This window comes from Croceitalea sp. MTPC5 (assembly GCF_036985505.1).
Taxonomy (GTDB): Bacteria; Bacteroidota; Bacteroidia; order Flavobacteriales; family Flavobacteriaceae; genus Croceitalea.
The window spans coordinates 230687-346029 of the sequence record NZ_BTGQ01000002.1 but is presented as its reverse complement, the minus strand read 5'-3'; the positions used below and the strand labels follow the sequence as shown (position 1 = coordinate 346029).

The window sequence follows — 115343 nt, the reverse complement described above, 5'->3', positions numbered from 1 at the left end:
ATTTAGAAACCGGTGTCCCTATTTTGACCCACACGAATTTCGGTAGGCAGGCATTGGAACAGGCATTGTTGTTTGAAAAACTAGGGGCACGATTGAATCATGTGGTATTATCCCACGTGGATCGGGCCAAAGAAGTGGATTACAATCGCGCGGTACTCGATGTTGGGGTCAAGGTAGAATATGACAGTGCCTTTAGATGGCCCGCCGATAGCCCAAATTGGACGCTGCGATTATTGGAAGCGCTACTTCCTGATTATCCCGATCAAATTACCTTAGGTATGGATATGGCCAAAAACAAGTATTGGAAAAGTTACGGGGGTGGCCCAGGTTTAAATTATTTAATGGACACTATTCCAGCTTTTTTAAACAAAAAAGGACTGGGGCATCACCTGGATGCTATTTTCATCCAAAATCCTAGGGAACTATACACCTTTGCACTACCTAACAGCTAAAGAAAATAGCGATTTGTAATGGGATATTTGTTGGTGTTGCAATACACTTCACTGTACAGGTGCAAACCAGGTCGGCTTGTGGTAAAACGCAACGAAATATGCAAAATGGGCGAACCCTCCGAAATATTAAGATGTTTGGCCACTGTTGGGGAAGCCTTTTCCGCACGAAGTTCTTGTTCGGTACCTTTAATTTCGATAAGGAAGCGTTGACTTAAGGTTTTGAAAAAAGAGCCGTCCACAAAATCCTTGGTTTTTAGAATGGGCAGTTGATCTAAAGAATACCAGTTGTGCTCTAACATTATGGCTTTGTCATTTACGAAGCGCAGGCGTTGAAAATAGGCTGCTTTGGCAAGCTGTTCTTTTTTGGTAAATGGAAACGGACTTCCTTCATTCCACGAACTCATTATAGGTTCTTGAAGTACCACAGTTTTTTTTCGTTGGTTCAAGCTTTCAGAGAAGCCTTTAACGGTCAATAAACCCAATGATTTTCGCCATTCTACGATCCTGCTTCCGCGGCCCTTCTCTTTTTCTATAAAGCCAGCTTTGAGCAGTTCGTCCAACGCTCGCCTTACTGTTGTTCTTGTAGTGCCGAATTGCTCGCAAATTTCATGCTCAGAGGGCAGATAACTTCCGATGGGCAGCTGCCCTTTCTGAATCTTTTTGGCAAAGTAGTGCTGTATGTTCTGATACTTTTTTATAGCAGGTTTTTAAACTTGTCTTGGTATTCGGATTCAATCCATTTTTTGGATATGGCGTAGCATCTTGCCTAGGGCATCGCTACCTTCATCTTCAAGGTTTTTAAAAAGTTTGGAACCAATGCCTACACAATCGGCACCAGCATCAAACCATTGGTCCAATACCTCTTTTTTGGGAGATATACCACCGGTAGGCATGATATTCACCTTTGGCAGTACCGACTTGACGGCTTTTACAAACGCAGTACCCAGTACATTTGCCGGAAACACTTTGATAAAATCGGTATTGAGCACTTTGGCCTCATGAACTTCGGTGATTGTGCCGCAGCCCGGTATCCATAATAATTCGTTTAGGTTGGCAAAATGGGCAACAGGTTTTACCAACGCCGGTGAAACGATAAATTGTGCTCCAATATCGTAGAACCGTTCGGCATCCTCAACATTGAAAATGGTGCCAACGCCTAAAATAAAATCATCGTATTGTTCGCAATGTTCCCGTAATGCTGCGAACGTACGTAAAGCATTGTCAGAACGATTGACAAATTCAAACACCCGTATGCCTGCCCCGTAGCAAAAATCCACTACCGTTTTGGCTTCAGTAATCCCATCGGTATGGTAAACGGGTACTAACCTGATTCGTTTCATTTGTGCGACAATATGTTCTTTGGTATGGGCCATCACTTGTGTTGGATTGCTACAGTAGGTTGAATGTACTCAAAATTGTAAAATTTAACGGTCTTAAACGGAATAAAAGCATATTGGCCTAAAGGAAAAGCGGTTATATTAATAATTAAAAATGTAAAGTATATTTGTCATTTAGTAAAAAATAATATACATTTAGCAAAAAATAGTTTACATTATGGGAAATTTCTGTGAATCAGAGACAAGGCTTTTAAAACGTTGGAGCAACTTTCAACTCCCAAACCGGTTCCTGAAAATTGGTTGGGCGATTATCATCGGTGCCTTTCTATTGATGATCGCTAAAAAATTTGTCGATGAGCCTAGTTGGGTAAAACCTTTATTAAGAAACATCATGATTTTGGGTTTTTTAATGGTCTCTATATCGCGCGAAAAGATTGAAGACGAATTCGTGGCCAGTTTACGTGCCATATCGTATCGTTTGGCGATTGTTATCGGGGTGTTGTATGCCTTGGTGCAACCTTATGTAACCTATGCCGTTGAACTGTTGTTGGACCCTGATGGTGCTAAGGTAGATGATGGTTATTTTCAGGTATTGTTATATATTTTATTGGTGCAGATATTGTTTTTCAACGTACTTAAAAGGTCGTATAAATAATTATGAAAAACAACTTAAAAGTACACCGGGCGATAAAGGACTTGACCCAAGAAGATTTGGCCAAATTATTAGGGGTTTCCCGCCAGACCATTAACTCCATCGAAAAGAACCGATATGTGCCTTCAACTTTGTTGGCACTTAAGCTGTCAAAGGTTTTTGAGGTTCATGTCAACGAAATTTTTGAGTTGGAAAGTGGGGATTGATATAACGTGAGTTGGACGAAATAATCGGTTCAAAAGAGAACAAATGTTAACAAAAATAGACAGTTGTCACCCTGAGCGCAGTCGAAGGCTTGAAAAAATGTATATTCAAAGGGGTTTCGACTACGCCCAACCTGACATAAGTATATAAATCGCGGTAGACCTATTTTTCGTTTCAGTCAATTAGACATAACCCCACTCCAATAAAACGGATAGTTTAAAAGTACAGCAAGAAAGATGGATAGCTGTTTAACTTTAAGCAATTATCCGCTTATTAAACAATTAAATTATTAGAGGTCATCACATCGGTAGGATTAGTTAAGAAATATCCTATGACATTTCCAGTGCAGCAATTGACGCTACATCCTGTTGGCCGTTCTAAATAAAACTACCCATTCAATCCTAATCTATCAATATTAGATCATGTGCTCCGTGTTGTAGGGGAACAGAATATCTTGTTTGTACAATAGTTTCTCTTTCGATGTCCAATGGGTCTCTGACTATTTTAAAGAAATCCAACGCGCCACCAGAAAAAGAATGGTCATATTGGTCTGAGCTGACTACCGCCAGGTATTTGCTTGATGAATCAAAAACGGCCATCTCGGGCAATATGGCGTAATAAGGTACCGTATTCAAATGTTTCATGGCACCTGTTCGCGGGTTTCGTTTTATGAGGCTTATAGAACTAAACCAACTTTGTCTTTCATCTTCATAGGGGAGCCAGCTCCGTTCCATATTGACAGCGACTACATATTTACCATCCGGGGAAACCGCAAACCCTTCTGGAGAAGCTCCCACTAAAACTTGTGAGGTAAGGGCGTGTATTGGTTTTCCATTTTTTTGGAAATGATTTAGGCTTATATTTACAATAGTTCCTTTTGGAGCTTCGGTCCAAGTTCCAGACACATCTGATCCCCAGAACAGGTTGTTGGTTAAAAAATGCTTACCATCTTTCGTAAATCTTCCGATGAATGGGAATTTTCCAACGCTAACTATATTACCCCATTGCGCTAACTGCAATTCTTTTTTGTTATCGATGACTTCAGCAAACTGAACTGTAGCATTGGTATTGTTAATAAGCGAAATGATGTTTTCTTTGGGATGCCAGAGTACATCTGTTAATTCATCTTTTAGCGGCCAATTTGGAATTTTTGGGAAATAGGTATTGGTGATTTTGCCATCACTTATTCGATGCAGGCTAATAGGTGTTTGCTTCCCGCCTCCGGAAGGGTGATAGCTGATTGCTAATAATGTTCCGTTACGATTTACGCTTATTGATAGAGGACGTTCTGGTATTTGAATAGTATCTAATATTTTTGGTTGCTCCGGTAAGTTTAAATCAATGATGGTCAGTATATTGCCAAGTTTAAGATCGGCAAAAGTCTCTTTCCTTGTTTTACCAGGCCTTGCAGTAAATGTTTCTATTACAAAAGCATACCTACCGTCTGGAGTGACATCTACTACAGATGGTGGGCCTGCGACGGAATTACTCACGTTTATACTAAACTTTTGGTAGTTATTGGGCTTGACGTTTAATGGGACAACTGAAAGTTCATCTTTTCCATATATTGGGCCCAATTCCCCATTTTCATAGGCCGATGGTAACATGTCGGCATCGGAAATAGCTACCAAATAGCTTCCTCCAAAATCCCATTCAGGAGGTGTTTGTTGTGAATGGGAATTTGTGATAAAAGTAATTAATAAAACAACTGATAATGAATATTTAATCATGATAATCTTTTTAATCAAAATTATCATGTTATACTATTGTAGATTTGTCTTTCTAGTTCAAAAGATATGTTTTAGAAGCTCATATTGTTTCTGAAGGATTGTATCCAAAGTGTTGTTTATATGATTTTGAAAAGTGGGCATAATCTTCAAATCCTGATTCTAAATAAATCGATGTAGGTTTTTTCCCTGTGGTTAGAAGTAGCTCTCGGGCATATTCCAAACGCTTTTTTTTTAACCATTTCCCAGGGGTATCATGGAATACTTTTTTGAATTCTCTTTTGAAAGTAGCCAAACTTCTACCAGACAGTTCAGCAAATTCTTCAAGCATCATATTTTTTGTGTAAAAGGTCTCCATTGTTCTGACCAAACTGAGGTTTGAATTATCCGTGAGCTGAAAAAAGAAGTCAAATATATGTCGATTGGTATTGGATAAGTGAAATAGTAGCTCAAAAGTTTTTAACCTTAATACTTCTTCTTCCTTTTTATTAAGCTCGTTAAAATAAGGAAAAAGTGAAACCATAAAGCCATCTAATATAGCAGATTTATCTAGCTTAATCATCGAAGTCTTAGTGGCCTGATGTGACTGGTTTTGAAGACCATAGATTTGAATAAACTCTTTAATGAATTCGCTGTTTATGAAGAAAAGAAGGCTTTCATAATCTTCGCCAATTATTTTCCCCAGCTTTTTAAATTCAAAAAACGCTCCTTTTTTAATCAATACGGATTCTCCACGTTTCAAGTGGATTTCTTTGTTTTCGTTTTTTAAAATAATCTGCCCCGAAATTATGTAGATGAGCTCATGTTCTGATAAATATGCCACATCTTTAAGTATATTTTCATAGAAGCAACTCTCAATTATTGTGCAACCCTGAAAACCTATACTTCTGTGAGCATCTTTAGGTGTGAGTAATTCCCTCGGTAGTATTATCATAACTTATTCCTTCCGCAGCTAAATTCAGTACTTATTGTAGTGTTTCTATTTTCAAGGAAATATAGCGAAATCCCTTCAACAATAAAATGTAATGAGGTTTGCACACTATAACATTTCATTTTTTGCTATAAAGTTGATGAGGTTGAATGTTCCATTGTTGATTTTGGGTTATGCGAAGTGTAAATGATTTTTCATTAGAATGAAGCGACTTTCCAATAATAGTATGTTCTTTAAACTTTCTATAGATAGCGCTGTGTAGTTTTCTGATACTATATAAAAGTCGCGGCCAAAAGGGTTTGGTTCACTTTGTTCCATAAAAAATGCCCTTACTTCGTAAGAGCTTCTCTATTCGTACTCGAGGCGGGAATTAGCTTTGCTGAGTCCCAGTTCGAACATTTTGAGAATGAAAAATCAATCTCTGCAGGATAATTTTTTGTTTTGTACACTATCACGCAACCAAGGTTGGTGCTGTTTCCAAAACAAAAAAACCAAGACAAGGTCTTGGTTTTTCTTTCATTGGTACTCGAGGCGGGACTTGAACCCGCACGGGCAAATGCCCACAGGATTTTAAGTCCGGCGTGTCTACCAATTCCACCACTCGAGCTTGTCTGCCGCAGGCATGACAGGACTTAAATAAAAAAACGCTGCGAGCAGCGTTTTGAGCGAAAAACGGCCCCGAATCTTCGGGGGAACCCTCGACCACATATTTTAAAATGTGACCGTTGCAGTTTTGCGCTTTCTGAGCGAAAAACGGGATTCGAACCCGCGACCTCCACCTTGGCAAGGTGATGCTCTACCAACTGAGCTATTTTCGCATTTTAAGGAACGTACATCAGTTTTCGCTGATGCGGATGCAAATTTAAAACATTTCTTGAAATCTAAAAGAATTTTTGAACGAAAAGATTTTGTTTTTCCTGCTTGGGGTAACGTGTGCCTTTAAGAGCTTTTAGCTACGAACTGGCCTTCTTCTTTTTGGTCAATAACCGTCTAATTTCATTTAATTTCATCAATGCTTCCACCGGGGTCAATGTGTCGATATCCAAATGCAGTATTTCTTCTTTGATTTCTTCCAAAAGGGGATCATCTAAATTGAAAAAACTCAATTGCATTTCATTCTGGGCGACCTGTAACGTATCGGTCAGTTCTTCACTGGAATGTGATTTCTCGAGCTTTTTAAGCATTCTACTGGCCTTTTGTACCACTTGATTTGGCATTCCGGCCATTTTTGCGACATGGATACCGAAACTGTGCTCGCTTCCGCCAGCGACCAACTTTCTTAAAAACAATACATTGTCTTTCAGTTCTTTGACTGAGACATTATAGTTTTTGATACGGCCAAAGGCATTGGTCATTTCATTGAGTTCATGATAATGGGTGGCAAACAAGGTTTTCGCCTTAGCGGGATGTTCGTGTAAGTATTCAGCTATCGCCCAAGCGATTGAAATACCGTCATACGTGCTGGTACCTCGCCCAATTTCATCTAATAAGACCAGGCTGCGCTCTGAGAGGTTATTTAAAATAGATGCCGTTTCGTTCATTTCTACCATAAAGGTTGATTCGCCCATAGAAATATTGTCACTGGCACCAACGCGGGTGAATATCTTATCGACTACCCCAATTTTAGCCGAACCTGCCGGAACAAAACTTCCCATCTGTGCCAGTAATACGATTAAAGCGGTCTGTCGCAATATGGCAGACTTACCACTCATATTGGGCCCAGTGATCATAATGATCTGTTGGCCTTCACGATCCAGAAGCACATCATTGGCAATATAGCTTTCGCCTAGGGGCAATTGTTTTTCAATAACAGGGTGTCGCCCATCTTTGATTTCGAGATGGGTGCCCTCATTCATTTCCGGCAATACGTAATTATGGTCTTTGGCCAATTGGGCAAAACCACAAAGGCAGTCTAACTGTGCAATCAATTGTGCATTTTGCTGTACCTCGGTGATATGCGCCTGCATCCAGACCAATAATTGCTCGAACAATTGTTGTTCCAAATTAAAGATACGCTCTTCGGCACCGAGTATTTTGGCCTCATACTCTTTAAGTTCTTCGGTAATGTAGCGCTCGGCACTTACCAAGGTCTGTTTACGGATCCAAGTTTCGGGTACTTTGTCCTTATGGGTGTTGCGTACTTCAATATAATAACCGAAAACGTTGTTGGAAGCTATTTTTAGTGAAGTGATGCCCGTTGCCTCGGTCTCACGTTGTAGCATCTTGTCCAGGTAATCCTTACCGGAAAAAGCAAGATGGCGCAAGTCATCCAATTCTTTGGAATAGCCACTGGCAATGGTGCTACCCTTTGCGATATTTACAGGGGCTTCTTCATTGACCATCTGCTTGATCTTGTCGCGTAACGTATCGCAAGCGTTTAGATCGGCCCCTAGTTGTTTCAATGCATGGTTCGCGCTTGCTATCGCCAATTGCTTGATGGGTATCACGGCTTCCAAGGAGTTTTTGAGATGGACGACCTCTCTCGGATTGATTTTGCCCGTGGCCACTTTAGAGATCAAACGCTCCAAATCGCCCATTTGCTTGATCCAGTGCTGAACCTTTTGTAAAATGGATTCTTCTTGGTTCAAATAAGCGACCACCTGATGGCGCTGTTCTATTTTTTCCTTGTTTTTGAGCGGAAGGGCCAACCAACGTTTCAATAATCGACCGCCCATAGGCGAAATGGTCTTGTCAATGATCTGAAGCAGGGTGACCGCATTCAAATTGTTTGATTGGTACAATTCTAAATTTCGAATGGTAAAGCGGTCCATCCAAATGTATTCTTCCTCAGCAATACGTTGCAACCTATTGATGTGTTGCAATTGGCGATGTTGGGTTTCTGACAAGTAGTGCAGCACCGCACCGGAGGCAACAATTCCATACTGCAATTGTTGCACGCCAAAACCTTGTAACGTATTCGTTTTGAAATGATTGGTCAGACTCTCATGGGCATAGTCTTCTTGAAAAATCCAATCCTCAAGAAAAAAGGCATGAAGTTGTGTTCCAAAAAAATCTAAAAACTCCTTTTTATGGGTCTTGGAGACCAATACTTCGTTAGGTGCGAAATTTTGTAAAAGTTTATCCATTTGTTCTGAAGAACCTTCAGAAGTAAAGAATTCCCCAGTGGAAATATCCAAGAAAGCGATACCCAGTTTTTTTCGGCCAAAATGGACCGCCGCCAAAAAGTTATTGGTCTTCGCATTCAAAATATCGTCATTAAGTGCCACACCAGGGGTCACCAGTTCCGTAACACCGCGCTTAACGATACTTTTGGTCTGCTTCGGGTCTTCCAATTGGTCGCATATGGCGACCCGTTGCCCCGCCTTTACCAATTTTGGTAAATAGGTGTTCAACGAATGATGCGGAAAGCCGGCAAGTTCCGTTTTGTCACCACCATTGTTTCGGTGGGTCAAAACAATACCAAGAATCTCGGCGGCCTTAATGGCATCTTCCCCAAATGTCTCGTAAAAATCCCCTACACGAAATAGCAACAACGCATCAGGATGTTTGGTCTTGATGGCATTGTACTGTTTCATTAAAGGGGTTACCTTTTTTATTTTTGATGAACTGGCCAAGTCGAGAAAGTTTAATTTTACCGAAAATAGGAAGTAACCTAAAGTTCTTGAAGTATTGTTGATATTTCAAGGCCAAAAGTGGATAAATATATGCGCAAACTTGCCAATAGTGAATTGGAACGCTTGGATATCGAGAGCTTTAAAAAGGCCAAAAAGACACCGGTAACGGTTGTTTTAGATAATATTAGGAGCCTGAACAACATTGGGTCGGTATTCAGAACTGCTGATGCCTTTCTGATTTCGAAAATATACCTGTGCGGTATCACGGCCAAACCCCCACATAAAGATATTCAGAAGACGGCCCTGGGGGCCACGGATAGCGTTACCTGGGAATATCGTGAAAATACGATGGACGTAGTAAAAGAATTACAGATTGGCGGAGTGAAGGTGTTCTCGGTGGAACAGGTAGAAAATGCCATGATGCTACATGATGTGCAAGTTGCATCGCATGATACCTATGCCGTGGTTTTTGGTAATGAGGTGAAGGGAGTATCCCAAGAAGTGGTCTCTGCCAGTGACGGAGTAATCGAAATTCCCCAATTTGGCACAAAACACTCGTTGAACATTTCGGTAAGTGCCGGTGTGGTACTGTGGGATTTTTGGTCGAAACTTCATCGAAAATAGGCGATAATCCCCGAGGTTTTGAGGCTAATGACCTATTTTCAAACTGTCTCTAAATTGGTGTCACAAAAAAGCCCCAGACTTGTGGTCTAGGGCATAACATATAGTTTGAGTTAGTTAGTTTCTGTATTAGCAGGGTGCTAATAAATAAAAACCATTTGTGATATCCAAATATTTTCTAAAAATTATCTTAATGAAGTATTTCGATAAGTTTAGTTTCGATACGGTCGAGAATAGCCTCATAATCTTCTTTTCTCGCTACAAAATCAAGCGTTTCTAGACTGATCAGTAGGGTGGTTTGTTGTGGGTGACCCTTAATGAAATCGAGGTAACCCCTATTTATTTTGTCTAAATAGTCTGCGCTGATATTCTGTTCATAGTCACGCCCCCGTTTTTTGATATTGCTCAAAAGGCGTTCCGTATTTTGGTATAGATAAACATAAATATCGGGCTTTTTCACTTCTTTGTACATGAAGCCAAATACTTTTCTATAGAGTTCGAATTCTTCTTTTTGCAAGGTGATCTTTGCAAAGATGAGCGATTTAAAAATGTCATAATCACTGACCATGAATTTCTTGAACAGATCAAATTGAGAAGTGTCGTCGGTAAATTGTTGGTAGCGATCGGCGAGAAATGACATTTCCAATGGAAAAGCGTAACGTACACGGTCCTCATAAAATTTAGGCAGAAACGGATTGTCGGCAAAGCGTTCTAAAACCAGTTTGGCATTATAATCTGCAGCTATCATTTTGGTCAGGGTGCTTTTTCCTGCCCCGATATTACCCTCAATCGACAGAAATTGCAGTTTTCCGAATAGGGCCTCACGTGAAGGGTAAAGTCTATGGAGGGTTTTTTTTAAAATATTCTTATCCTGACATTCTTGTAATAGGTTTCGAGTGTCTTTTTTTAAAACCGGATGATAATGTTGCGGGGCAATATCGGCCAGTGGTTTCAGTACAAAATTACGTTCCGTCATCCGAGGGTGCGGAATGGTAAGGCTATCGGTCTGTACGACCTCGTCACCATAATACAAAATATCCAAATCGATACTTCTTGAGGCATACCCTTCTTGGGTCCTTTCCCGACCGAAATCTTTTTCCAATGTAGCAATAAGGTTCAATAGTGCTTCTGGCGACAATGCCGTCTTTATGGAAAAACAGGCATTTAAAAAATTCGCGCCATCAAATCCCACGGCCGGATTCTCATAAACAGTGGACACTTTTTGAACGGGACAGCCACTTCTGTGAAGTTGAAAAATCGCTTTTTGAATAGTTAGAAAACGATTGCCGAGATTGCTTCCTATCGATAGGTATGTTGTATTTTCTTTAACCATGATTGGGGGAACAAAGTAAGTAAAACAAAGTGACAATGGTTATCTTTGCAGCTTTATAAAATTAATTCGATGAAGTTTTTACGAAATCTATTGGCCGCAATTCTTGGCTGTTTAATCGCTTTTGGAATCGTGTTCGCCATGTTTTTCATATTTGCCGCTTTGGTCGGTAGCGCTGATGATGGGGTTCGTGTCAAACCAAATTCGGTATTGGAGTTAAGCTTTTCAGAACCCATAAGCGACTATTTGGGCAAGGATGATTCAGACCCTTTTGCGGCACTCTTCGAAGAGGGCCAAGGGCTTGATGAGATTTTGCATGCCATCGAAGTGGCCAAGAACGATTCAAAAATTAAGGGCATCAGTATAAAAACCAGTTTTTTGTTGGCAGGCATGGCCCAGGCCCAAGAACTGAGAAGGGCGTTACAATCTTTTAAAGAGGCGGGCAAATTCGTGTATTCCTACTCTGATTTTTATACCCAAAAAGACTATTATTTGGCCAGTGTGGCCGATGAGCTCTATTTGAATCCGCAGGGCGGTATGGATTTTAAGGGACTTGCCTCTGAGGTTTTGTACTATAAAGAGCTACAAGAAAAATCTGGGGTGAAGATAGAAGTGATTCGTCATGGTAAGTATAAAAGTGCCGTAGAACCTTTTTTGTCAGATACCATGAGTGATGAGAATCGTTCTCAAATAAAAGAACTGATCACCTCGATATGGACCAGTATGCTCGAGGATATCTCGAAGACAAGAAATATTGATGTGGCAAGATTGAACCTTATCGCCGATACTCTTGGTGGGCGTATGCCAAAATATGCAGTGCAATCCGGTCTGGTGGATGGTAATTTGTATTTCGATGAATACGAAGCTGTTTTGCGTGAAAAAATGCAATTGGAAACCGATGCCAAGATCAATTATGTTTCCTTGACCGATTATGCGACGGTCGCCCGTAAAAAAAACCTCAAATCCGGTACCGAAAAGGTTGCCGTAATCTTTGCGCAGGGTGAAATATTATATGGTGAGGGTAATAAAGAATACATTGGTCAAGGTCTTATCAATAGGGCACTGAAAAAAGCTCGGGATAACGATAATGTCAAAGCCATTGTACTGCGTGTTGACTCCCCCGGCGGAAGTGCCTTGGTCTCTGATATCATCTGGCGCGAAATAGAATTGACCAAACAACTGAAACCGGTAGTGGTCTCCTTTGGAAACGTCGCTGCGTCAGGTGGGTACTATATTGCAGCGGGAGCGGACAAGATTTTTGCAGAGCCTACTACGATTACCGGGTCTATCGGTGTTTTCGGTACCATACCCAATATCAACCAACTTGCCGGTGATATAGGGATTAATGCCGAACAGGTAGGGACCAATAAAAATTCTGTGGACTATTCGTTGTTTGAGCCCATGACGGATACGTTTCGAAATCAGGTTTTAGAAGGTATTGAAAGTACCTATGATACTTTTTTAGAACGTGTTGCCTCAGGCAGGAATATGACCGTGGAAGCGGTAAATGAAATTGCCCAAGGTCGTGTTTGGAGTGGGGTAGATGCGCAACGTTTGGGTCTGGTAGATGAACTTGGTAATTTGAATGATGCCATAGCCGCAGCTGCCGAATTAGCTGAGATGGATGATTATGGCATTCGAAAATACCCAAAATATAAGTCTGATTTCGAGCAGTTAATGGATGATTTGGGAGGTGCTAAAGCCAAAATTGGAGCATCTTTAATCAAAGAAGAACTGGGCGAAGAGGTCTATAACACCTTTAAGGAAGTCAAACAGTTGACTAAGAAAAAAGGTATTCAAACTAGAATGCCCTATACGTTGAACATAAAATAATTTTAAGAACCTATTTCGAATAGGATCTTAGTGGTTTTGCCTCTGCTTGCATGACTCAAAAAGATAAAAGATTCGCATTTCAACTGTACCTCTATCTAGGGGCCTTGTTCATCACCTCATTAGTGGTGTCAAACCTGATCTTTCAGAAGTTTTTCCATTGGAGGCCTTTTGGGGAGGTAACCGTTTTTGGTGCGGACCTGTTTGAGATTTCGGTAGGCATCTTGCCGTACCCCATTACCTTTTTGATTACCGACCTTATCTCTGAGATTTTTGGGAAAAAGAAGGCAAACCAAGTGGTCATTGCCGGTATTTTTGCCTCATTCTTTTCATTGGCTATTGTCTACACCGCTGCAGCAGTGCCCGCCACTGATTGGTCACCGGTTACGAATACGATGTTTTCAGAAGTCTTTGGTAATACCATCGTGGCCGTATTCGCCTCAATGATGGCATATCTATTGGCACAATTCGTTGATATTCAGATTTATCATTTTTGGAAACGTTTGACCAATGGTAAATACCTTTGGTTACGGAACAATTTTTCTACTTTCTCCTCACAGTTTATTGACACCTTCACCGTAGTACTCTTACTGTGCTCTTTTGGGGAAATACCATGGAGCCTATTCTATGGTTTGGTCGTCAGCGGCTTTCTTTTTAAAATTTTTATCGCACTGCTCGACACCCCTTTGCTCTATCTTTTCGTATATCTATTGCGAAGAAGATTTAACTTAAAAATAGGAGAAGAAATACACCTAGATTAAGGGTTTTTCGTTTTTTAGGGGCGTATAAGCCCATGGTTGTTCCGTCGTATCAAAATTTTAGATGAAACGAACTAAACTGTATCGGTAATGAGCAAAGTTTTTTGTGTTTAAACGATTATAATGGCCCTAGATTAAAACGTGTCGAAAATCTTCTAAGAAGACGATGAAGTAATTCTGTTTAGAAAAAATATATGAAAAAGAAAATAGTTAAAATATCGGGAATCGTCATTTTACTCTTGATAGGTGTATTGGTCGCGATACCCTTGTTTTTAGAGGGTAAGATTGCCAAGATCATCAAGAATAAAGTCAATCAAAATATCAATGCCACCCTTGATTTTAAAGAGGCAAATCTGAGTTTGCTAAAAAGTTTCCCGGATGCTTATGTCGATTTAAAAGGGATTTCTTTGGTGACCAACGCCCCGTTTGAAGGCGATACCTTATTTTCTTCGGGCGATTTGGTCTTGGAAATGTCCATCAAGGAATTGTTCAAAGGTGCTGACGAACCCATAGCGGTTAAAAGTTTGGTTCTAAATGACACCAAACTTCATATTATGGTGGATGAAAATGAGAATGTTAATTATGATATCGCCAAGGAGGACGATGCAGCTGCCTCGTCTGGGAACACGGCTTCTGATTCGAATTTTACATTTGACTTGAAATCATACGAAATCAATAATGCTGAGGTCGTTTATGATGATTTTGCCACAGGAATGCATTTAGTGGTGGCTGAAATGAACCATTCCGGAACCGGAGATCTCTCATTGATGGATTCTGAACTGCAGACAAAGACCGATGCGCTTGTCTCATTTGAGTTAGACAGCACCCAATACCTGAACAAGAACAAAGTGGCTTTGGATGCGCTTATCGGTATTGATTTAGATGAGAATAAATATTCATTTTTAGAAAATAAGGCCTTGGTCAATCAACTACCATTGGTCTTTGATGGTTTCGTAAAAGTGAATGAGACCGATCAAGAAGTGGACATCAGTTTTAAAACACCGTCTTCTGATTTCAAGAATTTTTTGGCCGTGATACCTGAAGCGTATTCAAAGAATATTGAAACGGTAACGACCACCGGAAATTTTGAGGTCAATGGTCAGTTCAAAGGTGTGGTGAATGAAACCCATATACCTACCTTCAACATAAAAATAAGATCGGAGAACGCATCGTTCAAATATCCTGATTTGCCCAAAACGGTTAAAAACGTTTTTATCGATACTGAAATCAATAATGATACGGGTATCACCGAAGACACCTATGTGAATATCGATAAATTGTCTTTTCAGATTGATGAAGACCGTTTCAATATCAATGCCAAAATTCGCGAATTAATGGGCAACACCAAAGTGAACGCCCATGCCGATGGAAGCATGAACTTGGCCAATATCGCAAAAGCCTATCCGGTGCCAGCAGGCTTGGATTTATCTGGAATGCTGACTGCAGACGTAACTACGGCTTTTGATATGGCCTCTATAGAGCAGCAGCAATACGAAAAGACGAAAACCAGCGGAAAACTAAGCCTTACCAATTTTAAATACCAATCTGAAGAGCTTAAAAATCCGGTGATGGTCAACGACGCAAAGGTCAGTTTTGATCCCAGCACCGTGCAATTGAATACTTTTGATGGCAAGACGGGGCAAACGGATTTCAAGGCCTCCGGAAAAATCAACAATTTATTGGGCTTTTTATTCAACGATGAAAAAGTGGAAGGTAACTTTCAGTTGAATTCCGATACTTTCGTGTTGAACGATTTCATGGTTGGTGAAACGAATGAAGAAGGTAATGCAAATGAAGGGATATCAAATGCCGAACGTATAAAAATACCCTCGTTTTTAGATTGTATCATTGATGCCAAGGCCAATACGGTGGTCTATGATAATATCAACCTGAAAAATGTCGCTGGACGCTTAAAGATACAAGACGAAACGGCTACCTTAGAAAATTTAAGTTCAGAGGTGTTTGAGGGCAAGCTGCGTTTGAACGGCGCGGTATCGACCAAAAGTGAGATCTCCACCTTTGATATGGCTTTGGGCATGCAAGATTTTAAAATAGCCGAGTCTTTTCAAGCATTGGAATTGTTCAAAGTCTTGGCTCCCGTTGCCAATGCTTTGCAGGGTACATTGAATTCAGATGTCAAACTATCGGGAAACTTGAAAAATGACATGACGCCCAACTTGGCCACGTTAACGGGTAATTTAGTGGGTGAGTTATTGGCGACAAAAGTCAATACGGAACAAGCGCCCGTGTTGAACGCATTGAATAACAACTTGCAGTTTATTGACCTGAACGCCCTCGATTTAAAAAACCTGAAAACGGTGCTGTCCTTCGACAACGGAAAAGTTCAGGTAAAACCCTTTGATTTGAAATATAAGGATATCGGTATCAATGTCTCAGGAAGCCATTCTTTTGACAGGCAATTGCAATATCAGGCGACCCTTGACGTACCGGCCAAATATCTAGGGGATGAGGTAACCGGCCTAATTGCTAAAATAGATGATCAAAACATGGAGAATTTGACCATACCGGTAACTGCGAATATCGACGGGGCCTACAACAGCCCAACTGTCAGTACCGACCTCACTTCGGGGGTTTCCAATTTGACCAAAAAATTGGTGGAGATCCAAAAGCAAAAATTATTGAATAAGGGTAAGGACAAAGCGAACGATTTGATAGGTGGCCTGTTGGGAAATAATCAAAAGGATACCACAACATCCGATTCGTCAAAAAGTAATGCTTCCACACTTATAGGTGGCCTTTTGGGAAAGAAAAAGAAAGATTCCCTAAGTATGGATTCCACAGAAAATAAAGATGCGGTCAAAGAAGCTGCAAAAAGTGTTCTAGGGGGATTGTTGGGAAGGAAAAAGAAGAAAAAAGATACGCTGAATTGATGAAAACGGTCAATGGTGTATCTCTCAAGTTGCCTGCAAGATCTTTGGGCGTACTAAAGTGAAAATTAGCCCATCCCTTTTCAAGAACTGGCTTTTGCTTCATATTCAGCACAATCTAACCGAATCTCTTCTTTTAGTAATGTCGTATGCAACAAATTGCAATAATCCGTTCCATTTTCTTTGGTATGGAATTTACATCCGTAACACGTCCTTTGAACACTTAAAATTCCCCTGCGATTCAATTTGAAGATCAATTGGCTCAAAATATCGAACAAACTTTCCAGTTCGGTTTTTGAAAAATCGTCGATTACCTGTTTTAAGGGATCGGAGAAATCATGGGTTTGGGAAACGATTTCGTTTCCTAAATCGGATAATACCATGGAATACCTTCGGCTATCAGATGCGGAGTACTTTTTCATAATAAGGCCCTTCTTATCTAGAATTCGAACAGCGTCACTTACCGTTGGCTTCGTGACGTTGAATTCTTTGGCCAAGTGGCTCACGTTGCACAAGCTTCGTTCGTGAAAGGCTATGAAAATAAGTATTTGAATTTGTATGGGACTTAACCCGACCAATTTGGCCTTATCCCATAGTAGGATTTTAAAGACTTCAGAAACGCGTTCCAATCCTGCAACGATTTTGCTTGAAATGTCCTTTTCTTGCTGCGCTGGGTTAAATGTACTTTTCTCCATATGATAAAAAAGCCTGTCGAAAATGATTCGACAGGCAAAGTTAGTTATCCTAATCAAACTAATCGCAGTTTTCGATTTCTATAATGAAATATCCCATTTTTTCAATGGATGCGATCATAGCTTCGGTGGCCTGTTCAATGTGGCAGGGACGACATTCATTAGCAGTCAATTGACCAGTTTGAAAGGACTTTTTTTTAAGGTAGTCTTTGCCAAAATTAAAAATGGTCCGTTCATCGGTAACGTGACTCGGCACTAGAATGTCAAAATGCATCAAGTTGCCATCGGCTCTCTGAACATAGGTGTCCCAAACGGCTACCTTCATGGGTTCTTTTTTACTTGGTACGGTAATGATAAATTACCACTTGCCACACTAAAAACCCCATAAACCCCGAGTAAGGGTAAGTTATCATCACTGGTATTCACTTTCATGAATGCCGTTACCCCGTCATACTTAAAGTCTATCTTATGGTTCATACGGTAATCGGGCACGACGACTTTTATGGTATTGCCTTTGGTGGTGACCGGAAAACCTGGCGAGTCCATATACATGGGCATTCCCGGATTGGTTGGGGGCAGCACCACGGTACTGTCGGCCTTTTTGAACTGTTTGACCGAAAGGCCACCTGCAACGCGTTTGTCCTCATGAAGAATGACCCAATGGGGATGCCAAATGACCCCATCGTTATCGAATATTTGGTCATTATTTTCGTCCCATAATGGGGTGTCATCGAAATCTGGATGTGATGTGAGCGCAAGTGCGACAATACCCTCTGTTTGATTGAATCCTACGTCGGTAGGTTGTAAATTGGTCGGGAATACATATCCTAAAACCGGTGCGCCATCAAGCTGGCCGACCTTTGTAGGTATGGTTTTTCCCGCTGTTCCGTTGACATTGATCTTCCAAACAGTGATTCCGAGATTCGCCTCGTGGGTGACACTGACCCCATTGATCTTAAAGTCGTCAGTTTCGTAGTCGCTTTGCTGGGCGCATGATACAATGCTGCCCAAAAGTATGGTCGTGGTAAGTACTATTAATTTTAATTTCATTACAAGTTGTTTTTAGTAGTTCATAATAAATTAGTAATCCTAACTATATATAGTGTAAAAAAAATTAGGCTTTTACATCGGCTATGGAGGCTCCGAAATTAAGGTGTAACGTATTGCCATTTGGGGTTACCAATGCGGGTACGGAATTAACCCCAGCCTTTTCTGCTTCGGCTATTCGTTCTCGATCTTCACCAAGATGTACGATTTCAACCTGTTCGGCTCCAATTAAATTTACGATGTCATGTTCGGCACTGATACAAACTGGGCATCCTGCGTGATAAAAGATTGATTTACTCATTTTATTAAATTTTATAAGTGATAGTGCATTATTGCGCAACAAATATAGTAAGGAATCCTAACTAAAAAAACAAAATTGGAATTTTAAGACAAGATTAACTTCTTTGACCCCTTGTAAAAGTGGTCATTCGGTTTTCTTTTTTTTGTATTTATTGTCCGTTGATAGTGGATGGAATGATGTTATGGTTCGCTTTTGCTTTCTTGCAAAGCGATTTTATCCGGAGGGTCCGATTCGGGTTGCATCTTTTTAGGGATTTAAGGTATGGTTGAAGGATACTTCAAAATCTGATGGAGAATCCTATATCCAACTTGGGATGGATTTTGGCGCCAAGTATACATTGCAACGTAGTTTTAGCGATTAAAGCCCGTTACACAATTACCGCTAACGGTAATATGCATGAGTAGTTGTGGACTTTTCCTGCGGAAAATGTCTGCCTGACTTTAAAGATAATTGATTGCGAGAATTTCCATATCGAAATTCCATCCGCAATTAATTATACACCATGTTGGTATCAGTATTTTTACTTACGTTAGGATTAAAGGACGTTTTCCAAGTCCTGTCTCCCGATTATTGCCATAATCTCAACAACTTCCCCATTTATTCTGTAGAAGATGCTGTCCACTCCACAAACACAACGTCGGTAGTCTTTTTTGATATAGTCAACGGATTCAAATGAATATGGACGTTGGGCTATCATGTCGAAATATTCAAAAAAGGTTTCAAAGTATTTGTCCGCTTGGGCAAGTCCAAATTTTGCTGTTCCGTATTGGTGAATCCTAATCAAGTCGTTTTTAGCTTCGTTGCTCAGCCTGTAATCAGCCATTCAGCAATGCTTTGGACTGTTTCAAAATATCGTCCTTTCCATCATTGGTAAATCCGCTCTTTTCAGCTTTTTCCAATTTTGTCCTTATCCAGTCAATTTTGACTTGCTGTTTTCTTGCCTGTCGCACGAGGTCATTGACCAACTCACTTTTACTGGAATACTCTTGATTGTCAACTTGGGATTTCAACCACTCATCATTGGGTTCAGTGAAAGAAATACTTTGTCTAGCCATTGCAAAGTTGTTTGGTGTAAAAATACACCAAAATCGAATCAACTCCAAATTTCTAATATTGTTGCCAATGGTCCCGTATATAAAAAGTACGTCTGTGTTTACGGGCGAAATCTTTCGGCCGAGTTAAGGTTAGGGAATTTCTAAATACAGTCAAAAATAGGCGGATTTTTAAATATTTTGTTATAAATAGTAGTGTTTTTTAAAATTTGATTTGTCTATCTACTCCTCGCCCTCTTAATCTATTTTTTTGTATTTTTTTCATTTCAACAGCATAGTCTATAAACACTTTCCAGTAGTAACTTTCTTTATTAATTCCTTTCCAAAAGTTTTCGCTATCGTAACAAGCAATAGCGAAATATGAAAACATATAATGAGAAATTTCTTTACGGATTAATTTCGAGTTGGTTGCAATCGCAATTTTTTCATAAAATCCGAGAAAATAATATCTATCATCCTTAGGAATCCTAGATAATTCCTCACTATCACCTTCTAAAAGAGATGAAATTCGAGATAATCTTTTTTCAGTTCTCAAGGTTACTTTATATTTTTCGAATAGTTCAGCTCTTTTCTGTTTTCCCTGTATCCTGTACTCCAAAATTGCTTTAATTAAAGTAGCTAAAGCTATTACACCACCAATGGAAGTTAGAATAATGGTCAAAGCATCTTTATTTGTGCTTAGAAAGGATAATATTTCTTTGATTTGTTCTTCCACTATTATTTACAACAATTGTATACAATCAATACTCATATAGTCACAACACCTATCTTATAGTTATCCCTACATAAAGCCCTTCATTGGCACGTACGTTAAAAACTGTGTTGTCTTCAAAAATAAGGTACTGCCCTTTGATGCCCTTTAGTACGCCAGTATAAGATGGGGTTTTGCCCAAATTTAAGCTCTGTATTTTTTCTGGATATTGCAAAACAGGGAATTTCAATTGTGTCTCTGAGTTGGAGGCAATGAAATAGTCCAAGGTCTCTTCGGGGATATACGCTTTAAGTTTGTCGCGCCATGCGACCAGGTCAACATCTTCAAGGTCATTCTTGAGCATTTTCTGCCAGCTGGTCTTATCACTGACATGGGCCTTCAATGCAACTTCGGTGATACCGGCCAAATAGCGGTTGGGTACTTCAACGATTTCAATGGCCTCATGGGCACCTTGATCGATCCATCGGGTAGGTACCTGTGCTTTTCGGGTGACCCCGACCTTGACATTACTACTATTGGCCAAATACACGATATGGGGCTGTAATTGCATTTGCTTTTCAAAGGCCAGATCACGGTCTTCTTGATCCAAGTGTGCCGTACTCAGCTCTGGTTTCATGATCCATTCCCCGGCCATCGGGGTTTCAAAAAAACATGATTTACAAAAACCCTGACGATAAATAGGACGGTCTTTACCACAATTCAAACATTGGAATTTGATGAATTCAATGGTCAAGTTTTTGTTCAGGGCTTGGTTGAAATTGATAAAATCGTTTTCAAACACCAAAAAGTATTGAATGGGATCGCCCATTTCGGTCTTCATTTTACGTAAGACACCTTCGTATAGCATTGTTTTATTTTCTAAATAATGAATTTGTATTTTAGCTATGGATTGGTCTTTAAATCTAAGGCCGGTAATCAAAAAATTACCAGCTCAAAAACCAAATACCATCCCAAAGATTAAATATACCTAAAATGCCGATACCATTATTCAATTCCATCGCTTCTTGGCTACTGAAAAAACGGTATCATCAAATCGAATTGTTTTTAAAGTACCCCTCAGATGTGCAAGAAGAGGTGTTGCAGCAATTGGTGTCTTTTGCTGCCAGCACCGATATGGGCAGACAACATGGTTTCGAAACCATAAGAACCTACAGGGCATTCGCAGATCAGGTACCCATCACCGATTATGAGACCATTGCCCCTATGATCGAGCGGACCAGAAAGGGAGGGCAGAACCTTTTTTGGCCTACACATATCAAATGGTTTGCCAAAAGTAGTGGTACTACCAATGCCAAAAGCAAGTTCATACCGGTCAGCCCAGAAGCCCTGGAAGACTGTCATTACAAATCGGGCAAAGATTTGTTATGCCTTTATCTGAACAACAATGAAAATTCACAGCTCTTTACAGGAAAAAGCCTTCGTTTGGGCGGTAGCAAAGAATTGTATGAGGATAACGGAACCTTCTTTGGTGACCTGTCGGCAATCTTAATCGATAACATGCCCTTGTGGGCGGAATATAGCAGCACCCCTAGTAGTCGGGTTTCCTTAATGAGTGAGTGGGAATCTAAATTGGAGGCCATTATTGAAGAGAGCATAAAAGAAAATGTGACCAGTTTGGCCGGGGTGCCCTCATGGATGTTGGTATTATTGAACAACGTCATGGAAAGAAGCGGAAAGAACCATCTATTCGAAATTTGGGAAAACCTGGAAGTTTATTTCCATGGTGGGGTCAGTTTTGCACCTTATAGAGAACAGTATAAAAAGCTATTGCCCCGTAAACGGTTCAATTATTATGAGACCTACAACGCTTCCGAGGGCTTTTTTGCCATTCAGGATAGGAACAACTCAGAAGATTTGTTGTTGATGTTGGATTATGGAATTTTTTATGAGTTCATCCCTATGGATGCCTATGGTTCAGAGGCAGAAAAGGCCTTTCCCATTTGGGAGGTGAAAAAAGGGGTGAATTATGCCATAGTGATTACCACGAACGCGGGATTATGGCGTTATAAAATTGGGGATACGGTCCGGTTTACATCGTTGAACCCCTACCGTATCAGAATTACCGGTAGAACCAAGCACCATATCAATGCTTTCGGCGAAGAGCTTATAATCGAAAATGCTGAAGAGGCCCTAAAACAGGTCTGTATCAAGACCGGTGCTGAAATCAAAGAGTATACTGCGGCACCCATATTTATGAAGGATGCCGAGAAGGGAGCGCACGAATGGATTGTCGAGTTTCGAAAACCCCCGCAAGATTTGGGCTATTTTACCGAAGTTTTAGACAATGCCTTAAAAGCGCTCAATTCAGATTATGAGGCCAAACGCTATAATAATAGTACCTTACGCATGCCCCAAGTTCACGTTGCACGTGAAAATCTTTTCTACGATTGGTTGAAAACAAAAAATAAACTGGGGGGTCAGCACAAAATACCAAGGTTGTCTAATGATAGAAGGTATTTGGAAGAATTATTGGCCATGGGCGTTATGGTAAAGCAATTGTGATATCCAAACCCTTTCAAGTACTTCATAAATAGTCGTTGAGCCTAATTCCTTCGATTTACGAAAACGTTTTCGTAAATTTGTGCCACTCATCGAACAAAAACTAAAATTGAACCAATAAATAATGAATTCTACCGTTAAAGACAGAAGTTTGGTTTCAAATAGTTCCCGACTCTTAGTAAATAATTAAATACCTAACCGATTGAAGTTATGGCAGAAAAGCTACTTGTTATCTCAGACATGTGGGGCGTAAAGAAAGGCCTTTGGATTACCTCGTATTTTGGATATTTACAGCAGTATTACGACATTCAATTCTATGACTGTCAACAGTTGGGGAACATTGATGAATTGGTGAATACGAAAGAAAATTTGCATAAGGCTTTTGTTGAGGGTGGTATTGATACCGCGGTCGCACATTTATTGAAGAAAGAAACCGCACCTTGTCACGTATTGGCATTTAGTACGGGTGGCACCATTGCCTGGAAAGCGGGCTTGAAAGGCTTGCCAATGAAATCACTTACCGCAGTTTCGGCAACGCGGGTCCGTTTTGAGACCGAACGCCCAGATTGTACCCTTGATTTGATTTATGGGGAATGCGATGAGTTTAAACCAGGGATGAAATGGGCCAAGCAGATTGGTGCTGATTTAAACGTTATTCCGAATTTCGGGCATGAACTCTATTCTGACGAGAAGATAATCTCAGAAGTTTGCATGAACTTATTGAACAAAGTGATCAAAAAAGCCGTTTGATGATATAATCATCAGTGCCCTGTGGCATATCATCATTCTCCAATCTGACGATATGAGCCCAAAAAAGTGTCAAGACGGTAAATGATTTAGGTATTGAAATTGTGTTCTAGTTATCTTTTGTAGACCAACTTACTTAAGTTGGCGCCTCCTGAGGCAAAAAGCCGTAATATATAGACGCCTGGCCTTAAGGTCTCTAATGGAACGAACTGCTGTGATTCGGTAATCGTTCTTTGAAGTATCAGTTTGCCGTCAATTCCATATAACCCCAATTGCACTTCTTGGTTCGAAAAGTCACCCGTATACACCGTTATGCCATTTTCGATAGGGTTTGGCAGGGTAATAAATGGGGTAGAGGTGAGAAATATAAGGTCCGTTTCTTCTGAAACATAAGAACGGCCATCACGGAGCATCACACGCACACGATATTGATTAAGGCCCTGCTCGGGCTCGGTATCCAAAAAAATCGGGGTTAGTGTGGTTACTCCGGTAAGTTCATCGATAGTGGTAAACACCCCTTCTGTCTTTCGTTCTATATTTACCGAAACGACGTCATGAAGGCTCGAAAGGGAAATGGATAGCAGTCCACCCACCCCATCTTCAGAAGGTGTGGCAATGACCACGGTTTGATAACATCCAGCCTCAAAGGCCCTATAATCGATGGTTTGCGCGCGAACCCCTTCACGTCCCGTATCCAATAAGGGCGTTACGGCAAAATAAGGGGAAGTTATCACTGATTTATCGGTGATATATGTAGTGTCGCTTACCATAGCTATCGGCTGCATACTGGTATCCTCTAAGTTATAGACCGTATATGCTGAGACCCCAGGTTGTGGGTTCCAATTTAGTTCGATGGTATCTTCACAATCAAGCGACGTTTTCGTGGCAGTGGTCTGTGAGATGACAAAGGGATCGGATAAAAAAGCGGTTCCTGCGATATCCATTTTTAAGATTCCGGTTCCCGTGACATCTTCTGGTGCAGGCCAGAGATAAAACCCATCTTTTAACGCGACATTTTCTGAAATGATCTGCCAAGTATCGCCAAGGTCATAGCTAATGGAAAGGCTTCCCTCATTTTGATCAAAACTGCTGTCCCATCGAAAATAGCTCGCCGTTTCCCCATCATAGGGAAAATTGTCATTGGCGAGGGGATAGCTCCAACGAAAACTATCCGTAAGCTGCCAATTGTAGGCAATGGAAAATTCTTGGGTGTTGGACCTAAGATCAAAATCGTCGACCTGTAAGACCAAAATGCCCTCGGGAGGATTCTCGACCAAGACCTGTTCGACATTGTTCAAGCGATCCATTCCTTTTTGTGCTGGAGCTTCTAGGGCAGTGCTGTTCGGGGTGGTATCTAAGACCCAAGGAAGATGTTCGCTTCCTCCAGGATCGATTACCCGAAGGTCAAGGTCGTTTACCAGTGCTTTGTTACTATTGATTTCGGCCGGGGGATCGGTCCATACCAAGGTTGCTTGAAATGTTTTCACATTAGGGGGAAGGGGTATTTCAAAGGTTTTGGTCTGGCCTTGAGCGATAGTATCAGTTAGAAATTGTCCATTTTTTAGACTTTGTACGGCTTTAAGGGCATTGATAGATCCATAGCCTGAGCGATAATCGGGACCTTGACTGGACACATCGTCTGCAGTGTTGATCAAAAGTGCTTTTAAAAGTGCTGCCGATGCATTGGTTCTGTAGGTTTCTTGATAGGCCTGCAGCAGCAAGGTGGCTATGCCAGAAGTTAGGGCCGTTGCATTAGAGGTGCCGACAATGCTGTATCCTATCAATTCTGGTTTGATTCTTCCGTCATAGGTAGGTCCTCTTGAGGAAAATTCCTGTACCTTTTTTTCCTCATCCATAGCTCCAACGACCAAGGTATTCTTGGCCATTTTGAAATTTCCCGTAAGATTACCGTATGTCGCAATATTTGCATAGGGGCCATCTGTCGGGGTCTGTTCACCTGCATTGCCCGATGAAAAAATATGGAGCTCTTCGGTATTGTCGGCAATTTGCGCATCATAGGCCTCGGCGAGGGTGCCGTAAAAGTTCTCACTGATGGTACCGTAAGAATGGTTTTGGATGAAAACTTGTAGGTCGGATAGATTTGAGGCACCATCTGGGGATAAGTTTAGAAAATCGGAACTCTGTAGCTGAGCTGCCGGAGCAATCCCCTTACTCTTTATGGAGGAGTTTCCGAGGCCGGCGATAATGGTGGCCATATCGGTTGCATGATTGTCCTCGATGTTGGGCAGCAGCGGAGAACCAATCAACTTTCCCAATAAATCAATATCGCTTTCTCGAAATTTATTGTCCTTGACGGAGATAGCAATGCCAGTACCATTAAGTTCCGGATACGCAGTGTAAATAGGATTGACGGTGTTTATGGACGGATTTAGGTCAAGAACGACACCTTCTTGCACAGGTACCGTTGCCTCAAGGCCTAAATACCGCACTTCAGCCCTAGCCAACAATTGATTTTTAAATTTTGAAAGTTCTCCCGTAAAGTAGATGGTATTCTGCGCCGATCGGATAATCTCTACATCGTGCAGGGATTGCAGAAATTGAAGTGTTTGCGATGGATGTGACGAGTGTACAGCGAAGGACGATTTTTCCTTTACTGTGTTGGTCAATAGCTTTTCGGCGAGTTTCCACTGGTCATTGGCCCTAACCATTTTCATTTTCCTTACTGTGTCTATGGCCGAAACCGTAGTGGCTATGATGGCATGGTAGTCATCCAATAGCCGAAGTAATTCAATATTCTTTTTGTGTAGATCGCTACGTTTAAAAGGTTGGTCAAAACGAACCAGAAAGGCTTCATTGGCAGGCCTTTTTTGCAATTGGTCATGCGCCCCTGATTCCGCCAGCGCATAAATACCCCATTTTTTATCAAATTCCACCTGTGCGATGAGCAGCTGCGCGAACAATAGAAAAAAAAAGGACAACGGCTTTCGCATTGCAGTAGGGTTTCTATTTGAATAGTATTGATTTCAAGGTATCTGATCGGTAACCGTTCCTTTTAAGAAGGGATGTATTGCCCACCCCTTACTTCTTGTTCATCAAAAAAAACCTCACCAAATTTTCAATAGAAAAAGAAGGGTCATGGTATTTTTTCGAAATATCGAACTGTACTGATTTAAAATGCATTATCATAAAAGTATTTTATTTCGAATGAAACCCCATTGTGTTCCTCATTTTTTCGACGAAAAACACTTATTTTTTTCGTGGGAATTTTAAGTGAATACCTTCTTTTTGTCTTTTTTCAAAATATAAAAAAGCGTGCATTTCGTCGAATTTTTCTTACAACAGTGTTTTTTGTCGGTAAAAGTTGATACTTTAACGATGATGAAATTTAGTGCACAAAATTCCATTACTATTAATTAATTAACACAAACAATAAAAAAGAATGAAAAATTTACGAAATTTTATGAAATTATTTGCGGTTTCCTCATTGCTTCTGACCACTTCGTGTGAAACGGAGGACTTGGCAACGGAAACGGCCACCCCCGAGACCGTAAGCAATGATTTGAAGGTAAAATTAGATGGGTTTTTTCTAAATGCCGATGCTGCGGAACCTTTTGTAAACCAATATCCTGATGGTAGTTCGCAAGAGGGTATTTTGGTTGAGGATTTGTTTTTTAGCACGGAGCAGATACAAGCCATGGATGATCTTAAAGGTGGAGATGTTGAGATTTGGAGTGAGCAATACCGAACCAATAATTTGGTAAGTCAACCAAGAACCATTAGTGTTATAGGATACACTGGTGGTCAGTTTGCCCTTAGTAGTAGGGGTAGAACAGGTCTACAGTGGGCCATAAATAATTACAATAGATTGAACCTTGATATTCAATTCAGTCTTCGTTTTGCCGCATCGACCAATGCCGATATGGTCATTTATGATAATTCGGTGAATAATCCAGGTCGCTCTGGGGGATCTGCCGGTTTTCCCTCCGGCGGCAATCCGAATAAGTTTATCCAAATTTATGGCTTGGCCAATAGCTCCAATAATGTGAACGAACATGTGATTACCCACGAGATGGGTCACTCCATAGGCTTCCGTCATACCGATTATTTCAGTCGTCAAAGCTGTGGTGATAACGTAAATGAAGGTTCAGCGGGTGTGGGTGCGATTCAAATACCTGGAACGCCATCTGGTTTTGACCCGAATTCCATCATGCTGGCCTGTTTTAACAATAATGTCAATGGCGAGTTCAACAACAATGATATCACGGCATTGCGCTTTCTTTATTAAGGTAATGTCATAAATTCAGGAAATGGAAAGGGACCTGAAATGGTCCCTTTCTTATATCATAACCGTCCATCGTGCTATATTGGAACGGAAACAAAGCGATTTTTATTACGAGACCGCTTTTAACTTTTTGATGGTTTCATAAGATAATTTATCTTCTGCATATGCCTTAGAAACCTTGAATTCTTTATCCTCACTACTTGGTAAGGTAAACATGGCATCGGTAAAGATGGCCTCACACAAAGATCGCAGCCCCCTGGCCCCAAGCTTGTATTCGACAGCTTTATCCACGATATAGTTCAATGCCTGATCCGTAATGCTGAACGTAATATCATCCATGGCAAACAGTTTTTCATATTGTTTGATGATGGCATTTTTTGGTTCGGTAAGAATGGCGCGAAGCGTTTTTCTATCCAACGGATTCATATGGGTAAGCACTGGAAGCCTACCGATAATCTCAGGAATCAAACCAAATTCTTTTAAATCCTTAGGGATGATGTATTGTAGGATATTTTCATTATCAAGGCGATCTTCAGCTTTTGAGGCACTATACCCCACGGCTTGCATGTTCAATCTTTTGGTTATCATCCTCTCAATACCATCAAAGGCCCCACCGGCCACAAAAAGGATATTTTCGGTATTGACCTCTATGAACTTTTGATCGGGATGTTTTCTACCCCCCTTCGGTGGTACGTTGACTACCGTGCCTTCCAAAAGTTTTAAAAGCCCTTGTTGTACCCCTTCTCCTGAAACATCCCTTGTAATGGAAGGGTTGTCACTTTTGCGGGCTATCTTATCGATTTCATCTATAAAAACGATACCCCTTTCCGCTTTTTCGAGATTGTAATCCGCGGCCTGAAGTAATCTGGTCAAAATACTTTCCACATCTTCACCTACATAGCCGGCTTCAGTCAATACTGTGGCATCGACAATGGCCAACGGTACGTTGAGCATTCGTGCGATGGTTTTCGCCATCAAGGTTTTTCCTGTACCGGTCTGCCCGACCATGATGATATTACTTTTTTGGATCTCTATATCATCATCTTTGCCCTTAACCTGCAAAAGTCTTTTGTAATGGTTATAGACGGCTACCGAGAGTACTTTCTTGGTTCGCTCTTGACCTATGATAAACGTATCCAGAAAATCTTTTATTTCCAACGGTTTTTTCAAGACCAATTCTGAAGAAAGATCGTTACTTTTTGATTGCTTCGATTCTTCGGCAACGATGCTGTGCGCCTGTTCTATACAACGGTCACAAATATGTGCATCCAAACCCGCTATCAAAAGATTGGTCTCTGGCTTTTTTCTTCCGCAAAAGGAACATTCTAAATTTTCTTTGGCCATAAAAGCTTTTAAATTTCTTCAATATACAAACGGAAAAAAAGAACTTTTCTTTTTAAAGCAACAAGATTATCGTTTCTCCCCCTTGGTTAGACGTAGCTAAGGGCGATCCCTTACCAAGATTTCATCAATCATGCCGTATTCTTTGGCTTCTTGGGCTTTCATCCAATAATCGCGATCACTATCATCATGAACTTTGTCAAAAGTCTGTCCAGAATGATTGGCAATAATGGCATAAAGCTCTTCTTTCAGTTTTAAAATTTCCTTAGCAGTGATTTCAATATCGCTAGCTTGTCCTTGCGCACCCCCCATAGGCTGGTGAATCATGACCCGTGAATGGGTCAGACCGCTTCGCTTGCCCTTTTGGCCGGCACATAATAGTACGGCACCCATTGATGCCGCCATTCCTGTACAGATGGTCGCAACATCGGGTTTAATGAACTGCATCGTATCATAAATACCCAAACCTGCATAAACACTTCCACCAGGTGAATTGATGTAGATTGAAATATCTTTTGAAGCATCGGTACTTTCTAAAAATAGCAATTGGGCCTGCACGATATTCGCTACTTGATCATTGATACCGGTACCTAAAAAAATGATGCGATCCATCATCAATCTAGAGAACACATCGAACACGGCGATGTTCATCTGTCGTTCTTCAATGATATTGGGGGTCAAATTAACAGGGTACATACTACTTACGATTTGGTCGTAGTACATACTATTGATACCTTGATGCTGAGTGGCGTATTTTTTAAACTCTTTTCCGTAATCCATAGGATTTTTTAGCTGTTTTTTTAAACAAAAAAGGTTCTGGAATTCGAAATTCCAGAACCGTAAAGATACATATTATTTGGTACGCTATCCGTAAACCTCTTTTACAAAGTTCTCATAACTGATTTCCTTTACCTTTAAATTTGCCTTCTCTTTATAGAGGTTAAGCAGTTTTTGGCTCATCAATTGTTCAGACATTCGTTTCACCTCATCTTGATTGCCCATCACCCGTGCCGCTATGTTTTCAAGTTCTTCCTCTTGGGGATCCAAATGACCGTATTGGGCCATTTGTGATTTGATGAAACCTTTGGCGAATTCCTTCAATTCATCAAATTGGACTTGCAGATCATTTTCGTTAATCAGTTTTCCCTCAATAAGTTGGTAGCGCAATCCTTTTTCAGATTTTTCAAACTCTTCTTTGGCCTCATCTTCACTTAACGGGTTCTCCCCACTGACCTGTATCCATTTTTGAAGAAAATCGGTTGGCAGGTCGAACTTGGTATCAGCGATCAATTTCTCGGTAATATCATTGAGTAATTTTTGATCGGCCTGTTGCTCAAACTGCTTCTCTGAATCTTCCTTGATCTTATCCTTTAATTCTTTTTCAGAAGTTACGGTATCTTTTCCAAAAAGTTTGTCAAAAAGTTCTTGGTCTAATTTGGCCGGTTGCCGCTCATTGATTTCCTCGATAGTGAAATCAACTTCGATATTCAATTTCTCGGCTTTTTCCTTATCCAAGCCCAAAGCTGCAGAAAGCAGGTAATCTTCTTTGAAAAGCCCTTTTGTTTTTAAAGAAACGGTTTCACCGACTTTTTTACCAACCAGACTTTCTATGGCCTTTTTACTTTTTATTTTGTCGAGCTCTACGGTCGTCTTATGGTCTATTTCCTCATCTTCGTTCTTAAACGTACCACTGACTTCATAATTTTTTGCCACTTCGGTCTTCGAAACGATTTTACCGTATTGTTTTTGAATACGTTCAACTTGCTCGTCTACCATCTTTTTGTCTGCAACGATTTTGTATTGGGTAATGGCCTTTTTCGTTTTCAACTGCACATCGAAGGCGGGTGCCAATCCCAATTCAAATTCAAAGGCAAGTTCATCGGCATCCCAATTAAAACTTTCTTGTTGTTTTGGTAGTGGATTTCCGAGAACGTCCAGTTTTTCTTCGGTAAGGTATTTGTTCAGATTGTCTTGAAGCAGTTTGTTTACCTCATCTACCAATACCGCTTTACCATATTGTTTTTTGATCAGGCCCATAGGTACTTGGCCTTTTCTAAAGCCTGGTATGTTAGCTTGTTTTCTGTAATCTTTTAAAATAGTGTCAACCTTTTCTTTATAGTCATCTTTGGTGATGGCTACTTTTACAACGGCATTAAGGTCGTCAATCTGTTCTTTTGTAATATTCATCTATACTTGATTTGCTTTGCTCAAAAACGGGAGGCAAAAATACTATATTTTCCATTGCTCGACAACTTTTTAATTAGTTGTAAATCAATTGAAAAACTTACTTCTTTTTATCTTCTTTTAAGATGGAAAATAAAATGGATTGTAAAAAGGACAATAGCAGGCTGAAAACAATGGCCCACAATACACTTTGCACCTCAAAACCTGTAACAAAATAGTCTGCAAGTAATATGATTATCGCATTGATAACCAGTAGAAAAAGCCCAAAAGTCACTAAGGTTACGGGTAAAGTTAGAATGACCAAAACTGGCTTGACCAAAAAATTCAAAAGGCCTAAGACCAAGGCGACAACGATTGCGGTAACATAAGAATCCACCCCTATACCAGGTAGTAATTTTGCCAATAGTACTACGGCCAATGCACTTAAAAGAATTCTTAGAATGAACTTCATCAATTTTTTTTTGAAAGAAAAAGGCATCGTTAAAACGATGCCTTTAAGATACTAATTTTAATTTTTTATTATTGAAGATATAATCCAGTAAATTCAAGTGGATTGACACCGGGTAGGTTAGAACCGTATTTGGCATTGATGGCTTCTACAAAGGCATTGGCCAAAATGGCGTAACCCCTTGGTGATGGATGAACACCGTCGAGGGAAAAACCACCTCCAGTACCGAAATCAGCATTAACTACACTACCGTCGGCCAAGGTGAATCCAGACACGCCTAATTCTATTAAAAGGGAATTGGCATCAACAATCGCAATATCGAATTGTGATGCAAGTCCTGCAATTGCTTCGTTGTAAGCGAGTACGGTAGCATTGACCTCCGCCTGTTCAGCAGGGGTAAGCACCCATCTGTCCTCCAAGGGAAAAGTAATTCCATTAACCGCCAGCTGTCCGGCTTGTTCTGCGGGCAATCCAAGTTGTTGCAATGTTGCGAACGCATCGGTATTCAGTTGGGCAATTGCCGTTTGACTCGTGAGAACCAACAAATCATCCGCTGTTGCCTGTCGGGCTTGTCCGTAAAGAAAGCCAAGTACGGCAGCTGTGCCGGCATCGGTGCCAACGGCTTGTAGGGTTTGTGTAATTTGTACTGAGAGATCGGCAAGGCTTTCATCCTTTATGATAACTGCACTTGCTGCGTCCGTAGCGAATTCAATCCGTCTTTCTGGCACTTGAAGGGCGTCGAAGACTTGGTTCAATCCAGCAAATTGTGCATTCAATGTTGCTATTTGTGGTCCAAAATCAGGATTTGTCGGGTCTAGCGGATTAAAAGGCACTGTTGTTAAAAATGGTATTGTACTTACATCAGGAATATTGGCAATCACCCCTTTGGCGCCATTGGCCGTCAATGTCTGTAAAATGGCCTGGATTGATCCAGCCACCACGTTGGGATCGGAAATATCACTACCACCGTAGGTGCTTGGGTCTAGATTGCCCAATTGGTTCACGCCATCCCCACCGGCAGTGGCGTAGCCAAGAATATCATTGTTCCCAATCCATAAAGTGAAAAAGCTTGGGTTCTGTGCAGCTGCATCGGCCAGTATCGTAGTATTCGGACTAGAGGCAAATCGTGCAAAATATGGATTTGCCAGCCCGGCCGCAACACCGGCAACATTACCATAGCCAGGTGCAAGAAGATGAAAACTTTTAGCCCCAGGAACCCCCATATTATTGAAAGAACCAGAAAGTACATTTGAGATTTCAGTGGTTCCCTGACCTTGTACGGGAACAGGTGCCGGTGAACCGCTTGCAAAAGATAGGATAAGACGGTTACCCAAAATCTGTTGGCCGCCCAAAGTAGCCCCACCTAAATTATCGGCCATAAAAGGAATATTGAATTCACCACCGCCGGCAAGTGCAAAATTAGAGGCCAACATGTTTGGAAAGGAGGCTGTTTGGCCATCTACAAAAAGGGCCGCGTCTGAGAACCCTGCAGTTAGCGAGTTGCCTAGGGAAACATAATTGGAAAAATCTGCGGTACCACTGGTGAAGACTACAGGCTCTTCGTTCATCATTTCGTCATCTACGATGGGGTCGTCATCAGAACAGGAGACTACAAACAGTCCTAAAAAGCCTGTTAGGGCGAGGAACTTTTTCATATTAAAATTAATTTGAGTTAGTTTAATTTCATCTACACGGTATTGCCAAAACTAGAAGAAAATTACCATACAAGCAATAAATGCGGCAAAAAAATTATGCATGCATAATAAATAGAGGTGAAATTTAGGAATTCAAAAATTCCATTGTTTTAGAGAAAAAAGCTTTTGGGTTTTCGGCATGCAACCAATGACCGGCATTTGCGATTGTTTCAAGGGAAGCTTTCGGGAAATGCCTTTTTATATGCCCAAAGTCATTAAGAAGTATGTATTCTGACCTACTACCCCTTAAAAACAAGGTGTCTCCTTCATAAGAATCCATGGCATCGATAGTAGCCCCGATTTCTTCCATTTTATCTTTTAAAACGGCAAGGTTGAAGCGTAGGGCAAGTTTGTTTTTCTCTTTCCAATACAGGTTTTTCAATAGAAACTGACGTATGCCAAAATCGGTCAAATACTTACTCAATTGTTCGTCTGTTTCCTTGCGGCTTGATAAGGTTCCAAAATCAAAGTTCAAGAGGGCATTGATAATCCCTTGATGGTGTGGGGGATAGAATTTCGGTGCGATATCGGCAATGATGAGTTTTGATACCTTATCGGGGTAACTACAGGCGAATTGCATGGCCGTCTTACCGCCCATGGAGTGCCCTAAGATAGCCGCTTCAGGTATTTGGTGGAAGGTCATATAGGTATTGACGTCCCCGGCCAGAAATTGATAATCAAAGTCTGGTGAATGAAAGCTCTTACCATGGTTGCGTTGGTCGATCAGGTGTACTTGATACCCCTTTTCAGTATATTGGTTACCTAGTGTTTTCCAATTATCGGACATACCAAGGAACCCATGGAGAATGAGTAGTGGGCGACCGTGTCCTAAAATTTTTGAATGCAGTACTTCCATTAACCTAAACGATGTAAATACATATTGACAACATTTTCGAGTCCTAAATAGAGTGATTCACATATCAGGGCGTGTCCTATGGAGACCTCTAAAAGGTCGGGTATACGATCACTGAAATATTTGATATTGTCAAGACTTAGGTCATGGCCCGCATTGACGCCTAAATCCATTTCCCTTGCTTTGTTCGCTGCGGTGATAAAGGGTTGGATGGCTTCGGACCTTTTCTCAAAATAATGCTGTGCAAAACTTTCGGTGTAGAGTTCTATCCTATCGGTTCCGGTATATGCCGCCCCCTCTACCATTGCCACATCTGGATCTACAAAAATCGAGGTGCGGATTCCGTTCGATTTAAAAGTTTGGATGGTTTCCTTCAGAAAGGCCTTATGTTTTATCGTATCCCATCCCGAGTTTGAGGTAATGGCATCTTCTGCATCGGGCACCAGGGTTACCTGGGTCGGTTTAACTTCAAGTACCAAATCGATAAATTTAGGTATGGGATTTCCCTCGATATTGAATTCGGTGCTTACCACGCCCTTCAAATCGCGTGCATCTTGATAACGGATATGTCGTTCGTCAGGCCTAGGATGAATCGTTATTCCTTGTGCGCCAAAAGCCTCAATATCCTTGGTTGCTTTTATAAGGTCGGGTACATTACCACCCCGTGAGTTCCGTAAGGTGGCCAGTTTATTAATATTGACGCTTAGTTTTGTCATGGTATTTTTACGCTAATTTCCCAAAAATACAAATTAGGCACGCCTTTTGCGCTATATAAATTCGTATTTTGCACAAGATATCAGAACTATGCAGATCCAAAATCAAATCATAAAAACACTACCGGTTTTTGAAGTCAAGGAGACGTTGAAAAAGCCCATGGTATTTTTCGAAGAGACCACGTTCTCCCATGTCGCCGTCGTTGAAGATGGTATTTTCATCGGGCTTCTCTCTGAGGATGACCATGATTGTTTTGAGGCAAAAAAGAAAATTGATGGGTTTAGGTATGATTTGGAATCTTTTCATGTAACTCCGGAAACGTCGTGGTTGGACGTGTTGGAAAAATTTGCCCGAAACGAGGCCAACATCCTACCCATTTTAGATGACGCCAATAGGGTCATGGGGTATTATGACCTTAATGATATCGTTTCCGTATTCATAGGAACCCCATTTTTTACCGAACCAGGGGGTATTTTAGTGGTCTCAAAAGGTATAAAGGATTATTCCTTTAGTGAGATAGCCCAGATCGTAGAGAGCAATAACAACAAATTACTGGGTGCTTTCATTACCGAAAGTTTCAATGATATCGTACAAGTGACCCTTAAAATAAATGCATCTAATTTAAATGAGGTAATACAGACCTTTAGAAGGTACAATTACACGATTTTATTTGGTAATAACGATGATCAGTTTTTAGAAGACTTGAAGCAACGCTCCGATTACCTTAAAAAGTATTTGAATGTTTAGCGGTTCTAAAACAATCCTTTTCTTGGTGTCAAAAATTCTGTTGGTTTAAAATTAAATAGGAACAAATGAAAGTTGCCGTCTATGGTCAATCTTTTCAAGACCATGATATTGTTTGTGTTTACGAGCTTTTGGATGAATTGGAAAAGGTGGGGGCCGAAGTGGTCTTAGAAGAGTCGTTCATGGAATTCATGACCGAAAAGGAAAAAGTGTACCCAACCTTTTCAAACTCATATGGTTTAGATGGTTCTTTTGATATGTTCGTAAGTTTCGGGGGTGATGGTACCATGCTAAGGGCAGTTACCTATGTCAAAGATTTGGGGATTCCCATCGTTGGTGTGAATACCGGGCGATTGGGCTTTTTGTCCACTTTCAAAAAAGAAGACGTTCGTAAAGTGGTAACCGAGTTTGTGGCAGGGGCGTACCATATTGAAGAGCGAAGTTTGGTTGAAATATGTTTGGATAATGGTTTTAGTGAGATCGATGATATGAATTTCGCACTCAACGAAATTACCGTAAGCAGAAAAGATACTACTTCCATGATTACGGTTGAAACCTATTTAAACGAAGAATACCTGACCTCTTACTGGGCAGATGGTTTAATTGTGTCTACCCCAACAGGATCTACAGGGTATTCACTGAGTTGTGGCGGTCCTGTCATCGCCCCAACTACAAAGTCATTGGTATTGACACCTATAGCCCCCCACAATCTAAATGCGCGTCCCTTTGTGATTTCAGACGATACCAAAATTCGGTTGAAAGTCTCAGGGCGTGAAGAAAATCACTTAGTTTCCCTTGATTCGCGAATAGCCGTAATACCCAATGAAAAAGAGATTGTCATTCAAAAATCAAGTTTCACGGTGAAAATGATCGTGTATAAATCAGAAAGCTTTCTTAAAACACTACGTAATAAATTGTTATGGGGTCAAGACAAACGCAATTGACTTTTTCTAAACAATAAATCAACCTAAATACTGTTTTACAAAGAGAACATAATATGATGCTGTTTGCCGTATGGCAAATTGTTATCTACTACTACGAACCAGTTCTTGTCACCTGATCTTTGTCGAGAATCTGTAAGCTAATAGTAAAGATAACAACCCGCACCGTACCGATAGAAACTAATGGAACATAAACAGATGAGAGTATATATTGTAGCCTTTTTGTTCACAATATATGGTCTGAATGCACAGACTTACGAAATTGGCGTATTTGCCGGAGGAACCAACAATATCGGCGATGTGGGCAGAACAAATTTCATTTTGCCATCGGGGCCTGCCTTTGGTGCTTTGTTCAAATGGAACAAAAGCAAAAGATATGCCTGGCGGGCAAGTATATTCAAGGGCAACTTTACGGCCGATGATTCGAAGAGCAGCATGCCTTCTAGGCAGCAAAGGGGTTACTTTGTTGAAAACTCGGTGTTGGAATACTCTTTGGGTCTTGAATTTAATTTTGTCGAGTATAACCTACATAAGCTCGGGCCGGCATTTACACCTTATTTATATACCGGTGTTACCTATTTCAGATATGATTTTAACTATATTGATGCACAACAAGTTCAGGATATTAACCAAAAAGATGGTAGTTTCGCGATTCCGATGACGGTTGGGGCCAAATATCGTTTAAGTCGTGTGTTGATTTTGGGTGCTGAGATAGGTGCTCGCTATACGTTTACTGATAATCTGGATGCTAGTAATCCTGAAGGTTCCAATTTTGAATCGTTTAGATTTGGTAATATCTTAAGTGATGACTGGTATGTTTTTTCAGGCATCACCTTAACATATACCTTTGGCCGTAAACCGTGCCAAGATTGTTTTGAATGACAAATGAACGACCTAGCAGACATTGATCAAGAAAGAATGCCGCGACATATCGCCATAATTATGGATGGCAACGGTAGGTGGGCCAAACAACGTGGTAAATTAAGGGTTTTTGGTCATCAAAATGGGGTAGACGCAGTTAGAAGAACCGTTGAAAATTGTGCGAAGCACAAGATTGATTACCTAACCCTATACGCTTTCTCCACTGAAAATTGGAATAGACCGAAATTAGAGATACAGACCTTAATGAAGATTTTGGTCACTTCATTGCGAAAAGAACTCAAGACTTTTACAGAGAACAACATTAAACTGAATGCAATAGGCAATATCAATGCCTTGCCCAGAAAAGCGGCCGAAGAGCTTATGGAGGTCATGCAAAAAACACAAAACAATACCGGTATGACCCTTACCTTGGCCTTGAGCTATGGTTCTAGGGAAGAACTCAGAACGGCAATACAGGCCATAAGTACCAAAGTTAAAAATAATATAATTTCAACTGAAGATATTGACGATACGATTATTAATACCCATCTTTACACGCATGACCTGCCAGATGTAGACCTGCTCATTCGAACTAGTGGAGAGCACAGGATAAGCAATTTTTTACTTTGGCAAATAGCGTATGCCGAATTATATTTTATTGACGTATTTTGGCCCGATTTTAGTGAGCAACATTTGGTAGAGGCAATTATCAATTACCAGAATAGAGAACGACGATTTGGAAAAACTAGCGAACAACTCAGTTAAGAGGTTTAAAACAACTACTTCATACCATTTATTTCTACTTTTATTTTTAACGATTTTCAAAGTGTCCTTCTCACAAGAGACTGCCCTTGAATCTGGTGAAAATTATATTTTGGGTGGTTTAGAGGTTACGGGTCTTCAGAGTTACAATGAACAAACCGTAAAAACCTACACCGGATTAAGGATTGGGCAGCCGATAACCGTTCCGGGTGAGGAAATCAGCGCGGTGATCAAAAAACTTTGGAGTCTAGAACTGTTCACTGATGTGGCGATGTATCAAACCAAGATAGAAGGGGATAAGATTTTTCTTGAATTGAATATTCTTGAGCGGCCCACTTTGACGAATGTTACCGTTTACGGTATTAAAAAGCGCAAGGTTCAGGCTATTTTAAACGATACCGATCTTAAAAAAGGAAAGAAGATTACGGAAAGCCTTATCGCGAATACAAAAGCATATCTCGAAAACAAGTATAGAAAGCAAGGCTATCTGAATGCGAAGGCAACCATTGCAACAGCTAAGGATACCGTTGGTGTTAACAGCGAGAGCATGGTCATCAACGTCAAAAAAGGCGATAAGGTAAAGATCAAGGATATCGTTTTTGAAGGTAACGAGAAACTATCAAGCAAGAGGCTTAAAAAGGCCTTGAAAAATACAAAAAAGAAAAAATTCTATCGTTTTTGGAAGAAATCAAAATATATTGAAGACGATTATAAAGAGGATCTTTCCAACCTTATAGATGCTTATGCCGAAAGGGGATATCGCGATGCACGTATTCTCTCTGACACCTTTGTCAAGGTAGATGAGAACAATATCAAACTGGCCCTGAAATTAGAAGAGGGTAATAAGTATTATTTTGGCGACATCAATTTCGTAGGTAATTCAGTATATACCGACCAATTACTTAGCCGTGTTTTGGGCATAAAAAAGGGCGATACCTATAATGGGGTATTATTGAAAGAACGTATCGCCGACGATAGTAAACCCGATGCCAATGACATTACGAACCTATATCAAAATAATGGATATCTTTTTTCCAATATCAACCCTGTTGAAATTGCCGCAGCCAATGATACCATTGATTTTGAAATACGGATTATAGAAGGTAAGGAAACGTTCTTAAACCGGGTTGAGGTAGTAGGTAACGACAAAACGAACGATCATGTCATCTTTAGGGAATTAAGGACCAAGCCTGGACAAAAATACAGCAAGGATAATATCGTTAGGAGTATTCGTGAATTGGGCCAGTTGGGCTTTTTTGACGCGGAACAGATTACACCCGACATTCAAAATCCGGACCCAAACGAAGGTACGGTAGATATAAAGTACAGTTTGGTAGAAGCCGGTTCAAGCCAAATTGAACTTCAAGGCGGCTTTGGAGGGGGCGGATTTATCGGCACCCTGGGGCTCTCATTCAATAATTTTTCGCTACAGAATATATTCAAGGGAGAGGCATATAAGCCGGTACCAATGGGCGATGGTCAAACTTTTGCGCTGCGCTTACAGGCCAGTAGGACATTTAGGGTGTACAGCCTAAATTTTTCAGAACCATGGCTGGGAGGTAAAAAACCGGTAAGATTGAACTTATCGTTCTCTAGAACACAACAATTCAGAACGCAGTTTGATAATCAAGGTAGGATAGATGTCGACAGAGATCAGGGGTTCTCGATAACCGGGGTGACCGCCGGTATCGCCAAAAGGGTGCAATGGCCAGATGATTTCTTTACCATTTCACACGCCGTGGGCTATCAATTGTATGATTTTAATAATTTTAATGCCGGTCTGTTCAATTTTGGAAATGGGTCTTCAAACTCCCTTACCTATACCTTGGGAATTTCAAGAAACTCACAAGGTCCGAGTAGAATTTATCCCACCTCAGGTTCTAACTTTGAAATTACCGCAAAGTTCACTCCTCCCTTTTCTTTATTTACCAACAGGGATTTTAAAGCGATAAGTAACGAGATTGATGAAATCAGCGAGCGCCTCTTTGAGATCGGGGTTAATCCTGCTTCTGTTGAAGAACAGCAAGAGTTTCAAACCTTACAAGGTGATCTTGAAAGACTTGAGGAAGAACGGTTCAAATGGCTTGAATATTATAAAGTCAAGTTTAGGGGGGACTGGTATACGACGTTAGTCGATAAATTGGTACTTAGAACCAACGCCGAGTTTGGTTTTCTAGGTAATTACAACAACGATATCGGCAATGTACCCTTCGAACGCTTTTTTGTTGGTGGTGATGGCCTTGGTAATTTTACCCTTGATGGTAGGGATATTATTCAGCTACGGGGTTATGACAATAGTTCGCTTACCCCATTCAGTGCCAATCCTATTTCTGGTAACCTAGAGCAAGATGGAGGCGTTATTTATAATAAATTCTCGATGGAATTGAGATATCCCTTGACCCTTAAACCTTCAGCATCCATATATGTGCAAAGTTTTCTAGAGGCCGGTAATGCGTTTAACAATTTTACTGATTTTAATCCGTTTCAGTTAAAGAGATCAGCTGGAGTGGGGCTACGTATTTTTATGCCAGCTTTTGGACTTTTGGGAATTGATTTTGGTTATGGCTTCGACGAAGACCTTAGACCACAATCAATAGGTGCCGGCCCAAGCGGATGGCAAACCCACTTCATAATTGGTCAACAGTTTTAATCAAAATGGAATATTTGTCAATTTTTAAATAACTAACTTATTCATTTTAAGTTTTTTATGTATTTTGGCACGATATTTTCTATGTAATTGACGGATTTAGAAATGAAGACAAAAAGCCTAGTATTAAGCATCGTTTTGCTAGTATGTGTAAATGGTTTTGCCCAAAGAGGGGTAAGAATAGGATATGTTGATATGGAATATATTCTTGAAAATGTAGAAGAGTATCGTGACGCTACGACACAATTGAATACCAAAGCCGAGAAGTGGAAAAAAGAGATCGAGCTTAAATTGAGTACCGTCGAGCAAATGAAGAAAGACTTGATGGCCGAGAAAGTATTATTGACCGATGAGTTGATAGCGGAACGTCAAGAAGAGATCCAAATTTTAGAAACAGAGGTTTTTGATTACCAACAAGACCGATTTGGCCCGCAAGGGGATCTGGTACTTCAAAAGAAACTATTGGTACAGCCAATTCAAGACCAGGTTTTCGTTGAGGTACAAAAGATAGGAAAGAATAAAAAGTATGATTTTATTTTCGATAGATCGGCAGATGTCGTAATGTTGTACTCTGAAAAAAGGCATGATATCAGCGACCTGATTTTAAGGGAGATAGCACGAACTAGAAAGGTGAGTAAATCAAACAAGGATAGAAAACTGGCCAATAAGTTGAAAGACTTTCAAGAGCAGGAAGCTGAAGAGAACAAAGAAATAAGTGAAGCCTTAAAAGAACGGCAAGAGAAGGCAAGTTCAGATAAAGAGGTCAGGGCAAAAGCAGCAGCCGATAGAAAAGCCGAACAGCTTCGTTTGCGTGAAGAAAGAAAAAAGGCTTATGAAGAACGTAGAAAAAAGTTGTTGGAAGAACGGGAGGCCAAAAGAAAAGCCAAACAAGACCAACGAAAAAAGGAAACTGAAACTGTTAAGGATTCAACAAATCAATAATAAGAACTAAACACTAAAATTTAACACTCAAATTAAAAGTTAATTAGAATTATGAAAAATGTTAAGAAGATTGTTGTAGCTATCGCGCTTTTTGCGGCAACCACCGGTTTTGTAAATGCGCAAAGTAAAGTTGCCCATATCAATGTAACGGAGCTTTTACAACAAATGCCAGAGATGATTACAGCACAGGCAGAATTGAAGAAATTACAAGAAACCTACAGGGCCGATTTGCAAGGTTCAATGACCGAATTCCAAAATAAGGCTACACAATATCAAAATGAATCTACAGCAAAGTCAAGGGAAGAAAATGAAAAGAGGGCTTTAGAACTGCAAGAAATCCAAAAGAATATTGAAGGGGCAGAGCAAGCAGCATTGCAAGAAATGCAGAAAAAACAAGCGGAGCTTTTTGCACCGATCACCGAAAAAGCCAAAGCTGCCATTGAAAAGGTTGCAGCAGCACAAGGCTTTGATTATGTTCTTGATGCTTCGCAGGGCGGAGGACTGATTGTTTCTAAGGGTAAAGATTTATTACCAGAGGTGAAAGTAGAGCTAGGCTTTTAGAGCATAATTACCGATAAAATAATTAAAGACCGCCCCGTAACACAGGGCGGTTTTTTATAGTTGAATATGAACGGTCCGATTGGCATTTTTGATTCTGGGGTAGGGGGCACCTCTATTTGGAAAGAGGTACACCAAATGCTGCCCAATGAACGGACCATCTATTTGGCAGACAGTAAAAATGCCCCATACGGGGAAAAGCCAAAAGAAGCGATTCTTCAATTGTGTATAAAAAACACGGAATTCTTACTTGGCCAGGGCAGTAAGATCATCGTTGTGGCCTGCAATACGGCAACTACAAATGCTATTGATTATTTGAGGTCAACCTATAAGGTGCCATTTATTGGTATTGAACCCGCGATTAAACCTGCTGCGCTCCACACCAAAACAAAAAGAATAGGTGTCTTGGCAACTAAAGGAACCTTATCTAGTCAGCTTTTTCATAATACCTCAAAACTACATGCCCAAGGAATCCAGATTGTGGAACAAGAAGGCACTGGTTTGGTAGAGTTGATTGAAGCAGGAAAACTGGAATCTGAAGAAATGGGCGACCTGCTTTATGATTACGTAAAACCCATGTTAAAAGCCGATATCGACTGTTTGGTATTGGGGTGCACCCATTATCCGTATCTAATTCCCATACTGCGAGGGCTTCTTCCCGAGACTGTGCAGATTATTGATTCAGGCGAGGCTGTAGCGAGACGGACCAAAGCAATACTTCTTAAAAATAAGCTTCAGAATACGGAAACAGGTTTAAAACGTAAGAACCAGTTTTATTCCAATACCGATAGCACCGTTTTAAAATCTTTGCTGGGTGATGGCAGGCACGAGATTGCTTATTTAGACTTTTAAACTTCCTTACGTTTATAGGTAAGGTAAGAGAAATCAAACTGATGGCGTTCATCTTTCGGGTGGTATTCTTCATTGACCACCTCCCATACCGTCAAATCAATTTTTGGAAAAAAAGTGTCGGCCTCAAATTCTGCATGTATCCTTGTTAACTCTATTTTGGTAGCCAACGACATAGCTTGTTCGTAAATTTGGCCCCCACCAATAATAAATGCTGCATTGTCATTTTCGGTATAGGCAATGGCATCCTTTAAAGAATGTTTCAATACACAATCAAACTTGGCTTTGTAGTTTTTGTCACGGGTAACTACAATGTGTTCACGATTTGGTAGCGCCTTCGGAAAACTTTCCAAGGTTTTTCGACCCATGATAATTTTGTGGCCAGAAGTCAACAGTTTGAATCGTTTAAAGTCATCTGGTAAATGCCAGGGCAGATCATTATCGATACCCAAAGCATTATTTTCACCCGCGGCTGCTATAATGATAAGTTCGGTCACTCCACTTTTTTTTTATTGATTTTTGAAATAGGAAAATCGGTCGCTATCTCTTTTTGTATTTCTGCAATTCGTTGTTTTTGTTTGGCGACCAATTTTTCACGTTGCTTTCTTTCCCACTCCTTCCCCATAAATTGATGCGTGACAAAAACATTGAAAACATGGATTACAAAAAAGAAGGCCCAAGCCGTTATTGCCCAAATAAACCAGTCATATTGTTCTTGGAATTTCAAGATTTTATTAATGAGCACCAAAAAAACACTGCCTATCAAGAAAATCACAAAGTGTGAAAACAATCGCTTTTTCTGTCGCACGCGCTGTTGTGCATTTTCAAGAAGCTCATGTTGTTCTATGTCGACATCACTTTTTGTTTTACGCTTAAAGAACATTTGTAGTTATCTTTAACAACAAAGATAAGAGATTGCCAAGAACACCTTAAGATGCAAAACGAAAGAAAAAAATTTCCTTTGATCAGCCAATGTATTTATGCCAATACGGCCGCTACGGGGCTTCTGTCAGAAGATTTGTTGGAGTGGCGTCAAGAACATGACTTGGATTATTTGATAGGCGGCAGTACGATGAAGATGAAGTCGAATAAAATGCATTCTGAGACTAGAACCGTTATTGGTGGCTTTTTTAACTGTCCGGTGGATAATGTGGCCTTAGTACCCAATTTTACCATTGGTTTAAATCTACTTTTAGAAGGTTTGGATAAAAAGGAAAAGGTTTTGGTGTTAGATGGTGATTACCCTTCACTTACCTGGCCTTTTGAAAGTAGGGGTTTTGAAACCTCGGTCGTTGAAATAACCTCGAACCTTGAAGAACGTATTTATGAGGCTATTAAGGCAAATAATAGTACCGTTTTGGCTTTGAGTATCGTACAATGGCTTGATGGAATGAGAATTGATTTATCCTTTTTAAAGCAATTAAAAGCTGAGTTCCCAGAATTATTGATCATTGCGGACGGAACACAATACCTGGGCACTACCAACTTCGATTTTTCGAATTCGGCATTGGACATTATTGGCGCAAGCGGTTATAAGTGGTTATTGGCCGGCTATGGCAATGGACTGCTTTTGACAAAAGAACATGCACAACAACGTTTTAAGTTATTGGCCAAGGGATACGGTTCTGGGCGAAACACCATTGAATACGAACAGCAACGAACATTTTGTAAGCACTTAGAACCCGGGCACCTCGATTCCTTAAGTTTCGGAAGCCTTCGGTTTTCCCTTGAATATTTGCAGGGTTTAGGGATGGACACTATGGAGGCCAAACTTGACGAATTGTCAGAAAGGGCAAAAATAGGTTTCGCTGAACTAGGGCTTTTAACGGATAAGGTGGTATCAAGAAAACAACACGGTACCATCTTCAATATCGTGGCAAATGATGCAGTTTATAACCTTCTTTTGAAAAATAATATCGTCTGCTCGCAACGAGGCGACGGAATTCGCCTTAGTTTTCACTTTTACAACACGTTAGAGGAAATCGATGCTATCATAAAAATTCTTAAAAAAAAGAATTAATTTAAAGTTTGCCAGAAATTACGACTAATTTTTTAGCAAAGTGAATACTTTATCATCGGTATTTTATCAAAATGATAAATCGTACATAACCTATTGACTGTTAATGCATTTATATATTGCTTTGCTGAGAATTTTAACGTGAAAATTAATTTACCATGGCAATAAAAAAACAATACCTAAAAAGTAAGCCGGTTTGTAAAGTTACCTTTACCGTACCAGCAGAAGAAGCAAAAAAAGTAGCTGTCGTTGGAGATTTCAATAACTGGAACCCAAAAGGTAGCACCCTTAAAAAGTTAAAGAACGGAACCTTCAAAGGCACTATTGAGCTTCCAAAAGAGAATGTTTATGAGTTCCGATACTTGGTCGACAACGACTACGTGAACGAAACAGAAGCTGATCGTTATCAGTGGAATGATTATGCCGGTGCCGAGAACGCCGTTCTTGAGGTATAATGACAAACAATGACCATTGGGGAATTTCTATTCCTCAATGGTTACCCCTTTCCAAAAAGCGATTTTTCCCTTTATATTCCGCGCCAACTCACTGGTTTCAGGGTAAAACCAGGCGGCATCCTTGTTTTCTTTTCCTTCAACATGCAACGTATAATATGAGGCAACACCTTTCCAAGGACAGGTGGTATGCGTTTCACTCGCTTTGAAATATTCTTTTTTGATACTTTCTTCAGGAAAATAATGATTGTTCTCAATAACTACGGTCTCATTGCTTTCAGCAATTACCGTATTGTTCCAAATGGCTTTCATCTTATTCTTTTTTAAATATATAATTCTTATAATAGGCCCGGTCATCACTGAATTGCGCATGTATTTTTAAGCCTGCTTCCTTGGCCAACCAGCCCACTACCTTGTCGTCATATTTTTGTGAAATTTCGGTATGAATGGTTTCCCAGGCATCCAATGTAATGTTAAGTTCCAGCTTTTTTATGTAAACCTCTTGTGCTTGTTTGGCGACCAAGTAACTTTTTGCGGTGCCACTTTCGGGATCGTACACTTCCCAGTGAAGATAGTTGTCCAAATCAAAGTTACCATCAAGTTCTTTATTGATCCTGGTCAAGACATTCTTGTTGAACGCTTCGGTAATGCCACTATCGTCATTGTAGGCATTCAATACGGTCTGGGGATTTTTCTTTTGATCGAAACCCATAAATATCAAGTCGTCTTCATGAATTACGGCTTTTAATTGCCTTAAGAAATCAATAGCTTGCGGATGCAATAAATTACCGATGTTCGAGCCCAAAAATAGAATGACCTTTTTTTTGGAATGCTCTTCGGCAATATCTTTTAAGGTGTCAAAATAGGTGCCCTGTATGGTGTTCACGACAACCTTAGGCAGTTCATGTTGTATAGATCTTTGCAGTTGGTCTAAGGCATTTTGGCTAATGTCTATAGGTCGATAATCAAATTCGATTTGGTTCTCGGTAAAATGTTTTAGTAAAATTTTGGTTTTTTTGCCATCACCCGCCCCTAATTCAAATAAACTAAAAGGCGCATTATGTTCTGAAAAAGCTTTTGTAATCGCCGATTTGTGTTTTTGTAAAATGGCAAACTCACAATCGGTCAAATAGTATTCTGGCATGGCCATGATGTCTTGAAAAAGGCTGTCCCCAATCGCATCATAAAAATATTTGGAGGATAAATATTTGGGAAAGGCCGTGAGACCTTCATATACCTCTTGCTCAAAAGGGGTTTTTTTGGTAATCGTTTTTTCTTGCATGAATGATATGTAGTGATTATTTGGCCAACCGCAATCCGGTGAACTGCCATCTTAGATTGGGTTGAAAAAAGTTTCTATAGGTAGGTCGCGTATGCTTGGTAGGTGTTGCCACAGAACCGCCACGAAGCACTTTTTGATTAACCATGAACTTACCGTTGTATTCGCCTAGGGCACCATCGGCTTTTTGATAATCGGGGTAGGGTAGATAGGCACTTTCCGTCCATTCCCATCGTTTTCCCCATTTAAAGTGGTCTTGCGCAACCTCCCATTCAAATTCAGTGGGTAGTCGGTAACCTTTCCATTGTGAGAAGGCATAAGCCTCGAAATAAGAAATATGGGTAACGGGTGCATCTAAATTAATTTTTTGGAGACCCATTAAGGTATAATGATGCCATTCATTGGCAATCGAATGCCAGTACATGGGTTGGGTGATATTGTTTTGGTTGATCCAATCCCATCCTTCCGCATGCCACAGATCATGTCTTTGGTAACCGTTTGCCTGAATAAAGGCTACGTATTCACCATTGGTAACCAACTTGTTCGATATTTCAAAATCATGAAGGTATACCTTGTGGCGACCTAGCTCATTGTCATAGCAGAATTCTTGCGTACTGTGGCCAATGTCATAAACACCTTCCCTAACGCCCACCCATTCTTGTTGGTGGTCTTCTACGACATGTTCTTCAAAGGTTTCTGCGTATGCGGGCAACAAAGGGTTATTGCCCAGTATGTACTTAATATCGGTTATTAAAAGCTCTTGATGCTGCTTTTCGTGATGAATACCGATTTCCAATAAATCAAAAAGTGCTTTTGGCTGATGCCCTTCGAATAGTTTTGAAATGTTCTTGGTGACATAGTCTCGGTATTCATATACTTTTTCGACCGACGGGCGACTCATGTTACCACGGTCAGAACGAACGACGCGCTTGCCAACAGTTTCGTAATAACTATTAAAGACAAACGAAAAATTGGGATCATAAATGGTGTAGTCCTTTGCGTGGGGTTTTAAGATAAACTCCTCAAAAAACCATGTGGTATGCCCTAAATGCCATTTAGGGGGGCTTACATCAACAACAGGTTGTACTACGTAATCTTCGGTTTCAAGGGGTTCGCAAATCTGCTCTGATTTTTTTCGGGTCTCTATAAAGAAATCCAAGAGCGAATCTGTAAGGGTCATAAAAGCGATTTTACCTTAAAGATAGTGAAATACCACTTTTGAAATGATTTTATGGCATTTTCTTAAGCTATGTTGTAAACCGGAAGACTGAAACTAAAAGTGGTTCCTTCATTCGGTATACTGAATACACGTATTTTAGAATTGTGTAGTTCCATTATTTTTTTGACAATGGCCAGGCCTAGGCCTGCCCCTTCTTTTTGTTTACCCGTTTTTGTTTTGCGGTAACGTTCAAAAATCAAAGCTTGGTTTTCTTGTAAAATGCCGGGGCCGGAATCTTTTATGGCAATTTCAACATTGGTTTGATAAGGCCTTATTTCAACGGTAACCTCCCCATTTTCGGGGGTGAATTTTAGGGCGTTGTCCATTAAGTTCTGAATGGCCCGTTCTACCAATGAAATGTCGGCAAATACCAAGGGTATCCCCTCATCCATTTCCAGTTTTAAGTCGATGTTTTTTTGATGCGCCAATACCTGATAGTTTCGATGTACGTCGTTCGCCAATTCACTGATGAGAAAAGGTTCGGGTTTGGGTTCGATTTGATTGGCTTCCAACTTCGAATATTCAAATAATTGTGTAATCAATTTGGAAAGACGTTCGCCACTGGAATTTATGATTTTCAGATAATCGGAACGTTCTTCTTGGGTGAGTTCAGCGTCTTTCATCTGAAGGGTCTCAATATACCCTTGAATAATGGCCAAGGGTGTTCGAAGATCATGCGATATGTTTGCGATCAACTCACGTCGCAGGGCCTCTAGGGATTTTATTTGTTCCATATCGTTCAAAATGGTCTCAGCCATGGCGTTATAGGTCGTAGTTACACCTGCCAAATCACTTTTTTCGGCATTTTGAATGCGGTAGCGCAGATCGCCCTGTTGAAAACGTTTTGCGGCGTACACCAATTCGCGCAAATTCTTGGTTAGGTACCATACCGATAATGCCCCCAAAATTGCAGCAAATAACAGTGTTACCAATAAGGTGCCAAAGCCTAGTTTCAAAACATAACTCCCGAACAAAAGCTCCCTCGTATTTAGATATTCCTCACCTGCAAGAATGATATAGATATAACCTTCAGTACCACCTTTGTTGAATTTTGCCGCTGAGAACACTTGCTTATTCTGCGTATTCTTTGGGTCATCACCTAGAATATAACCTTTTCCGTTTAAAGCGATAAATTCATTGATGGGTTTGAGGGAAACCTTTTTTTGATTGGTCTGCGGGGCATCATGATCAAGAACCACTGAATATTGCACATAACCTTCCATATCCAACAAGTATACCTCTATGGCCCTGTTAACCGCCATCATATCGTGCATGATATCACCAAATAGGGCTTTGTTTACCGTGCCAGCACTGTCTATGGGGCTCTGGTCAACAAACTTTTCTTCAATCAGGTCTTTTGCCAAATTTGAATGCAACCGTTGTGTCGTCTCGTAAAAATAGTTGTTCGATAAATAGATGGTGGCAATGGTATACCCTAGCCCGGCCAATATCAAAATCGCCACAAATGACGATACCAATTTTTTGATCAATGTATTCGATAGTATAGCGGTACTCATAACTCTTCATTGAATTTATACCCCACGCCCCAAGTAGTCAAAATAAATGTAGGGTTACCCATATCAGGTTCTATTTTTGAGCGAAGTCGATTGATATGCGAATTCACGGTATGCTCATAACCTTTAAAATCATACCCCCAGATTAAATTCAATAGCTTGGTACGATCATAACTTTTTCCGGCATTGGAAGAAAGTAATACCAATAACTCGAATTCTTTTGGGGATAGCTCTACTTTTTGTCCACTTAGCATCACCTTTCGCATTTCGATATCTATGGATAGATTTTCGAACTGAAGTATTTTATGGCTCGCGATATTGGTTCCTGATTTTTCGGTCATCTTTTGCCTTCTGAAAATGGCCTTGACCCGGGCAATGAATTCGCGTACGCTAAAAGGTTTGGTAAGGTAATCGTCTGCACCTACCTCTAGTCCGAGCACTTTATCGATTTCTTCAGACTTTGCGGTCAACATGATGATAGGTGATTTTATGTTATTGGCCCGAATTTTTTGACAAACCTCAATACCATCCATTTCAGGTAACATAATATCAAGTATGATCAAATCGGGCCTCAATTCAATGGCCTTTTGTAATCCATTGACACCACTTGTGGCAGAACCAACATCACAGTGTAAATCCTTTAGATGTATCTCCAACAAGTGGATGATCTCAAGGTCATCTTCAATGATCAATACGTTTTTCATCAGCAACGAAATAAAAGGTAAACTATCACGAAAAGTTCACAGTAGGGGTTAAACGATACCCGTATCGCAGCCATAAAGTAACCTAAAGTGTCTAATTCTGATATCAAAAAATAAAAATATTATATAAATAGCTGATAATCAATTGGTAAAAAAAGTTGAATTTTCTGTGATACTTCTGTTACAGCTTCACGGTTTCTTTAGCTAAAATTTAAAACACTAGAAACAATGCACAACTTTAAAACGATTTTACTACTATTTACCTTCACGGCCCTTCTGTTGGGTTGCGAAGACGACGATGATGCCGACAACACCCCTTTGGTGTTGAATGCAGGAACCTTATCTGGTGGGCCTTTTACTTTTGCGGTCGATGGGCAACCTGATATGGTGAGCGGTGTTACCTTAGATGCTTCAAGCCTGACCGGTAGCATTCAAAATTTTGTGATTACAGATGATGAAAGAAATATTTTAGGGCTACCACCTACCTTAGAAGCTGTAGAAGGTGTTGATTTTGATGAAGCCGGTACCGGCGCATGCTACATTTATCATATTACCTATGAAATGGGGTTGACCGGTTTGGACGCTGGTTCAAATTTAGATGGCCTATCGGGTGAATTTGCCCTTTCTAATTTTTTGGTCGTCAATAGAAATGCACTCAATGCAGGAATGTTGGTCGGAGGACCGTTTGACTTTTTAGTGGATGGAATGCCAGACATGGTCAATGGGATCACTTTAAATGATGCCGAGTTGAACGGTGAAGTCCAGTCTTATGTGATAACGGATGACGAACGAAATATTTTGGGGCTCCCACCCACTTTAGAGGCAGTGGAAGGTGTTGATTTCGATGGTGCGGGAGTTGGGTCGTGCTATATTTACCATATTACCTATTCTGGAAGTTTAACCGGATTTGAAATGGGGGAAAACCTGGATAATCTGTCCGGCAATTTTAGTCTGTCAAACTTTATCGTAGTTGAGCGGAATAGATTGAATGGTGGTGTGCTTTCGGGTGGGCCGTATGAATTTACCGTAGATGGTATGCCTGATATGGCAACGGGGTTAGAACTGGATGCCTCTGAGGTAACGGGTTCTAATCAAGGTTTTGTGATAACCGATGCTGATTTGAACATTTTAGGGCTGCCCCCAACCATAGAAGCGGCACGAGGGGTGGATTTTGATGAGGCAGGCGTTGGCGTATGTTTAATTTGGCATATTACTTATGAAGATGGTATTGTAGGTTTGGAAGCTGGTGGCAATGCCGGAAATCTAGAAGGTTTCTTTGCACTTTCAAACTCGATTACGGTAACCAGAAATGGATTAAATGGTGGTGTGCTTTCGGGTGGGCCGTATGAATTTACCGTCGATGGTATGCCTGATATGGCAACAGGGTTGGAGCTGGATGCCACTGCTGTAACCGGTTCTAACCAAGGTTTTGTGATAACCGATACCGATTTGAACATTTTAGGATTACCTCCTACGATAGAAGCCGCACGGGGCGTAGATTTTGATGCCGCCGGAGCGGGGGTATGTCTAATTTGGCATATTACCTATGAAGATGGTTTGACCGGATTGATGGCAGGTGAAAACGTTGCCGATTTAGAAGGTTTTTACGGACTGTCAAATTCCATAACCGTAACCAGAAACCCGTTGGATGCCGGTATGCTTTCAGGCGGTCCTTTCACCTTTACGGTCGACGGCACCCCCGATATGGTAAGTGGTATTACACTTGACGCCACCAATCTAAACGGTTCTAACCAAACTTTTGTCATCACCGATGATTCGGGTAATATCTTAGGATTGCCACCCACCATGGCTGCCGTGATGGGCGTTGATTTTGATGCTGCTGGTGTAGGGGTGTGCTATATTTGGCACCTAACCTATGAAGATGGTCTAATGGGACTGGCTATGGGGCAAAACGCCAATGACCTGGACGGATTTTTTGACCTTTCTAATTTTATAACGGTCACAAGGGAATGAGTTTTTGAAAAAGAAAATTCAGTATTTGATTAATTGTTTGAGGCCTGGACGTGCGTTCGGGCTTTTTTATGTAACTAGTTGATTTTCTATATAAATAACTAGAAGAACAATTAACTCAATTACTTAGACCTATTAAGGATTCAATATGAGTTGCAATCGTATTACTAAATATTGCTCCATAATTGCTTAATACAATAATATAGTGATCTGATTCTGGATAATAATAACAATGACTTCCTACTCCAGGGTATGTGCCTCCATGCCCAATAGATACTGTTTCTCCTTTTTGAATAATATAAAAACCATAACCATAATGCATGCTTAGATTGTCTGTCTCAAATCTTTTTGCTTGCTTTTGATGCAGTAATTCTTGGGTGTCTTTATTTACAACTCGATGCGCATTGATTGCTTTTAGGTAAGTATACAAATCTCTGGTAGTAGAGTAGATTCCTCCGAATGGACTTAAGTAATCATCCCTAGTTTGAGCTTTATGTCTTGTACCATCAATTAACTTATCATTGTCATCATAAAAAGAATAGCCAGCGGCCACATTATTATGGATATTAACTTTATTGAAATCAACAAAAGAATTCTTCATATGAAGAGGTATGAAAATGTTTTTCTCAACATATTCCGCATAAGACGTTTTACTGGTTCTCTCAATAATAACACCTAACAAAGCAAAGTTTTCATTGGAATAATCAAATTTGTTCAACACTTTAAAGTTCTTTCTTCTTCTTTCATTTAAAGAATCAATATGCTTTATCTGGGCATTTAGAAAATCATCCATACTTTTTGCACTGTCATTATCCGTATTGAATGGCCCGTAATCATCCAATTCTATGCCCGAAGTGTGTGTTAATAAATGATGAATGGTTACTTGATTGGCGATATCTTTTGGGTATTCAGGAATGAACTTACCAATAGGATCCGTATAATCTAATTTTCCTTGTTCTGCTAGTTGCGCAATAGCTATACTTGTAAATGTTTTTGTGGTTGAAGCAATATTAAAAGTGGTATTGGCATCAATTCTGGTACTTCTTTGTTTATCCCTTTGACCATAGGTTTTTTCAAATAAAATGGAGTCTCCTTTCGCCACCAAGACCGAGCCAGAAAAGTAATCTGTCTTAACTAAGTCCTCCAAGTACTTTTCTAAATAAGGCACTAACGCTACTGAAGTAATCGAGTTGCTAGTAGATGAAATGTTACCTGAAGGTAACAGGCCCCTTCCTACTGATTTACCGATAACCTTAGTATTATCCTCATTCATTCTTAGCATAATCATTACCCAACTTTTGGTGTGCTTTCCCTTAAAAAAAATACCTTGGTTATTTTCATTACTATATTCTTTGGCAATACAAAAAGGTTCTATTTCTCCGTATTCTAAGAATATGCTTTTCCAATAAACAGCAGCTTCTTTGTCGATTTTCGCATAAAATTTCTCAGTAAATGATTCTAGTTTTTGTAAGTTATTTGAATTGTAAGCAGTCACAAATTCCTTGAAAATGGGGGTTATTTCATTTTTTGGCCATTCAAATGCTGAATTGTCTTGAGCTGTTAAGGTTAAGAACGATAAACTAAATAGCAGGAAGGGTTTTAGGCTCCTAAATTTCATTTTATAAGATTTTATATTCGAAAAGAAGGACGGGAATAAATGATCAATGTTGCAAGTAGCTAGAACAATCTCGGCTAGTATGGGTAGTTGCGTGGGTTGGCATAGACTTTTGCAAGTACATACCAAATTGAAAATTTCGCTGCAATTTCCAAAGTAGGCAAGAACAGGCATTTGCCATTGCAAAATCAGGTCTGCCCTATGATGAAAATTATGAGTTGAAATTGAACTAAAAGAACCTGTTTTCTAACTCAGTTCTTTGTTATGTGCTGTTTCATTATCTATAGGTTGATTTTGAAATTACAATTTTGGTTTTTCCAAGATTATGATAACTTAAAAATTGCTCAGTCTCTTTAATCGACATTTTGCATTTAGGTCCCAATACAATTTCGCTTATTAAGTCACTATTAAATTTATTTCCAAAACAATAACTATAATAACTTATGATTTTGTTCGAGTTTATTCTAAACTCCATGCCTGAAAGACTTTTAGAGTTGTCTTTATGTGAATTGTGAGGTCCATGAAGTACAATTCTCCATTCTTTTTCCTCTTTGAAATTCGGATTTTTGAAAATTAATGCCCAATTCACTAAAGAGAGACCAAAAGCGAGCCTTAAATTGAATTTTTTGATTTCATTCTGCTCTGAATCAAATTTATCACGCATTTTATTGCATAATTCTGATATGATATTTCTTTGTGCAGAGATACCATAATTTATCTTATCAATTGGAAAAATTGCATTGTCATTGGGATGCGTTTTCAACGTTAAATTCTTAGTTCTAAAACCAATAGATACTCCTGATCCATCATGCGAATATGCTCGCCATTGGCTTAGGAGGTCCTTACTTGCGGACAAGCAGAAAATAAAACAAGGATTTCTATTTAATTCATAAATTTCCAAGGAATTATCTACTAATTTTTTGTACTTCGGATCTTTAAAAAAATCATGGATTATGTCAAAATGTTGTTCGACCCATGTATTTTCTCTTGAATCGTTCATTTGACCACTATTGGATAGCCAAATTGACTTGGACTTGATTATATTGAAGAAACTATCAATTGAGCAATAGTGATATAATTTTGAAGGTTCTTTTTCCATGCAAATTGCACATAACGGTCCGGCTATGGCAAGTAGGGCAGGCAAGGAAACTTTTCGTTTCCGTCTGGTCTGCGAGCCAGAGCTTTTTGTTTTGTAATTATCTTTTCTTTTTTAATTGCCAAATCCAAAAGATTTGGCGGACTTTGTAAATGAGCGCTAGCCTTTAAATTAAACACTTTTGCCCTATTTGCTATAGGTATTGTTGCCATCAGTTTTTATTTATTCCGACGTTTTTTTAATTCCTGATATTGATTTACCAAATGATATAGATAAGTAATTAAAGCTTCAAAAAAATCCAGAGAGTCTTTTGCGTCTTCTTGTCCCACTGAGAGGTCGTGAGAGTGAGCTCCATCATTGCCAATTAACCTCAATTCATTAGCCCAATCAAAAAGGGTATTTTCCAAAATTCCTTTCGAATTCAGGTTTTCAAGTCTTGATACAAGCTTGCCTTTCTTTTCTCCTTTATCAATACAAATCGCTTCAATTCCCTTTCGGCACATGATTGCACATGCATCATATGCATTGGCCCGATAACATTTTATTGCTTCTTGGTACGGGTTAATTACAATTTTTGGGCAATTCTTGGCAAAAGGTTTTTCTCTGTCCGGAAAAAATTGTGTTTCGTTTGTTAAATATGAATTTCCATCAATGATTTGGTAATCATGCTCTTTTAAAAAAGGATTTCCACAGTTCAAGCATTTGCTTAGTAGAATTTCAGTAGAATGACCATGTAGTTCCTCATTCATTACTTGGTCTTTGGTATAATGAAATTCTATTTGCGATTCGACAACCGAATTGCAAGTCGGACAGAAATTTAATTCCTTCTCTATTTCTCCATTTGTACTCATTTGCAAAATTGGTGGCAACTTGTTTATATACGTGTAAAATACATCTATATACACCTAAAATAGAAATAAAACCGATGAAAAGGACTACTTTATACCGCTACAACCCCTTTGATATGCGGATGTGGGTTATAGTCAACCAAGGTAAAATCGTCAAAGGTAAAATCGAAGATGCTTTTTACTTCAGGGTTCAGTACCATCTTGGGTAAAGGCCTTGGTTCCCGTGATAATTGCAGCGCTACCTGTTCCATATGGTTGTTGTAGATATGGGCATCGCCAAAAGTATGGATAAAATCCCCGGGGTCATACCCACAGACCTGTGCCATCATTAAAGTAAACAAGGCATACGAGGCAATATTAAAAGGTACACCCAGAAAAATATCGGCGCTTCTTTGATAAAGTTGTAATGATAAGCGCGGTCGCGCGTTAACTCCCCCTTGGGGGGTCGGGGGACTTACATAAAACTGAAAAAAGGCATGGCAGGGAGGTAGTGCCGCTTTGCCATTGGCAACATTTTCTGAAAAGGAGACCGAAGTGTCGGGTAAGACACTGGGGTTCCAAGCAGAGACCAACATTCTTCTGCTATTGGGGTTGGTCTTTAGCGTATGGATGACCTCTTTGATTTGGTCGATTTCCTCACTGTTCCAATTACGCCATTGGTGGCCGTACACAGGACCCAAATCCCCATTTTCATCGGCCCATTCATTCCAGATACGGACCCCATTTTCTTGAAGGTAGCCCACATTGGTATCTCCCTTCAAAAACCAAAGTAGCTCGTGAACAATGGATTTCAAATGTAGCTTTTTGGTAGTGACCATCGGGAAACCTTTTGAAAGATCAAAACGCATTTGGTACCCAAAAACACTTTTGGTTCCCGTACCGGTTCGATCCCCTTTTTGATTGCCATGCTCTAAAACATGTTGGAGTAAGTCGTGGTATTGTTTCATAGGCCCCTCTTCCGTCTCCCCAAAGGGGAGAAACTTTTTTAACTATGCTAAAATAAGTGGAATCAAAATATTTACTTTAGAAAAACAATTTTGGTTATAAACCATTTATCAACCATTTCGAGTCCCCGCTCCTTTGGGGAGGGGATTTAGGGGAGGGGCCTATCCCAAAATCATCCCCGCAATAGTCGCAGAAAGTAGTGAGGCCAATGAACCGCCTAGTACGGCTTTCATGCCGAATTCCGATAGGGTCTTGCGCTGGCCGGGGGCCAAGGAGCCAATACCGCCGATTTGAATTCCGATAGAGGCGAAGTTTGCAAATCCGCAAAGCATATAGGTGGCCATGATGACCGATTTGTTATAAGTCAAATGTGCGGCACTGGCCATATTTTTTAATTCTGCCAATTGAATATACCCTACGAACTCACTGGCGGCCAATTTGATTCCCAATAGTTGCCCCATAAGCATGACGTCTTCATTGGCAACGCCGATAAGCCACATCAAAGGGGCGAAAATGGTTCCTAAAATGGCCTCTAGGGAGAATTTGTCGTATGGCGAATTGGCTGCGATCCAGTTATTGAGCGATGTCCAATCCCCAATACCGCCCAAGATCCCATTAATCATGGCGATAAAGGCAACAAATACCAAGAGCATGGCACCTACATTAACGGCCAGTTTAAGCCCTTCGGTGGTTCCATTCGCAATGGCATCCAAAAGATTGGCTCCGATACGATCTTGTGATACTTTGACGTCGGTATTGATAACTTCGGTCTGCGGATATAATATTTTTGAGATGATAATAGCTCCCGGTGCGGCCATTACTGATGCTGCCAACAAATGTTTTGCGAATACCAATCGAAGCACGGGGTCTTCGCCGCCTAAAAAACCGATATATGCCGCTAAGACTGCTCCTGCCACGGTGGCCATTCCGCCAATCATGACCAAGAGAATCTCTGATCTGTTCATTTTTTCAAGGTAGGCCTTGATAAGCAAGGGAGCTTCGGTCTGCCCTAAAAAGATATTGCCGGCAATAGATAGGCTTTCCGCACCTGAAATGCCCAAAGATTTGGTCAATAACCAGGCCAACCATCTGACTACTTTTTGAATAATACCTAAATAAAACAATACGGAGGTCAATGCCGAGAAAAATATGATGGTAGGCAGTACTTGAAAGGCAAAAATATAACCGAAAGTATTTATGTCGACCACGAGGCCTTCAAACAGAAATTGACTACCGGCCCTAGTGAAATCAAGAATATTCACAAAAATTTGACCGACAGCTTCAAAAATGGTTTGAACGAAGGGTACTTTTAAAACACCAATGGCGATGATGATCTGAATGCCAAGACCAATCCCTACGGTTTTCCAGTTGATTGCTTTTCTATTTGAACTAAACAAAAACGCGATCAGTAGCAATACTGCCATGCCCAAGGCACCACGCCATAAAGTATTTAGCGTAAAGCCTTGATTCGCTACCAACGCATCGGTACTTTCAAGTGCTTCCGCGACCTGTATAACGGTTTCAATTGTAGCTGCTATCGTAGGTTGCTGTGCAGAAATTTGGAGGGTTACAAAGGCTAACAAGACAAGAATCCAAATTCTGGGAGGCTTCATAAAAAAGGGTTACTTACGTTTGGATATTTCGTCTCGAAGTTTGGCCGCTTTCTCATAATCCTCGCTTGCCACCGCTTTGTCCAATTCTTTATGGAGCTCTTCTAAAGTCATTTCACGATACCCATCTCCTGCCCCGGAATCAATTTCAACGGTTTCACTTTCTTGTAAGATCTCATCAACAACAATACTGTCATCACTTTCCTCATCTTTATCCTTGGTGGAAAATTTCAAGAAAATACCAGCTTTATCAAGAATGGTCTTATAGGTGAAAATAGGTGCATTGAAACGTAAGGCCAATGCAATGGCATCGCTTGTTCTGGCATCAATAATTTCTTCAACGCCCTTGCGCTCGCAGATAACGCTAGAATAAAAGACGCCATCCACCAATTTATGTATAATAACCTGTTTTACAACAATACCAAAGCGATCCGAGAAATTTTTGAACAGATCATGGGTAAGTGGTCTAGGGGGCTTTATTTCCTTTTCCAAGGCTATAGCAATGGACTGAGCCTCAAAAGCCCCAATAACTATGGGCAGCTTTCGATCCCCTTCCACTTCATTCAAAATGAGGGCATAGGCCCCATTTTGTGTCTGACTGTATGAAATCCCCTTTATCTTTAAACGCACTAAACTCATAGAATTCTTCGCTAAAAAACAAAAAAGGCTGTTCAAATAAGCGCATTGACTTGAATCTGAACAGCCGCTTTTAAGAAGGCAAATTAACAAAATTTAAGCGTTCTGGGCTTTAAATTCCTTTAATTTTTGAATGAGTTCGGGTACTACTTCAAAAGCGTCACCAACGATACCGTAATCGGCGGCCTTAAAGAACGGGGCCTCAGGGTCGTTGTTAATGACTACTTTGGTTTTTGATGCACTTACCCCGGCCAAATGTTGTATGGCCCCAGAGATACCGATAGCAATATAAAGGTTACTGGCAACGGGTTTACCGGTTTGGCCAACGTGTTCACCATGGGGTCTCCAACCTAAATCGGAAACGGGCTTCGAGCATGCCGTGGCAGCACCTAAGACGTCTGCCAACTCTTCTACCATTCCCCAATTTTCAGGTCCTTTAAGACCTCGGCCAGCAGAGACGACCACATCCGCATCTGCGATGGTCGCTTTACCTACGACCTTATCTACCTCGATGGACTTCGTTCCGAAATCGGCATCATTGATGGTGGGTGTAAATTCTTCAACAGCGGCATCGGTATTATTTTCCACGATTCCGAAGGCATTGTTCGACACCCCGACTATCTTGATTTCAGAACTGATTTCGGTATGTGCGAAACCTTTGTTGCTAAAGGCCGTGCGTTTCACCACAAAGGGAGTAGTGCTTTCAGGTGCGGCAACCACATTAGGTACGTACCCCGCATTTAATTTAGCGGCCAAAATGCCACTTAAAAACTTACTGTCCGCACTGGAACTCAGTATAACAACCTTGGCATCTTCTGCTTGTGCGGCCTGCGCTATGGTAGAAGCGTAGGCCTTTGCATTGAACGCACCAAGGTTATCATGATTGACTTGAAGTACCTTCGCGGCACCGTAATTCCCTAAGTTACTGCCATCATTGGCATTAATGCTGATTGCAGTGACCGATGTTCCCATTTGTTTTGCAACTTCATAGGCATATGAGACCGCTTCAAAGGCATTTTTCTTGAAATTGCCTTTATCTGATTCCGTATATACTAAAACTGACATAATATTTTATTTAAAAGTTGAGTGCTAAAAACAGCGCTACGATTTGGGTTTTCTTAAATGACCTTGGCTTCGTTATGCAATAGATCGACCAATTCATTGATATTGCCGGCATCGACCAATTTTACAGGACCTTTGGCCGCTGGTTTCTCGAACTTTTGATCCGCGGTTGGCATTGGTGCATCAATGGGTTCGACAACGTTAAGTGCCTTTTTACGGGCCATCATGATACCTCGCATATTCGGAATTCGAAGATCGCTCTCTTCGACCAAACCCTTTTGGCCACCGATTACTAAAGGTAGTGATGTACTTATCGCTTCTTTTCCGCCATCGATTTCACGTACCGCCTTAGCTTCGGTTCCCTCAATTTCCAATGAAATACAGGTGTTCACAAAATTCATATCCAACAAGGTGGCCAAAATGCCGGGTACCATACCTCCATTGTAATCAATGGATTCACGACCCGCTATGACCAAATCATAACCACCGTTTTTTACCACCTCGGCCAATTGCCTGGCTACATAAAATCCATCGGTGGGTGCGGCATTGATGCGTATGGCCTCATCGGCACCGATGGCCAATGCTTTTCTTATGGTAGGTTCGGTTTGCACGCCCCCAACGGTGACCACATGTACGGCAGCACCTTGTTTTTCTTTGAACCACATAGCTCGTGTCAGTCCGAATTCATCATTCGGATTAATGACAAATTGCACACCGTTCGTATCGAATTTGGTATCACCTTCGGTAAAGTTGATTTTTGAAGTAGTATCGGGCACATTGCTGATGCAAACTAGAATCTTCATATCGCTTTTGATTTTGTTCGCCAAAGATAGCTATAAAATCATAAATTTACTATGCATGCATAGTAAATTTTTCTGGTTTTTTTGAAAATTATCCACTTTGGATTCCTTTAATATTTGCTATTTTTGCTTTCGCTTTTGCTAGGATAAATTCAATATATACATCCAATTGATATGAAGACACTACAATTCAGGGAGGCCATTTGCGAGGCAATGTCAGAAGAGATGAGAACTGATGATTCCATTTATTTAATGGGGGAAGAGGTTGCGGAATACAATGGTGCTTACAAGGCTTCAAAAGGCATGTTGGACGAGTTTGGTCCTGAGCGCGTAGTTGACACCCCAATTTCTGAACTGGGTTTTGCTGGTATAGGTGTGGGTTCTGCCATGTTGGGCAATCGGCCGATCATTGAATTTATGACGTTCAACTTCTCTTTGGTCGGTATCGACCAAATCATTAATAATGCGGCCAAGATTCGTCAGATGTCGGGTGGTCAATTCGCCTGCCCCATAGTTTTTAGGGGCCCTACGGCCTCTGCTGGGCAATTGGCGGCAACACACTCGCAGGCCTTTGAGAGCTGGTATGCCAACTGTCCTGGATTAAAAGTGGTGGTACCGTCAAATCCTGCAGATGCAAAAGGCTTGTTGAAATCGGCGATTCGAGATGATGATCCCGTTATTTTTATGGAATCTGAGCAAATGTATGGTGATAAAGGGGAGGTGCCCGAGGGGGAATATACCATTCCACTTGGGGTGGCAGATATCAAAAGGGAAGGTTTTGATGTAACGATCGTTTCTTTTGGTAAAATAATCAAAGAAGCCTACAAGGCTGCTGAAGTTCTCGCCGAAGACAATATCAGTTGTGAGGTCATCGACTTGCGTACCGTTCGTCCTATGGATATTGATGCCATCATTAATTCCGTCAAAAAGACCAATCGATTGGTGATTTTAGAAGAAGCGTGGCCTTTTGGTAATGTGGCCACTGAGATTATTTATCATGTACAGGATAAGGCCTTTGACTATTTAGATGCGCCGATAGTAAAAATAAATACCGCGGATACACCAGCGCCATACTCGCCAGTACTTTTGGCAGAGTGGTTGCCAAATAGTGATGATGTGATCAAGGCTGTTAAGAAAGTGTTATATAAAGAATAGCGTAGCTTTTGTAAGTTATATTAGCCTCGTCGACCAATGTTGACGGGGCTTTATTTTTAAAGGAATAGTTTTTGATAAGAGATTACATTAAAACCAAAAAAACCAAAGTCGTAAGAAGATAGCATCGATTGCCAAGCCTTATGACCCGTATCAAAACATGAAAAAATTCCTTTTTCTTCTTTCTTTTTTATGGATTTCCGGAATGGTGGCACAGACGAAAATCGGTGGCATTGTCAAAGATGGGTCTGGGAACCCCGTTTCTTTCGCCAATATCATTTTCAAGAATTCTTCAGAGGGTACCATTACCAATGACAATGGACGATTTTATTTTGAATCCGAGAACAACTACAATACTATCGTCGTTTCCTTTATTGGATATGATACCAAGGAAATTGCACTTCAAGGCAAGGTGAACTACAATTTAGAGATTGTTTTAGAGGAATCCACCGAACAATTGGACGAAGTAGTCGTGTACACGGGTAAGCAGTCCAAGAAAAACAATCCCGCCATTGACATCCTTAAAAAAATATGGGCCAAAAAAAGGGAAAACGGGGTTCGTAAATTCAAGAGCTATCAATACGATAAATACGAAAAGGTAGAGTTTGACTTGAATACCATTGACAGTAATTTGATTAAAAGTCGGCTTTTCAAAGGATTGGAATTTATTTTTGATGATTTGGATACTTCTAGAATTACCGGTAAGACCTATCTGCCCATATTTTTGAACGAGGTATCTTCTAAGGTGTATGGAGATAATCGATTTAAATTGGAAAAAGAGGATGTCTTAGGAAATAAGAATTCAGGTTTTGGGGGTAACCAGGCCATAACCGCTTTTGTTGAAGACCTGTATTCCGATTATGACATCTATGACAACTACTTAAAGTTCTTTTCTAAAAGTTTCACAAGCCCACTGTCAAAAACTGGTGTCGATACCTACAATTATGTATTGTCGGATAGTACTTATATTGATAATAAATGGTGTTATAACATTATTTATTATCCGAGAAGAAAGAACGAACTCACGTTCAAAGGTGATTTCTGGGTGAACGATACCACTTTCGCCATTAAAAAAATCAATTTAGAGGTTGCCAAAAGTGCCAACATCAACTGGGTCAAGGAGATTTATATCGAACAAGACTTTGAGGTGGTCAATGATTCGGTCTTTTTGCTCAAACGCGACTATATGCTCAGTGATTTCGCTTTTTCAAAAAAAGAAAAATCGAGGGGTGTTTATGGTAAGAGAACTACGGTATATGACCATTACAAATTTGATCTAGATCGCCCGAAGGATTTTTATGAGTCGGAAACAGACCCCTACGACCCGAGGGTTTTTGAACGGGATAGTGTGTTCTGGCGAAACGCCCGCCTAGAAAGCTTGAATGAAGACGAATCGGGCATTTTTAAATTGTTGGATACCCTGAGAACAGTACCCAAGTTCAATACCTTTTATAATGTAGTCAGTATTCTCAATTCTGGCTATGTTGAGGTAGACAAGTGGAACCTCGATATTGGGGATATTTACAGCACTTTTGGGTTTAACGATGCAGAAGGTATTCGCATACGCGGCGGTGCACGAACCTATTTTGGCCAAAATGATACGTGGCGTTTAGAAGGTTACCTGGCCTATGGGTTTGAAGATAAAAAGGTAAAACATGGACTATCGGGCAAATTTCTGTTGGATAGAAAATCACGCTTGATAGTCTCAGGCGGAAACCGAAGGGATATTGAACAGCTTGGGATAAGCCTCACTGCTACCAACGATGTACTTGGTCGAAGTATTGCCTCTTCGGCATTGGTCTCGGTGGGTAATAATAATCGGTTGACCAATATTAATCTTTCAGTTTTGGGTTTTGATATCGAACCCGTAAGAAACTTTAGGATAAACTTTGGGGGATCGTTCAGGGAATTGAGCTCCGCTTTGCCACAAGATTTCAGTTTAGATTATATAGACCCTACTTCACCAACGGGAATCTCGTCGGAGATTCGGCAATTTGATATCAACACCACATTGATTTACACACCTGGTAAGAGAACCATCGGCTACGGTGTGGAACGTATCAATGTCAATAGTAATCACAGCACCTTACTTTTAAACTATACGAAAGGACTCCAAGGGTTTTTACAAAGTGATTTTGATTACGAACGTTTACAGTTTTCCTATAGACAGCCCTGGCAACTGGGCGGTTTTGGTCGCTTGACCAGTACTGTGGAACTGGGTAGGACCTTTGGTGAAGTACCGTTGGGGTTGTTAAGTGTTATTCCAGGTAACCAAACCTTGTTCTCATTATACAACACTTTTCCGAATCTTGATTTTTACGAATTTGTGACCGATACCTATGCTACGGTACATTTGGAGCATAATTTCAACGGACGTATTTTTTCAAGAATACCCTTCTTACGAAAATTGAACCTACGTGAAATAATTGGTTTACGTGCGGCATGGGGCCAAATCTCAGACGAGAATATCGCCTTGAGCTCCCCAACCAATATTCCATTGCAAGCACCTGACCAAGAGCCGTATTGGGAGTATTCTCTGGGTATTGGGAACATTTTCAAGATCTTTAGGATAGATTTCAATTTTAGGGGTAATTATCTAGATGCTCCAGAGGCCAGGCCTTTTGGGGTGACCGGTACTTTTGGTTTTAGTTTTTAATCAGTAACTTTAATTGAACTCTTGATACTATGTTAACATTCAAACCGTTAGCTAAGGGTATTTTTGCGCGATAATTTAAAAATGGTTTTATGAGTGTTGAAGAAGTTACCTCTTTTGATGTTTTGATAGAAATTCCCAAAGGAAGTAGAAATAAATATGAATACGATTTTGCCCTACACAAGATCCGCTTTGATAGAACCTTGTTTTCATCCATGATGTATCCGGGTGATTATGGTTTTGTTCCAGAGACCTTGGCATTGGATAAAGATCCCTTGGATGTTTTGGTCATGGGTACCGAACCGACCTATCCCATGGTGGTCATGGAAGTCAAACCAATAGGGGTTTTTCATATGACCGATGAGAAAGGACCTGATGAGAAGATCATATGTGTGCCGATCAGTGATCCAATTTGGAGTAAACGAAACGATATCAGTGATATCAATCCACATCGTTTAAAGGAAATCGAACATTTTTTTCAAGTGTATAAAGATTTAGAGAAGAAAAAAGTCGATACCGGGGGATGGGGCAATGCTGAAGAAGCAAAGAAGATTTATGTAGAATGTGTAAAACGCTATGAAGAAAGTGATCACAAGAAAAAGCGCACATTCGTAATATAACAAGGTGAAAACAGTAAAATTTTAAGCATTCCGCAATTTATGGGATGCTTTTTTTATTTAGTGGCTATTTTACTACATTTGCTGCCACTTAAAAAAACCTTATAAACAACTAATAATTATGGAATTGATCGTAAAGTTTTTGCCTGCATTTGGTGTTTTGGCGCTATTATACGTTTTCATTAAAAGCGGATGGGTCTCAAAACAGGAAGTTGGCGATGCTAAAATGGCACGAATTGCCAAAAATATTGCTGATGGGGCAATGTCTTTCTTGAAGGCAGAATATAAGATACTGAGCATTTTTGTCGCTGCGGTAGCAGTACTATTGTTTTTCAAAGGTAGTAATGAGACAGGTTCAAACGGAATGGTAGCCGTATCGTTCATCGTAGGTGCCATTTGTTCCGCTTTGGCCGGTTTTATCGGTATGAAAGTAGCGACAAAAGCAAACGTTAGAACAACACAGGCGGCCAGAACTTCATTGGGTAAGGCACTTGAGGTTGCTTTTGCCGGTGGTGCCGTTATGGGCCTCGGTGTTGTCGGTCTTGGTGTTTTAGGGCTAAGCGGACTTTTCATGGTATATAGTGGACAAGGTTGGGAACTTGGTGAGGTATTGAACGTACTATCCGGTTTTTCTTTGGGTGCTTCTTCCATTGCACTTTTTGCACGTGTAGGTGGAGGAATCTATACCAAAGCTGCTGACGTAGGTGCCGACCTTGTGGGTAAGGTTGAAGCGGGTATCCCTGAGGACCACCCATTAAACCCTGCAACCATTGCGGATAATGTTGGTGACAATGTTGGTGATGTTGCCGGTATGGGGGCTGACCTTTTTGAATCGTATGTTGGTTCCATCATAGGTACCATGGTATTAGGTGCTGCCTTTACGCAGATTCCTGCTTTTGCAGGTTCATTTGATGGGCTTGGTGCCGTATACCTTCCCTTGGTATTGGCCGCAGTAGGTATTTTGATGTCCATCATCGGTACCTTCTTTGTAAAAGTGAAAGATGGTGGTAATCCACAGACGGCATTGAACATTGGTGAATTTGGTTCTGCCGGATTAATGTTGGTGGCCTGTTATTTCATCATAACGAACATGTTGCCAGAAAGCTGGACGTTCAACGGTGTTGAATACGGCTCTATGGGGGTGTTCATTGCGGTACTTGCGGGTCTGGTAGCTGGTTTGGCCGTTGGTAAGGTAACCGAATATTATACAGGTACCGGTACAAAACCGGTCAATGCTATTGTCCGTCAGTCTGAAACTGGGGCGGCCACTAATATCATTTCAGGTTTGGGTGTGGGTATGATGTCCACAATGTTCCCTATTATCCTGATTGCCGCTGCTATCTTGGTTTCGCACCATTTTGCGGGGCTATACGGTATTGCGATTGCAGCTGTGGGAATGTTGGCAAATACAGGAATCCAATTGGCAGTGGATGCTTATGGACCTATCTCTGATAATGCTGGTGGTATTGCCGAAATGGCTGAATTGCCAAGTGAGGTTCGGGAACGTACCGATAAATTGGATGCTGTTGGTAACACAACCGCCGCTATCGGTAAAGGTTTCGCAATTGCTTCTGCCGCATTAACGGCATTGGCCTTATTTGCTGCATTCATGCAAACTGCAAATGTAACCGCAATTGACGTTTCTAAACCTACGGTAATGGCCGGTTTATTGGTTGGGGGTATGCTTCCTTTCGTATTCTCTGCATTGTCTATGAACGCCGTTGGCCGTGCTGCCATGGCCATGATTGAGGAAGTGCGTCGTCAGTTTAGGGATATTCCACAATTGAAAGCGGCGTTAGAAGTGATGCGTGCCGTGGATTCTGATATGTCTAAAGCTACTGAAGCACAACGTAAGACTTTTGATGAAGCGGATGGTGTTGCCGAATATGATAAATGTGTTGCCATTTCAACACAGGCCTCTATTAAAGAGATGGTATTGCCTGGCCTATTGGCCATTGCAGTACCCGTAGCGGTAGGATTTATCGGTGGTGCTGAAATGTTGGGTGGTCTTTTGGCCGGGGTAACCACATGTGGTGTACTGATGGCGATTTTTCAGTCAAATGCCGGTGGTGCTTGGGATAATGCCAAGAAAACGATTGAAAGTGATGGCCGTAAAGGTTCTGATGCACACAAGGCCGCTGTTGTTGGTGATACCGTTGGAGATCCATTTAAAGACACTTCAGGACCTTCATTGAACATCTTGTTGAAATTGATGTCCGTTGTGGCATTGGTTATTGCGCCAAGTATTGCGATCAGTGCAGATAAGATGATGGCTTACAATGATGAAAAAGTGGCCACTGAGGTTGTTGAAAAACAAATGGAACAACAAATCCGTGTTGAAATGAGCAATATGGAAGACGGTTCCTTTAAAGCTATCGTAACTTCCACTGCTACGGTAAACGGCGAAGTAACCGAGACGGTAAAGGAATTTACAGGAGCAACCAAAGAAGAAGTAAAAGCTCAAGTAGAGGCTTACAATAGTTCGATTACTATTGAATAAGTTTGGTTAGACCTTCCAGATCAACATCTGGAAGGTCCTTCAACCAACCAACCAAAACCTGTAACTATACGTTACAGGTTTTTTGTTTTACAAACTTTAATTACTGTAGGGGTCCATGATGCCTTGTGGTTGATACCCTTCCTCTTTTTTTAGCTGACTTTTATTAAAACTCCCGGCAAATTCATTCGAATAAAGGACCATATTTTTATCGGTCAACAACTCAAATCTGAATTTTGCCGCAATCTTTCCGGTTAAACATGGCGCACTTAAATCCCAATAGCTATCAGGTTTGATAAAGACCGAATGATAACTATTTCCACACCAGCTGCTCGGCAGGTATTCGACGTCTTGCCATTTATTATTATAGTACACCTGTCGTTTGAGATAAATTCGGCTATCCTGGGCAGGCAGCTCCATAATGGAATCAGATGTATTGATTATAAATACTTTAAAACCTTGAACTTTTTGGTTTAAAGCAACTAAAGAGTCGGTTTTGGCAATAATATTAAGAGTACCTTTTCTTGCCAATTTTGTTATTGAGGAATTTGCATTTTTAGGAATATTTTTATCCGCGTAGAATCCACCTAAAGCCAAAGAATCTTTTTGAGCGGTACCAACGTAAAAATATCCCCTCAATTTATATGGAGTGTTCATACATTGTTGACCAAACATCGAGAAACTGGTTACCAATAGAATTACTGAAATACGTAATAATTCTTTCATGTCACTATGGTTTGATAGTTACTGCAATTGAAAATTGATGGGAATGCTAAAAGGTACTTTAACGGCTCTATCCCGTTGCTTGCCCGGTTGCATTTTGGGGAGTTTTGAAATAATACGGGCCGCCTCATTTTCTAGTATTCGATGAGGTCCACGCATTTTTAAACTTCCGACGCTTCCATCGGTCTGTACCGTAAACTGTAAGTATACTTTGCCTTGTAAACCCATATTAACGGCATTTTCTGGATACCTGAAGTTTTTACGGATGTGTTGTTGCATCATTTCTTGAAAACAGGTTCGCTTATCATCGGAACTTTCGCAACCCGGAAAGATAGGTACTTCTTCAATAGTGACCCAGGTAACTTCGGGTTCGATTTCTTCTTCTACAAAATCGAAGGTTTGTGGTTCCATTACTTCGGTGTCTTGGTCAATCTCATTAGATTCAATAACATCTTCCACAATATTTTCATCATCCTCTTTAATATCGAAATCTACGGGAACCTGAATCTTCGGTGGCGGTGGTGGTGGCGTGTTGAAGGTGATGGGCGGGATTTCAGGTTCAAGTTCATCAGGTCGATTCAATTGCCCGGTATAGGTGTTATCGGGTTCAAAAGTCTTCCATTCCAAAGCGGTATAAATCAGGGCCAGAACCAATACCATTCCCATAACGAAATAGAGTCCGCTTTGCTTTTCGAGTTTAAGATGTTCTTTCTTTTTAGCTTCCATCGTATCAAATTTTGTAGTTATACAATGAAAGTAGCTTGGAATTCAAGCATCAAAAAGTAAGATTGAGTGAATATAGGGTTTGAATGAGGGAAATATAATTTTAGAAACTAAAAACCTAATATCTAATAACGTAGCGTTCTTGTATCTAAAATTTAAAACAACCCATGTAATTCCGCATCAATTTTATTGATGACCTCGCCCAAATCTTCGGGTTCATCCACAAAGTTGATATCATCTACGTCAATAACAAGAAGCTTTCCTTTTTCATAGGTATTGACCCAAGCTTCATAACGCTCGTTCAAACGGCTGAGGTAATCAATAGAGATACTATTTTCATACTCGCGACCGCGCTTGTGTATTTGATTAACGAGGTTGGGAATGGAACTTCTTAGGTAAATCAAAAGGTCTGGGGGTTGTACCAAACTCTCCATCAATTCGAATAGGCTTTTATAATTTTCAAAGTCCCGATTGGTCATCAAGCCCATGGCATGTAAGTTTGGTGCGAAGATATGGGCATCCTCATAAATGGTGCGATCTTGAATCACCTTTTTGCCACCCTCACGTATTTTAAGGATTTGACGATACCTACTGTTCAAAAAATAGATTTGCAGGTTAAAGCTCCAACGTTCCATTTGGGTATAAAAGTCATCCAAATAGGGGTTGTCGACCACATCTTCAAAATGGGCTTCCCATTTGTAATGCTTTGAAAGTAAGGTGGTCAACGTGGTTTTTCCTGCTCCAATATTTCCAGCGACAGCAATATGCATGGTGGCGTGTTTTAGACTATTTCAGTTAAAAGTAGTATCGCGCAATATACAAAGTATATAGGGTTTAAAAGAAAAAATCATATTGAAATCCCGCTCCGGTAATTTTTGATTTTCAAAGTTTTGATTTCCTATTCAAATATGTACTTTTGCCTTCCAATAAAGAGGATAGATTTGACTGATTGCAACCTCTGGTATTGAATATGTTCAATACCCGATCTTTACGATCGGACCCTTCGACCGAAAATCAAAGGGTCAAATGCTAAAGCAGTTCCGGCCAATTTTTTTGGCGATTCTCCTTATCGAGAACGAACTTCCTTAATGCAGTCTTTTAAATTCGTACCTCTGCAAAAATTAAATAATGTCATATTTGTTTACTTCTGAATCTGTTAGCGAAGGACATCCAGATAAAATTGCAGATCAAATCAGTGACGCACTCTTAGATAATTTTTTAGCCTTTGATGCTGAAAGCAAAGTGGCTTGTGAGACCTTGGTGACCACTGGTCAGGTCGTATTGGCCGGTGAGGTAAAGAGCGGCACTTATCTCGATGTGCAGACTATTGCCCGTGAGGTTATCAATACCATTGGTTACACAAAAGGCGAATATCAATTCAGCGGGGATTCATGTGGGGTAATTTCGTTGATACACGAACAATCACAAGATATCAATCAAGGGGTAGACCGTGCCACTAAAGAAGAACAGGGAGCCGGTGATCAAGGAATGATGTTTGGTTACGCAACCAAGGAGACTGAAAACTTCATGCCCTTGGCTTTGGATATTTCACATAAAATCCTTCAGGTCTTGGCAAACCTTCGAAAAGAAGGCACTCAAATACCTTATTTGCGACCGGATGCCAAAGCACAGGTCACTATCGAATATTCTGATGATAATGTTCCCCAGCGCATTGATACGATTGTAGTATCGACCCAACACGATGACTTTGATAGTGATGACAATATGTTGGCCAAAATCAAATCGGATATTAGTTCCATTTTGATTCCTAAAGTAATAGCACAATTCCCTGATTACGTTCAAAAACTGTTCAATGATCAAATCAAGTACCATATCAACCCGACCGGTAAATTCGTGATTGGCGGTCCACATGGTGATGCGGGATTGACCGGCCGTAAGATTATCGTGGACACCTATGGCGGAAAAGGGGCCCACGGTGGTGGTGCCTTCAGTGGAAAAGACCCCAGTAAGGTAGACCGAAGTGCCGCCTATGCTGCACGCCATGCCGCTAAAAATTTGGTGGCTGCAGGAGTTGCAGATGAAATTTTAGTACAGGTGAGTTACGCTATCGGTGTTGTAGAGCCTACATCCATCTTTGTAGATACCTATGGTACGGCCAATGTAGCTTTGAATGATGGGCAGATAGCGGAGAAGGTGGCGAAACTTTTTGATATGCGACCCTTTGCCATTGAAGAACGGTTGAAACTTCGAAACCCAATTTATTCAGAAACCGCGGCTTATGGGCATATGGGTAAGGCACCCAAAAAAGTCACCAAGGTTTTCGAGTCGCCATACAATGGTCGAATTGAGAAAGAGGTAGAACTGTTTACCTGGGAAAAATTGGATAGGGTAGAAGCCGTGAAGGCTGCTTTTAATTTGTAAAAAACACGCTTCTTATCCCTCCGTCAACATCGCTGCGCTTGTTGCCACCTCCCTTAACTTAAGGGAGGAGCTTTTGATTATTATGGGCTAACCTTTTGTAGCTCCCTTCTTATTTTAAGAGGGGAATGAATTTCCGATGTTAATCGGGAAGAAAGGGGAGATAGTTTTGATTTTGAATGGAACCTTTTTGCTTGTGGATTTTGTAACCACAAATTCTTTGTCATCCCTCCGTCAACATCGCTGCGCTTGTTGCCACCTCCCTTAACTTAAGGGAGGAGCTTTTGATTATTATGGGCTAACCTTTTGTAGCTCCCTTCTTATATTAGGGGGGGAATGAATTTCCGACGTTGGTCGGGAAGAAAGGGGAGATAGTTTTGATTTTGAATGGAACCTTTTTGCTTGTGGATTTTGTAACCACAAATTCTTTGTCATCCCTCCGCCAACCTCGCTAGGCTTGTTGTCACATCCCTAAATTAAGGGAGAAGCTTCTGATTATTACGGGCTAACTTTTTGTAGCTCCCCTCTTATTTTAAGAGGGGAATGAATTTCCGATGCTAATCGGGAAGAGAGGGGGAGATAAATTCCATATGGTGAATCTTTTTTAAATGTAATCAAGACATGTCACCTTTCCGCTTTTCCACTTTCAGGGAAAACCACCTCCCCTTGCCAAGGGCAGGTGGTTTAACAAACTATCATGTGTTGATATTTTAAAGTGGCGATAGCATAAGTGCTGCTTAAAAAAAATAATTCTTCGTAGTTTTAAAAAATCAATCCGATTACTATGAAATTCCTATCAAAATCCGCAATCCTTTGTTTGTTATCCACAATTGTGGTTTCCTGTACAAAAACCGTTAAAAAGACGGAAACCGTGGAAGTTATCGATACCTATGTGCAAGACAACTATTCCAAAAAAGAAGTGGATATCGAGATGCGTGATGGAACTACGTTGCATACCACCATATACACTCCAAAAGATACCTCAAAAGAATATCCCATTCTGATGCAGCGAACGCCCTATAGTTCGAGGCCTTATGGTGAAGGTAATTTTAGAAAACAAATCGGCCCTAATATCAATTTAATGAAAGAAGGCAATATCATCGTATACCAAGATGTACGTGGCAGATGGTTAAGTGAAGGGCATTATGAAAATATGCGGGCTTACATTCCCAATAAAACGGATAGTACCCAAGTTGACGAAAGTACCGATACCTATGATACCATTGAATGGTTGGTAAACAATGTCGAACATAACAATGGTAATGTTGGGGTTTGGGGAATCTCATATCCGGGATATTATGCCACTTATGCGACCATTGATGCCCACCCTGCGTTAAAGGCCTCTTCGCCACAGGCTTGCATTGGAGATTTCTTCTTCGACGATTTTCACCATAATGGTGCCTATTTGTTGAGTTATTTTAGGGCAACTTCCCTGTTTGGTACACCAAGGCCAAACGGTGATCAACCTATTGATACGGCATGGTATACCTTACCCAGTTTGGGTACCGAAGATCAATACCAATTCTTTTTGGATAAGGGTCCTTTAAAAAATTTAAATTCCTTTTTCGAATATGGATTGAAAGACGAAGTATCGATGTCACCCGATGATATGACTGATGATTTTTTCTGGAATGAACTTAAAGAACACCCGAATTACGATGAGCTTTGGCAAAGTAGAGGGCTAATTCAACATTTGGATAAGTCGAAATCACACGTGGCCACCATGATTGTGGGAGGATGGTTCGATGCCGAAGATCTGTACGGCCCTTTAGAGACCTATAAGAATATTGAAAAGCACACTGAGGGGTACAACACGATGGTCTTCGGCCCATGGGACCATGGCCGATGGGCAAGACGTGCCGACCGTACCGTAGTGGGCAATTATTTTTTTGGCGACTCCGTATCCAATTTTTATCAAGACAATATTGAAACCAAATTTTTCAACCACTTTCTAAAAGGTGAGGCAGATGGCAATACAGGTTTACCCGAAGCTTATGTCTATGATTCAGGTCGTAAAGAATGGAAAGAGTATAGCTCATGGCCCCCTGAGGGCGTGGTGAAACAAAAAATGTTTTTGTCTCAAAATCAAGAGTTGACCTCAACGCAAAAGGGCATTACGGCCCTTCGGTTTGTCAGTGATATCAAAAAACCGGTACCTTATTCTGAAGATGTCAAATCGGTATTTACGCCAAGAAAGTACATGACCGATGATCAGCGTTTTGCGGCGCGACGTTCTGATGTGTTGGTCTTTGAAACCGATGTTTTAGAGGAAGATCTGACCCTAGCCGGAGCTATTATGGCCAACTTAAAAGTTGCCACTACGGGTGATGCGGCAGACTGGATTGTAAAAGTGATTGATGTGCACCCTGCTGAAACCGAAACCAATGAAGAGATGCAAGACCACTTAAAAATGAGCAATTACCATTTGATGGTGCGTAGCGAGGTGCTACGGGGTCGGTTCCGTAACAGTTTCTCCAAGCCAGAACCTTTTACACCAAATAAAAAGACCGATGTCAATATCAAATTGCAAGATGTGTTTCACACCTTCAAAAAAGGACATAAGCTACAGATTCAGGTACAAAGTACCTGGTTTCCTTTGATTGATTTAAATCCGCAGACTTATGTGGAGAATATCTTTAAAGCTGATGAGGAAGATTTTAAAACACAGACCCATACGGTGTTTACCGATTCCAGTGTTGAGTTTTCAATTTTGAATTAATTCGGGTCCATGTCCTTTTATCAAAAACTAGCTGCTGTTGGAACTCAATTTATAAGCAAGCATAAATTATTCAAGCATGGTTTCAATCTGTCCCCAATGTATCGGCGAAGTACAGGAAGGATTATTGAGGTCAGTAAAGACCTGATGTACATTAAAGTTAAACTACCGATTTCTTACAAGAATAGAAATTATGTGAATTCCATTTTTGGCGGTAGTATGTTTTCAGCTGTCGATCCCATACCAATGGTACAATTGATGAATATACTGGATAAGGGTTTTGTGGTCTGGGATAAATCGGCCCAGATAAATTTTAAAAGGCCGGCAAAAGAAGATTTGTATGCAGAATTCAGCTTTACGAAAGAAGAAGTAAAACGGATTAAAGCTGATGTCGCCGAAAAAAATGAAATTGAGTTGGTGAAAACGTCCTTTTTGACGGATAAGGAAGGTTCAAAAATTTTTTGTGAGGTACACAAAACGATTTATGTTGCTGATAAAGGGTTTTATAAAATGAAGAGAACTAGAAAAAAGGAGCAAGGTATTTGAATTCTTTTTCTTGAATTGAGGTGATGGGCTAATTATCACACCAAATTTCAAGGTCTTTTTTAAATTTTTTTAATTCCATTAGGATATTAAATATTTCTGACGTTATATTTGTTTCATAAGTTCAAACACGTATTGAATAGTTATCAAGAAAGGTGGAGGGATTAGACCCTTTGAAGCCTTAGCAACCCTTTGTTCTATGCAAAGAAGGTGCTAAATTCTACCCATTCCAAGAAAGACTTGGAACTTATGGCCGGTAAAAATCGACCTTAGTTGGGAAGGATAACAGTCATCGAAATTATTTTCGAAACGCTTTCTTATAACTTTTTGATTTTACCTAACCGCAATGTCGGCAGGCTAGGGTTTGGCTTTTTTATTTTTTGTGCCTTGAGCGGAGTCGAAGGGCTTAACTTTTAAAAACAAAATCATGAGTAATCAAAAATTAGCAACAAACGCATTGCATGCTGGGCATGACACAACCCAAACAGGTGGCACAAGGGCGGTACCTATCTACCAATCTACATCTTACGTATTCAACGACACGGATCATGCCGCGAATTTATTTTCGTTGGCAGAGCTTGGTTTCATCTACACGAGACTAAACAATCCTACCAATCAAATATTACAAGAGCGATTGGCGGCGATTGAAGGTGGTGTGGGGGCTGTGGTGTTCGCATCTGGTACAGCAGCTATTTCCACAGGATTATTGACCCTATTGAAAGCTGGTGATCATATCGTCGCTTCAAGTAGTTTGTATGGAGGTACGTTCAACTTATTAAACGTAACCTTACCAAGACTAGGGATTACGACTACTTTTGTTGATGCCTCAGACCCAGCAAATTTCGGTAAGGCGGTTCAAGACAATACTAGGGCCATTTTTGTGGAATCTTTAGGAAACCCAAAATTGGACGTGCTTGATTTAAAAGCGATTTCCAAAGAGGCCAAAGCAGCGAAAGTACCTTTTATTGTAGACAATACCGTCGCAACACCCGGATTATTGAATCCGATTGAGCATGGTGCAAATTTGGTCATCCACTCATTGACAAAGTACATTAACGGAAATGGAACGGCTTTAGGTGGCGCTATTATTGATGCAGGAACCTTTGATTGGACCAATGGAAAATTTCCTGAATTTACAGAACCATCCGCAGGGTATCACGGGTTGGTATATAGTGAAGCATTAGGCGCGGCCGCGTTCACCTTTAAATTGATTTTAGAAGGACTTCGTGATTTTGGTGGTGCGATTAGCCCGTTTAATGCCTTTCAAATTATTCAAGGGTTGGAGACCTTGCCCGTTCGAATCAAACAACACAGTAAAAATGCCCTTGCATTGGCAGAATGGTTGCAAGAAAGGGAAGAAGTAGCATGGGTAAATTACCCGGGACTCAAAGGAAACAAGTACTACGAGTTGGCACAAGAGTATTTGCCAAAAGGACAAAGTGGTTTGGTCACTTTTGGTGTTAAAGGTGGTTTTGAGGCTGCGAAAAAATTGACCGATGCTACCAAAGTATTCTCTTTATTGGCGAATATTGGTGACACCAAATCATTGATTATCCATCCATCAAGCACGACACACCAACAGTTGAGTGAAGAACAGCAATTAAGCGCGGGAGTAACCCAAGATTTGATTAGACTCTCTGTAGGTCTCGAAGATATCGATGATTTAAAAGAAGATTTAGAACAAGCCTTTGCAAGTATCGATAAATCGGTTTTAGCCTAACACCTTTAAGAGACTCCCTCCTTATCATCTTGAACATAGTCGATGATGGAGGGTATCTGCGTGTGGCGGGTTTTGGTCTGAACATGTATTTCAATTATGCTCTCTAAACTAGAAATCAAAGATTACAGTACTCGAAGTGGCCATCAACAAGACCTTGAATTATCTTACGAGGTCTTTGGGCGACCACTACATACGGCACCCATTGTCTTAGTGAACCATGCTTTGACCGGTAATTCCAATGTTGCAGGGGAAAAAGGGTGGTGGTCTGATATTATAGGTGAGAGAAAGTGCATCGATACGAACATTTATTCCGTTTTGGCGTTCAACATACCCGGTAACGGTTATGATGGCTTTGTAATAGAACGGTATAAAGACTTTGTCGCGGGTGATATTGCCGAAATCTTTTTGCGGGGATTAAAACAATTGAAGATTACAAAACTCTATGCCATCATCGGAGGTTCTTTGGGTGGCGGGATTGCTTGGGAAATGGCTGCCTTGAATCCTGGAATCACCGAGCATTTGATACCTGTTGCCTCAGACTGGAAGTCCACCGATTGGCTTATCGCCAATTGCCAGATTCAAGAGCAGATACTCGTAAACAGCAGACAACCCGTACATGATGCAAGAATGCATGCCATGCTCTGTTATCGAACCCCAGAATCGTTCAAAGAACGGTTTCAAAGGGGCACAAATGAAGAGCTACAGGTTTTTAATGTAGAAAGTTGGCTGATGCACCATGGTAAAAAGTTGCAAGAGCGATTTCAATTATCAGCTTATAAATTGATGAACCAACTTTTAAAAACCATTGATATTACCAGATATGGGGATCACGCCTTTGAGGCCTTGCAGAAGAGTAGTACCAATATCCATATTATCGGGGTGGATTCAGATTTGTTTTTTACCGCTGAGGAAAACAAGGAAACTTTTAAACAGCTTGCCCAGGCGAACAGTAATGTGACCTATGGGGAAGTACGATCGGTTCACGGTCACGATGCCTTTTTGATGGAATTTCAACAACTTCAACGCTTGTTGGAAGGTGTTTTTCAAAAAGGGAATACCCAAAAAGGGTTGAAAATCCTAAAGTTTGGGGGAAAGTCTTTAAGCAATGGTGAAGGACTTGAACGCGTGCTTGAAATTATTTCGGAACACCATAAAAATGATGAGCGTATCGGGGTGGTATTATCTGCCCGTGAAAAGGCCACCGATACCTTGGAAGATCTGCTTCAAAATGCGGTGGAAGGAATCGTTGATCGTGAGTCGTTATCAAATCTAGAGGGGTATCAAAAAGCAGTTGATCCCAACATTGATTTTTCAAATGAGATACAATACATTTCGAAACGTTTGGAAGGGGTCTCCTTAATTGGGGATTATAGTCTAAAAACAAAGGACGAAGTGCTAGCAGTTGGCGAATTGATTTCTTGTAAACTGGTGGTTTCTTTATTAAAAGAAAAAGGGGTGCCTGCGGTTTTAATCGACACTAGGGAATTGTTGCAGACGGACAGTAATTTCGGAAACGCCAGGGTTCACGAAACGATATCCAAAGAAAAGGTACTTCAAAAGTTTTCACGATTGGCACCTAAAAGTATTCCGATTATTACAGGGTTTATTGCGGCCAATGGCAAAGGGGAGACCACGACTTTAGGTAGAAACGGAAGCAATTACACGGCTGCCCTTTTCGCAAACTATTTAGATGCTTCAGAAGTATTGAATTACACCCATGTTGATGGAATTTTTACGGCAAACCCAGATTATGTCAATCAAGCAAAGGTGATTGAACATCTTTCTTACGAAGAGGCCAATGAATTGGCTAATTTTGGTGCAAAGGTATTGCATGCGAAAACCATCATACCCCTAATTGAAAAAAATATCCCACTTCGAATTCTGAATACCTTCAATGCGAATTCACAAGGAACATTGATCAGTTCAAAAGCTAAAAAAGAGGGTATTAAATCCCTTTCGGTCATCGAAAACGTAGCACTGATCAATTTAGAGGGTAGAGGCCTACTGGGCAAAGTAGGTATCGATGCCCGAATTTTCAACACCTTAGGAAAACATAACATTAATGTAAGCATTATTTCGCAAGGTTCGTCAGAACGGGGCATAGGTCTGGTGGTTGATGCCGACCAGGCAGAGGAAGCCAAGTTGGCGTTGGATTCAGAATTTGCAACCGACTATTCCGCAAAAGATGTGAATACGATCACCATTAAAAAGGATATCGCCGTCATCTCCATAGTAGGGCAAGATTTGAGCACCTTTCACCATCCCTATAATGCATTAATAAAAAACGGTATTGTACCGCTGCTTTTCAATAATACCATTTCTGGAAAGAATATTAGCATTGTGGTCGGTAGTGCTAATTTGAATAAAGCCTTGAATGTGATGCACGGACAGATTTTTGGGGTGAGCAAGCGTATCAACCTAGCCGTTTTTGGGCATGGAACCGTAGGTGGAACTTTGATTGACCAGATTTTGACTTCCTATCAAAAAATAAAAAACCGAAAGGGACTCGATTTACGGGTTTTTGCCGTTGCCAATTCTAAAAAAGTTGTGCTAAATGCAGCCGGAATACAAAAAAATTGGAAACAACACGTAATGGCAGAGGGAAGACCTTACACTTTAAGTGATGTAACCAAGTTTGCCGAAGAGCATCACTTAGAGAACCTTATTGCCATAGATAATACGGCAAGCTCCAATTTTGTTAACCATTATTTTCATTTGATAGCTGCCGGATTTGATTTGGTCTCATCTAATAAGATTGCAAATACTTTAGACTTTGATTATTATCAATTAGTACGCAAAAACTTGGCCGAACATCAGAAAAGATATTTGTACGAAACTAATGTTGGTGCAGGCTTGCCCTTAATAGATACCATTAATTTATTGCATTTGTCAGGAGAGAACATTACACGGATTAAAGGGGTCTTCTCTGGTTCTTTAAGTTATATGTTCAATACCTTCTCTGAAAATGACCACCCTTTTTCAGAAGTATTAAAAGTAGCTTTAGAAAATGGTTATACAGAACCTGATCCACGTGAAGACTTATCAGGCAATGATGTCGCCCGAAAATTATTGATTTTGGCTAGGGAGCTAGAACTCAAAAACGAATTTTCTGATATCGTCATTGAAAATTTGATTCCAGCTAAACTGCAAGATGTTGACTTATCAGCATTTTTACGACAAACTGATGAATTGAACGAAACTTTTACAGCAATTAAGAATGCTCAAAAACCAAACCATGTTTTGCGATATGTAGGCGATTTGCATGGTGATTTGCAAAAAGAGAAAGGGATTCTAGAAGTGAAACTGATTTCAGTACCCAAGAGCAGTGCTTTGGGGCAAGTCTCTGGTGCAGATTCCATTATTGAAATTTTTACGGAGTCGTATGGTGAAAATCCAATTGTCATTCAAGGTGCCGGTGCTGGTGCCGCCGTTACGGCAAGAGGGGTTTTTGGAGATATCTTAAGAATTGCGGAGAAATTGTAGTTTCAAGCTTTTTTGGAAACCAGATAAAGAAGAATGAGTAAAAGGGAATTTGAGACAGAAGCAATTAGAACACAAACGGAACGGACGCAGTTTTTAGAACATTCCACCCCCATGTATCTTACCTCTAGTTTTGTTTTTGAGGATGCTGAAGATATGCGTGCTTCTTTTGCTGAAGAAAAAGAACGTAATATCTATTCAAGATATTCAAACCCCAATTCTAACGAGTTTGTAGCTAAAGTATGTAAAATGGAGGGGGCAGAAGCTGGTTTTGCATTCGCCTCGGGCATGGCTGCCGTGTTTTCGACATTGGCAGCTTTGCTGAATAGCGGAGATCATATACTATCGGCTAAAAATATTTTTGGTTCTACGCATTCCCTATTCAATAATTTCTTTCCGAAATGGAACATTTCACATAGCTATTTTCAGATTGACGATTTAGAATCGATTGATGGGCTGGTCACAGAAAAAACCAAATTGATTTATGCCGAGTCACCAACCAATCCTGGGGTCGATATTCTTGATTTAGAGGTTTTGGGAAAAATTGCTAGAAAACACGATTTGATTTTAATTATCGACAATTGTTTTGCGTCCCCTTATTTACAGCAACCAATAAAGTTTGGCGCTGATTTGGTGATTCATTCTGGAACAAAACTGATGGATGGGCAAGGTAGGGTCTTGGCAGGAATTACAGTTGGTAGCACTGCATTGATTGATAAAGTATATCGGTTTTCAAGAATCACGGGTCCGGCCTTATCCCCCTTTAATGCCTGGGTGCTTTCAAAAAGTCTAGAAACATTGGCGTTACGAGTAGACAGACATTGCGAAAATGCTTTAAAATTGGCAGAGTTTTTAGAAGGTCATGCAAAAGTGAACTGGGTGAAATATCCCTTTTTAAAATCACACCCGAAATATGAAGTGGCCAAAAAGCAAATGAAGGCGGGCGGCTGTGTAGTAGCCTTTGAAGTAAAAGGTGGGTCAGAAGCTGGACGACTTTTCTTCGACGCTATAAAATTACTATCCCTTTCGGCAAATTTGGGGGATTCAAGAAGCATTGTAACACACCCGGCATCGACGACCCATAGCAAACTTTCAGAGGAAGAACAGATGGCCGTGGGTATTACCTCAGGAATGGTAAGAATATCAGTTGGTTTAGAACATATTGATGACATCATTGCAGATATTGACCAAGCATTGCGTAAATGATGCTTTGCAAAATTTTAAGTTGGTTGTTTGGTCTTTTTTTTGATTGCGGTATCATTTTTCTATTTTCCGCCAATACAGACCTTACTCAAAAAACGTTTTGGAATAGCAATTCCTAGTTGGGTGAAATTTGTTTTGGCAATAGCGCTGCTATGGGTCAATTCGGCCGTTGGAGTCATTGCTGAGGGCTATGTGACTTAAATTGAGAGTTGAATTTTAAATGGCCTAAAGAGATGATACATGTCAAAAGATGTTCTTTCTTAATTTCATTATCTTAGCCTCATGCTCTCTAAAAAAACAAAATATGGGCTAAAGGCACTTACGTTTTTGGCCTCTCAGCCGAACAGTACTCCCATACAAATAGCCGAGATTGCCAAACAAGAGAATATTTCGCAAAAGTTTTTAGAGAGTATCTTATTGACCTTGCGTAGAAATGGTTTTTTAGGTTCTAAGAAAGGAAAGGGCGGAGGGTATTACCTTATTAAAAAACCTGATGAAATTTTAATGACCGAAGTAATGCGAATATTGGAGGGGCCTATTTCAATGGTGCCTTGTGTGAGCCTTAATTTTTACGAAAAGTGTGATGACTGCCCAGATGAGACAGCGTGTTCCGTTCATAAACTAATGCTCAAGGTGCGCGATGCCAATTTAGAAGTATACCGAAACAATACCTTGGCTGATTTATTGAAATAAGCTACTTAAAGCCCTGATTAAATAGTGTTCAGTTTTTTGTAAGCCTCATTTAGTCTAATCATGTAATTGATTAGAAAGAGAAAAAAGATTGAACTTATCATAAAAATTGGTTTATTCGAGAGATTCAGTTCAGTGTTGAAAAGGGAAAAAATAGAATCGGAAAAACGATAGACCAAATAACTCATAAACACCACGATCAGAATTGTTGGAAACAACATTTTTTGATAAGACCGTATCGGTGTTTTCTGCTGCTTTGGTTGCGCTTCAAGTTTATGTATGAGTCTTTCTGTAAACCCATTCGAAGTTTCAAGCTTACTTTGCTGAATTAATTTTTTGATTTTGTCTTCTTTCATAATAAATTTTTTAATTCGTCCCCTAATAACCTTTTCAATTGAAAGTTGAGATTATTTCTACCACGGTGTAGGCTTACTTTGACTTTGGCCTTACTAAATCCAGTGATTTTTATCACCTCTTTAATACTCATTTCAGATAAGTAAAATAGCTGTAGTACCAAAGCCTCATCAGCATTTATTTTCTTTAATGCCAATTGAATATATTTTTTTTGATTTTCTACTTTTAAAAGTTCTTCCCTACTGATTAAATTTTCTGGTAGTTGCGATAGATCATTGACATCCTGATTTATTTTTGTTCGTTTTAATTCAGTATAGCTAAGGTTTACCATAATACGATACAGCCATGTCGAAAAATTAGATTTGAAGTTAAAAGTGTCTATCTTATGGAAAACCCTTATAAATGCCTCTTGTAGAATATCTTCGGCTAAAGCTTCATCTTTCACTATGGAAAAAATTAAGGAGAGCGATACGTCTTTATACTTTTCGACTAGTAGTCTAAAAGCATCCATATCACCCTCTTTAATTTTAATGATGAGGTTTTTATCAAGGTCTTTCAAAGCCTATTTTTCTGATTTTTTTCTAAGAAAATGGGCGAGAATGACACTTACTCCACCAAAAATTGCAATTGTGCCCCATGCCAATAAATCGGTGGTATCTTCTGATAGGTTCATTTCAGTATAAATCGATGATACTATAAAACCAAATCCTAGACCTATAATAATGCAACCAACATCAAGGTATTTCAATTTTTGATTTGTCAATTGATTGGAGATAAGGCCTTTTTCAATCATTGCTTTTTTAATGAGATAATTGTATTTCGCAAGAATGAAAACAATAACACCCATTCCTATAGCAAGGATCAACATAATAAATACTTCGTCTAACTTTTCCATGTCTTTAATTTTTAAAATTGTTCTTCTATTAGTTTTTCGATTTCAGTTAAAAAGGGAAACAGATTATCTGAGTTTCCAAAAATGGTAAAACCATATTTTTGATCGGGAACAAACATAGCATAGGCTTGAAAATCTTTGTTGTTACCCGTATGTAAATGCATTAGGCCATTTGGGGTGGGTTTCTGGGCAAAACCAAGGCCCCAACCCGTTTGACCGGTTTCTAAATGTATTTTGTTATCAGGTTTGAAGTGGTTATGCTCTTTTAGCATCTCATCCCGTAGCTGGACACTAAGGTTTTTTGGTTCCATCATTTCAATTAGAAATAAAGCATAGTCGTAAGCATCTGATTGTAAGCTATATCCAGGGCCAACGTTTTTGTCACGGTGCATTTCGGTATTTACTTTTCCGTTCATGTGACCCTTTACGGTATGTTCTTCAAGTATTTGGTTCCAAGTATAAAAACTTCTGTTCATGTTAAGGGGGTGCGCCACTTCTTTAAGAAACAAGGTATCTAATTTACTTCCCCAGCCAATGCCCAATTTTGTGCCAAGAGCGGCCCCCATATGTTGGTAAGCCTCCCCAGAATATGAAAAGTCAGTGCCTGGTTCGAAGGCGATGGTAATGGGTTCACCTTTTACCCAGTTCGGGATTCCTGTTCCATGTGATAAAACGATTCTAGGCGTTAAGGTTTTATAGGCCTCCATAGAAGCTTCCGCGACAGCACCTTTTGGAAAAATATCCTTTAAGTAGTCATAAATAGGTGCGTCTAGATCAAAATTACCTTGTTCCGCCATTTTCATCACAAAATAAGCAAACAAAGGTTTAGAAAGTGAGGCACCTTCAAAAATACTGTTTTTGTCCACAGGTTTTTTGGTTTTTAAATTGGCAACGCCAAACTTATTGTGATACGCAATTTTAGCGTCATTAATAATTGCAATGGATAGTCCTGGTAGTTGAATGGAATCCATAATGTGTTCGATTCTTTTTTCTAGGGCTTCAACTTTTACCAGTTTACCACTGACGGTTTTTATATGCCCTTTTTGAGCGGTAGCGTTACCGAAAATGGCTAAGCCTATAAATAATACTGCTATGTTTTTTAATTGATTCATCTCGTCAGTTTTAAAAAATTAATATGTGTTTTGTGAATTCACATCTATTGGACAAGACGACTTCTGAAAAGGTTACAAAAAAATCAAGAAACGATTTAAAATGCTTTTAAACAGCTATTTAGAATAGATTTTTGTAAGTGTATATACTTTACCAATTACTATTTTCAATGATTTGATTTGGTAATTCATGTCGGTTTAAAGCTGTTCAAGTTTCTTGTGGAATGTGTTAAAATATATATGGTGTAGTATTAAATTCTCAATAGTAATGCTATATTTTAGTAATCTATTAAAACTATAGGGTTTAGATAAATTTAATGGAAATTTGGCTTTTCCAATAGGATAATTGTTTTATGTTTGTATTTCCTATTAAATCTATAGGGTAATAAATTATGAGTTTGGATATAAATATTGATTACTACAACAAGCAGTTTAGGGGAATACCTCCAGAAGAGATTATTAGTTGGGCGTTGCATTTATCTAAAAAGAGGATAGTTACCACAAGTTTTGGTAAGTATTCAGCGGTATTGCTCAGTATGTTTCAACGAATAGACCCATCAATAGATGTTGTATGGTGTGATACGGGCTATAACTTGCCAGAAACCTACGAACATGCGAAGTACTTGACCAATCGTTTAAATCTCAACCTGAAAACATATGTTCCTAAAGAGACTAAGGCGTTTACCGAGCATCGACTAGGCTTTCCGTCAGCGGACCAACCAGAACATTTGGAGTTTTCTGAAATAGTTAAGTTAGAACCTTTTCGTAGGGCTTTAAGTGAGCATCAACCTGACATTTGGTTTACAAATATTAGAATACGTCAGACCGAATTAAGAAGTTCAAAAGACATTTTGAGTCAAAGTAAGGAAGGAATTCTAAAAGTAAGTCCCTTTTATTATTGGACAGATGAAGATTTGGATGCGTATTTGGAAGACTATGACCTTCCAAAGAACAGCACGTACTTTGATCCGGTAAAGGCCTTGGAGACTAGGGAATGTGGTATTCATTTGCAATAAACGGGTCTGTGCTTTTCGATAAGGGTCAATTGTAATATCAGGGTAATAAATTAAAAGTTAATGTTGATGAAATCTCGTCGAAACAAGAAATCGATATTTTTTATTCTATAAAATCTATAGGATAAGAAAGGTTTTACTTTCTTTCACGACAAGGATATAGTATTATAAGAGAATATGCAAAGTTTTAGAACAGAAATAGAAAATCCGGTAGTAGAGAAAGATATTCTCGACTTAGAAAGAAGAATCCGCCAGTTCAAGACTGGAAACGTTGATGAAGAAAAATTCAGAAGCCTTCGATTGGCACGTGGTGTTTATGGTCAGCGCCAGCAGGGGGTACAGATGATTCGAATAAAGTTACCCTATGGTAAAGTAACTTCGAATCAGCTAAAGCGAATCTGTGATGTTTCCGATGAATATTCTACGGGCCGACTTCATATCACAACCAGGCAAGACATCCAAATCCATTATGTTGATTTAGAGCGTACGCCAGAACTTTGGGCGCAATTGGAAAAAGATGACGTTACCTTACGAGAGGCATGTGGCAATACCGTTCGAAATGTCACTGCCAGCGAAACTGCTGGTATTGATGTTAATGAGCCTTTTGACGTTTCGCCCTATGCACAAGCTGTCTTTGAATATTTTTTGAGAAATCCCATTGGGCAAGAAATGGGGCGTAAGTTTAAGGTCTCCTTTTCCGCTACCGATGCCGATACAGGCTTGTCTTATATGCATGATTTGGGTTTTATTGCCAAATTGCAAAATGGGGAACGCGGATTTAAAGTAATGCTTGCTGGGGGACTGGGTTCCCAACCACGTCATGCCGATGTGCTTTACGAGTTTCTTCCAACGGATAAAATAATTCCTTTAATGGAAGGGGTGATCCGCGTTTTTGACCGCTATGGTGAACGCAAGAGCCGGGCAAAGGCGAGACTGAAATTCTTGTTAAAGGATTTAGGTTTGGATGGATTCAAAGCACTTTTGGAAGAGGAACAAAATGCGATTCCGAATGCTACGTATCCCATAGATTACAAAACATACCCTTCCGTTCAACCATCAAACGTTGAGGTGTCCAATACCACTGTAACTGATGAGAATGCTTTTGAAGAGTGGAAATCGACTAATATTATTCCACAGAAACAGCAAGGTTTTGTGGCTATTGGAATTAAAGTAGTATTGGGTGATTTTTATACCGATAAAGCGCGTTTGCTGGCCGATTTGGTCGCGAAATACGCAGCAGGGGAAATTCGTCTTTCATTGCGACAAAATATATTGATCCCTCATGTCAAGGAAGCCTTGGTTCCTTTCTTTTATCAAGAACTGGGCAAATTGGGTTTTGTAGAAGCTGGATATAACAAGGCTTTAGATATTACGGCTTGCCCTGGTACGGATACCTGTAATTTAGGAATTGCGAGCAGCACCGGTATCGCAACGAAATTAGAGAAGGTCATCAAAGCGGAATACCCCCAATACATCAAAAACCCTGATGTGGTAATCAAGATTAGCGGTTGCATGAATGCCTGTGGACAGCATAACATGGCCCATATCGGATTTCAGGGTATGAGCATTCGTACCAAGGATAAGTTGGTGGCTCCGGCACTACAGGTATTGCTGGGTGGAGGGAATTTTGGAAATGGAAACGCTCGTTTTGCAGATAAAGTAGTGAAAATTCCAAGTAAACGAGGGCCACAAGCATTGCGATGGATTTTAAATGATTTTGAAGCTAATTCAAATGGCGCAAAATTTGAACAGTATTATCAAAAGCAAGGAGAACACTACTTTTATGAGTTGTTGAAACCACTCACCAATATTGACAATCTGACACAAGATGATTTCATTGATTGGGGTAATTCCGAAAAATATAAAAAGGAAATCGGTATTGGTGAATGCGCGGGGGTCATTGTTGATTTGGTGGCTACCTTGTTTTTAGAGAGCCAAGAGAAAATTGATAGTGCTGAGGAAGCGTTGCAGGAAAGAAAATGGGCAGCTAGTATCTACTACGCATACCAATCGATAGTGAATTCGGCCAAAGCCTTATTAACTGCTGAAAAAATTAAAACGAATACACATGCCAGTATCATTAAGGATTTTGACAGGCTTTTTGTAGCAAATGGAAAAATCAATTTTGAAAGTTCATTTGAAACCTTGGCATTACAGTTGAATAAAAACAAACCTTCTGAGGCTTTTGCGAAAACCTATTTGGACGATTCCAAAGAGGTTTTACTACAATTACAAGCGTTCAGACAAATGGAATTGGAACATGCTTAAACAAGGAAAACTTACCGTTGTAGGGGCTGGTCCGGGTGATGCCGAATTGATTACCCTCAAAGGGATCAAAGCATTACAAAATGCAGATGTGGTGTTATACGATGCTTTGGTAAACAAAGAATTACTGCAGTTTGCCCGAGAAGCAGAATTGATTTTTGTAGGCAAACGAAAAGGATGTTATAGTTACCAACAAGAACAAATTAATGAGTTGATCGTGCAACGTGGTCTCGAAGGTGAACATGTGGTTCGTTTAAAAGGAGGGGATCCCTTTGTGTTTGGTCGAGGTGCTGAAGAAATGGAATATGCCACTGAAAATGGATTGAAGGTCGCCATGGTTCCTGGTATTTCGTCTGCGTTGTCAGTGCCGGCAACCCAAAACATACCAGTAACCAAAAGAGGTGCTGCAGAAAGTTTTTGGGTGATTACGGGCACTACCAAGGCACACAAATTATCAAATGATGTAGCGCTAGCCGCAAAATCAAATGCAACGGTCGTCATATTAATGGGAATGTCAAAGCTGACCGAAATCGTTAAACTTTTTGAGCAAGAAGGAAAAAAAGAGACTCCGGTGGCCATTATTCAAGAGGGAACGACTGAAAATGAGAAAATAGGGATAGGTACGGTTGCTTCCATTACATCCGTAGTGAAAGAAAAACAGCTTTCGAATCCAGCGATTATTATCATCGGTGAAGTAGTCGGGCATCGAAAAACCCTTGATGGGATTACCCGCCAAGTTTCAGGGAAAACACTAAAAAATCAAATTCCCGAACCGATTTTATAACAAAATGAAGTGCATACGAATTGGTGGTTAAACCGTTGAAGAGAAAGATGGCCAGCGGTTTATACTTTGCAATACTTAAATTCTTAATTACAATTGATAACGATACGATGATTAAAACAGATATAGTAATAATTGGTGCAGGCCCAACAGGCTTATTCACGGTTTTTGAAGCGGGATTATTAAAATTAAAATGCCATTTGATTGACGCACTTCCACAACCAGGGGGGCAATGCTCGGAGATTTATCCGAAAAAGCCCATATATGATATTCCGGCCTACCCCGAAATATTGGCAGGTGATTTAGTGGATAGGCTAATGGAGCAGATAAAACCGTTTGAAGCAGGATTTACCCTTGGCGAACGTGCCGAAACTTTGGATAAACAAGAAGATGGTACGTTTATAGTTACGACGAACAAAGGAACAAAACACCATGCACCGATAGTCGTTATTGCTGGTGGTTTGGGCTCTTTTGAACCACGTAAACCACAAATTGAGAACATTGGTGCTTATGAAGATAAAGGAGTTTCATACATCATAAAAGATCCCGAAGTATACCGTAATAAAAAGGTTGTTATTGCCGGAGGTGGTGATTCAGCGTTGGATTGGGCCATCTATTTAGCCGATATCGCATCAGAGGTTTCTTTGGTACATCGAAGAAATGAATTTAGGGGTGCTTTGGATTCTGTGGAGAAAGCATCAGAACTGGCCAAACTGGGTAAAATCAAATTATTTACTGAAGCGCAGGTTACCGAACTACATGGTGAAGAGAGTCTTAGTGGGGTTATAATCAAACACAATGATGCCGAAAAAGAGCCAACCTATCTAGAAGTAGACAATTTTATTCCCCTCTTCGGGCTGTCCCCTAAATTGGGCCCTATTGGCCAATGGGGATTGGAAATCGAAAAAAACGCAATAAAGGTCAATAATGCCAAGGATTACCAGACGAATATTCCCGGAGTGTTCGCTATCGGTGATGTAAATACGTATGAAGGGAAACTGAAATTGATCCTATCTGGTTTTCATGAAGCAGCGGTCATGTGCCAATACGCCTATCAAATCATAAACCCGAATAAGCGATTTGTAATGAAGTATACTACCGTTGGTGGTGTTGAAGGTTTTGATGGTAGTAAAAAAGAGGCTAAGAAAGAGGTAGTGCAAAGCATACTCTAAACCCCTGTAATTACAATATCATACTTTTAAAAAGGCCTTGGAGACGAGGCCTTTTTAAATAAAGTTTTTTTGGTTTTGAACAGATTGTGCTGTTTCTTTGCCAACAGTTCATATATAATTTGAAAGTTATCAAGAAAGGTGGAGGGAATAGACCCTTTGAAACCTTAGCAACCCTTGGTGTATCCTGATGCTTGTCAGGACCCGAGAAGGTGCTACGTTCTATCCTGTTAAAAACAGGGAAAGATGACACAAAAGACCTATTCGTCCTTGTATCCGTTTATTTTCTTGATTGCTTTTTGATAAAGCGAAATCGTATTTATGCGAAATATTAAAGAAATACTGAAAGACCGAATTCTTGTTCTAGATGGTGCTATGGGCACTATGTTACAGCAGTACAAGTTCACCGAAGAAGATTTTCGAGGAGAACGGTTCAAAGCGTGGGAACATCCTTTACAAGGTAATAATGACCTACTTTCATTGACCCAACCCGATGCTATTGCAGCGGTACACAGAAAATACTTTGAAGCAAGAGCTGATATTGTCGAAACCAATACATTCTCAGGCACTACCATTGCAATGGCAGATTACCATATGGAGGATTTGGTCTATGAACTCAATTACGAATCGGCACGTATTGCCAAAGAAGTTGCGAATGATTTTACCCTAAGAGAACCTGAAAAACCGCGTTTTGTTGCTGGAAGTATTGGCCCGACCAACAAAACGGCGAGCATGTCGCCTGATGTCAATGACCCTGGATTTCGCGCAATTTCTTTTGATGAATTACGAATAGCCTACAAGCAACAAGTTGAGGCGTTGTTAGATGGTGGTGCTGATATATTATTGGTCGAGACTATTTTTGATACGTTGAATGCGAAAGCAGCCCTTTTTGCCATTGAAGAGGTAAAAGACGAAAGAAATATAGATATTCCGATAATGATTAGCGGAACAATTACCGATGCATCGGGGCGCACCCTTTCTGGTCAAACAGCAGAAGCGTTTTTGATATCCATATCCCATATTCCAATTTTGTCGGTTGGTTTTAACTGTGCCTTAGGGGCCAAACAGTTAGTGCCCCATTTAGAAGTGGTTTCGGCAAAATCGAACCATGCGATAAGCGCACATCCCAATGCGGGTCTACCCAATGCCTTTGGGGAGTATGATGAGACCCCAGAACAAATGGCAGCCCAAATTAAGGAATATGTAGAAAAAGGATTGGTCAATATCGTAGGGGGGTGTTGCGGAACCACTCCAGCGCATATTAAAGCGATTTCGGATTTGGTAGCTCGCTATGCTCCTAGATCGTTGTCGGTTGTCAGTTGATGGTTATTGTTTGATAGTTGCTGGTAAAAAATGAAAATGGAATATACAGAGTTGGAAGTTTGGAAAGAAGCTAGGGTTTTGACGAATTCAGTTTATGAAATTTCAAAAACATTCCCAAAAAAAGAAACCTATGGTCTAAAAAGCCAAATAAGAAGGTGTGCCGTATCTATCCCTTCAAATATTGCAGAAGGATGTGGTAGAAGAACATCAGCGGATACAATTCAATTTCTTCATATTTCAAGAGGTTCACGCTATGAATTGGAAACACAACTATACATTGCTTTAGATCAAAACTATCTCAATCAAGAAAAATTCGATAATCTGTTCAGGGAAATTTTAAAATGTAAAAAGCTTATTAACGGATTCATTAAATATTATAAAAAAGCTCATTGATGATTCTTAGCACTGAACATATACCGACAACCGACAACCGACAACCACTAACCAGATATTTAAAGCTTTCCGGTCTGGAACCTCTGGTCATTACACCAGAAAGTAATTTTGTCAATGTTGGCGAACGTACCAATGTGGCAGGCTCAAAAAAGTTTCTCCGTTTGATCAAAGAAGACAAATTTGACGAGGCGTTGGAAATTGCAAGACATCAGGTGGAAGGGGGAGCCCAAATCATTGATGTTAATATGGATGATGGTTTGATCGATGGTAAGGAAGCCATGGTCAAATTCTTGAACCTGATAGTTGCAGAACCCGATATAGCACGAGTTCCCATTATGATTGACAGCTCAAAATGGGAAATTATTGAAGCAGGTCTTCAAGTGGTTCAGGGCAAATGTGTAGTGAATTCCATAAGCTTAAAAGAAGGAGAACAAGAATTCGTGCGTCAGGCAAAATTGATCAAACGCTATGGTGCGGCGGTCATTGTAATGGCCTTTGATGAGGTTGGGCAAGCTGATAATTTGCAACGCCGTATTGAAATTGCCGAACGTTCGTATCGTATTTTGGTGGATAAGGTGAATTTTGCCCCCGAGGATATCATTTTTGACCTGAATATTTTCCCTGTGGCTACGGGAATGGACGAGCACAAACGCAATGCGCTTGACTTTATTGAGGGTACAAAGTGGGTGAGGGAGAATTTACCACATTGTAGTGTCAGCGGGGGTGTTAGTAACGTGTCATTTTCTTTTCGTGGAAATAATCCCGTGCGAGAAGCCATGCATTCGGTGTTTTTGTACTATGCGATAAAAGCAGGGATGAACATGGGTATCGTTAATCCTGCCATGCTTGAGGTATATGATGATATTCCAGCAGCTCTATTGGAACATGTTGAAGATGTAATCTTAAACCGCAGGGATGATGCCACAGAGCGTCTATTGGAATTTGCTGAAACCGTTCAAGGAAAAGCTAAAGAAAATAAAGTAGACTTGTCATGGCGACAAGAACCTTTACAAGACAGGATTACACGAGCTTTGGTCAAAGGTATTGACCAATATATAGTAGAAGATGTGGAGGAAGCCCGTCAAAAAGCTTCAAAACCTTTAGAGGTCATTGAAGGAAATTTGATGACGGGGATGAACGTGGTAGGGGATTTGTTCGGTAGTGGAAAAATGTTTCTACCACAAGTGGTCAAGTCGGCTAGGGTCATGAAAAAAGCAGTAGCCTATTTAGAACCTTATATTGAAGAGGCAAAAAAAGCCCCCCAACCCCCAAAGGGGGAGCAATATTGGGCAACGGCCAATACAGTTTTATACGGACTGCTTAAAGAATATGCCAAGAAAATGCGAAATCAGCCTACCAAAGCTGAAGCATTACTCTGGAATGCTTTGAGTAACAAGAATTTAGATGGGTTTAAATTTAGAAGACAACATATTATCGGTGAGTTCATAGCCGATTTTATTTGTTTAAAACAAAACTTGATTGTTGAAATTGATGGATTGCACCATCAATTACCAGAAAATAAAAAGTCTGATAAAGAGCGAACAGCATGGCTAGAAAACCAAGGGTATCGGGTCATTCGATTCACTAATGAAGAAGTTTTGGGTAATCTTGAAAATGTATTGGAAGTTATTCATAAAACTTTAGAAGCTCCCCCTTTGGGGGCGGGGGGGGCACGTAGAGCAGGCAAAATCCTAATGGCTACGGTAAAGGGAGATGTACACGATATTGGTAAGAATATTGTTTCCGTTGTCTTGGCGTGCAACAATTATGAGATTGTAGACTTGGGCGTTATGGTGCCACCGGAAAAAATTATCCAAAAAGCGAAAGAAGAACAAGTAGATATCATTGGTTTAAGTGGGTTGATTACTCCGTCTTTAGATGAAATGGTGTTTTTGGCCAAAGAGATGGAACGACAAGAATTTAAGGTGCCATTACTGATTGGTGGCGCGACGACCAGCAAGGCGCATACCGCAGTAAAAATAGCCCCGGTATATACGCAATCAGTAGTACATGTCAATGACGCTTCAAGGGCGGTAACCGTAGTTGGTGATTTATTACAAAAAGACACTTCAGAAGACTACAAGAAAGCAATCAAATTGGATTATGAGGGTTTTCGCGAGAAATTTTTGAATCGAACCAAACAAAAAGAATATGTAAGCCTGCAAGAAGCCCGAAAAAATAAACTTTTGCTGAATTGGGATGCTTTTAAAAATAAAGAACCGAAGCAAATAGGTATTAAAGTTTTGGAAGACTTTGATTTAGCAGTGCTCAATGACTTTATTGATTGGACCCCATTCTTTAGAAGTTGGGACTTGCACGGTAAATACCCTGATATTTTAAAAGATGATGTTGTCGGAGAACAGGCAACGGAACTGTTCGAAGATGCTCAAAAGATGCTGAAACAGATTTTAAAGGAAAAATGGTTATCAGGTAAAGCGGTTTTTGGCTTATTTCCAGCCAATCAAATCAATGATGATGATATACAGGTTTTAAATGGTGAAAAAGAAGAATTTACCTTTAGAACATTACGGCAACAACTCAAAAAAAGAGCTGGGGTTCCCAATATTGCGCTCGCTGATTTTATTGCTCCTAAAGAAACGGGAATTCAAGATTATATCGGATGTTTTTGTGTGTCGGCTGGATTTGGCACACAGGAAAAGGCGGCTGAGTTCGAAGCGACCCATGATGATTATAGTGCCATTATGATCAAGGCGCTGGCTGATAGACTTGCCGAGGCTTTTGCAGAATATCTGCATAAAGAGGTACGTGCTAAACATTGGGGTTATGCTACTGATGAAACATTGTCGAACGATGACCTTATTGCTGAAAAATATAAAGGTATTCGTCCGGCACCGGGGTATCCAGCCTGTCCAGATCATTTAGAAAAATTGACAATATGGAAACTCTTGGATGTGGAAGAAAGAATAGGGGTGCAATTGACCGAAAGTCTGGCCATGTGGCCTGCGGCTAGCGTAAGCGGGTACTATTTTGGGCATCCTGAGGCCAAGTATTTTGGTCTTGGAAAAATAAAGGAAGACCAAGTAGCCGATTTCGCGAACAGAAAAGGAATTGCTTTGGATGAGGCTACCAAATGGTTGGCACCTAATATTGTAGAGGTTTCCTAGTTCTCGAAAGAGGGAACATCTTGTATTGGTACAGTGTATTCCGCATTAGGAATTGCAACGGCATCTTTTTTGAGTGTGGGTACTAAAAAAAATAGAGAGGAAAGCCCGACGACGAGTCTCACGAGTGGTAAGGCCTAAAAAAATAAATGAGAGCATAAAAATGAATTGTCAACGAATAAAATTCCCCCTTTGGGGGCTAGGGGGCCTATGAAAGTAACCGAACATATAAAAGGAGCGAACGGAAAAACGCTCTTCAGTTTTGAGATTATTCCGCCTGTAAAAGGTAAGAGCATTCAAGAGTTGTACAATAATATCGATCCCTTAATGGAGTTCAATCCGCCATTTATTGATGTAACGACCTCAAGGGAAGAGTACGTTTATATTGACCGTGATGGACTTTTAGATAAAAAGCTGACCCGTATGCGACCGGGCACTTTAGGGATTTGCGCTTCAATTTCCCAAAAGTACAATGTGGATACCGTTCCGCATGTATTGTGCGGAGGGTTTACCAAAGAAGAGACGGAATATTTATTGGTGGATTGCCATTATTTGGGAATTGACAATGTGATGGCACTTCGCGGTGATGCCATGCTTGAAGAAAAGTATTTTGAACCGACGAAAGGAGGGCACCCTTATGCGTCAAGTTTGGTAAAACAAATTCAAGAGTTGAACAGTGGTAATTATCTACACGAAGTGATAGAAACCGATAATTGTTCCGATTTCTGTATTGGGGTGGCAGGATACCCTGAAAAACATATGGAAGCCCCATCCCTTAAATCGGACTTAAAGCGATTAAAGGAAAAAGTGGAGCTAGGGGCAGATTATGTGGTTACCCAAATGTTCTTTGATAACAAAAAGTATTTTGAGTTTGTTGATGCCGCCAGGGAGATGGACATCACAGTTCCTATTATACCGGGCATAAAGCCTTTGGCAATCAAAAAACACTTGCAATTATTGCCTCAGGTATTTCGGGTAGATATTCCCGAAGATTTAGTTGAAGCCGTAGAGCAGTGTAAAACGAACATAGCGGTACGTCAAGTTGGGGTTGAATGGTGTATTGAACAATCGAAAGAGCTGAAGGCGGCCGGGGTACCTGTCTTACACTATTACAGCATGGGTAAATCAGATAATATAAAAGCAATTGCCAGGGAATTATTTTGATAAGGCATAGCGGTCTTTTTCTATTTTAGAAAGACGGATTTATGAAGCCAATCAAACTAAAACCAAAAAGCCTATTTTTACGCCCCATGAAACACCTACCTTTCATTGCTTTTCTTTTTTCGGTTGCAGTATTGTTTGCCCAAGACTCTGAGAAGTCCAAGAAATATGTTCTAGACGTCAGCCAGTTCAACGGCAATATACTTTTGCACAATACCGATATATCCCATTTGATTACGGAACATCCAGCTGGGGTTATAGTAGGCGTGAGCCGAAAACGCTATGGAGAAGAGGCTTGGGAAGCAGACTACGGGTATCCCGATACAGGCTTTACATTTACCTATCAAGACATGAAAAACCCCGTTTTGGGGCAAAATTTTGGTATCCATGCCCATTATAATTTTTATTTTTTCAAAAGAAACGTTCAACTTCGTATTGGGCAGGGAATCGCCTACAATACAAACCCATATGATAAGAACACGAATTTTCGCAATAATGCCTATGGCTCACATTTACTGAGTTCAACAATGGTGATGCTCAATTATCAAAAAGACAATATCATTGCTGGCTTGGGTTTTAAGGCTGGGTTCTCGTTATTGCATTACTCAAACGCCAACTTTAAGGCACCGAATACCTCAACAAATACAGCGGCGATTAATTTTGGATTGACTTATGACTTGAATAAGGACTTGTCTTATGAATATTTGCCAAAGCAAACCAAAGAAAAAATTAAAGAACCTATTCGATACAATCTCGTTTTACGCGGGGGATTAAATGAAAGTGACGTAGTGAACTCCGGGCAGTATGGATTCGTGATTTTTTCGGCCTATGCCGATAAACGATTAGGTAGAAAAAGTGCCTTTCAGTTGGGTACGGATGTTTTCTTTTCTAACTTTCTGAAAGAGTTGATACGTTTTCAATCCATATCTTTTCCAGAAATGAATGTGGCACCCGATACTGATTTTAAAAGAGTTGGGGTTTTTGCGGGCCATGAATTATTTATCAATAAGCTGAGCGTAGTGACCCAATTGGGTTATTATATATACTACCCTTTTGATTTTGAGGGACGTGTGTACAACCGAATTGGTTTAAAGAGATATTTCGGTGACAACGTATTTGGTAGCGTAACACTTAAATCACATGCAGCAGCAGCAGAGGCCGTTGAATTTGGAATAGGGGTGAGGTTGTAGGTATGGAATCAAAAACCAAAAAAAAGACTTTAAACGACTATGCGTGTTAAAAAGTGACAAGTCAGAAATACGATAGTATTAGGACATATTTTCTTTAAAAGAATATTTAGTGAAAGAAATGGAAAACAAAATCAATAAACCAAGAAAAGAAAGGTGCTATATCTTTTATCTTTTGTCTTGTTTCTTATGCCTTTTCGCTTGCAATAGTGAAAACGCTTCCGATTGTTTTCAAAACGCGGGTGATTTGGTGCGTTTAGAAGTTGAGGTTCCCGATTTCACCGATATCACTGTTTTTGAAAATCTGAACCTTGTGCTTATTCAAGGTGACGAACAAAAAGTAGAATTGGAGTCCGGTGAATTTTTAATAAATGAGGTGTCTGCAGAAGTTGAAGGGGATAGGCTTATCTTAAGAAATGAAAACACCTGTAATTTTGTAAGGGAGTATGGACTTACAACGGTCTATGTGACTTCACCGAACATTGAGAATGTTAGAAGCAGCACAGGGCTTTTGATTTCTAGCGATGGCGTGCTCAACTATCCGAATTTAAGTTTGGTTTCCGAGAGTTTCACTAACCCCGAGACCGAAACCACCGATGGATCCTTTGATCTAACCATAAATTCAGAAAATGTTTCCATTTTGGTAAATGGCATTGCCTTTGTCAAATTATCGGGCGTTACCAACAGTTTGAACGTAACTATTGCTGCGGGTGATTCCCGTATTGAGGCCGAAAGCTTGATTTCACAAAATGTTTCGTTGAACCATAGGGGGTCTAATGATATTTTCGTGAACCCACAAGAGCGCATCAGTGGTATTATTCGAGGTTATGGCGATGTAATCAGTGTTAACCGACCTTCAGAGGTTACGGTAGAAGAAATCTTTAATGGCCGTTTGATTTTCAGGGACTGATTTAGGTACGGGTAGTAATTTTGAATTTAAGCGCATCAAAATGGATGGTTATGGTCTAATTTCATATCACAGGGCAGACAAATTATTTTATCGTTTTAAGTTTCTTCTTTATACGTGATGAATTTGTTTTCAAGCATAGCTAATTTTTTTTCACCTTCAACCAAAACCAAACCGCTTAACGGACTCAGTGGTATGGAACTCGCTGATGCTTTGCTGTGCAATTTAGTGACGGAGGATAGGGTACCTGGTATTTCCACTACTATTCTGAAAGAAGGTCGGACCCTATTGCAAAAAGGGTATGGTTTGGCGGATATTGATAACAAAGTTCCCATTGATCCGAAACAAACTATTTTTCGAATAGCTAGTATTTCAAAATGTATTACAGGTTTGGCATTGGGTAAGATGATTGAAGATGGAATATTGGATTTTGATGATTCGTTCTATAAACACGTTCCTTATTATCCGAAGAAAAAATTTGAATTTACTTTAAGACAACTAGCTGGCCATACTGCTGGAATACGTGGTTATCGCGGTAAGGAATTTGCGATGAACGAGCCTTATTCCATTAAAGACGGTCTCGACATGTTTAAAAATGATCCGTTGCTTTTCGAACCGGGTAAAGGGTATCTGTATAATAGTTTTGATTTTGTACTATTGTCCCTTGCAATGCAAGAAGCCAGCGGTGAGCCTTTTGAAGCTTATGTTCATAAAAATGTACTGGCACCTTTAGAGATGCATCAGACCTTTGCCAAACCCAGTCAAGTAGATGTAGGTCAGCGAAGTCAAAACTACACGAAGACTTCTACGGGTTTTAAAAGGGCCATTACAGTCAATAATTTTTATAAACTCGCTGGAGGGGGTTATTTGTCGACAAGTGTGGATATCGCGAAATTGGGCCAAGCTGTCCTAGAGAGAAAATTATTAAAACCGGAAACCTATAAAGAATTATTGACTGCTCAAACCGTGAATGGAAAGTCAACCTATTATGGCCTTGGATTTCAAGTGAGCCGAGATAGCCATGGTAAGAATTTTGTGGGGCATGTCGGTAGCAGTGTGGCAGCTTATACAAATCTGTTCGTATACCCTGAAGAACAACTGGTGATTGCTATTTTGATCCATTGTACGGATCCTAAGGTGCAAGAACGACTTGATTTGGCGATTAATGCATTCACCCACTTGCATTCTTGAGTATTTTTAAAGAAATTGAAGTTTAAATAGGTATTGATTTGAAAGTATTCTATGTTATAATGGCCATAGGCTTTGTACTGTTGATAAGTGGTTCCCCTACCCAAAAATATGATTCCCCCGATAGGGTAGAAACGGTGACCGACACGGTACAAGGTGAATTGACTGCACAAGAATGGAAGCGGTTTGAACGTTTCGAAAAAGACCTTCGGCAGTCTGCGACTTCACAACAGGAAAAAGCGTCCCTATTAAAAAATTATACACGTGATTCCCTCAAAATACTAGAGGTGAAATTGATGGCCGTCAAACTCTTGGAAGCTAAAAATCTGTTGAAACAAGATATTGTTCAAAACACCCAATTCTATTTTGATTTACTTCATGAGCTGGAGGCTAGCAAGGTAGATCCAAGCAATTATAGTTTTTTAAAAGATAAGTTGCTGTTGTTCAGGCAACGTAAAATGCAAGGCCAATTACGCAGAAGCCAATGGTTGAATGTTGGTCTTGGTATTTTAGTATTGCTTTTTGTCGGTGGGTCCTTAATTCGATTGAAAAGAACAAAGAAGCCGGCAGTTCAGCAATTAAGTCGGCAAGAAACCACAATTCGAGATTTAATTATTCAGGGAAAAAGCAATAAAGAAATAGCCTCTGAACTTTTTATCAGCCTGAGTACCGTAAAAACCCATATCACCAATATTTATGGCAAATTACAGGTTTCCAATCGACAGGAATTAGTCCATAAAATCCAAAACTAGTACGGGTACTAGTGCTTATTTCAGACCTTGATTTTCCCTTAAAAAAATGAGAAGATAGTTACTTGTGTCCTTAAATTCTTAAGCGATACCGTTGACATATTTCTATCTTAAGACGAGGCCCGTTTCTTTATTGGATTTTAAATTTTGGAACCTTTGTTTGGGTTGGTTGGTTTTTTTGAATGCCTTGGTAACCTATTTAGTGACCATGGAACCTACCGTCAGCTTTTGGGATACCGGGGAATACATTGCTACATCTGCCAAACTTGAAATTGCACACCCTCCAGGCGCCCCACTTTTTCAGATGATAGGGGCTTTTTTTGCATTATTTACCATCGCCCCACTTCAAATCGCAAAAATGGTAAACGCTGTTTCATGTTTCGCAAGTGCCTTTACCATTCTCTTTTTGTTTTGGACCATTACCAACCTTACCCAAAAATTTCAAAAGGGGATTAAAATGGACCGCCTAAATAGTGTTGCGGTTTTAGGTAGTGGTCTGGTTGGGGCCTTAACCTTTACGTATTCTGACAGTTTTTGGTTTAACGCTACAGAAACCGAGGTTTATGCCTTGGCGAGTTTTGTGATGGCCATTTTAATATGGCTTGGCCTAAGATGGATTGATGAAATTGATGGAAAAAGGGCCAACAAATGGTTGTTGTTGATTTGCTTTATTATAGGTCTTACGTTTGGCATTCAATTTATGGGCTTTCTGACCATACCCACGCTTGTTTTGTTGTTTTATTTTAAGCGATTTCAAAAGGTTACCATCCAAAATTTCATATTTTTTAATGCTATTGCAGTGGGGCTGTTGTTTTTCGTGTTTAAAATTTCACTTACCTACGTGCTGAAGATCTTTGCATGGGGTGAACTCTTTTTTATAAATACCATCGGTCTTCCGTTTAACATGGGTACCCTTATTGTGGGGGTATTCTTCTTCTTGGCTTTTTACATGGCTTTACGATATACCGTGCATAAAGGTTTGGTACTGTTCAATACGGCACTCTTAGGGCTACTATTCTTGTTTTTGGGCTTTTCAACATGGCTGATGCTCCCCATAAGGGCGAGTGCACACGTAGGTATCAATGAGAATGATCCCTCTGATGCAAGAACACTTTTGGCCTACTATAACAGGGAGCAATATGGGGGTGTCGCAAGTCCATTTTACGGGGCCTATTACTCTGATATGTTTGCAGCTTCCGATGGCTTTACCGATGATAGTCCCAAATATGAACGAGATGAAAAACTAGGAAAATATGTAATCGTAAATGATTATAAGAATGCAATTGGTACTCCAAACAAAAAGCATGTAGGTATACTTCCCAGGCTGTGGAGCGCTGACCATGCAGAGAATTACATGCGCTATTTTGAACGTTTACAATTCAAAATAAAACCTGAATACTTATCGAATACCGAGCTTCGGAATGCTATTGAAGAGTTCAGGCAATTGGATGCTACCAAGAAGATAAGTACTGAACAATATATTGACTTCCTTAAGAGCTTTGGGGATTATATTGATGTTGCCCCACCAAGCCTAAGACAAAATCTTGAGTTTTTACTGGAATACCAATGGGGGTATATGTATTTGAGGTATTTTTTCTGGAATTTTGTAGGTCGCCAGAATGATATACAATGGCGTTACGACAATAACGGACATTGGTTGAGCGGTATCGATTTTATTGATGAAATGCGCTTGGGGAGCCAACAAAATCTGCCTGATGAGGTTTTAGATAATAAGGCAAGGAATACGTATTATTTTCTTCCATTGGTATTGGGGCTTATTGGGGTATTCTTCCAATTAAAAAAGACCCCAAAACAGTTCTGGGTACTCTTCGTTTTTTTCATGTTCACGGGTTTTGCCATTCAGTTTTATACGAATCCTTACATTTTTCAGTCTAGGGAGCGCGACTATTCCCTTGTGGGTTCTTTTTATACTTTTACCATTTGGATAGGTATGGGAACTTTCGCCTGCTGCATGGTATTACAGCGATATATTACAAAGAAAATGGGAAATGCTATGGGTGTTTTATGTTGTTTATGCAGTGTTCCCCTACTCATGGCATTTCAAAATTGGGATGATCATGACCGATCAAATCGTTTTACGGCCAGGGCTTCTGCAAAAGCCTATTTAGACTCGACGGAAAAGGATACCGGTGCTATTTTATTTACCATTGGTGATAATGATAATTTTCCACTATGGTACCTTCAAGAAATAGAGGGGTATAGAACCGATGTGAGGGTCATTGTCAGTGGCTACTTCGCAACGGACTGGTATATTGACCAAATGAAGCGAAAGGCCTATCAAAGTGACCCGATTCCCTCGCAATTGAATCACGATGACTACAAATATGGTACCCGTGATGTGATACACTACCAAGGCCTACTTAATGTAAAGGATAACCGATGGCATATTAAAGACTTTATGAATTGGATAGCCAGTGATAAACCACAAACGAAATTGAAGTACCTGTTTGAAAGTAGGGGTAGGGATATTTCCGGTTTCTCTGAAAGCACTTTGGATAGGGTGTATTACCCAACCCATAAAATTAGGGTGCCCGTAAACAAAAAGAAGGTATTGGAAAGAGGTCTGGTAAATGAAAAAGATGCTGATTTGATTGTCGACTATATTGATATTGACCTGCCAAAAAGTTACATCACAAAAAACAGGATGATGATGTTGGATATCATTGCTAATAATGATTGGGAGCGGCCCATCTATTTTTCAGGGGGCAGTTTTGATGATGCAGAGTACATATGGATGAAAGAGTACCTGCAATTAGATGGACTTGCCTATAAACTAGTGCCAATTAAAACAGAAGATGAGCATACGTTCGGTCTAGGGCGGGTTGATACCGATTTGATGTACGATATTGTCAAAAAATGGGACTGGGGAAATTCAGGTAGCCCTGAGATTTATCATGACCCACAAACGAGAAGACAATTTGGGGTAACCTTCAGGTTGAATATGGCAAGGCTTGTACAGGCACTTATTGAAGAAAACAAGATGGAAAAGGCCAGAACGGTTCTTCAAATGGCCATGAAGAACATTCCGGTTGCATACTATGGGTACTATGCATTTGTTGAACCTTTCTTAGACGGCTATTATAAAGTTGGGCAGCGTGAAGAGGCGAGGATGTTATTTCAACAATTAAAAAAAGTATATCAAGACCGATTGAGATATTATTCCAAAGTTTCATTAGACGAACAATACACACATATAGAAACTATAATATCCACTATTGAAGCCTATAACAGAATCGTTAGCGTACTTATGGAAAATAATGATACGGAATATGCACAAAAAGAAAGTAAGGTTCTTGACGCTTACATCGGTATGTTCGATCAATTTCTTTCAGGGTGATGGTACAGGGGTCATCTTTTAGAAGGCCCACCGATTAATTCACAATACGACAAGAAATTTGGGGTGCAGGTTTTTTTTGATTACGACTAACCGGTCAGCTCTGTAAATAGACTTTCCAAATTCTTATTTTTTCTACTTAACTGAAGCGTTTTCAATTCATTGTCATGGGCAAAATCAAATACTGCTGGGCGCATGTCTTTTGAGGTATTAAAAACGATTTCATACACAAAACCACCGGTATTTTTGACGGCTGTGACATGGGGCAATTGTTTAAGCAATACTTCTTCGACGCGAAAATCAAATTCAACCTCAATGACCTGTTGTTCCGTTTCACGAAGATCTTCAAGTTTTTTATCAGCTACGACCAAACCCTTATTGATGATGATGACACGGTCACAAACTGCCTCAACCTCTTTCATAATGTGGGTTGACAATAAGATTGTTTTTTCCTTTCCGATTTCACGGATTAATTTTCGAATTTCAATGAGTTGATTCGGATCTAAGCCCGTAGTGGGCTCATCGAGAATTAAGACGTCGGGATCGTGCAATAAGGCAGCGGCGAGACCAACGCGTTGCCGGTAACCTTTCGAAAGTTGTCCTATTTTTTTGTTGGCTTCGGGTGTTAACCCCGTTTGTTCGATAACTTCTTTAATCTTTTGTTTGTTTACTTGATATACATCGGCATTAAATGCAAGATATTCTTTCACATACAACTCGACATAGAGCGGATTGTGTTCTGGTAAGTAGCCAATACTTTTTTGAACCGATCTCGCAGCTTTTTGCACATCAAATCCATTCACCGTTGCAGTGCCCGAATCTGCCTGATGATATGTGGTCAATACCCGCATCATTGTAGATTTACCTGCCCCGTTCGGACCTAAGAATCCGACGATTTCACCTTTAGCAATGGAAAAAGATATATTATCGAGGGCTTTTTGATTGCCAAAGGTCTTTGTAATGTTTTGAACATTGATGGACATGAACTTGAATTTACATTCAAAAATAAGAATAGATTTGACTCTTGCGATACATTCGCTTTGAAATGACACTTCAAAGTAAGAAGCCAATGAAAAATCTAGAATTCGTAATTCTATAGGGGTTTTACAAATAAAAGTGCAAGAATTTTTTAAAATCAGCTAAAAATCAAAAAAAATATCTTTTTCCTTTTGAATTCTCAATGTATTGCCCAATCTTAGCCGAGATTATAAAATAAAATGAACAATACGTATTTCTGGAACGGTTTTTATTTCTACTTCTTTTTTAAGGGAAGTACGGGACTGTTCTAACATACGCCAAGTAGATAGCATTGAAAGTCCCGATATAAAATCGGGACTTTTTTATTGAATGAAATTTAAATGTATTGACTTGAGCATATTGAAATGGAGTCAAAGAATCAAAACGGATAGGAAGTGAAGCTGAAAGTAGCTATACAAGGCATCAAAGGGAGCAATCACCATCAGGTGGCCAAAGACTTTTTTGATGATAGCATTGAATTGGTTGAATGCCTGTCTTTTGATAAGTTGATTCAACATTTAATTGATGGCACTGCCGATAAAGGGATAATGGCCATTGAAAATTCAATAGCAGGTTCCATCATTCCCAATTACAATCTTATATACCATAATGCTATTCATATCATTGGTGAACATTATATCAACATACATCATAATTTAATGGTACAAAAGGGGGTGGCCTTTGATACTATTAAAGAAGTGCATTCACACCCAATGGCCCTATTGCAATGTAAGGCATTCTTTAAACAGCACCCAGATATCAAGCTTGTAGAAGCTGTAGATACTGCAGAAACTGCAAAACGCATTCAAGAAGAGAATCTTAAAACCATTGGGGCCATAGCACCAAAGATGGCAGCGTCGCTTTATGATCTTGAAATTATTGCCCCTGAGATTCAAACCATAAAAAATAACTCCACAAGGTTTATCATATTAAAAAAGCAGAATACGGTACTTCCGAAAGAAGAAATCAACAAAGCATCTATTCGTTTTGTGGCAGATCATAAACGGGGAAGTTTGGCAACGATTCTTAATGTGATGAGCGACTGTAACCTGAACCTTACTAAAATACAATCGCTACCAGTTATAGAAACCCCTTGGAAATATGCGTTTTTCGTAGACGTCACTTTTGATGCCTATCAAGATTTTGATAAAGCAAAATCAGTATTGAAAATCATGTCTGAAGATTTTAGGGTTTTAGGCGAATATAAAAATGCACTAAAAACATGATTACGGCCGAACGTTTAAAATCAGTTCAGGAATACTACTTCTCGAAAAAATTACGCGAGGTAAGAGGATTAATTTCAGAAGGAAGGCCAATTATCAATATGGGTATTGGTAGTCCTGATTTAGCACCCTCACCAAAAGTATTGGAAGTACTCAAAAATGCCATTTTGGATAGTACGGCACATCAGTATCAAAGCTATCAAGGTTTACCTGAATTGCGAGCGGCAATAGCCTCATTTTATAAGGCAAAATTTCATGTGGAGCTTGATACCGGCAACGAGATTTTACCGCTAATGGGTTCAAAGGAAGGAATCATGCACATTAGTATGGCCTTTTTGAATCGGGGAGATGAGGTTTTGATTCCGAATCCGGGTTATCCGACCTATGCGTCCGTTACCAAATTAGTAGAGGCCATACCTAGAACCTATGATCTAAGTTTAGAAAATGGATGGTTCCCAGATTTAGGGAAATTGGCCAAACAAGATTTGTCGAAAGTGAAATTAATGTGGTGCAGTTATCCCCATATGCCGACAGGTGCTACTGCGTCTAAAGAACAATTAAGGGAATTGGTTGATTTTGCAAGGCAAAACCAAATCCTTCTAGTCAATGATAACCCCTACAGTTTCGTTTTAACTAAAAATCCGACCAGTATACTGGCCATTAAAGGGGCAAAAGAATGTTGTTTAGAACTGAACAGTTTAAGCAAGACCTTTAACATGGCCGGTTGGCGTGTTGGTATGGTATTGGGCAATGCTGATACGATCAACGCAATTTTAAAGGTCAAAAGCAATATGGATTCGGGCATGTTCTATGGAATTCAAAAAGGGGCCATTGCCGCATTGCAAAGTGGGTCGGAATGGTTCGAAGATCTTGATACCATTTATTCCAACAGAAGGGATTTAATGTATGAACTGGTTGATAAAATAGGGGCCACCTATGATCTTAATGCGGTAGGAATGTTCGTTTGGGCAAAATTACCGCAAGGTTCTAAATCGTCTGAAGAATTTATAGATGGGCTGCTTTACGATAAGAATATTTTTATCGCACCAGGTACGATTTTTGGAAGTAATGGTGAAGGGTATATTCGATTTTCATTATGTGTAAAAGAAGATAAGATCAAAGAGGCAATTGAACGGTTTTAAAATGAAAGTAGCAATAGTTGGTATCGGTTTGATTGGTGGTTCCTTTGCAAAGGATGTTAAAAAATTATACCCTGAATCTAAGATTTATGGCATTGACACCAATATGCAGCATCTTGATAAGGCATTGCGTTTAGGTCTTATTGATGTAAAGTCTGATTATAAAGGGTTGTATGATGCAGATATCGTAATGCTGGCGATTCCGGTCGATGTTTTGGTGCAAGAACTAGCTGTGATTTTAGATGCTGTGGGCGATGATACGGTTGTTTTTGACGCAGGTTCTACAAAAGCATTGATTTGTCGGGCGGTAGAACAGCATCCCAAAAGAAGAAACTTTTTAGCTTGTCATCCTATAGCGGGTACCGAATTTTCAGGGCCGGAGGCTGCTATTGCAGATTTATACCGTGGAAAGACCAATATCATCTGTGAGGTTGAGAAGACCGCATTTAAATTGCAAGAGAAAGCCTTAAAAATATTTCAAGAAATGGGGATGCGTATTCGATATATGAATGCCGATGCCCATGACAAGCACATTGCCTATGTTTCGCACTTATCCCATATCAGTTCATTTATGTTGGGAAAGACCGTGATTGAAAAGGAGAAAAATGAACGGGACATCTTCGATATGGCCGGTAGTGGTTTTGAAAGTACGGTACGTTTGGCCAAAAGCTCGCCAGCAATGTGGACTCCCATTTTTGAGCAGAATAAAGTCAATGTTATTGAAACGCTGACCGAATACATACAAAATCTAGAAGATTTTAAAAAAATGATGTTGGAGGATAATTTTGTAGCGGTCTATGATGAAATGGAAAATACAAATAGAATAAAGCAAATACTAAACGGAATACCGTTGACGAAATAAGGATATTTAGTTTACGAACAACGAACAACGAACAACGAACAACGAACAACGAACAACGAACAACGAACAACGAACAACGAACAACGAAAAGAATACCTATGGAAAATTCAAAAGAAATGAGAACATGGTTAAATGATATGGCATTGCCCCATCCTCTTGTCATTGCAGGTCCATGTAGCGCCGAAACCGAAGAACAAGTCTTAAAGATAGCCCACGAGCTTAAAGATACCGATGTTAATTATTATCGCGCAGGAATTTGGAAGCCACGCACACGCCCAGGAAACTTTGAGGGAGTAGGTGCAATAGGGTTAAAATGGCTGCAAAAGGTCAAAAAAGAAACCGGATTGAAGACAGCTACTGAAGTAGCGAATAAAGCACATGTTGATTTAGCCTTGGAGCATGATGTCGATTTGTTATGGATCGGTGCCCGTTCAACGGTGAGTCCATTTATCATGCAAGAATTGGCAGATGCATTAGAGGGAACCGATAAGGTCGTTTTGGTAAAGAATCCCGTTAATCCAGACTTGTCGCTGTGGTTGGGTGGTATTGAGCGATTGCATACAGCAGGTATTAAAAAGCTAGGAGCCATACACCGGGGTTTCTCTACCTACCAAAAGACCAAGTACAGAAATATTCCAGAGTGGCAGTTGGCCATTGAATTCCAGAATCGTTTTCCAGACCTGCCCTTGATCAACGACCCTTCGCATATTACGGGAAAACGCGATATGATTTTTGACGTCTCACAAACAGCCCTTGATCTGAATTTTGATGGTTTGATGATTGAGACACATTGGGATCCTGACAACGCGTGGAGTGATGCGGCGCAACAGATAACCCCAAAAACCTTGGTGCAGATAATGCAAGATTTGAAGATTAGAAAAGAAACTGATGAAGAGGCCGAGTACAATTCAAAATTAAATAACCTAAGAGCTCAAATAGATATTATTGATAATCAATTGATACAGACCTTGGGGGAGCGAATGAAGGTGTCAGATGGTATAGGGGAGCTTAAGAAGCAAAAAAACGTGGCAGTATTGCAAACCAATCGTTGGAATGCCATTCTGGGTAAAATGATTTTAGAAGGGGAATCCCGCGGCTTGAGTGAAGAATTTGTGTTACGAATGTTTAAGGCCATTCACCAAGAATCCATTAACCATCAAGAAAAGATCCTTAAGGCTTAGACTTCAGAAATCATAGGTAATTAAGTCATTTCGAACAAGGAGTTACATCCAGTAAGGAATTCTAAGGATTCTTGGCTACATACATTGTTCAAAATGACTTTTTTCATGCTGTACTGTAACAATCTGAAATTCATTTCATCTTTTGTACAACGAAAAACACCTATTATGAAATCAATAACTACCTTTTGTTTTGCATTATTTACATTGGCCATGGTTGGCCAAAGAACCATTGACCGCGAAGTCGGGGATTTTGATAAGATCAAGGTTTTTGATTTGATTGAAGTTAATTTGATTCAATCTGACGAAAACCGAATTATCGTCAAAGGAAGAAATACGGATGACATCAAATGGACCAATAAAGATGGCGTCTTGAAATTACGAATGCAACTGGATAGAAAATTCACTGGTGAAGATACCTTTATCGAGGTATATTACAAGGATATTGATGTTATAGATGCCAATGAAGGTGCGCAAATCACCTGTAATGAAATGGTCAATAAGGCCAAAATAGAATTGAGGGCACAAGAGGGGGCACGAATTACTATTGGAATGGATGTGGCCGTCGCTGAGATTCGAGCTGTAACAGGGGGTATTGTAGAAGCTTCCGGTTTAGCCGAAAATCAAACGGTAGTGCTAAATACCGGTGGTATTTTTGAAGGCCGTGATTTGAAAACCATTGTTTCAGATGTGAAAATATCAGCAGGGGGTGAAGCAGAGGTATTCGCTTCTGATAAAGTGGACGTTAACGTAAAGGCCGGGGGTGATGTTGTTGTTTATGGCCAACCTAAAGAAGTCAATAAGAAAACCTTTGTAGGTGGCCGGGTGAAAATCGTAGAGTAGGTTTCGATAAATATCTGCATAGATAAAAGCCTCAATCCACTATAATGGTTGAGGCTTTTTTATGTAGTTTTTATTTCTTGAAAATATAGCGGGTAATGAAAATACCTTTACCATCAGGTTTGCCTCCGTCACTTTCAACTGCACTGGTTACAAAAGCCAACTCCCATCCATTTGCCACCATATCATTGATCATAGAGGTCAATAGGGCATCGTTGGCAGCAATATTTTGAAAGCGTATTCCCCCTAAATTATAAAAATTCAAAAGTTTGGTCTCTTCAAAATTTTTCACACGAATGTCCTTTCTTTTTGATTTGTTCCTGGTATTATCTTCATCGGTTTGAACGCTGGTATATTCTTGATAATCTTTATCCTCTAGTGCATTGATAATACGGGATCTTCCCAACCCATTGGGTACAATTGATTCGACACTTGTGATTACCTTGAATTCTTGGGCGTACATATCATGGGCTCCAAGTAGTATTAAAAAAACAAATAGAACTAATTTTTTCATGACGGAATTAAATTTGATTATTGAATAGTTTTAGAGCTTTAGTCGTTATAAGATTATTGAATAACAAAAAAGCCTTCGCTTTTTCGAAGGCTTTTAAGAGTTGAACACTATTGGTTATCTTTTATTGTATTGAAAAGTCAAATACGGATTGATTTTGTCTGCCCTGTGGTACTTGGCCTTGATATAAGAAAGCGTATTCCCCTGGTTCGAGTGAAGTAGGGGTTACTTTGAACTTATTACCCTCGATCTCTTCAATATCAAAACCTATGGCAAGTTTTGGGTCTACCCCACTACTACTTGAAATCCAACTGCTCTTTCCGGTGATGACCTCTCGAAGGTTTTGTCGCTCTTTTACTTTAAGTTTGACCAATACAAACTCATTGGGGTTGCTGGCGACCCTAAACCACCAGTTTAACAAACCAGCTTGGCTTCCCTGTGTATTTTGTAAGTTATCGACTTCCGTGGTCGCCGGATTGAATATGAATGTAAATTCGGGTCTATCAGTATTAATGACATTATTTGATTGGGTTCTTGGTAATCTCGCTTTCTGTTTTGAATTTATAAGGCCAGAGACAAGCTTTTGAGCTACTTGATTGTTGTTGGTTCCTGAAAAAACAGCGGGTTGAATCAATTCATCTTCCCCATCTTCATTAACAAAATAGATACCGGTTTTAGATTTGGTGTTCTGTTTTGATTTCTCCATGATTAACGAAAGTACCTCTGAAGATGCGCCAGCTTTTTTCAATTTGCCGAGTCCTGCAATAGTGGCATCGAATTTTACATCCGAGGTGTAAATTTTATCAATGATCATGGCATCATCAAAACCCAATTCCATCATTTGAATAACACTTTCATTGGTGATGACCTCTTGTGCGGTCAAGACACTGAAAAAAGAGCAGCAGATAAAAGTTACGATTACGTGTTTGAATTTCATTTTATAGTTGATTTTTGATTATTCAAATCAATAATACTATAAAATGTTAAAAAAAGAAAGTTGTTTCTTTGTTATTGTATGGAATGTTATCAACAGGCTGTTTAATGCAGGGAATAGTGTATAAATCGACCGGAAGCTGGTATACGGTCAAATCGGATGCCGGGGATTTCTATGAATGCCGCATAAAAGGAAAGTTTCGTATTAAGGGTATCAAAAGCACCAATCCTATAGCAGTAGGTGATAGGGTCATATTCGATTTAGAGAAGAAGGGGGACGAAGAAATAGGCGTCATATCACAGATAAAAGACCGAAAAAACTATATCATACGTAAATCGGTCAACCTATCAAAACAAACCCATATCATAGCGGTCAATTTAGATCAGGTATTTTTATTGGTAACGTTGAACAACCCTAAAACCTATACCAGTTTTATAGATCGTTTTTTAGTCACCGCAGAAGCTTATGAAATACCGGTAATCATCGTGTTCAATAAATTGGATGTGTATACCGACGAAGAGCAGAACGAAATCGACGATTTATTTAAGTTGTATACTGCGATAGGCTATCAGTGTATTAAGTTATCCGCCAAAACGGGCGAAAATGTGGATAAGGTAAAAATACTCATGAAAGGAAAAACGAGTATGTTCTCAGGCAATTCCGGTGTAGGTAAATCTACCTTGGTCAATACATTGGAAAAAGGTTTGAAATTAAAGACGGCCGAAATTTCTGAGCAACACTTACAGGGCCAGCATACCACAACCTTTGCCGAGATGTACGATCTTTCTTTTGGGGCCAGGATAATTGACACCCCCGGAATACGTGGTTTCGGAATCGTCGACATGGAAAAAGATGAAATAGGGGATTATTTTCCAGAGTTTTTTAAATTGAAACCACAGTGTAAGTTTAACAACTGTATTCATTTAGATGAACCCAAATGCGCCGTAAAAATGGCTTTAGAAGAAGACAGTGTCGCATTTAGTAGGTATCGAAGCTATGTTCAAATGGTTTTGGGTGAAGATGAAAATTATAGGTTTGACATTTATAAAGACAATTGATGCGGGCAGTTATTCAAAGGGTATCACAAGCTGAGGTTGCGGTTGAAGGTGCGATAGTTTCTAAAATAAGTTATGGTCTTTTGATTCTTTTGGGGATTGAAGATGCTGATACCGACGAAGATATTACATGGTTGTCAAAGAAAATCACCAATCTCAGAATATTCAATGACGATGAAGGTATTATGAACCAATCATTGATTCAGGTTGAGGGTCAGGCTATTATCGTGAGTCAGTTTACGTTGCATGCAAGCACAAAAAAAGGCAATCGCCCCTCATATCTTAAAGCTGCCAAACCAATATTTGCCATACCGATGTATGAAAAGTTTATTGCTCAAATTGAGACAGATTTGGGTAAGAAGGTAGGGACCGGGGTATTCGGTGCCGATATGAAAGTGGAATTATTGAATGATGGTCCGGTTACCATCATCATTGATACTAAAAATAGGGAATAATGAACATAGAGAACGCCCAAAAAGCAGTTGATGAGTGGATCAAAAATCACGGGGTACGCTATTTTAATGAGCTCACCAATATGGCGCAACTTACCGAAGAGGTTGGTGAGGTAGCCCGAATTATTGCGCGACGTTATGGCGAACAAAGTGAGAAAGAATCTGATAAGGACAAAGATTTAGGGGAAGAGCTTGCTGACGTTCTCTTTGTGGTACTCTGTCTGGCGAACCAAACCGATGTGGATTTACAACAGGCTTTTGAAAAAAAGTTGGATTTAAAGGCCAAACGTGACCACGATCGCCACCACAACAATAAAAAACTCAAATAGTTGTAATTTAAACGTTTCTCTAATCGAAGTTTATGAGGGTTTTCTTTAGCTTTGAAGTTTGCTAAAACCAACGAATTGAAACTCCATCTTTCTAAACTTGAAAAGGGTTACATAAATGCCTCGGTACAGATTACGGGATCGAAGAGCGAGACCAATAGACTCTTATTGCTGCAGGCGCTTTTTCCGAATTTAAAACTAAAGAACCTTTCCAATTCCGATGATGCAAAGGTCATGCAAAAGGGGTTGGCCATTTCTGATGGTGATGTTGATATTCATCACGCGGGTACGGCCATGCGCTTTTTGACGTCTTACTTTGCGAGCTGCGAAAATAAGAATGTATTGCTGACGGGTTCACCTCGTATGAAAGAGCGGCCAATAAAGGTGCTGGTCGAGGCATTACGTGAATTAGGTGCTGATATTTCCTATGCGGGAACTGAAGGGTATCCACCCTTAAGAATAAAGGGAAAGACACTGAAAAAACAAAAGGTTTCCTTGCCCGCTAACATAAGCAGTCAATACATCTCTTCGCTGCTTTTGGTCGCCCCCAGTTTAGAAAATGGCCTAGAACTGGATCTCGTGGGTAAAATCACTTCGGTTCCCTATATAAAAATGACCTTGGCACTTTTAGATGAGATCGGTGTTAATACTGAATTCGAGGGTAACCATATCAAGGTACATCCTATGGCGAAAATAGCGGATAAGGCCTTGGTTGTGGAATCTGATTGGAGCGCGGCAAGTTATTTTTATAGTATTGTGGCAATGGCCGAGGTAGGTAGTGAAATCAAGTTAACGGCCTACAAACAGAACTCCTTGCAAGGTGATAGTGTGCTCGCCGACATTTATGAGGATTTTGGAGTAAAAACCACATTTTCAAATCACGGTGTCATCCTCAAAAAGGAAACGGATTTCAAAAAATCAACGATTATCTTAGATCTTAGCAATGCACCCGATATTGCGCAAACTATTGCGGTAACATGTTTTGGCCTAGGTATTGCGTGTCGTTTGGGCGGACTTCACACCTTGCCTATCAAAGAAACAGATCGCTTGGCGGCAATGAAGACAGAACTGAAGAAAATGGGTGCCGAAGTGAGTATATCAGCCGATAGTCTTAGCCTTGAATCAAGCGATACTATTACGTCTAACGTGTCCATCGATACCTATAATGACCATAGAATGGCAATGGCTTTTGCTCCAATTGCACTAAAAACCGACGTATATATCAACGATGCCGGGGTCGTTTCAAAATCCTATCCTGACTTTTGGAAAGACATGAAAACCCTAGGCATGATAGTGAAAGGGGTTTAGGGTTGAATTAAATGTGTATTTACTTGACAACCCCTATTCGCAGATTGTATATTTGCCACCTTTAAAACAAAACTGCTTTCATGAAATTATCCAACTTCAATTTTGAACTTCCTAAAGAATTATTGGCTGAATATCCAGCAGAAAACCGCGATGAGTCCAAACTAATGGTTATCCACCGTGAAACTGGAAAAATTGAGCATCGCATGTTCAAAGATTTGATTGAGTATTTTGATGAAGGCGATGTCATGGTATTGAATAACACCAAGGTTTTTCCCGCTAGATTATATGGCAATAAAGAAAAAACAGGGGCTAGAATCGAGGTTTTCTTGTTACGGGAGCTAAATGAAGAGCAACGTCTTTGGGATGTTCTAGTAGATCCGGCACGAAAAATAAGGATTGGAAATAAACTGTATTTCGGCGAAGATGAGAGTTTGGTTGCTGAGGTTATTGACAACACGACTTCCAGAGGTAGAACCCTCCGCTTTCTATATGACGGTTCGTATACTGATTTCAGAAGAAAACTAAGGGAGCTTGGTGAGACCCCATTACCGAAATATATCAAAAGGGATGTGACCCCAGAAGATGAAGAACGATATCAGACCATTTACGCCAAGCATGAAGGAGCGGTTGCTGCACCTACGGCTGGTCTTCACTTTTCAAAACATCTCTTGAAAAGGTTAGAGATCAAAGGTGTTGATTTTGCAGAGGTAACACTTCACGTCGGCTTGGGTACTTTTAATCCGGTTGAGGTAGAAGATTTATCAAAGCATAAAATGGATAGCGAAGAATTGGTGATTGACGAAAAAGCAACGGAAATCGTTAATGGGGCCAAAGCCAATAAAAGAAAGGTCTGCGCCGTTGGAACGACGGTAATGCGAGGTTTGGAAAGCGCTGTTTCATCCGATCACCAACTAAATACTTTTGAAGGATGGACCAATAAATTTATTTTCCCTCCATATGATTTTAGTATTGCCAATTGTATGGTGACGAACTTCCATCTGCCGAAATCGACCTTGTTGATGATGATTTCTGCGTTTGTAGGTCACGATTTGATGAAAAAGGCGTACAAGCAAGCGATTTTAGAGCAGTACCGTTTCTACTCGTACGGTGATGCTATGTTGATACTTTAGTTTTCCAATAGTTTGGAGCGGGGTGGTGTAAACCGTTCTTCAATGTGTACAGAAAAAATAGCCCTAAAAAAATCCTGACTTTAGTCGGGGTTTTTTATTGCCTTACCTTTGCGTTAATGGAAAAGACGAAAAAAGATATTCGGGCACTCACTAAAGAACAGCTTAGGGATTTCTTTGTTTCTATGGGCGATAAAGCTTTTCGTGGTAACCAGGTCTATGAGTGGTTATGGCAAAAATCAGCCCATTCTTTTGAGGGGATGACCAACTTGTCGAAAAAAACCCGTGAGATGCTTGAAGGGCATTTTGTCATCAACCATATCAAAGTGGACCAAATGCAGCGCAGCAATGATGGTACCATAAAAAATGCAGTTCGGTTGCATGACGGTCTTATTGTTGAATCTGT

General features: G+C 40.1%; 104 protein-coding genes, 2 tRNA genes and 2 riboswitches (2 of these 108 running past the window's edge). Of the genes, 56 read left to right on the top strand and 50 right to left on the bottom strand.

The features are described from left to right. Window positions 1–452: the 3' end of a phosphotriesterase family protein gene (locus AACM45_RS06740; protein WP_339141572.1), read on the top strand. Its footprint begins 514 nt before the window's first position; only the last 452 of its 966 coding nucleotides appear in the window; the start codon falls outside the window, past its left edge; the stop codon is at window positions 450–452. Here AACM45_RS06740 and AACM45_RS06735 read toward each other — a convergent pair. Together AACM45_RS06735 and AACM45_RS06730 are read right to left on the bottom strand one after the other, a co-directional pair. Continuing rightward, window positions 449–1132: a GntR family transcriptional regulator gene (locus tag AACM45_RS06735; RefSeq protein WP_339142387.1), complete on the bottom strand. Its 684-nt coding sequence runs from the start codon at window positions 1130–1132 to the stop codon at window positions 449–451. The two genes, AACM45_RS06740 and AACM45_RS06735, sit on opposite strands and share 4 nt — an antisense overlap. 51 nt (window positions 1133–1183) lie before the next feature. Further along, the gene (locus AACM45_RS06730) at window positions 1184–1825 is read right to left on the bottom strand and encodes a bifunctional 4-hydroxy-2-oxoglutarate aldolase/2-dehydro-3-deoxy-phosphogluconate aldolase (protein WP_339141571.1); all 642 of its coding nucleotides are present in this window, start codon (window positions 1823–1825) and stop codon (window positions 1184–1186) included. Between the two features lie 181 nt (window positions 1826–2006). Here AACM45_RS06730 and AACM45_RS06725 point away from each other — a divergent pair, with 181 nt between their 5' ends. Together AACM45_RS06725 and AACM45_RS06720 are read left to right on the top strand one after the other, a co-directional pair. After that, window positions 2007–2444, top strand: a complete 438-nt coding sequence (locus AACM45_RS06725; protein ID WP_339141570.1) for a hypothetical protein — start codon at window positions 2007–2009, stop codon at window positions 2442–2444. Between the two features lie 2 nt (window positions 2445–2446). Continuing rightward, on the top strand, window positions 2447–2647 hold the full coding sequence (locus tag AACM45_RS06720; RefSeq protein WP_445227722.1) for a helix-turn-helix transcriptional regulator: 201 nt from the start codon (window positions 2447–2449) through the stop codon (window positions 2645–2647). Between the two features lie 399 nt (window positions 2648–3046). On the opposite strand, the gene AACM45_RS06715 is transcribed toward AACM45_RS06720, so the two are convergent. The 5 genes from AACM45_RS06715 to mutS all read right to left on the bottom strand — a co-directional run bounded on the left by AACM45_RS06715 (window position 3047) and on the right by mutS (window position 8839). Then, window positions 3047–4375, bottom strand: a complete 1329-nt coding sequence (locus AACM45_RS06715; RefSeq protein ID WP_339141569.1) for a hypothetical protein — start codon at window positions 4373–4375, stop codon at window positions 3047–3049. 79 nt (window positions 4376–4454) lie between these two features. Continuing rightward, entirely contained in the window at window positions 4455–5195 is a 741-nt protein-coding gene (locus AACM45_RS06710; RefSeq protein ID WP_339141568.1) for an AraC family transcriptional regulator, read from the bottom strand. Between the two features lie 628 nt (window positions 5196–5823). After that, window positions 5824–5910: transfer RNA gene (locus AACM45_RS06705), tRNA-Leu, on the bottom strand. Window positions 5911–6048: 138 nt separating this feature from the next. Beyond that, window positions 6049–6121, bottom strand: a tRNA-Gly gene (locus AACM45_RS06700). Window positions 6122–6256: 135 nt separating this feature from the next. Then, complete coding sequence (gene mutS / locus AACM45_RS06695; RefSeq protein WP_339141567.1) at window positions 6257–8839, bottom strand: DNA mismatch repair protein MutS; 2583 nt, start codon at window positions 8837–8839, stop codon at window positions 6257–6259. A 129-nt stretch (window positions 8840–8968) separates the two neighbouring features. Here mutS and AACM45_RS06690 point away from each other — a divergent pair, with 129 nt between their 5' ends. Next, window positions 8969–9502 carry an RNA methyltransferase gene (locus tag AACM45_RS06690; RefSeq protein ID WP_339141566.1) on the top strand — a complete coding sequence of 178 codons (534 nt, stop codon included), beginning with the start codon at window positions 8969–8971 and terminating at the stop codon, window positions 9500–9502. Window positions 9503–9689: 187 nt separating this feature from the next. Here the strand turns inward: AACM45_RS06690 and folK are convergent, their stop codons facing one another. Continuing rightward, window positions 9690–10832 (bottom strand): 2-amino-4-hydroxy-6-hydroxymethyldihydropteridine diphosphokinase, encoded by a 1143-nt coding sequence (folK, locus tag AACM45_RS06685; RefSeq protein ID WP_339141565.1) that lies wholly within the window; start codon window positions 10830–10832, stop codon window positions 9690–9692. 69 nt (window positions 10833–10901) lie between these two features. Between folK and sppA the strand changes: the two genes are divergently transcribed. From sppA to AACM45_RS06670, 3 genes are all read left to right on the top strand, one after another. Then, the gene (gene sppA / locus AACM45_RS06680) at window positions 10902–12662 is read left to right on the top strand and encodes a signal peptide peptidase SppA (protein WP_339141564.1); all 1761 of its coding nucleotides are present in this window, start codon (window positions 10902–10904) and stop codon (window positions 12660–12662) included. Between the two features lie 50 nt (window positions 12663–12712). Further along, the gene (locus AACM45_RS06675) at window positions 12713–13420 is read left to right on the top strand and encodes a queuosine precursor transporter (protein ID WP_339141563.1); all 708 of its coding nucleotides are present in this window, start codon (window positions 12713–12715) and stop codon (window positions 13418–13420) included. 191 nt (window positions 13421–13611) lie between these two features. Continuing rightward, complete coding sequence (locus AACM45_RS06670) at window positions 13612–16308, top strand: AsmA-like C-terminal region-containing protein (RefSeq protein ID WP_339141562.1); 2697 nt, start codon at window positions 13612–13614, stop codon at window positions 16306–16308. Window positions 16309–16388: 80 nt separating this feature from the next. On the opposite strand, the gene AACM45_RS06665 is transcribed toward AACM45_RS06670, so the two are convergent. The 8 genes from AACM45_RS06665 to AACM45_RS06630 all read right to left on the bottom strand — a co-directional run bounded on the left by AACM45_RS06665 (window position 16389) and on the right by AACM45_RS06630 (window position 20956). Then, complete coding sequence (locus AACM45_RS06665; RefSeq protein WP_339141561.1) at window positions 16389–17000, bottom strand: MarR family winged helix-turn-helix transcriptional regulator; 612 nt, start codon at window positions 16998–17000, stop codon at window positions 16389–16391. A gap of 58 nt (window positions 17001–17058) precedes the next feature. Continuing rightward, window positions 17059–17322, bottom strand: a complete 264-nt coding sequence (locus AACM45_RS06660) for a DUF2024 family protein (protein ID WP_339141560.1) — start codon at window positions 17320–17322, stop codon at window positions 17059–17061. Next, window positions 17319–18047, bottom strand: coding sequence for a hypothetical protein (locus tag AACM45_RS06655; protein ID WP_339141559.1), 729 nt, complete (start codon window positions 18045–18047; stop codon window positions 17319–17321). The genes AACM45_RS06660 and AACM45_RS06655 overlap by 4 nt, the downstream gene beginning before the upstream one ends. Before the next feature lie 64 nt (window positions 18048–18111). Further along, window positions 18112–18345, bottom strand: coding sequence for a thioredoxin family protein (locus tag AACM45_RS06650; RefSeq protein ID WP_339141558.1), 234 nt, complete (start codon window positions 18343–18345; stop codon window positions 18112–18114). Window positions 18346–18880: 535 nt separating this feature from the next. Continuing rightward, on the bottom strand, window positions 18881–19168 hold the full coding sequence (locus AACM45_RS06645) for a type II toxin-antitoxin system RelE/ParE family toxin (protein ID WP_339141557.1): 288 nt from the start codon (window positions 19166–19168) through the stop codon (window positions 18881–18883). Beyond that, window positions 19161–19400 (bottom strand): ribbon-helix-helix domain-containing protein, encoded by a 240-nt coding sequence (locus AACM45_RS06640; protein WP_339141556.1) that lies wholly within the window; start codon window positions 19398–19400, stop codon window positions 19161–19163. Before AACM45_RS06640 ends, AACM45_RS06645 begins: the two co-directional genes overlap by 8 nt. A 199-nt stretch (window positions 19401–19599) precedes the next feature. Further along, complete coding sequence (locus AACM45_RS06635) at window positions 19600–20112, bottom strand: hypothetical protein (RefSeq protein ID WP_339141555.1); 513 nt, start codon at window positions 20110–20112, stop codon at window positions 19600–19602. A 49-nt stretch (window positions 20113–20161) separates the two neighbouring features. Next, a complete protein-coding gene (locus tag AACM45_RS06630) occupies window positions 20162–20956 on the bottom strand; it encodes a DUF2797 domain-containing protein (protein ID WP_339141554.1) in 795 nt (264 codons plus the stop codon). 125 nt (window positions 20957–21081) lie between these two features. Between AACM45_RS06630 and AACM45_RS06625 the strand changes: the two genes are divergently transcribed. After that, entirely contained in the window at window positions 21082–22611 is a 1530-nt protein-coding gene (locus AACM45_RS06625; protein WP_339141553.1) for a GH3 auxin-responsive promoter family protein, read from the top strand. A 207-nt stretch (window positions 22612–22818) separates the two neighbouring features. After that, window positions 22819–23358, top strand: a complete 540-nt coding sequence (locus AACM45_RS06620; protein WP_339141552.1) for a hypothetical protein — start codon at window positions 22819–22821, stop codon at window positions 23356–23358. A 110-nt stretch (window positions 23359–23468) separates the two neighbouring features. On the opposite strand, the gene AACM45_RS06615 is transcribed toward AACM45_RS06620, so the two are convergent. Beyond that, on the bottom strand, window positions 23469–26306 hold the full coding sequence (locus AACM45_RS06615) for a S8 family peptidase (protein WP_339141551.1): 2838 nt from the start codon (window positions 26304–26306) through the stop codon (window positions 23469–23471). 449 nt (window positions 26307–26755) lie between these two features. Between AACM45_RS06615 and AACM45_RS06610 the strand changes: the two genes are divergently transcribed. After that, complete coding sequence (locus tag AACM45_RS06610) at window positions 26756–27601, top strand: M57 family metalloprotease (RefSeq protein WP_339141550.1); 846 nt, start codon at window positions 26756–26758, stop codon at window positions 27599–27601. A 105-nt stretch (window positions 27602–27706) separates the two neighbouring features. Here the strand turns inward: AACM45_RS06610 and clpX are convergent, their stop codons facing one another. The 7 genes from clpX to AACM45_RS06575 all read right to left on the bottom strand — a co-directional run bounded on the left by clpX (window position 27707) and on the right by AACM45_RS06575 (window position 34834). Continuing rightward, a complete protein-coding gene (gene clpX, locus AACM45_RS06605; protein ID WP_339141548.1) occupies window positions 27707–28942 on the bottom strand; it encodes an ATP-dependent Clp protease ATP-binding subunit ClpX in 1236 nt (411 codons plus the stop codon). Window positions 28943–29038: 96 nt separating this feature from the next. Further along, window positions 29039–29719 carry an ATP-dependent Clp endopeptidase proteolytic subunit ClpP gene (clpP, locus tag AACM45_RS06600; RefSeq protein ID WP_339141547.1) on the bottom strand — a complete coding sequence of 227 codons (681 nt, stop codon included), beginning with the start codon at window positions 29717–29719 and terminating at the stop codon, window positions 29039–29041. A gap of 84 nt (window positions 29720–29803) precedes the next feature. Then, window positions 29804–31126, bottom strand: a complete 1323-nt coding sequence (tig, locus tag AACM45_RS06595; RefSeq protein ID WP_339141546.1) for a trigger factor — start codon at window positions 31124–31126, stop codon at window positions 29804–29806. 97 nt (window positions 31127–31223) lie between these two features. Then, complete coding sequence (locus tag AACM45_RS06590; protein ID WP_339141545.1) at window positions 31224–31574, bottom strand: phage holin family protein; 351 nt, start codon at window positions 31572–31574, stop codon at window positions 31224–31226. A 68-nt stretch (window positions 31575–31642) separates the two neighbouring features. Then, window positions 31643–33226, bottom strand: coding sequence for a G-D-S-L family lipolytic protein (locus AACM45_RS06585; protein WP_339141543.1), 1584 nt, complete (start codon window positions 33224–33226; stop codon window positions 31643–31645). Window positions 33227–33350: 124 nt separating this feature from the next. Further along, on the bottom strand, window positions 33351–34121 hold the full coding sequence (locus tag AACM45_RS06580) for an alpha/beta fold hydrolase (RefSeq protein WP_339141542.1): 771 nt from the start codon (window positions 34119–34121) through the stop codon (window positions 33351–33353). Beyond that, complete coding sequence (locus AACM45_RS06575) at window positions 34121–34834, bottom strand: pyridoxine 5'-phosphate synthase (protein ID WP_339141541.1); 714 nt, start codon at window positions 34832–34834, stop codon at window positions 34121–34123. Before AACM45_RS06575 ends, AACM45_RS06580 begins: the two co-directional genes overlap by 1 nt. An 88-nt stretch (window positions 34835–34922) precedes the next feature. On the opposite strand from AACM45_RS06575, the gene AACM45_RS06570 reads away from it, so the two are divergent. From AACM45_RS06570 to murI, 8 genes are all read left to right on the top strand, one after another. Beyond that, window positions 34923–35579, top strand: coding sequence for a CBS domain-containing protein (locus tag AACM45_RS06570; protein WP_339141539.1), 657 nt, complete (start codon window positions 34923–34925; stop codon window positions 35577–35579). A gap of 65 nt (window positions 35580–35644) precedes the next feature. Next, the gene (locus tag AACM45_RS06565) at window positions 35645–36520 is read left to right on the top strand and encodes an NAD kinase (RefSeq protein ID WP_339141538.1); all 876 of its coding nucleotides are present in this window, start codon (window positions 35645–35647) and stop codon (window positions 36518–36520) included. 195 nt (window positions 36521–36715) lie between these two features. Next, window positions 36716–37399 carry a type IX secretion system protein PorG gene (gene porG, locus AACM45_RS06560; protein ID WP_339141537.1) on the top strand — a complete coding sequence of 228 codons (684 nt, stop codon included), beginning with the start codon at window positions 36716–36718 and terminating at the stop codon, window positions 37397–37399. A 3-nt stretch (window positions 37400–37402) separates the two neighbouring features. Beyond that, window positions 37403–38143, top strand: coding sequence for an isoprenyl transferase (locus AACM45_RS06555; RefSeq protein ID WP_339141536.1), 741 nt, complete (start codon window positions 37403–37405; stop codon window positions 38141–38143). Further along, window positions 38115–40790 (top strand): BamA/OMP85 family outer membrane protein, encoded by a 2676-nt coding sequence (locus AACM45_RS06550; RefSeq protein WP_339141535.1) that lies wholly within the window; start codon window positions 38115–38117, stop codon window positions 40788–40790. The genes AACM45_RS06555 and AACM45_RS06550 overlap by 29 nt, the downstream gene beginning before the upstream one ends. Window positions 40791–40892: 102 nt before the next feature. Continuing rightward, window positions 40893–41729, top strand: coding sequence for an OmpH family outer membrane protein (locus AACM45_RS06545; RefSeq protein ID WP_339141534.1), 837 nt, complete (start codon window positions 40893–40895; stop codon window positions 41727–41729). Window positions 41730–41780: 51 nt separating this feature from the next. Next, window positions 41781–42290: an OmpH family outer membrane protein gene (locus AACM45_RS06540; protein ID WP_339141533.1), complete on the top strand. Its 510-nt coding sequence runs from the start codon at window positions 41781–41783 to the stop codon at window positions 42288–42290. 66 nt (window positions 42291–42356) lie between these two features. Then, window positions 42357–43139, top strand: a complete 783-nt coding sequence (gene murI / locus AACM45_RS06535) for a glutamate racemase (RefSeq protein WP_339141532.1) — start codon at window positions 42357–42359, stop codon at window positions 43137–43139. Here the strand turns inward: murI and AACM45_RS06530 are convergent. Together AACM45_RS06530 and AACM45_RS06525 are read right to left on the bottom strand one after the other, a co-directional pair. Continuing rightward, window positions 43136–43633: a dihydrofolate reductase gene (locus AACM45_RS06530; RefSeq protein WP_339141531.1), complete on the bottom strand. Its 498-nt coding sequence runs from the start codon at window positions 43631–43633 to the stop codon at window positions 43136–43138. The two genes, murI and AACM45_RS06530, sit on opposite strands and share 4 nt — an antisense overlap. Continuing rightward, window positions 43630–44019, bottom strand: coding sequence for a 2TM domain-containing protein (locus tag AACM45_RS06525; protein WP_339141530.1), 390 nt, complete (start codon window positions 44017–44019; stop codon window positions 43630–43632). The genes AACM45_RS06530 and AACM45_RS06525 overlap by 4 nt, the downstream gene beginning before the upstream one ends. 51 nt (window positions 44020–44070) lie before the next feature. Here AACM45_RS06525 and AACM45_RS06520 point away from each other — a divergent pair, with 51 nt between their 5' ends. Together AACM45_RS06520 and AACM45_RS06515 are read left to right on the top strand one after the other, a co-directional pair. Then, window positions 44071–45156: an aminotransferase class V-fold PLP-dependent enzyme gene (locus AACM45_RS06520; protein WP_339141528.1), complete on the top strand. Its 1086-nt coding sequence runs from the start codon at window positions 44071–44073 to the stop codon at window positions 45154–45156. A gap of 155 nt (window positions 45157–45311) precedes the next feature. Beyond that, window positions 45312–45608, top strand: a complete 297-nt coding sequence (locus AACM45_RS06515) for an isoamylase early set domain-containing protein (RefSeq protein WP_339141527.1) — start codon at window positions 45312–45314, stop codon at window positions 45606–45608. A gap of 27 nt (window positions 45609–45635) precedes the next feature. Here AACM45_RS06515 and AACM45_RS06510 read toward each other — a convergent pair whose 3' ends face one another. The 5 genes from AACM45_RS06510 to AACM45_RS06490 form a co-directional block, all read right to left on the bottom strand. Beyond that, complete coding sequence (locus AACM45_RS06510) at window positions 45636–45917, bottom strand: DUF427 domain-containing protein (protein ID WP_339141526.1); 282 nt, start codon at window positions 45915–45917, stop codon at window positions 45636–45638. Between the two features lies 1 nt (window position 45918). Further along, a complete protein-coding gene (locus AACM45_RS06505) occupies window positions 45919–46887 on the bottom strand; it encodes an L-histidine N(alpha)-methyltransferase (RefSeq protein ID WP_339141525.1) in 969 nt (322 codons plus the stop codon). Between the two features lie 16 nt (window positions 46888–46903). Further along, on the bottom strand, window positions 46904–48064 hold the full coding sequence (gene egtB, locus AACM45_RS06500; RefSeq protein WP_339141523.1) for an ergothioneine biosynthesis protein EgtB: 1161 nt from the start codon (window positions 48062–48064) through the stop codon (window positions 46904–46906). Window positions 48065–48126: 62 nt separating this feature from the next. Next, window positions 48127–49620, bottom strand: coding sequence for a sensor histidine kinase (locus AACM45_RS06495; RefSeq protein WP_339141522.1), 1494 nt, complete (start codon window positions 49618–49620; stop codon window positions 48127–48129). Beyond that, complete coding sequence (locus AACM45_RS06490; RefSeq protein ID WP_339141521.1) at window positions 49617–50321, bottom strand: response regulator transcription factor; 705 nt, start codon at window positions 50319–50321, stop codon at window positions 49617–49619. Before AACM45_RS06490 ends, AACM45_RS06495 begins: the two co-directional genes overlap by 4 nt. 225 nt (window positions 50322–50546) lie before the next feature. Between AACM45_RS06490 and AACM45_RS06485 the strand changes: the two genes are divergently transcribed. Further along, a complete protein-coding gene (locus tag AACM45_RS06485; protein ID WP_339141519.1) occupies window positions 50547–52292 on the top strand; it encodes a hypothetical protein in 1746 nt (581 codons plus the stop codon). 115 nt (window positions 52293–52407) lie between these two features. On the opposite strand, the gene AACM45_RS06480 is transcribed toward AACM45_RS06485, so the two are convergent. The 9 genes from AACM45_RS06480 to AACM45_RS06440 form a co-directional block, all read right to left on the bottom strand. Further along, complete coding sequence (locus AACM45_RS06480) at window positions 52408–53907, bottom strand: serine hydrolase domain-containing protein (RefSeq protein ID WP_339141517.1); 1500 nt, start codon at window positions 53905–53907, stop codon at window positions 52408–52410. Window positions 53908–54181: 274 nt separating this feature from the next. Continuing rightward, entirely contained in the window at window positions 54182–54904 is a 723-nt protein-coding gene (locus tag AACM45_RS06475) for a DUF2971 domain-containing protein (protein WP_339141516.1), read from the bottom strand. Between the two features lie 122 nt (window positions 54905–55026). Next, the gene (locus AACM45_RS06470) at window positions 55027–55212 is read right to left on the bottom strand and encodes a hypothetical protein (RefSeq protein WP_339141514.1); all 186 of its coding nucleotides are present in this window, start codon (window positions 55210–55212) and stop codon (window positions 55027–55029) included. 6 nt (window positions 55213–55218) lie between these two features. Then, the gene (locus AACM45_RS06465; protein ID WP_339141512.1) at window positions 55219–55749 is read right to left on the bottom strand and encodes a DUF4145 domain-containing protein; all 531 of its coding nucleotides are present in this window, start codon (window positions 55747–55749) and stop codon (window positions 55219–55221) included. 191 nt (window positions 55750–55940) lie between these two features. After that, window positions 55941–56795, bottom strand: a complete 855-nt coding sequence (locus AACM45_RS06460; protein ID WP_339141510.1) for a thymidylate synthase — start codon at window positions 56793–56795, stop codon at window positions 55941–55943. Window positions 56796–56954: 159 nt separating this feature from the next. Then, window positions 56955–58406 (bottom strand): NupC/NupG family nucleoside CNT transporter, encoded by a 1452-nt coding sequence (locus tag AACM45_RS06455; protein WP_339141508.1) that lies wholly within the window; start codon window positions 58404–58406, stop codon window positions 56955–56957. A 9-nt stretch (window positions 58407–58415) separates the two neighbouring features. Then, window positions 58416–59042: a bifunctional nuclease family protein gene (locus tag AACM45_RS06450; RefSeq protein ID WP_339141506.1), complete on the bottom strand. Its 627-nt coding sequence runs from the start codon at window positions 59040–59042 to the stop codon at window positions 58416–58418. Between the two features lie 93 nt (window positions 59043–59135). After that, window positions 59136–60104, bottom strand: coding sequence for an electron transfer flavoprotein subunit alpha/FixB family protein (locus AACM45_RS06445; protein ID WP_339141505.1), 969 nt, complete (start codon window positions 60102–60104; stop codon window positions 59136–59138). A 53-nt stretch (window positions 60105–60157) separates the two neighbouring features. Next, window positions 60158–60904 (bottom strand): electron transfer flavoprotein subunit beta/FixA family protein, encoded by a 747-nt coding sequence (locus AACM45_RS06440; protein ID WP_339141503.1) that lies wholly within the window; start codon window positions 60902–60904, stop codon window positions 60158–60160. Between the two features lie 171 nt (window positions 60905–61075). On the opposite strand from AACM45_RS06440, the gene AACM45_RS06435 reads away from it, so the two are divergent. The 4 genes from AACM45_RS06435 (at window position 61076) to AACM45_RS06420 (ending at window position 67823) form a co-directional block, all read left to right on the top strand. Further along, the gene (locus tag AACM45_RS06435) at window positions 61076–62056 is read left to right on the top strand and encodes a pyruvate dehydrogenase complex E1 component subunit beta (RefSeq protein WP_339141502.1); all 981 of its coding nucleotides are present in this window, start codon (window positions 61076–61078) and stop codon (window positions 62054–62056) included. Between the two features lie 157 nt (window positions 62057–62213). Then, on the top strand, window positions 62214–64709 hold the full coding sequence (locus tag AACM45_RS06430) for a DUF5686 and carboxypeptidase-like regulatory domain-containing protein (RefSeq protein ID WP_339141501.1): 2496 nt from the start codon (window positions 62214–62216) through the stop codon (window positions 64707–64709). Window positions 64710–64798: 89 nt separating this feature from the next. Beyond that, the gene (locus AACM45_RS06425; RefSeq protein ID WP_339141500.1) at window positions 64799–65326 is read left to right on the top strand and encodes an inorganic diphosphatase; all 528 of its coding nucleotides are present in this window, start codon (window positions 64799–64801) and stop codon (window positions 65324–65326) included. Window positions 65327–65444: 118 nt separating this feature from the next. Continuing rightward, window positions 65445–67823 (top strand): sodium-translocating pyrophosphatase, encoded by a 2379-nt coding sequence (locus tag AACM45_RS06420; RefSeq protein ID WP_339141499.1) that lies wholly within the window; start codon window positions 65445–65447, stop codon window positions 67821–67823. Between the two features lie 96 nt (window positions 67824–67919). On the opposite strand, the gene AACM45_RS06415 is transcribed toward AACM45_RS06420, so the two are convergent. The 3 genes from AACM45_RS06415 to AACM45_RS06405 all read right to left on the bottom strand — a co-directional run bounded on the left by AACM45_RS06415 (window position 67920) and on the right by AACM45_RS06405 (window position 70036). Further along, window positions 67920–68546 (bottom strand): hypothetical protein, encoded by a 627-nt coding sequence (locus AACM45_RS06415; protein WP_339141498.1) that lies wholly within the window; start codon window positions 68544–68546, stop codon window positions 67920–67922. Window positions 68547–68564: 18 nt separating this feature from the next. After that, window positions 68565–69269: an energy transducer TonB gene (locus AACM45_RS06410; RefSeq protein WP_339141497.1), complete on the bottom strand. Its 705-nt coding sequence runs from the start codon at window positions 69267–69269 to the stop codon at window positions 68565–68567. 152 nt (window positions 69270–69421) lie between these two features. After that, complete coding sequence (locus tag AACM45_RS06405; RefSeq protein WP_339141496.1) at window positions 69422–70036, bottom strand: deoxynucleoside kinase; 615 nt, start codon at window positions 70034–70036, stop codon at window positions 69422–69424. 358 nt (window positions 70037–70394) lie between these two features. Here AACM45_RS06405 and metK point away from each other — a divergent pair, with 358 nt between their 5' ends. The 7 genes from metK to AACM45_RS06370 all read left to right on the top strand — a co-directional run bounded on the left by metK (window position 70395) and on the right by AACM45_RS06370 (window position 82000). Beyond that, a complete protein-coding gene (gene metK / locus AACM45_RS06400; protein WP_339141495.1) occupies window positions 70395–71648 on the top strand; it encodes a methionine adenosyltransferase in 1254 nt (417 codons plus the stop codon). A 781-nt stretch (window positions 71649–72429) separates the two neighbouring features. After that, a complete protein-coding gene (locus AACM45_RS06395; RefSeq protein WP_339141494.1) occupies window positions 72430–74364 on the top strand; it encodes a CocE/NonD family hydrolase in 1935 nt (644 codons plus the stop codon). A gap of 9 nt (window positions 74365–74373) precedes the next feature. Further along, window positions 74374–74907, top strand: coding sequence for a DUF4442 domain-containing protein (locus AACM45_RS06390; RefSeq protein ID WP_339141493.1), 534 nt, complete (start codon window positions 74374–74376; stop codon window positions 74905–74907). A gap of 137 nt (window positions 74908–75044) precedes the next feature. After that, window positions 75045–75160, top strand: a riboswitch (SAM riboswitch). A 171-nt stretch (window positions 75161–75331) separates the two neighbouring features. Beyond that, window positions 75332–76624 carry an O-acetylhomoserine aminocarboxypropyltransferase/cysteine synthase family protein gene (locus AACM45_RS06385; RefSeq protein ID WP_339141492.1) on the top strand — a complete coding sequence of 431 codons (1293 nt, stop codon included), beginning with the start codon at window positions 75332–75334 and terminating at the stop codon, window positions 76622–76624. A 96-nt stretch (window positions 76625–76720) separates the two neighbouring features. Continuing rightward, entirely contained in the window at window positions 76721–80107 is a 3387-nt protein-coding gene (gene thrA, locus AACM45_RS06380) for a bifunctional aspartate kinase/homoserine dehydrogenase I (RefSeq protein ID WP_339141491.1), read from the top strand. 33 nt (window positions 80108–80140) lie between these two features. Beyond that, entirely contained in the window at window positions 80141–81310 is a 1170-nt protein-coding gene (locus tag AACM45_RS06375; protein ID WP_339141490.1) for a trans-sulfuration enzyme family protein, read from the top strand. Window positions 81311–81589: 279 nt separating this feature from the next. Continuing rightward, window positions 81590–82000 carry an RrF2 family transcriptional regulator gene (locus AACM45_RS06370; RefSeq protein ID WP_339141489.1) on the top strand — a complete coding sequence of 137 codons (411 nt, stop codon included), beginning with the start codon at window positions 81590–81592 and terminating at the stop codon, window positions 81998–82000. Between the two features lie 17 nt (window positions 82001–82017). On the opposite strand, the gene AACM45_RS06365 is transcribed toward AACM45_RS06370, so the two are convergent. From AACM45_RS06365 to AACM45_RS06350, 4 genes are read right to left on the bottom strand one after another with little or no spacing between them, the layout of a single operon-like run. Continuing rightward, on the bottom strand, window positions 82018–82353 hold the full coding sequence (locus tag AACM45_RS06365) for a hypothetical protein (RefSeq protein WP_339141488.1): 336 nt from the start codon (window positions 82351–82353) through the stop codon (window positions 82018–82020). After that, a complete protein-coding gene (locus AACM45_RS06360) occupies window positions 82350–82910 on the bottom strand; it encodes an RNA polymerase sigma factor (protein ID WP_339141487.1) in 561 nt (186 codons plus the stop codon). Before AACM45_RS06360 ends, AACM45_RS06365 begins: the two co-directional genes overlap by 4 nt. A gap of 3 nt (window positions 82911–82913) precedes the next feature. Continuing rightward, window positions 82914–83246, bottom strand: coding sequence for a hypothetical protein (locus AACM45_RS06355; protein WP_339141486.1), 333 nt, complete (start codon window positions 83244–83246; stop codon window positions 82914–82916). Between the two features lie 11 nt (window positions 83247–83257). Further along, the gene (locus tag AACM45_RS06350; RefSeq protein ID WP_339141485.1) at window positions 83258–84355 is read right to left on the bottom strand and encodes a serine hydrolase domain-containing protein; all 1098 of its coding nucleotides are present in this window, start codon (window positions 84353–84355) and stop codon (window positions 83258–83260) included. A gap of 389 nt (window positions 84356–84744) precedes the next feature. Between AACM45_RS06350 and AACM45_RS06345 the strand changes: the two genes are divergently transcribed. The 13 genes from AACM45_RS06345 (at window position 84745) to AACM45_RS06285 (ending at window position 102968) form a co-directional block, all read left to right on the top strand. Continuing rightward, window positions 84745–85368 carry a phosphoadenosine phosphosulfate reductase domain-containing protein gene (locus AACM45_RS06345; RefSeq protein ID WP_339141484.1) on the top strand — a complete coding sequence of 208 codons (624 nt, stop codon included), beginning with the start codon at window positions 84745–84747 and terminating at the stop codon, window positions 85366–85368. Window positions 85369–85542: 174 nt separating this feature from the next. Beyond that, the gene (locus AACM45_RS06340; protein WP_339141483.1) at window positions 85543–87633 is read left to right on the top strand and encodes a HEPN domain-containing protein; all 2091 of its coding nucleotides are present in this window, start codon (window positions 85543–85545) and stop codon (window positions 87631–87633) included. Continuing rightward, the gene (gene cobA / locus AACM45_RS06335; protein ID WP_339141482.1) at window positions 87626–88414 is read left to right on the top strand and encodes a uroporphyrinogen-III C-methyltransferase; all 789 of its coding nucleotides are present in this window, start codon (window positions 87626–87628) and stop codon (window positions 88412–88414) included. Before AACM45_RS06340 ends, cobA begins: the two co-directional genes overlap by 8 nt. Window positions 88415–88521: 107 nt before the next feature. Next, complete coding sequence (locus tag AACM45_RS06330) at window positions 88522–89583, top strand: NAD(P)/FAD-dependent oxidoreductase (RefSeq protein WP_339141481.1); 1062 nt, start codon at window positions 88522–88524, stop codon at window positions 89581–89583. A gap of 123 nt (window positions 89584–89706) precedes the next feature. Beyond that, window positions 89707–89833: riboswitch (SAM riboswitch) on the top strand. Between the two features lie 68 nt (window positions 89834–89901). Continuing rightward, window positions 89902–90903 (top strand): homocysteine S-methyltransferase family protein, encoded by a 1002-nt coding sequence (locus tag AACM45_RS06325; protein ID WP_339141480.1) that lies wholly within the window; start codon window positions 89902–89904, stop codon window positions 90901–90903. Between the two features lie 36 nt (window positions 90904–90939). Then, on the top strand, window positions 90940–91296 hold the full coding sequence (locus tag AACM45_RS06320) for a four helix bundle protein (RefSeq protein ID WP_339141479.1): 357 nt from the start codon (window positions 90940–90942) through the stop codon (window positions 91294–91296). Further along, window positions 91296–94421 (top strand): vitamin B12 dependent-methionine synthase activation domain-containing protein, encoded by a 3126-nt coding sequence (locus tag AACM45_RS06315; RefSeq protein WP_339141478.1) that lies wholly within the window; start codon window positions 91296–91298, stop codon window positions 94419–94421. Before AACM45_RS06320 ends, AACM45_RS06315 begins: the two co-directional genes overlap by 1 nt. Before the next feature lie 207 nt (window positions 94422–94628). Continuing rightward, window positions 94629–95582: a methylenetetrahydrofolate reductase [NAD(P)H] gene (gene metF, locus AACM45_RS06310; protein WP_339142383.1), complete on the top strand. Its 954-nt coding sequence runs from the start codon at window positions 94629–94631 to the stop codon at window positions 95580–95582. A gap of 41 nt (window positions 95583–95623) precedes the next feature. Next, window positions 95624–96769 carry an acyloxyacyl hydrolase gene (locus AACM45_RS06305; protein WP_339141476.1) on the top strand — a complete coding sequence of 382 codons (1146 nt, stop codon included), beginning with the start codon at window positions 95624–95626 and terminating at the stop codon, window positions 96767–96769. Between the two features lie 118 nt (window positions 96770–96887). Next, on the top strand, window positions 96888–97676 hold the full coding sequence (locus AACM45_RS06300) for a head GIN domain-containing protein (protein ID WP_339142381.1): 789 nt from the start codon (window positions 96888–96890) through the stop codon (window positions 97674–97676). A 192-nt stretch (window positions 97677–97868) separates the two neighbouring features. Continuing rightward, window positions 97869–98864 carry a serine hydrolase domain-containing protein gene (locus tag AACM45_RS06295; RefSeq protein ID WP_339141475.1) on the top strand — a complete coding sequence of 332 codons (996 nt, stop codon included), beginning with the start codon at window positions 97869–97871 and terminating at the stop codon, window positions 98862–98864. A gap of 38 nt (window positions 98865–98902) precedes the next feature. Continuing rightward, window positions 98903–99613 (top strand): response regulator transcription factor, encoded by a 711-nt coding sequence (locus AACM45_RS06290; protein WP_339141474.1) that lies wholly within the window; start codon window positions 98903–98905, stop codon window positions 99611–99613. 91 nt (window positions 99614–99704) lie between these two features. After that, window positions 99705–102968: a glycosyltransferase family 117 protein gene (locus AACM45_RS06285; protein ID WP_339141473.1), complete on the top strand. Its 3264-nt coding sequence runs from the start codon at window positions 99705–99707 to the stop codon at window positions 102966–102968. Window positions 102969–103054: 86 nt separating this feature from the next. Here the strand turns inward: AACM45_RS06285 and gldA are convergent, their stop codons facing one another. Continuing rightward, the gene (gldA, locus tag AACM45_RS06280) at window positions 103055–103948 is read right to left on the bottom strand and encodes a gliding motility-associated ABC transporter ATP-binding subunit GldA (protein ID WP_339141472.1); all 894 of its coding nucleotides are present in this window, start codon (window positions 103946–103948) and stop codon (window positions 103055–103057) included. Between the two features lie 429 nt (window positions 103949–104377). Between gldA and AACM45_RS06275 the strand changes: the two genes are divergently transcribed. The 5 genes from AACM45_RS06275 (at window position 104378) to AACM45_RS06255 (ending at window position 109227) form a co-directional block, all read left to right on the top strand. After that, on the top strand, window positions 104378–105208 hold the full coding sequence (locus AACM45_RS06275) for a prephenate dehydratase (protein ID WP_339141471.1): 831 nt from the start codon (window positions 104378–104380) through the stop codon (window positions 105206–105208). Continuing rightward, window positions 105205–106347, top strand: a complete 1143-nt coding sequence (locus AACM45_RS06270) for a pyridoxal phosphate-dependent aminotransferase (RefSeq protein ID WP_339141470.1) — start codon at window positions 105205–105207, stop codon at window positions 106345–106347. Before AACM45_RS06275 ends, AACM45_RS06270 begins: the two co-directional genes overlap by 4 nt. A gap of 1 nt (window position 106348) precedes the next feature. Further along, entirely contained in the window at window positions 106349–107206 is an 858-nt protein-coding gene (locus AACM45_RS06265) for a prephenate dehydrogenase (protein ID WP_339141469.1), read from the top strand. A 98-nt stretch (window positions 107207–107304) separates the two neighbouring features. Next, window positions 107305–108387, top strand: a complete 1083-nt coding sequence (locus tag AACM45_RS06260) for a bifunctional 3-deoxy-7-phosphoheptulonate synthase/chorismate mutase type II (RefSeq protein WP_339141468.1) — start codon at window positions 107305–107307, stop codon at window positions 108385–108387. Window positions 108388–108552: 165 nt separating this feature from the next. Further along, complete coding sequence (locus AACM45_RS06255; protein WP_339141467.1) at window positions 108553–109227, top strand: head GIN domain-containing protein; 675 nt, start codon at window positions 108553–108555, stop codon at window positions 109225–109227. 70 nt (window positions 109228–109297) lie between these two features. Here the strand turns inward: AACM45_RS06255 and AACM45_RS06250 are convergent, their stop codons facing one another. Further along, a complete protein-coding gene (locus AACM45_RS06250) occupies window positions 109298–109738 on the bottom strand; it encodes a hypothetical protein (protein WP_339141465.1) in 441 nt (146 codons plus the stop codon). 121 nt (window positions 109739–109859) lie between these two features. After that, complete coding sequence (locus tag AACM45_RS06245; RefSeq protein ID WP_339141464.1) at window positions 109860–110672, bottom strand: hypothetical protein; 813 nt, start codon at window positions 110670–110672, stop codon at window positions 109860–109862. 104 nt (window positions 110673–110776) lie between these two features. Here AACM45_RS06245 and rsgA point away from each other — a divergent pair, with 104 nt between their 5' ends. The 6 genes from rsgA to rlmN form a co-directional block, all read left to right on the top strand. After that, window positions 110777–111727 carry a ribosome small subunit-dependent GTPase A gene (gene rsgA / locus AACM45_RS06240; RefSeq protein WP_339141463.1) on the top strand — a complete coding sequence of 317 codons (951 nt, stop codon included), beginning with the start codon at window positions 110777–110779 and terminating at the stop codon, window positions 111725–111727. Beyond that, window positions 111727–112179, top strand: coding sequence for a D-aminoacyl-tRNA deacylase (gene dtd / locus AACM45_RS06235; RefSeq protein ID WP_339141462.1), 453 nt, complete (start codon window positions 111727–111729; stop codon window positions 112177–112179). The genes rsgA and dtd overlap by 1 nt, the downstream gene beginning before the upstream one ends. Next, the gene (locus AACM45_RS06230; RefSeq protein WP_339141459.1) at window positions 112179–112505 is read left to right on the top strand and encodes a nucleotide pyrophosphohydrolase; all 327 of its coding nucleotides are present in this window, start codon (window positions 112179–112181) and stop codon (window positions 112503–112505) included. The genes dtd and AACM45_RS06230 overlap by 1 nt, the downstream gene beginning before the upstream one ends. Window positions 112506–112580: 75 nt before the next feature. Then, window positions 112581–113810 carry a 3-phosphoshikimate 1-carboxyvinyltransferase gene (locus tag AACM45_RS06225; protein WP_339141457.1) on the top strand — a complete coding sequence of 410 codons (1230 nt, stop codon included), beginning with the start codon at window positions 112581–112583 and terminating at the stop codon, window positions 113808–113810. An 80-nt stretch (window positions 113811–113890) separates the two neighbouring features. Next, a complete protein-coding gene (gene queA / locus AACM45_RS06220) occupies window positions 113891–114940 on the top strand; it encodes a tRNA preQ1(34) S-adenosylmethionine ribosyltransferase-isomerase QueA (protein ID WP_339141456.1) in 1050 nt (349 codons plus the stop codon). A gap of 116 nt (window positions 114941–115056) precedes the next feature. Then, on the top strand, window positions 115057–115343 hold the start of the coding sequence (rlmN, locus tag AACM45_RS06215) for a 23S rRNA (adenine(2503)-C(2))-methyltransferase RlmN (protein WP_339141455.1). It continues 754 nt past the right edge of the window; only the first 287 of its 1041 coding nucleotides appear in the window; it begins with the start codon at window positions 115057–115059; its stop codon lies beyond the right edge, outside the window.

Excerpts from the sequence above, each read along its gene's own strand:
- AACM45_RS06545 (WP_339141534.1), top strand. The coding sequence starts at position 40,893 with ATGAAGACAAAAAGCCTAGTATTAAGCATCGTTTTGCTAGTATGTGTA.
- AACM45_RS06370 (WP_339141489.1), top strand. The coding sequence starts at position 81,590 with ATGCTCTCTAAAAAAACAAAATATGGGCTAAAGGCACTTACGTTTTTG.
- egtB (WP_339141523.1), bottom strand. The coding sequence starts at position 48,064 with ATGACCCTTACAGATTCGCTCTTGGATTTCTTTATAGAGACCCGAAAA.
- AACM45_RS06485 (WP_339141519.1), top strand. The coding sequence starts at position 50,547 with ATGCACAACTTTAAAACGATTTTACTACTATTTACCTTCACGGCCCTT.
- AACM45_RS06300 (WP_339142381.1), top strand. The coding sequence starts at position 96,888 with ATGGAAAACAAAATCAATAAACCAAGAAAAGAAAGGTGCTATATCTTT.
- AACM45_RS06245 (WP_339141464.1), bottom strand. The coding sequence starts at position 110,672 with ATGAAATTCAAACACGTAATCGTAACTTTTATCTGCTGCTCTTTTTTC.
- AACM45_RS06640 (WP_339141556.1), bottom strand. The coding sequence starts at position 19,400 with ATGGCTAGACAAAGTATTTCTTTCACTGAACCCAATGATGAGTGGTTG.
- AACM45_RS06415 (WP_339141498.1), bottom strand. The coding sequence starts at position 68,546 with ATGAAAGAATTATTACGTATTTCAGTAATTCTATTGGTAACCAGTTTC.
- AACM45_RS06260 (WP_339141468.1), top strand. The coding sequence starts at position 107,305 with ATGGAAAATTCAAAAGAAATGAGAACATGGTTAAATGATATGGCATTG.
- cobA (WP_339141482.1), top strand. The coding sequence starts at position 87,626 with ATGCTTAAACAAGGAAAACTTACCGTTGTAGGGGCTGGTCCGGGTGAT.
- AACM45_RS06375 (WP_339141490.1), top strand. The coding sequence starts at position 80,141 with ATGAGTAAAAGGGAATTTGAGACAGAAGCAATTAGAACACAAACGGAA.
- AACM45_RS06660 (WP_339141560.1), bottom strand. The coding sequence starts at position 17,322 with ATGAAGGTAGCCGTTTGGGACACCTATGTTCAGAGAGCCGATGGCAAC.
- AACM45_RS06715 (WP_339141569.1), bottom strand. The coding sequence starts at position 4,375 with ATGATTAAATATTCATTATCAGTTGTTTTATTAATTACTTTTATCACA.
- AACM45_RS06585 (WP_339141543.1), bottom strand. The coding sequence starts at position 33,226 with ATGAAAAAGTTCCTCGCCCTAACAGGCTTTTTAGGACTGTTTGTAGTC.
- AACM45_RS06355 (WP_339141486.1), bottom strand. The coding sequence starts at position 83,246 with ATGGAAAAGTTAGACGAAGTATTTATTATGTTGATCCTTGCTATAGGA.
- AACM45_RS06665 (WP_339141561.1), bottom strand. The coding sequence starts at position 17,000 with ATGGAGAAAAGTACATTTAACCCAGCGCAGCAAGAAAAGGACATTTCA.
- AACM45_RS06340 (WP_339141483.1), top strand. The coding sequence starts at position 85,543 with ATGCAAAGTTTTAGAACAGAAATAGAAAATCCGGTAGTAGAGAAAGAT.
- clpX (WP_339141548.1), bottom strand. The coding sequence starts at position 28,942 with ATGGCCAAAGAAAATTTAGAATGTTCCTTTTGCGGAAGAAAAAAGCCA.
- tig (WP_339141546.1), bottom strand. The coding sequence starts at position 31,126 with ATGAATATTACAAAAGAACAGATTGACGACCTTAATGCCGTTGTAAAA.
- AACM45_RS06420 (WP_339141499.1), top strand. The coding sequence starts at position 65,445 with ATGGAATTGATCGTAAAGTTTTTGCCTGCATTTGGTGTTTTGGCGCTA.
- AACM45_RS06295 (WP_339141475.1), top strand. The coding sequence starts at position 97,869 with ATGGAACTCGCTGATGCTTTGCTGTGCAATTTAGTGACGGAGGATAGG.
- AACM45_RS06305 (WP_339141476.1), top strand. The coding sequence starts at position 95,624 with ATGAAGCCAATCAAACTAAAACCAAAAAGCCTATTTTTACGCCCCATG.
- metK (WP_339141495.1), top strand. The coding sequence starts at position 70,395 with ATGTCATATTTGTTTACTTCTGAATCTGTTAGCGAAGGACATCCAGAT.
- clpP (WP_339141547.1), bottom strand. The coding sequence starts at position 29,719 with ATGGATTACGGAAAAGAGTTTAAAAAATACGCCACTCAGCATCAAGGT.
- AACM45_RS06505 (WP_339141525.1), bottom strand. The coding sequence starts at position 46,887 with ATGCAAGAAAAAACGATTACCAAAAAAACCCCTTTTGAGCAAGAGGTA.
- AACM45_RS06670 (WP_339141562.1), top strand. The coding sequence starts at position 13,612 with ATGAAAAAGAAAATAGTTAAAATATCGGGAATCGTCATTTTACTCTTG.
- AACM45_RS06520 (WP_339141528.1), top strand. The coding sequence starts at position 44,071 with ATGCAAAACGAAAGAAAAAAATTTCCTTTGATCAGCCAATGTATTTAT.
- AACM45_RS06465 (WP_339141512.1), bottom strand. The coding sequence starts at position 55,749 with ATGAATGAGGAACTACATGGTCATTCTACTGAAATTCTACTAAGCAAA.
- AACM45_RS06620 (WP_339141552.1), top strand. The coding sequence starts at position 22,819 with ATGGCAGAAAAGCTACTTGTTATCTCAGACATGTGGGGCGTAAAGAAA.
- folK (WP_339141565.1), bottom strand. The coding sequence starts at position 10,832 with ATGGTTAAAGAAAATACAACATACCTATCGATAGGAAGCAATCTCGGC.
- AACM45_RS06350 (WP_339141485.1), bottom strand. The coding sequence starts at position 84,355 with ATGAATCAATTAAAAAACATAGCAGTATTATTTATAGGCTTAGCCATT.
- AACM45_RS06540 (WP_339141533.1), top strand. The coding sequence starts at position 41,781 with ATGAAAAATGTTAAGAAGATTGTTGTAGCTATCGCGCTTTTTGCGGCA.
- AACM45_RS06615 (WP_339141551.1), bottom strand. The coding sequence starts at position 26,306 with ATGCGAAAGCCGTTGTCCTTTTTTTTTCTATTGTTCGCGCAGCTGCTC.
- AACM45_RS06315 (WP_339141478.1), top strand. The coding sequence starts at position 91,296 with ATGATTCTTAGCACTGAACATATACCGACAACCGACAACCGACAACCA.
- AACM45_RS06405 (WP_339141496.1), bottom strand. The coding sequence starts at position 70,036 with ATGCATATTGCTGTCGCTGGAAATATTGGAGCAGGAAAAACCACGTTG.
- AACM45_RS06475 (WP_339141516.1), bottom strand. The coding sequence starts at position 54,904 with ATGAACGATTCAAGAGAAAATACATGGGTCGAACAACATTTTGACATA.
- AACM45_RS06395 (WP_339141494.1), top strand. The coding sequence starts at position 72,430 with ATGAAATTCCTATCAAAATCCGCAATCCTTTGTTTGTTATCCACAATT.
- metF (WP_339142383.1), top strand. The coding sequence starts at position 94,629 with ATGAAAGTAACCGAACATATAAAAGGAGCGAACGGAAAAACGCTCTTC.
- AACM45_RS06270 (WP_339141470.1), top strand. The coding sequence starts at position 105,205 with ATGATTACGGCCGAACGTTTAAAATCAGTTCAGGAATACTACTTCTCG.
- AACM45_RS06725 (WP_339141570.1), top strand. The coding sequence starts at position 2,007 with ATGGGAAATTTCTGTGAATCAGAGACAAGGCTTTTAAAACGTTGGAGC.
- gldA (WP_339141472.1), bottom strand. The coding sequence starts at position 103,948 with ATGTCCATCAATGTTCAAAACATTACAAAGACCTTTGGCAATCAAAAA.
- AACM45_RS06730 (WP_339141571.1), bottom strand. The coding sequence starts at position 1,825 with ATGGCCCATACCAAAGAACATATTGTCGCACAAATGAAACGAATCAGG.
- AACM45_RS06430 (WP_339141501.1), top strand. The coding sequence starts at position 62,214 with ATGAAAAAATTCCTTTTTCTTCTTTCTTTTTTATGGATTTCCGGAATG.
- AACM45_RS06625 (WP_339141553.1), top strand. The coding sequence starts at position 21,082 with ATGCCGATACCATTATTCAATTCCATCGCTTCTTGGCTACTGAAAAAA.
- AACM45_RS06490 (WP_339141521.1), bottom strand. The coding sequence starts at position 50,321 with ATGAAAAACGTATTGATCATTGAAGATGACCTTGAGATCATCCACTTG.
- AACM45_RS06565 (WP_339141538.1), top strand. The coding sequence starts at position 35,645 with ATGAAAGTTGCCGTCTATGGTCAATCTTTTCAAGACCATGATATTGTT.
- AACM45_RS06265 (WP_339141469.1), top strand. The coding sequence starts at position 106,349 with ATGAAAGTAGCAATAGTTGGTATCGGTTTGATTGGTGGTTCCTTTGCA.
- AACM45_RS06440 (WP_339141503.1), bottom strand. The coding sequence starts at position 60,904 with ATGAAGATTCTAGTTTGCATCAGCAATGTGCCCGATACTACTTCAAAA.
- AACM45_RS06645 (WP_339141557.1), bottom strand. The coding sequence starts at position 19,168 with ATGGCTGATTACAGGCTGAGCAACGAAGCTAAAAACGACTTGATTAGG.
- AACM45_RS06450 (WP_339141506.1), bottom strand. The coding sequence starts at position 59,042 with ATGAGTTTAGTGCGTTTAAAGATAAAGGGGATTTCATACAGTCAGACA.
- AACM45_RS06250 (WP_339141465.1), bottom strand. The coding sequence starts at position 109,738 with ATGAAAAAATTAGTTCTATTTGTTTTTTTAATACTACTTGGAGCCCAT.
- AACM45_RS06445 (WP_339141505.1), bottom strand. The coding sequence starts at position 60,104 with ATGTCAGTTTTAGTATATACGGAATCAGATAAAGGCAATTTCAAGAAA.
- AACM45_RS06365 (WP_339141488.1), bottom strand. The coding sequence starts at position 82,353 with ATGAAAGAAGACAAAATCAAAAAATTAATTCAGCAAAGTAAGCTTGAA.
- AACM45_RS06630 (WP_339141554.1), bottom strand. The coding sequence starts at position 20,956 with ATGCTATACGAAGGTGTCTTACGTAAAATGAAGACCGAAATGGGCGAT.
- AACM45_RS06675 (WP_339141563.1), top strand. The coding sequence starts at position 12,713 with ATGACTCAAAAAGATAAAAGATTCGCATTTCAACTGTACCTCTATCTA.
- AACM45_RS06650 (WP_339141558.1), bottom strand. The coding sequence starts at position 18,345 with ATGAGTAAATCAATCTTTTATCACGCAGGATGCCCAGTTTGTATCAGT.
- thrA (WP_339141491.1), top strand. The coding sequence starts at position 76,721 with ATGCTCTCTAAACTAGAAATCAAAGATTACAGTACTCGAAGTGGCCAT.
- AACM45_RS06460 (WP_339141510.1), bottom strand. The coding sequence starts at position 56,795 with ATGAAACAATACCACGACTTACTCCAACATGTTTTAGAGCATGGCAAT.
- AACM45_RS06555 (WP_339141536.1), top strand. The coding sequence starts at position 37,403 with ATGAACGACCTAGCAGACATTGATCAAGAAAGAATGCCGCGACATATC.
- AACM45_RS06580 (WP_339141542.1), bottom strand. The coding sequence starts at position 34,121 with ATGGAAGTACTGCATTCAAAAATTTTAGGACACGGTCGCCCACTACTC.
- AACM45_RS06470 (WP_339141514.1), bottom strand. The coding sequence starts at position 55,212 with ATGGCAACAATACCTATAGCAAATAGGGCAAAAGTGTTTAATTTAAAG.
- AACM45_RS06575 (WP_339141541.1), bottom strand. The coding sequence starts at position 34,834 with ATGACAAAACTAAGCGTCAATATTAATAAACTGGCCACCTTACGGAAC.
- AACM45_RS06720 (WP_445227722.1), top strand. The coding sequence starts at position 2,447 with ATGAAAAACAACTTAAAAGTACACCGGGCGATAAAGGACTTGACCCAA.
- AACM45_RS06255 (WP_339141467.1), top strand. The coding sequence starts at position 108,553 with ATGAAATCAATAACTACCTTTTGTTTTGCATTATTTACATTGGCCATG.
- queA (WP_339141456.1), top strand. The coding sequence starts at position 113,891 with ATGAAATTATCCAACTTCAATTTTGAACTTCCTAAAGAATTATTGGCT.
- AACM45_RS06655 (WP_339141559.1), bottom strand. The coding sequence starts at position 18,047 with ATGAAATTAAAATTAATAGTACTTACCACGACCATACTTTTGGGCAGC.
- AACM45_RS06345 (WP_339141484.1), top strand. The coding sequence starts at position 84,745 with ATGAGTTTGGATATAAATATTGATTACTACAACAAGCAGTTTAGGGGA.
- AACM45_RS06690 (WP_339141566.1), top strand. The coding sequence starts at position 8,969 with ATGCGCAAACTTGCCAATAGTGAATTGGAACGCTTGGATATCGAGAGC.
- porG (WP_339141537.1), top strand. The coding sequence starts at position 36,716 with ATGAGAGTATATATTGTAGCCTTTTTGTTCACAATATATGGTCTGAAT.
- AACM45_RS06455 (WP_339141508.1), bottom strand. The coding sequence starts at position 58,406 with ATGAAGCCTCCCAGAATTTGGATTCTTGTCTTGTTAGCCTTTGTAACC.
- AACM45_RS06385 (WP_339141492.1), top strand. The coding sequence starts at position 75,332 with ATGAGTAATCAAAAATTAGCAACAAACGCATTGCATGCTGGGCATGAC.
- AACM45_RS06610 (WP_339141550.1), top strand. The coding sequence starts at position 26,756 with ATGAAAAATTTACGAAATTTTATGAAATTATTTGCGGTTTCCTCATTG.
- AACM45_RS06590 (WP_339141545.1), bottom strand. The coding sequence starts at position 31,574 with ATGAAGTTCATTCTAAGAATTCTTTTAAGTGCATTGGCCGTAGTACTA.
- AACM45_RS06410 (WP_339141497.1), bottom strand. The coding sequence starts at position 69,269 with ATGGAAGCTAAAAAGAAAGAACATCTTAAACTCGAAAAGCAAAGCGGA.
- AACM45_RS06325 (WP_339141480.1), top strand. The coding sequence starts at position 89,902 with ATGCGAAATATTAAAGAAATACTGAAAGACCGAATTCTTGTTCTAGAT.
- AACM45_RS06435 (WP_339141502.1), top strand. The coding sequence starts at position 61,076 with ATGAAGACACTACAATTCAGGGAGGCCATTTGCGAGGCAATGTCAGAA.
- murI (WP_339141532.1), top strand. The coding sequence starts at position 42,357 with ATGAACGGTCCGATTGGCATTTTTGATTCTGGGGTAGGGGGCACCTCT.
- sppA (WP_339141564.1), top strand. The coding sequence starts at position 10,902 with ATGAAGTTTTTACGAAATCTATTGGCCGCAATTCTTGGCTGTTTAATC.
- AACM45_RS06495 (WP_339141522.1), bottom strand. The coding sequence starts at position 49,620 with ATGAGTACCGCTATACTATCGAATACATTGATCAAAAAATTGGTATCG.
- AACM45_RS06570 (WP_339141539.1), top strand. The coding sequence starts at position 34,923 with ATGCAGATCCAAAATCAAATCATAAAAACACTACCGGTTTTTGAAGTC.
- AACM45_RS06525 (WP_339141530.1), bottom strand. The coding sequence starts at position 44,019 with ATGTTCTTTAAGCGTAAAACAAAAAGTGATGTCGACATAGAACAACAT.
- AACM45_RS06320 (WP_339141479.1), top strand. The coding sequence starts at position 90,940 with ATGGAATATACAGAGTTGGAAGTTTGGAAAGAAGCTAGGGTTTTGACG.
- dtd (WP_339141462.1), top strand. The coding sequence starts at position 111,727 with ATGCGGGCAGTTATTCAAAGGGTATCACAAGCTGAGGTTGCGGTTGAA.
- AACM45_RS06510 (WP_339141526.1), bottom strand. The coding sequence starts at position 45,917 with ATGAAAGCCATTTGGAACAATACGGTAATTGCTGAAAGCAATGAGACC.
- rsgA (WP_339141463.1), top strand. The coding sequence starts at position 110,777 with ATGCAGGGAATAGTGTATAAATCGACCGGAAGCTGGTATACGGTCAAA.
- AACM45_RS06230 (WP_339141459.1), top strand. The coding sequence starts at position 112,179 with ATGAACATAGAGAACGCCCAAAAAGCAGTTGATGAGTGGATCAAAAAT.
- AACM45_RS06390 (WP_339141493.1), top strand. The coding sequence starts at position 74,374 with ATGTCCTTTTATCAAAAACTAGCTGCTGTTGGAACTCAATTTATAAGC.
- AACM45_RS06330 (WP_339141481.1), top strand. The coding sequence starts at position 88,522 with ATGATTAAAACAGATATAGTAATAATTGGTGCAGGCCCAACAGGCTTA.
- mutS (WP_339141567.1), bottom strand. The coding sequence starts at position 8,839 with ATGAAACAGTACAATGCCATCAAGACCAAACATCCTGATGCGTTGTTG.
- AACM45_RS06480 (WP_339141517.1), bottom strand. The coding sequence starts at position 53,907 with ATGAAATTTAGGAGCCTAAAACCCTTCCTGCTATTTAGTTTATCGTTC.
- AACM45_RS06425 (WP_339141500.1), top strand. The coding sequence starts at position 64,799 with ATGAGTGTTGAAGAAGTTACCTCTTTTGATGTTTTGATAGAAATTCCC.
- AACM45_RS06515 (WP_339141527.1), top strand. The coding sequence starts at position 45,312 with ATGGCAATAAAAAAACAATACCTAAAAAGTAAGCCGGTTTGTAAAGTT.